Genomic DNA, 95,975 nt, shown 5'->3' with positions numbered 1-95,975 from the left:
GCAGCGGACGGGACTCGAACCCGCGACCCCCGGCGTGACAGGCCGGTATTCTAACCGACTGAACTACCGCTGCGCGTCGGTGGAGGCATTTCAGCCTACCTCTTGCTTTCGCAAGTATCTCGGAAGTGGTGGGTGATGACGGGATCGAACCGCCGACATTCTGCTTGTAAGGCAGACGCTCTCCCAGCTGAGCTAATCACCCGTTTGCATCTCCGAGGCCGCGAAATTTACGCAGGTAGCGAACCTAAGTCAATAGCAGGATTGAAGTTTTTCTGAAAAAGACAAAATTATGTCTATGCAGCTAGAGCGCTTTCGCGAGCAAGCCCGCTCCCACAGGGGATTGCATTCCAAATGTGGGAGCGGCGGTGCGACGATTCGACTTGCTCGCGAAAGCAGCACATTCAACATCAATCCCGGAGCTTACTCGCTGTAAATCATCTTCTTGGTCATGCCGCCATCGACCACGAATTCCTGGCCGGTGACAAACCCGGCATTCCTCGACAGCAGCCAGGCCACCATCGCCGCGACATCCTCGACCTTCCCCACCCTGCCCGCCGGATGCTGGGCATGATCGGCCTCGGTCAAGGGTTCGGCACGTTGCACCGAGGGGTCGCGCGCATCGATCCAGCCAGGACTGACGGCATTGACCCGGATCTCCGGGCCAAGGCTGATGGCCAACGCATGCGTCAGGGCCAACAATCCGCCCTTGCTCGCCGCATAGGCCTCTGTGTCGGGCTCCGACTGCCCGGCGCGGGTCGAGGCCAGATTGACGATGGCGCCGCTGTGAGCGCGCAGGTACGGTGCACAGTGCTTGGCCAGCAACATCGGCCCACTGAGGTTCACCGCCAACACCCGATTCCAGTGAGCCAGGTCGAGGCTTTCCAGGGTGATGTTGTGCGGATCGGCAACCGCTGCATTGCATACCAGCGCATCCAGGCGCCCGAACTGACCGAGCACCTCGGCTACGCCCAGCGCGACTTGTCCCTCGTTGGAGACATCCATGGCGATGAACCAGGCGTTGTCGCCCAGCACTTTCGCCACTTTCGAACCGCGCTCCCGATCCAGATCCGTCAGCACGACTTGCCAGCCTTCGCTGATCAGCCAGGCCGAAATCCCCAGGCCAATACCCCGCGCAGCACCGGTCACCAGCGCTACGCGGCCATTTGAGCCGGTGGTCGGCGCAGACAACTCGATCACAACGCAGCCAGGCCGCGTGCCAGATCGGCTTGCAGGTCCGCCACGTCTTCCAGGCCGACCGCAACGCGGATCAGGCTGTCACGAATACCCGCCGCTTCACGCTCTTGCGGCGCCAGGCGACCATGGGAGGTGGTGCTCGGATGGGTGATGGTGGTTTTGCTGTCACCCAGGTTGGCGGTGATCGAAATCAGGCGCGTGGCGTCGATAAAGCGCCAGGCGCCCTCTTTGCCGCCCTTGACCTCAAAACTGACGACCGCACCGAAGCCCTTCTGCTGGCGCAGCGCCAGTTCGTGCTGCGGATGGCTCTTGAGGCCGGCGTAATGGACTTTCTCGATACCGTCCTGCTGCTCCAGCCACTCGGCCAGTTGTTGGGCGTTGGCGCAATGGGCCTTCATCCGCAGGTTCAAAGTTTCCAGGCCCTTGAGGAAGATCCAGGCGTTGAACGGGCTCAGGGTCGGCCCGGCGGTGCGCAAGAAACCAACCACCTCTTTCATCTGCTCGCCGCGACCGGCCACGACACCGCCCATGCAACGACCCTGGCCGTCGATGAATTTGGTGGCCGAGTGCACGACGATGTCCGCGCCCATTTTCAGCGGCTGTTGCAGCGCCGGGGTGCAGAAGCAGTTATCGACCACCAGCATCGCGCCTTTGGCGTGAGCGATTTTCGCCAGTTCGGCAATGTCCACCAGCTCGGCCAGCGGGTTGGACGGCGATTCGACGAACAGCAATTTGGTGTTGGCCTTGATTGCCGCGTCCCAGCCGGACAAGTCCGCCAAGGGCACGTAATCGACTTCGATACCGAAACGCTTGAAATACTTCTCGAACAGGCTGATGGTCGAGCCAAACACGCTGCGCGACACCAGCACGTGATCGCCGGCGCTGCACAGGCTCATCACCACCGCCATGATCGCGGCCATGCCAGTCGCGGTGGCCACGGCCTGCTCGGCGCTTTCCAGCGCGGCAATGCGCTCTTCAAAGGCACGCACAGTCGGGTTGGTGTAGCGCGAGTAGACGTTGCCCGGCACTTCGCCGGCAAAACGCGCGGCGGCATCGGCGGCGGTACGGAATACATAGCTGGAAGTGAAGAACATCGGATCACCGTGCTCACCTTCCGGCGTACGGTGCTGACCGGCACGTACGGCCAGGGTATCGAACGCTACGCCTTCGAGGTCGCTGTCCAGCCGACCGGCATCCCAATCCTGACTCATGCTGTCACTCCTTGCCTTGCTCTTGATAGATAAAAGTCTTTTTGCCAGATACAAAACCGGCCCCTCAGGGCCGGTAGTTACTCAGTTGTTGTACAGATCGATGATCGCACTGACTGCCTGCGTCTTGACCTTGGAGGCATCGTTGCGTGCCTGCTCGATCTTGTTCAGATAAGCCTCGTCGACGTCGCCGGTGACGTACTGGCCGTCGAACACCGCGCAATCGAACTTGTCGATCTTGATCTTGCCGCCCCCGACCGCTTCGATCAAGTCAGGCAAGTCCTGATAGATCAGCCAGTCGGCGCCGATCAGGTCTGCCACGTCCTGGGTCGAACGGTTGTGGGCGATCAGCTCGTGAGCGCTCGGCATGTCGATGCCGTAGACGTTCGGGTAGCGAACCGCTGGCGCCGCGGAGCAGAAGTAAACGTTCTTGGCGCCGGCTTCGCGGGCCATCTGGATGATCTGCTTGCAAGTGGTACCGCGAACGATGGAATCGTCCACCAGCATCACGTTCTTGCCGCGGAATTCCAGCTCGATGGCGTTGAGCTTCTGGCGTACGGATTTTTTCCGCGCGGCCTGGCCCGGCATGATGAAGGTCCGGCCGATGTAGCGGTTCTTCACGAAGCCTTCGCGGAACTTCACGCCCAGGTGGTTCGCCAGCTCCAGGGCCGCGGTGCGGCTGGTGTCCGGAATCGGGATGACCACGTCGATGTCGTGATCCGGACGCTCGCGCAGGATCTTCTCGGCGAGTTTCTCGCCCATGCGCAGACGGGCCTTGTAGACCGAAACGCCGTCGATGATCGAGTCCGGACGCGCCAGGTAGACGTGTTCGAAGATGCACGGGGTCAGGGACGGGTTGGTCGCGCACTGACGGGTGTACAGCTTGCCCTCTTCAGTGATGTAGACCGCTTCGCCCGGTGCCAGGTCGCGAATCAGGGTGAAGCCGAGCACGTCCAGGGAAACGCTTTCCGAGGCGATCATGTACTCGACGCCTTCGTCGGTGTGACGCTGGCCGAAAACGATCGGGCGGATGCCGTGCGGGTCGCGGAAACCGACGATGCCGTAGCCGGTGATCATCGCTACGACGGCATAACCACCGACGCAACGGTTGTGCACGTCGGTGACGGCGGCGAAAACGTCTTCTTCGGTCGGCTGCAACTTGCCGCGCTGGGCCAGTTCGTGCGCGAACACGTTGAGCAGTACTTCCGAATCGGAACTGGTGTTGACGTGGCGCAGGTCAGATTCGTAAATCTCCTTGGCCAGTTGTTCAACATTGGTCAGGTTACCGTTGTGCGCCAGGGTGATGCCGTAAGGCGAGTTGACGTAAAACGGTTGAGCTTCAGCCGACGTCGAGCTGCCCGCGGTTGGATAACGCACATGGCCAATACCCATGTGACCGACCAGGCGCTGCATGTGACGTTGCTGGAACACGTCACGCACCAGGCCGTTGTCCTTGCGCAGGAATAACCGGCCATCATGGCTGGTCACGATACCGGCAGCGTCCTGGCCGCGGTGCTGGAGGACGGTTAGCGCGTCATACAGCGCCTGATTGACGTTCGACTTACCGACGATACCGACGATGCCACACATGCGACGCAACCCCTACTTAATGGATCTGAACTGAGCACTACTCACTGAGGCGTTTTGGCCATCGGCAAGAGTTGCTCCTTGAACGGAATATCAGCGGGTACGCTGATTCCGCTGGCAAGCCACTGACTGCTCCACCCGAGGATCAGGTTTTTGGACCAGTCTGCAACCAATAGAAATTTTGGCACGAGCTGTGACTCTTTCCACCACCCGTCCTGCTGTACCGGCCCCAGGCTCAACAGCCCGACGGCGATAACCACCAGCAACCCGCCACGGGCGGCGCCGAAGGCCATGCCGAGGAATCGGTCGGTCCCGGAGAGCCCGGTGACGCGAACCAGTTCGCCGATAAGATAATTGATCATTGCGCCTACGATTAAAGTGGCGACAAACATGATGGCACAGCCCGTTATTATACGTGCCGATGGCGTTTGAATGTACCCGCCGAGGTACTCGGACAGTGAGCCACCGAACATCCAGGCTACGACTCCTGCGATGATCCAGGTCAGCAGCGACAGCGCTTCCTTGACGAAGCCGCGGCTCAGACTGATCAATGCGGAGATGGCGACGATTGCAACGATCGCCCAGTCAACCCAGGTAAATGGCACAGTGCAGCCTACAGACGGATAAGGCGGCGCATTTTAGCAGAGCCCATGCTTATCGGTAAGCTGCGATTGTCAGTGCATTTCATATCGGGGTGATAGTTTTAGCCACGTTCCGGTTGAAAGCGCACCACAAACCCCTTGAGGTTCTGCTGGCGGTTGAGCAAGTCACGCAGCCGGTCGGCTTCGGCACGCTCGATCAGCGGCCCGACAAACACCCGGTTTTTGCCGTCGGCGGTACGGATGTAGGCGTTGTAACCCTGGCTGCGCAGGGTTTTCTGAAGTTTTTCCGCGCTTTCGCGGTTCGACAGGCTGGCCAGTTGCACCGACCAGCTGACAGACAAACCATTGGCATCGACACGGCTTTGCGTGGTGTCCGGCTTGCCCGGTGCCGCGGTGATCGGCTGGGCAGGCGCCGTTGCAGGCTTAGCCGCCAAAGCCGGGACCGGCGCGGGTGCAGCCGGCTTGGCTGCTGGCGCTGGAACCGCAGGCGCTGGAGCCACCGGAACAGCTGGCACCGCCGATTCCTGCTGGGCGATTTCGTCATCGCTCGGCACGGGTTCCTGAGGCAGGGCTTGCGGCTCAGGCACCGCCACGGGCTCGACCTGTACCTGGGGCATCGCCGGCGCTTGCGGAGCCGCGGGCGCTTCGACCGTCACCTGGCGCTGTTCGTCCTGGCGGGAAAACAGCATCGGCAGAAAAATCACCGCCAGCGCGACCAACACCAGGGCGCCAACCATGCGCTGCTTGTATGCCTTATCCAGCAATGCCATTTGCCGCTTCCTCCGTGGAGCGCCGGGCCAGCCATTCAAGGGCCTCGGCGACACAATAAAATGATCCGAACAACAGGATTTCGTCGTCGCTCGTGGCCTGCGCGCACTGCCCTTCCAGGGCGGCCGCGACACTGTCGTATGACGTGACCGACGCACCAAGACCTTGCAACGCGGCGTGCAAATCCGCAACCGAACGCGCCCGAGGCGAATCCAGAGGTGCGACAGCCCAGTGCTGGACACTAGCATTCAATTCGCCGACCACACCACCCAGATCTTTGTCCGCCAGCAACCCGAACACCGCCAGACGCTTGCCGACCGGCGGGCGGCTGGCCAGGCGACGAGCCAGATACTCCGCCGCATGGGGGTTATGCCCCACATCCAGCAATAGATTCAAGCGTTTGCCTTGCCACTCGAACTCACGGCGATCCAGGCGACCGACCACCCGGGTGGCCCGTAGCGCCTCGATAATCTGCGCATCCGCCCAAGGCAAGCCGAGCAGCAGGTAAGCCTGCAACGCCAGCGCGGCGTTTTCCATCGGTAGATCGAGCAGTGGCAGGTCGCGCAGCTCCACCACGCGCCCTTGCCCATCGACACCGCGCCATTGCCAGTTGTGATCGGTCACACCGAGGTCAAAATCGCGCCCACGCAGGAAAAACGGGCAATTAAGCTCGCGCGCCTTGTCCAGCAGAGGTTGTGGAGGATTCAGATCGCCGCAGAGCGCAGGCGCGCCCTGACGGAAAATACCGGCCTTCTCGAAGGCCACGGACTCCCGGGTATCACCGAGGTAATCCGCATGATCGACGCCGATACTGGTGACCAGCGCCATGTCGGCGTCCACCACGTTGACCGTGTCCAGACGACCGCCCAGACCGACTTCTAGCACCACTGCATCGAGCCCGGAGCGCTGGAACAGCCAGAATGCCGCCAGGGTGCCCATTTCGAAGTAAGTCAGGGACGTGTCGCCGCGCCCGGCCTCTACCGCGGCAAAGGCCTCGCACAGCTCGGCATCCGTGGCTTCGACGCCATTGACGGTTACCCGCTCGTTGTAACGCAGCAGGTGTGGGGAGTTGTACACCCCCACTTTCAAGCCCTGGGCCCGCAGCAAGGACGCCACGAACGCACAGGTGGAACCCTTGCCGTTGGTCCCGGTGACCGTGATCACCCGAGGCGCCGGCTTGCCCAGTCCCATACGGGACGCTACCTGCTGCGACCGCTCCAGGCCCATGTCGATGGCTGAAGGGTGCAACTGTTCAAGGTAGGCGAGCCATTCGCCAAGGGTACGTTGGGTCATAGGCTGGCTGGCACCGGCGGAACCACGATCGGCTCGATAGGGGCAGCCACGAACTTCGGCGTCGGCAGGCCCATCATTTGCGCCAGCAGGTTGCCCAGACGCGGACGCAGCTCCTGACGGTCGATGATCATGTCAATGGCACCGTGCTCCAGCAGGAACTCGCTGCGCTGGAAGCCTTCCGGCAGTTTCTCGCGCACGGTTTGCTCGATCACACGCGGACCGGCAAAACCGATCAACGCCTTCGGCTCGCCGACAATCACGTCGCCCAGCATCGCCAGACTGGCGGAAACGCCGCCGTAGACCGGGTCGGTCAACACGGAGATGAACGGGATGCCCTCTTCACGCAGACGGGCCAGCACCGCGGAGGTCTTGGCCATTTGCATCAGGGAAATCAGCGCTTCCTGCATCCGCGCACCGCCGGAAGCGGCGAAGCAGATCATCGGGCAACGTTTTTCCAGGGCGTAGTTGGCGGCGCGAACGAAACGCTCACCGACGATGGCGCCCATCGAACCGCCCATGAAGGAAAATTCGAACGCCGAAACCACGACCGGCATGCCCAGCAAAGTGCCACTCATGGAAACCAGTGCGTCTTTTTCGCCAGTCTGCTTTTGTGCAGCGGTCAGGCGGTCCTTGTACTTCTTGCCGTCGCGGAATTTCAGACGGTCAACCGGTTCCAGGTCTGCACCCAGCTCGGCACGGCCTTCAACATCGAGGAAGATGTCGATACGGGCGCGGGCGCCGATACGCATGTGATGGTTGCACTTGGGGCAAACGTCCAGGGTCTTTTCCAGCTCTGGACGATACAGCACAGCCTCGCAAGACGGGCATTTGTGCCAAAGACCTTCAGGCACCGAGCTCTTCTTGACCTCGGAACGCATGATCGAAGGGATCAGTTTGTCTACTAACCAGTTGCTCATGCTTTCTTTCTCCAGTACCGGCGGCCCGAACGCTCTGGTTCGCGGCCCCGTGTATGCCCTAGCGCTAAATTCATGTGTGCGGCGATGATCAGTGAATGGCCGGGTCAGCGAAACGTGACCTGCGTACCACCCCATAACCCTCAGCCGTTTTGTACAGTGCAGTGGACGGCGGCAGACTGCCAGCCGTCACATCAACGGGTGCTACCACGTACCGCTTTGATAAATGCCTGAATCTTTGCGTGATCCTTGATGCCCTTGCTCGCCTCCACCCCGCCACTGACATCCACGGCGTAAGGCCGAACGCGCGCAACCGCCTCGGCGACGTTATCCGGCGTCAGACCGCCCGCCAGAATGACCGGCTTGCTCAGGCCTTGCGGTATCAGTGACCAGTCAAACGCCTCCCCGGTTCCTCCGGGAACGCCTTCGACATAGGTATCGAGCAAGATTCCGCTGGCGCTGGCATAAGCATCGCAGGCCGCTGCGATGTCATCACCGGCCTTGACCCGCAATGCCTTGATGTACGGCCGGTGCCAGCCTTCGCACTCAGCGGCGGTTTCGTCGCCATGGAACTGCAACAGGTCCAGCGGCACGGCGTCGAGGATTTCCCCCAGCTCGCAACGGCTGGCATTGACGAACAAGCCCACGGTGGTCACGAACGGCGGCAGCGCCTTGATGATCGAGCGCGCCTGCTGGACCGTCACCGCACGGGGGCTTTTGGCGTAGAACACGAATCCGATGGCATCCGCCCCGGCCTCGACGGCTGCCAACGCATCCTCTATGCGGGTAATCCCACAGATCTTGCTGCGAACGGCTGACATGTCGATACAACTCCAAGACAAATCCGGGAAAGTCCCGGATGGTAACAAAAGCGTTCGAGGGCGTCAGCCGCCAAGTTCCGAGAACCCGGTCAGGAAGTGCGGACCGATGTAGCGCTCGGGCAACTCGAACTCGTCACGGTACTCGACCTGAACCAGATACAAGCCGAATGGATGCGCGGTCACGCCACCGGTCCGTCGAATCCGGCTCTCCAGCACCTCTTTCATCCACTCCACCGGCCGCTCTCCGGCGCCAATGGTCATCAGCACACCGGCAATGTTGCGCACCATATGATGCAGGAAGGCGCTGGCGCGAATATCCAGCACGATCATCTTGCCGTGACGGGTAACGCGCAGGTGATGCAATTCCTTGATCGGCGACTTGGCCTGGCACTGACCGGCGCGAAAAGCACTGAAATCATGGGTGCCGAGCAGGTACTGGGCGGCCTCGGCCATGCGCTCGACGTCCAGCGGACGGTGGTTCCAGGTCACCTCTTCGTTCAAGTGCGCCGGGCGGATCTGATCGTTGTAGATCACGTAGCGATAACGCCGGGCAATGGCCTTGAACCGCGCATGGAAATGCGCCGGCATGACCTTGGCCCAACTGACACTGACGTCATGGGGCAAGTTGATGTTGGCGCCCATGGTCCAGGCCTTCATCGAGCGCTCGACCTGAGTGTCGAAATGCACCACCTGTCCGCAGGCATGCACCCCGGCGTCGGTACGCCCGGCGCACATCAGCGAAACGGGCGAGTCGGCGACTTTGGACAAGGCGTTTTCGAGGGTTTCCTGCACGGTGAGCACCCCGGACGCCTGGCGCTGCCAGCCGCGGTAGCGCGAGCCTTTGTATTCGACGCCCAGCGCGATCCGGAAAAAGCCGTCGGCTGCCATTTCGGCGGCCGGGTTATCTATATTTGCCAAGGAGGGACAGCCTGATGATGTACCAAAGGCGGGCATTATAAGGCCGCCGGGCGGGGATGCCAGAGAGTTCTCCATTGACTGTTCCGGCCTCATCGCGGGCAAGCCCGCTCCCACAGGTTTTGTGAACGACATAAATCTCTGTGGGAGCGGGCTTGCCCGCGATGAGGCCCAAGCAAACAACATCCATTAATGAGCCAAACAAAAACGGCAGCCTCAATGGGCTGCCGCTTTTTTTACAACCCGCCGATCAATCAAGCCAGGCGCGAAAGCATCTCCTCGGCTTCACTCTTCTGCTCGGCACTGCCTTCGCTTACCACCTCATTGAGGATGTCGCGAGCACCGTCGCTGTCGCCCATGTCGATATAGGCCTGAGCCAGATCGAGCTTGGTAGCGGCTTCGTCAGTGCCCGAGAGGAAGTCGAAGTCATCATCGCCATCCAGCGCGGCATCAGCTTCGGTAAAGGTCGGCTCGCCGATGCTGTTGGACAAGCTCTCCAGTTCGGCGTTGACATCATCCAGCTCTGCCGCGAACGCATCCGGCGCGTCCAGTTCCTCGGCCAGCGACAGATCGAAATCGGCCGGCAACTCCAGATCATCCAGCGCGACCTCAGGAACAGCCGGGGTTTCGGCAACCGGGAAATCCTTCACACCCTCATCCAGATCCAGCAGGAAATCGTCTTCAGCCAGCATCGCCGGCGACGGTTGCGCACCGAGATCCAGGTCGAGGTCGAAGTCCGACAGATCGTCGAGGTTTTCCTTGATTTCAGTCTGCTGCTGCAACACCGACTCAAAGCTCAGATCGTCGTCCAGCGGGAACTCACCAAGGTCTGGCAACGCCGCCACTTCAGGCTCCGGTGCAGGTGCAGGCGCCAAAGGCGTAATCGCGTCCAGATCATCCAGGCTCAGGTCGAAGGCGCTGTCGAGGTCATCCTCGAACGGTGCCGGTTCTGGCTCTGGCGCCGGTGCTTGCGGCTCATCGAGCAACAGCTCCTTGACGTATTGCGCGTCCAGTTCGGCAGCAACGGCGGCTGCGGCGATGCCACCGGCAGCCACCAGCGCCATGGCCGGGAAGCGACTTTTGAGCTTTTCAACCTGGGCGAAGTTGTCGCCATTGGCCACCAACTGACGCTCCTGGCCGACGAACGCATCGCGGTCGCCTTGCTGGCCGTAGACCTCCATCAGTTTCAAGCGCAGATCGCTGCGCTTGGGCTCTTGCTTGACGCCGTCCTCCAGCAACGCGGCGGCCTGATTCAGGCGACCGGCATTGATGTGCGACTGAGCCTGACCCAGCACGTCGTCGGAACGCTCGGCAGCCGGCGCCACCAATGGTGCGGCGATCGGCGTGGTCATCACCACCGGAGCAACCACCGGCGCTGGCGCGGGAGCAGGCGTCGGGGCGGTCGCCAGTTTCACGCTCGGCGGCGGAACTTCCAGGCCTTCGAAGCTGCTTTCCGGCAAGTCGAAATCGGCCGAGAACGGCTGATCTTCGGCCAAGGCACGGGCCATGCGCAGATGTTTCTCGGCTGCTTGCTGGGCTTTGCGTCGACGCGCCAGCAACAGCAGCAGGAGCAGGAGAATCACCGCACCGCCACCGACCAGGCCCAGCAGCAGCGGATTGGTCAGCAATTCATTGAACTTCTGATCGTCAGATGCCGCCGGTGTCGCCTCGACGGGCTTCTCGGCTGGCGCGGGCGTTGCCTCAGGGGCAGGCGCAGCGGCAACCGGTGCAGGCGCTGCCTCCGGGTTGGCAGCCAGCTCGGCCGACATTGCCGGCGCGGTCGCAGCCGCTGGAGCAGCCGCAGCGCCCTCGGTTTGCAACTTGGCCAGTTGGTTGTTCTTCAACTCGATCAGGCGCTGCAGCTTGTCCACCTGGCTTTGCAGATCGGCCATGCGGCTTTTCAGTTCGGCGTTATCACGACGACTGGTGTCGAGGCTTTCCTGGGTCACCGCCAGCTTGTTGCTGAGGGCCTTGGCATCTCCGGCAGCCCCTTTGCCAGGGTTCTTGCCGGACTCGGCAGACACCAGGCTCAACTTGTCGGTGGCTGCTTGCGCCGGAGCACCCTCGGTACGAGCGCGATTGGTGGCGTCGAGCTGTTGCTGCCCTGCCCCGGGTTTTGCCACATAGCGGCGACCCTGGCGCCAGGCCTTGTTCTGTGCGGCCACTTCGGCAATGGCCTTGGCTTGCGGCAGGCCGGTGCTCTGCGCCTGGTCCGGCATGCGCAGCACCTGGCCGGTCTTCAGGCGATTGATGTTGCCGTCGATAAAGGCATCCGGGTTCAACGCCTGGATGGCCAGCATGGTTTGCTGGATCGAACCGCCATTACGCGCCTTTGCGGCGATTTCCCACAGGGTATCGCGCGGCGTGGTGGTGTATTGGGACGGTTTGGTCGCACCGGTGACGGGCGCGGCAACCGTCGACGTCGGCTGCGCAGCCGCTTCAGCGGTTTGCGGCGAGAATTTGGACGGATCGAGCAGCACACTGTAGTCGCGCAGCAAGCGGCCGTTCGGCCACATGACCTGAACCAGGAACTTCACCATGGGTTCGGAAAGTGGCTTGCTGGAGGTCACGCGCAGGATGCTTTTACCGCTGGCGTTGAGCACCGGGGTGAAGGTCAAGTCGTTGAGAAACGCCTGGCGGTCGACACCGGCCTTGGCGAAATCGTCTGGTGAGGCCAGGCTTGGTACCACTTCGGCGGCGGTGAGATCCTTGACATCGAGCAGCTCGATTTCCGCTACCAGCGGCTGGTTGAGCGTCGATTTCAGGGTCAACTCCCCGAGCCCGAGGGCATGCGCCATACCGGAGGACAGCGCCGAGGCGGCCGCTATTGCTAACACCAGTTTGCGAACTTGAACCATTAGCTCATCCTTAGTTTGAACATTCCTCGGCCAGCGAGAAGGTATTGATAGTCGCTGCCGTAAGGCATTGCACGCAACGGCGAGGGTCGTCGCGCGCGGTCATTTCATTGATGCCCGGCAAAGCCCCGCAGAGTGGCTCTGCCTTCAGCACTCCGGCAAGCATAGGCTCGCGCGGAATCATTCGACAAATTGTTGCAAAGTATCTTTTACAGCAGGTCTTTTATCAACAACTCGGCCAGCTGCACAGCGTTGAGCGCCGCGCCTTTGCGTACGTTATCTGACGTCAGCCACAGATTAAGTTCCGACGTGTCGTCAATACCATGGCGAACCCGACCAACGTAGACCACATCCTGGCCTACCGCATCGCCCACCGGGGTCGGGTAGTCGCCGGCTTCCACCAGTTCGATGCCGGGAGCGTCTTCCAGGGCCGCATTGACTTTCCCCAGGTCGATTTCACTCGCGGACTGCAGGGTCACGCTATAGCTATCGCCAAAAAACACCGGGGCTTGAATGCAAGTGACGGAAATCTTCAATGAAGGCCGCGCCATGACCTGGCGCAGCTCACGCACCAGGCGTTTTTCCAGCAGCGTATGACCTTGCTCATCCGGTTTACCGACCTGGGCCAACAGGTTGAAGGCCATCTGCCGATCAAAGAATTTCGGCTCCAGCGGCCGCACATTCAGCAGTTCGGCGGTTTGCCGGGCGAGCTCGCTCACGGCTTCGCGGCCCTGGGCCGATACCGCCAGGCTGGCGGTCAGGCTGATGCGCTGCAAATCGAGCAACTCCATCAGTGGTGCGAGCACCACCGCCAGCGTGGTGGCCGACGGGCTTGGACTGCTGACCTGAAAGGGTTTGTTCAAGCCGGCCAACACCTGGGCATTGGCTTCAGGCACAACCTGTGGCGCCTTTTCGGCCGGCAGGGCACCGGAGAGATCGATAACCGAGCAACCGGCATCGGTCGCGCGGGAAGCGAAGCTCAACGAAACCGCCGGGCCGGCGGCAAAGAATGCCAACTGCACCTTGCTGAAGTCGAACTGATCGACTTCCCGCACCCGCACGTTCTTGCCGCGAAACGGCACCGAACTGCCGGCCGACTCGCTGCTGGCCAACAGGTGCAGGTTACCGATCGGGAAATCGCGCTCTTCGAGAATCTGCACAAGTGTTTCGCCGACAGTACCGGTGGCGCCGATCACGGCAATATCAATGGACTGGCTCATGGTTTGACCTCTGGCGAAACGGGGGGAGCGGCACTTTACCGGGTGGTGGGGATGCAGGCAATTCGGCGGGAGATTTGTGGTGTTCGTGCCGGCCTCATCGCGAGCAAGCTCGCTCCCACAGGAGTACGCATTCCAATGTGGGAGCGAGCTTGCTCGCGATGACGGAATATCAGGCAACCCATAAACATCAGATAGCCGGGAATAAAAAAACCCGCACCTCTTTCAAGGCACGGGTTCTTTCATTGCTTCAGTCGATCAACGCTCAAGCAGGATCCGCAGCATGCGACGCAGCGGTTCGGCCGCGCCCCACAGCAGCTGGTCGCCGACGGTAAACGCGCCGACGAATTGCGAACCCATGTTCAGCTTGCGCAGACGGCCAACCGGGATGTTCAGGGTGCCGGTGACCTTGTTCGGGCTCAGCTCCTGAATGCTGGTTTCGCGGTTGTTCGGCACCAGCTTGACCCAAGGATTGTGCTGGCTGATCAACCCTTCGATATCAGCGATCGGTACGTCTTTGTTCAGCTTGATGGTCAGTGCCTGGCTGTGGCAGCGCATGGCGCCGATGCGCACGCAGATGCCATCGACCGGGATCGGGCTCTTGAAGCGACCGAGGATCTTGTTGGTCTCGGCCTGGGCCTTCCACTCTTCGCGGCTCTGACCGTTCGGCAGTTCCTTGTCGATCCACGGGATCAGGCTGCCGGCCAACGGTACGCCGAAGTTTTCAGTCGGGTAAGCGTCGCTGCGCATGGCTTCAGCCACACGGCGGTCGATGTCGAGGATCGCGCTGGCCGGATCGGCCAGTTGATCGGCAACAGCGGCGTGGGTCGCGCCCATTTGCTTGATCAGTTCACGCATGTTCTGCGCGCCGGCACCGGAGGCCGCCTGATAAGTCATGGCGCTCATCCACTCCACCAGGCCAGCTTCGAACAGGCCACCGAGGCCCATCAGCATCAGGCTGACGGTGCAGTTGCCGCCGATGTAGTTCTTGGTGCCCGCATCCAACTGCTGGTCGATGACCTTGCGGTTGACCGGATCCAGAACGATCACCGCATCATCCTGCATACGCAGGCTGGAAGCGGCGTCGATCCAGTAACCCTGCCAGCCGGCTTCACGCAGCTTGGGGAAGACTTCGCTGGTGTAGTCGCCACCCTGGCAGGTCAGAATCACGTCGAGGGTTTTCAGCTCTTCAATGCTGTAAGCGTCCTTGAGCGGAGCAATCTCCTTGCCCACGGACGGGCCTTGGCCACCGACATTGGAAGTGGTGAAAAACACCGGCTCGATAAGATCGAAATCCTGCTCTTCCAGCATCCGCTGCATGAGCACGGAACCGACCATGCCGCGCCAACCGATCAGACCTACACGTTTCATCGCAACTACACCTTCTTGAAATGTGGACCGCTACCTTGTCTTGAATTTGGCAGCGGGCCCGAGAGATTACAGATTCCGCAGCGCGGCGACTACTGCGTCACCCATTTCCTGCGTACCGACTTTGGTGCAACCGGCCGACCAGATGTCACCGGTGCGCAAGCCCTGATCCAGCACCAGGCTGACGGCTTTCTCGATGGCATCGGCCGCGGCCTGCTGGTTGAAGCTGTAACGCAACATCATCGACACCGACAAAATGGTCGCCAGCGGGTTGGCGATGCCCTTGCCCGCGATGTCCGGGGCCGAACCGTGGCACGGCTCGTACATGCCCTTGTTGTTGGTGTCCAGGGACGCCGACGGCAGCATGCCGATGGAACCGGTGAGCATCGAGGCCTGGTCGGACAGGATGTCGCCGAACATGTTGTCGGTAACGATCACGTCGAACTGCTTCGGTGCGCGCACCAGCTGCATCGCGGCGTTGTCGACGTACATGTGGCTCAGTTCGACTTCAGGATAATCCTTGGCCACTTGTTCGACCACTTCACGCCACAGTTGGCTGGAGGCCAGTACGTTGGCCTTGTCCACCGAGCACAGCTTCTTGCCACGGACCATGGCCATGTCGAAACCGACACGGGCGATGCGGCGGATTTCGCTTTCGCTGTACGGCAGGGTGTCATAGGACTGACGCTCGCCGTTTTCCAGGGTACGGGTACCACGAGGCGCGCCGAAGTAGATGCCGCCGGTCAGCTCGCGAACGATCAGAATGTCCAGGCCGGCCACGATTTCCGGCTTCAGGCTGGAAGCCTCGGCCAGTTGCGGGTACAGGATCGCCGGACGCAGGTTGCCGAACAGGCCCAGTTGCGCACGGATTTTCAGCAGACCGCGTTCAGGGCGGATGTCACGTTCGATGGCATCCCATTTCGGGCCGCCAACGGCGCCCAGCAACACGGCGTCGGCCGCGCGGGCACGCTCCAGGGTCTCGTCGGCCAACGGCACGCCGTGCTTGTCGATGGCAGCGCCACCGATCACATCAAAGCTCAGCTCGAAACCCAATGCGAACTTGTCGCTGGCCAATTCCAGCACCTTGACCGCTTCGGCCATGATTTCCGGGCCAATACCGTCACCTGGGAGAATCAGAATCTGCTTGCTCATGCTTTCCTCATGTCATCAGTCGGTGCGCCTTGGGCGCACCCGGAAAAATTCTATCGCTCGGCCATCAGTACCAGCACATCCGTACTGAACGAACCATCGGCCTCAATCTCAAAATATTCGCGTACTTCATTGCCCATCGACTGCTGCAACTCGCGGATCGCCGCGCGCATCACTTGCGGTGTGCGCATGCGCTCGACCCAGCTGTTGTATTCCAGGCGCAAGCGCTGACGGGTGGTACTGCGGGTGTGCAGCCCCGCCTCGCTGACCTGGCGCAACCACTCGCCAGCGGAATAATCGCGCACATGGCTGGTATCGCGCAGCACTTCGACGCTTTGCAGGTAAGTGTCGAACAGCGGGCTACCCGGTGACAACACGTCGACGAACGCCGCCACACCGCCCGGCTTCAGGACTCGACGCACCTCCCGCAGGGCCACGCCCAGGTCGCTCCAATGGTGCGCCGAATAGCGGCTGAAGACGAAATCGAATTCGCCATCGGCGAACGGCAGGCGCTCGGCGGCACCGTTGACCGTGGTTACGTTGCTCAAGCCACGGTCGACAGCAGCGGCAGCGACCACGTCGAGCATTTGCTGCGACAGGTCGTAGGCCACCACCTCTTTCACCAATGAGGCTACGTGAAAACTCACGTGACCGGCGCCGCACCCCAGATCCAGGACCCTGGCCTCGCCCTGCCCCGCCAGTTCGGCCTGTAGCAGCGCGAATTCGGTGCCCTGAGCGTGTACGGCGCTGCTCAGGTAGGCCGAGGCCTGTTCACCGAATTGCTTTTGAACTACCTGGCTGTGCTGGGCGGTGCTGGTCATGGGGACTTCCTTTTTGGGGTGAGTCTTGGGGTGTCTGTTCTGGCCTCATCGCGAGCAAGCTCGCTCCCACAGGTTTTGTTTACGCTGCAAATCCAATGTGGGAGCGAGCTTGCTCGCGATGGCGTCATTACGCCTTACGCAAATTCAAGCGTCGCGAAACAACCAAGGCTGGCTCGCACGATGCTTGGCCTCAAATGCCGCAATCGCATCGCCGTCCTGCAAGGTCAGGCCGATATCGTCCAGGCCGTTCAACAGGCAATGCTTGCGAAACGCATCAATCTCAAAGCTCAACACCTTGCCATCCGGACGGGTCACGGTCTGGGCCTGCAGGTCAACCTGCAACTGATAGCCCGGATTGGCCTCGACCTGCTGGAACAGTTCGTCGACTTCGGCGTCGCTCAAGATGATCGGCAGCAAGCCGTTCTTAAAGCTGTTGTTGAAGAAGATGTCGGCATAGCTCGGCGCGATGATGCTGCGGAAACCGTACTCTTCCAGCGCCCACGGCGCGTGTTCACGGCTGGAGCCGCAACCGAAGTTCTCGCGGGCCAGCAACACGCTGGCGCCCTGGTAACGTTCGGCGTTGAGGACGAAGTCCTTGTTCAGCGGACGCTTGGAGTTGTCCTGGTAAGGCTGGCCCACATCCAGGTAGCGCCATTCATCGAACAGGTTCGGGCCAAAGCCCGTGCGTTTGATCGACTTCAGGAACTGCTTCGGGATGATCTGGTCGGTGTCGACGTTGGCACGATCCAAAGGCGCGACAAGACCAGTGTGCTGGGTAAAAGCTTTCATGCTGCGCTCCTTCAGATCAATTCACGGACGTCGACGAAACGACCGTTTATAGCAGCGGCCGCGGCCATGGCCGGGCTGACGAGGTGAGTACGACCACCGGCACCCTGACGGCCTTCGAAGTTACGGTTGGAGGTCGAGGCGCAATGCTCACCGGACTCCAGTCGGTCCGGGTTCATCGCCAGGCACATCGAGCAACCCGGCTCACGCCATTCGAAACCGGCTTCGAGGAAAATCTTGTCCAGGCCTTCCGATTCAGCCTGGGCTTTAACCAGGCCCGAGCCCGGCACCACGATGGCCTGCTTGATGGTCGAGGCCACTTTACGGCCCTTGGCGATCACGGCAGCCGCACGCAGATCTTCAATCCGCGAGTTGGTGCAGGAACCGATGAACACGCGGTCGAGCTGAATGTCGGTGATCGCCTGATTGGCGGTCAAACCCATGTACTTCAAGGCACGGACGATGGAGTCGCGCTTGACCAGGTCCATTTCCTTCGCAGGATCCGGCACGTTCTGGTCTACCGCCAGCACCATCTCAGGCGAAGTACCCCAGCTGACTTGCGGCTTGATCTGGGTCGCATCGAGCTCGACAACCGTATCAAACGTGGCATCGGCGTCAGACACCAGGTCTTTCCAGGCTTCAACGGCCAGGTCCCATTCCGCGCCTTTCGGGGCAAATGGACGGCCCTTGACGTAAGCCACGGTTTTTTCGTCCGCAGCCACCAGGCCTACGCGAGCGCCGGCCTCGATGGACATGTTGCAGATGGTCATGCGGCCTTCGACGGACAGGTCGCGAATCGCGCTGCCGGCGAACTCGATGGCGTGGCCGTTACCGCCGGCGGTGCCGATCTTACCGATCACCGCGAGCACGATGTCCTTGGCGGTCACGCCGAACGGCAATTGGCCTTCGACGCGCACCAGCATGTTTTTCATTTTCTTGGCGACCAGGCACTGGGTGGCGAGCACATGCTCGACCTCGGAAGTGCCGATACCGTGAGCCAATGCGCCGAATGCGCCATGGGTCGAGGTATGGGAGTCGCCGCAGACCACGGTCATGCCGGGCAAGGTTGCGCCTTGCTCCGGGCCGATGACATGGACGATGCCCTGGCGAACGTCGTTCATCTTGAACTCGACGATGCCGTATTCATCGCAGTTGTCATCGAGGGTCTGGACTTGCAGGCGCGAAACCTGGTCAACGATGGCGTCGATGCCACCCTTGCGCTCCGGCGTGGTCGGTACGTTGTGGTCCGGGGTCGCGATGTTGGCATCGATGCGCCATGGCTTGCGGCCGGCCAGACGCAGGCCTTCGAAGGCTTGCGGCGAGGTCACTTCGTGGATGATGTGACGATCGATGTAGATCAGCGCAGAGCCATCGTCGCGCTGCTTGACCAAATGCGAATCCCAGAGCTTGTCGTAGAGCGTTTTGCCGGCCATCAGACGGTTTCCTCATCAGCTTGTTTCTATGCCCTGGGTCTTGAGCGACTCAATAACCCCTTGGCTTGTGAGGCTGATCCTATGGGGTTACATTAAATAACTCAAATTCATATTTTTTATGCTTTGGATAACCAACTGGAATGCAACTATGGACCTGGCCAACCTCAATGCCTTTATTGCCATCGCCGAGACCGGAAGCTTCTCCGGCGCCGGGGAACGGCTGCACCTGACCCAGCCGGCCATCAGCAAGCGCATCGCCGGGCTGGAGCAGCAATTGAAGGTGCGGTTGTTCGACCGTCTGGGTCGTGAAGTGGGCCTGACCGAGGCCGGGCGCGCCCTGCTGCCGCGGGCTTATCAGATTCTCAATGTCCTCGATGATACGCGCAGAGCCCTGACCAACCTCACCGGCGAGGTGACCGGCCGTCTGACCCTGGCCACCAGTCACCACATCGGCTTGCACCGTTTGCCGCCCTTGCTGAGGGAGTTCACCCGACTCTACCCACAAGTGGCGCTGGATATTCAGTTCCTCGATTCGGAAGTGGCCTACGAGGAAATTCTCCATGGCCGCGCCGAACTGGCGGTCATTACCCTGGCGCCAGAACCCCATGCGCTGGTCAAGGCCACCCCGGTATGGGACGACCCGCTGGATTTCGTGGTTGCCCCGGAGCATTCGTTGCTCAATAACGGCAAGGTCAGCCTGGCGGACATCGCCCGACACCCGGCGGTCTTCCCCGGTGGCAATACCTTTACCCACCACATTGTGCAGCGGCTGTTTGAAGCCCAGGGCCTGACGCCAAACATCGCCATGAGCACCAACTACCTGGAAACCATCAAGATGATGGTCTCGATCGGCCTGGCCTGGAGCGTTTTGCCGCGCACCATGCTCGATGACCAGGTGGCGCGCATACCTTTGCCGGGCATACAGCTCACTCGCCAGCTAGGCTATATCTTGCACACAGAAAGGACGCTGTCGAATGCTGCGCGGGCCTTCATGGCCTTGCTGGACGCTCAACTCGATCAGCCAGGGACTCAAGGCTAAGCTGTGCTAATCCTGTAGAGCCGCGAATTCCTGCCCCAAACGCCCATTCAGCCCAAGGCTTGCCAATGCCCAAATCTGTTGACCGTATTCCGCCAATGCCGCGTATACAGGCACTTGACCCGAAAAGCTCCGAACAGAGCTGGGAAAGTGCCCCGCAATTGTTGGCCGCGCTCAACGGCGCGCGCTTGGGTGCGTGGTATTGGGACATCGAGCGCGGAAAGATCAGTTGGTCCCGGGGCACGCAGGCGCTGTTCGGCTTCGATCCCCGCAAACCGTTGCCATCGGATCTGGAATACCTCGACTTGCTGCCTCCGGAGGATCGCGCGAAAACCGTTCGCGCGTTCCACGCAGTCATCGCTGGCGCACCGCTGGAGCAAGCGATGCATCACCGCATCCGCTGGCCCGATGGCAGCCTGCACTGGCTGGAAATCAGCGGCAGCCTGTTACCGGACAAGCACGGCCGGCCACGGATGATCGGTGTAATCCGCGAGATTACCCACCAGCGCCAGCGCGAACAGGCGTTGAGCAGCTCGGAAAAACGCTTCGCCACCCTGTTCCACCTGTGCCCCAACATGGTCCTGCTGACCCGCCAGGAAGACGGCCTGATCACCGAAGCCAACCAGTATTTCGAAAGCCTGTTCGGCTGGCCGGTGCAAAACGCGATCGGCCGCACCACCCTAGAACTGGGCCTGTGGGTGCATCCCGAACAACGGGCCGAACTGGTCAAGGCCACCAAAGCCAAAGGCGACCTGGTCAGCATGGAAGTGCAGTTTCGCGCCAGCAATGGCCAGGTCCACGACGGCATCCTCAGTGCGCAAAAGGTCGAGCTCGAAGGCCAGCCCTATCTACTGAGCACGTTCCTTGACACCACCGAGCGCAAAGTCGCCGAACAGGCCCTCAAGGACAGCCAGGAACGCCTCGACCTGGCACTGGACTCGGCGCAACTCGGCACCTGGGACTGGCACATTCCCAGCGGCATGCTCTACGGATCGGCACGGGCCGCCCAACTGCACGGTCTGGACGCCAAGCCCTTCCACGAGTCCTTCGACGAGTTCTTCGAAGGCGTACCCGGCGAAGAACGCGACACCATGCGCGACGCTTACCGCAGTCTGCGTGAAGGCCCGGCCGGCAACTATCAATTGACCTACCGCGTGCAATTGCCCGACGGCACCTCGCGCTATCTGGAAAGCCGTGCCCGCCTCTACCGCGATGACAACGGTGTGCCGGTGCGTATGGCCGGCACCTTGCTCGACATCACTGATCAGGTGGAGCGCGAACAACGGCTGGTGGCCTCCGAAGAGAAATTCGCCACGCTGTTCCAGGTCAGCCCCGATCCGATCTGCGTCACCCGCCAGGACTCCGGCCAGTTCATTGAAATCAACTCCAGCTTCACCCAGACCTTCGGCTGGAGCACCGCCGATGTGATCGGCCGCAGCGCCGACGAAATCGGCCTGTGGGACGCTTCGGCGAAAAGCCTGCGACGAATCGAACAAGTGATCCGCGAACAAGGCCTGAACAACGTGGCCATTCTGGTCCAGCACAAGGAAGGACAGACCCTGACTTGTGTGATTTCCAGCCGCCAGATCAGCGTCGGCGACCAGCCCTGCATCGTCACCACCCTGCGCGATATCACCCAGCAACAGCGCTCGGAAGCGGCGCTCAAGGCCAGTGAAGAGAAATTCGCCAAGGCCTTCCACTCCAGCCCCGACGCCATCACCATCACGGAGCGCGACACCGGACGCTATCTGGAGGTCAACGACGGCTTCTGCCGCCTGACCGGCTACCGCGCCGAGGAGGTGGTGGGCCGCACGGTGTACCAGGTCGGGATTTGGGCCGAAGAAAAACAACGCTCGGCGCTGCTGGCCGAATTGCAGATCAAGGGACGGGTTCATCACCAGGAAATGCTCGGGCGCAACAAGCGCGGCGAACTGCTCACCGTCGAAGTCTCGGTGGAACCGATCACCCTCAATGAAACCGCCTGCCTGCTGCTGACCGCGCGCGACGTCAGCCTGCTGAAAAACGCCGAAGCGCAGATCCGCCACCTGGCCTATCACGACCCACTGACCAACCTGCCCAACCGTGCCTTGCTGATGGACCGCCTGAGCCAGCAGATCGCCCTGCTCAAACGGCATAACCTGCGGGGCGCGCTGATGTTCCTCGACCTCGACCATTTCAAGCACATCAACGACTCCCTCGGGCACCCGGTGGGCGATACCGTGCTGAAAATCATCACCGCGCGCCTGGAGGCCAGCGTGCGCATGGAGGACACCGTTGCGCGCCTGGGCGGTGACGAATTCGTGGTACTGCTCAGCGGCCTCGAAGGCTCGCGCAGCGAGGTCAGTGAACAGGTTCGCGAAGTGGCCGACACCATCCGCGAGCTGCTGTCCGAACCGATGTTCCTCGACGGCCAGCGCCTGCAAGTGACACCCAGCATCGGCATTGCGCTGATCCCCGATCACGGCTCGACCCCGACCGACCTGCTCAAGCGCGCCGACATCGCGCTCTATCGCGCCAAGGACTCGGGTCGCAATACCACGCAGATGTACCACAACACCATGCAGAAGGCCGCGAGCGAACGCCTGCGCATGGAAACCGACCTGCGCCTGGCCCTTTCCCGGGGCGAGTTTCGCGTGCATTACCAACCCCAGGTCGACGCCCGGGGCGACCGCATCGTCGGTGCCGAGGCCCTGGTGCGCTGGAATCATCCGGAACTCGGCCCGCAGTCACCCGCCGAGTTCATCAAGGTGCTGGAAGACAGCGGACTGATTCTGGAGGTCGGCACCTGGATCCTCGACGAAGCCTGCCAGGCCTTCAAACGGTTGATCGACGACGGTCTGGTGAATCCGTATAAATTCAGCCTGTGCGTGAACATCAGCCCGCGCCAGTTCCGCCAGAACGATTTCGTCGAACGTGTCGAAAACAGCCTGAACACCTATGGCCTGCCCTGCTCTCTGTTGAAACTGGAAATCACCGAAGGCATCGTGATCCAGAACCTGGAAGACACCATCAGCAAAATGCGCCGTCTGAAAAAACTCGGTGTCAGCTTCGCCATGGACGACTTCGGCACTGGCTACTCCTCGCTGACCTACCTCAAGCGCTTGCCGGTCGACACCCTGAAAATCGACAAGTCATTCATCCGCGACGCCACCAGCGACCCGAACGACGCCGAGATCATCCGCGCCATCGTCGCCATGGCCCACAGCCTGGATTTGAAAGTGATAGCCGAAGGGGTCGAAACAGCGGAGCAGCTTGAGTTCCTGCAGGGGCTGGAGTGTCACTTCTACCAAGGGTATTTGCACAGCCTGCCGCTGCCGGTGGAGGAGTTTCAAAAACTGCTGAAGTGACAGGCACAAAAAAGGGCGCCAATGGCGCCCTTCTTCTTGCTCCGACTCAGTGTTGCAGAGCCGGCTTTTGCGTCCCGTTGATCGGGATGCGCTTGGCTTTCGCCTCTTCCGGAATCACCCGTAGCAGGTCGATGCTCAACAGACCGTTGCTCAGGCCGGCAGCCTTGATCTCGATGTGGTCCGCCAGACGGAAGGACAGCTTGAACGCACGCTGGGCAATGCCCTGATACAGATAAGTGACGTCTTCGTTCGCGTCGCGTTTACCGCCACTGATGGTCAGCACACCTTTCTCGACTTCGAGCTCCAGATCTTCTTCCTGGAAACCGGCCGCGGCAATTACGATGCGGTATTGATCGTCGCCGTGTTTCTCCACGTTATAGGGTGGATAGCTGCTGCCTGGCTCGTTGCGCAGGGCGGTCTCGAACAGGTCGTTGAAACGGTCGAAACCTACCGAGGAACGGAACAGTGGGGCCAAGGATAATGTAGTAGCCATGATGCAAATCTCCTGAAAACAATCAGCAAGGTTTTTTGTCTCCGCGACCCGAATTCGGCATCGCGTAATCCTTAAATAGGGACCGCTGATTGCATTTCAAGAGATTGTTTTCTGCTTTTTTTACAAAAAATTTCAGGCCGCTTCCGCCACCGGCAGCCCCAGCAAACGCGAGACGTTATCCGGCTCGGTCTCACGACGCAGCACGGTAAAGAGCTCTACCGCCTCGGGATAATTGCGGGTCAGCATCGCCAGCCATTGCTTCAGGCGGCCCGGCGACTGGCGTGGCGTCATTTGTGCCTTGGCTTGCAGCCAGAAGTCCTGGATCAGCGGCAACAACTCGGCCCAGGTCATCTCGACCACCTCTTCACCGGCCCGCGCCGCGGCGATCTGCCGGGCGAGATCCGGACGCGAAACCAGGCCGCGACCGAGCATGATGTCTTCCACGCCGCTGATCTCGCGGCAACGACGCCAGTCTTCGACGCTCCAGATGTCGCCATTGGCGAACACCGGCACCTTGACCACGTCCTGCACCCGCGGAATCCACTCCCAGTGTGCCGGCGGCTTGTAGCCGTCGACCTTGGTCCGCGCATGCACCACGATATGTTCGGCACCGCCTTCGGCCAGGGCCGTGGCACACACCAGCGAGCCGTCCGGGCTGTCGAAGCCCAGGCGCATCTTGGCGGTGACTGGAATGTGCGCGGGGACGGCACGACGGACGTGCTCGACGATCTGGTTGAGCAGCTCGGGTTCCTTGAGCAATACCGCACCACCACGGGATTTGTTGACGGTCTTGGCCGGACAGCCGAAGTTCAGGTCGATTACTTCGGAGCCCAGCTCACAAGCCAGCGCGGCATTTTCCGCCAGGCACACAGGATCGGAACCGAGCAGTTGCACACGCAGCGGCACACCGGAGGCCGTCCGGGCACCGTTGAGCAACTCCGGACCGAACTTGTGGAAATAGGCAGGCGTGAGCAACTGGTCGTTGACCCGAATGAACTCGGTCACGCACCAGTCAATACCACCCACACGGGTCAGCACATCGCGCAGGATGTCGTCGACCAACCCCTCCATGGGCGCCAAAGCAATTTGCATGAAAAACACACTCGAGGAAAAACGTGCGGCAGTTTACTGGATAATCGAGCGAAAGACTTGCGCATACCCTTGTGGCGAGGGGGCTTGCCCCCGTTGGGTCGCGAAGCGGCCCCGGCATTTCGTCAGATAAAATGCATCGACAGGTTTTGCGACTGCTTCGCAGCCGAACGGGGGCAAGCCCCCTCGCCACAAGAACCAGTGTCAGGCCGGGGTTTGCAACGCCGGGCCATAACCCTCGATGAACTCCGCCGGCATGCGCTTGGGCTTGCCCGTGGACAGTTCGATGCAGACGAAGGTGGTCTGCGCGCGCAATAGCGTGGTGTTGTCGCTGGGGCGGACCAACTGGAAGTGCCGGGTCATTTTAAGGCGCTGATCCCAATCGACGATCCAGGTCGCCAATTGCAACTCATCGTCCTCATAGGCTGCCGCCAGGTAATCGATCTCGTGCCGCACCACCGCCATCGCCCGGTCCAGCCGCCGATACTCGACCAGGTCCAGGCCAAGACGCTGGGAGTGGCGCCAGGCACAGCGTTCGAGCCAGGTCACGTAGACCGCGTTGTTCGCGTGCCCCAACCCGTCAATGTCCTCGGCGCTCACTTGCAGATCAATGATGAACGGCGTTTCCCGATCCCAGCCCATGCCCGACTCCCTGGTCAGATAATTTCGACCGGGGCAGTGTAACGGAAGCTCAGGCGGATTGGCGTGATTGCAGACTGCGCCCGGCCAGCAGTGATAACACGCCATCAATCACCCGAGGGTCGGCCAACACTCGCTGATGACCACCGTCTTTCAAACGCAACAAGCGGCTGTCGAACCAGGCTTCATGGATCAGCTGGGATTCCTTCACAGAGACAAAGTTGTCGTCTTCGGCGTGGACAATCAGGCCGGGCATGTCGAGTTGATAGTGCGCGACATCCAGCGTCGCGGCTCGCATGCCGACGTCTTGCTCGACCTGGCGAATGAACGCCGAACGGGCCTTCGGTGGCAGCCCGACATAACGGGCAAAACCACGCAACACACCAAGAATCCTCGCCGGGGCCGCAATGCTGACCAGGGTTTCGGTGCGCAGGCCCAACTGGACCGCGAGCATCGCACTGGCGCCGCCCATGGAGTGGCCGATGACCGCTTGCAGGGGTGGCAGTTCGGCGGCTGCTTCCAGCATGGCGCGGGCGAACAGCACCACATTCGCTTCACTGCCCGGTGAGCGACCGTGGGCCGGACCATCCAGGGCCACGACCGAGTAACCGGCATCGACCAGCGCGGTGATGAGGCTGGCAAACTGCGTCGGCCGCCCTTCCCAGCCATGCATCAGCAATACTGCCGGGCCCTGACCCCATCGCAAGGCCGAGAGACCGAAACGCAGGGTGACCCGCTCGGACTTGGCCAACAGTGGCAGCTCCCAGTCACGCAGCGGCAGATCCCGTGGCGTCATGAACGCCTGTCGCATTTTGCTTGCGACCAGTTTCGGGGCAAACCAGCCCAAGGTGCCATTAACGCCACGAACCCACTTTAACGTGCTCATCGCATTCTCCTCAGGCCGCAGCCTTCAGGTCAACGCACCGCCGATTTGGCGGCGCGCAGTAATCGATCGGACAACTCTCCTGGCCCCAGCGCCCGCGCCAGAGCCAGCCCACCCACCATCAAGGCCATGTCGGCTAGGGCTTTTTCGGTTTCTTCAGGGCTGGCCGCCAACTGCGCGACCATCAATTCCACATGCTCATTGAGCGCAACACGAAACGCTTCCGGCAGCCGCCCCAGTTCGCCGACCGATGCCGGGATCGGACAGGCCGATTCGGAGGAATCACGGTGCTTGCGCGACAGATAGAACGCCGCCACCAGCGCGCGGCGCTCTTCGCCGGTCAACTCCGCGTCCATGTCGGCAATCAAGTCACGGCGGTGACCGAGCAATTGCCTGAACGCCTCCAGCATCATCGCGTCCTTGCTTTCGAAGTGGGCGTAGAAGCCGCCGACCGTCAGGCCCGCCGCGCCCATCACTTCGCCCACGCTTGGCTCGGCCGGGCCGCGCTGAATCAGCGCTGCGCTGGCAGCCTTGAGGATGCGTTCGCGGGTTTGGGCTTTTTTATCGTTCATCGTTGCCTCCGAATATTACGATTGAAATATTATTCTCATAATAAATTTTAGCAAGTCATGGCCGTGACCGCTGGTCTGAAGAACAGTTTTTTTGGAAATTCTGGAAATGGAGGAATTTGGCCAAACGCCAGACAAACAAAAGGGCCATTCAATAATTGAATGACCCTTATAAATCCCGCAGAGCGGGTAATCGTGGCGTCCCCTAGGGGACTCGAACCCCTGTTACCGCCGTGAAAGGGCGGTGTCCTAGGCCACTAGACGAAGGGGACACAAACCCTTCTATACAACTGATCAGTGCTGAGTGCTGATCGATTCAAGGCCGGTGTGGCCAGACCTTGAACTGTAAAATTGGTGGAGCTAAGCGGGATCGAACCGCTGACCTCCTGCATGCCATGCAGGCGCTCTCCCAGCTGAGCTATAGCCCCGGATTTTTCGCCTCTCGGCGGAGCGACATCTTGCAACATCGCTTCTGTAAAACTGGCGTCCCCTAGGGGACTCGAACCCCTGTTACCGCCGTGAAAGGGCGGTGTCCTAGGCCACTAGACGAAGGGGACGCAAACCCTTCTATACAACTGATCAGTGCTGAGATCTGATCGCTTCAAGGCCGGTGTGGCCAGACCTTGAAGTGTAAATTGGTGGAGCTAGACGGGATCGAACCGTCGACCTCTTGCATGCCATGCAAGCGCTCTCCCAGCTGAGCTATAGCCCCTCATCGTTGATGTCATCGCTGAGGACGGGGCGAATCTTAAGGGCGTATCGAAAGCCTGTCAAACTTATTTTTCAAAAAAATTAAAATTTTTTGCCGACATAACAATCACTTACCGCCCTCCCCCCCGAAAAATCGGGGTCTGAGGACCACTGCGCGCCCAACGACGGGCACACACAATGGCCATCAGCCCTTCATCAAGCGTGTCAGGCAATCGCGCCCAACAGCTTTTCCCACTCCTTGTTTTCTTTCTTCGACACGCCGCCCAGCAGGTCAATAGCCTGGCGCAGACGGAAACGGGTCAGGTCCGGCCCGAGGATTTCCATCGCATCGAGCACCGACACCGAGCTGGCCTGGCCAGTGATCGCAGCGAACATCAGCGGCATGGCATCACGCAGCTTCAGCTCCAGGGATTCGACCACCGCCTGAATGGTCGCGGTGATGCTGTCCTTTTCCCACTGACGCAGGCTTTCGAGCTTCCACAGGATCAACTGCATCAACTGACGAACCTGATCACCCGACAGCTTCTTCGATTCGAACAACTTCGCATCCGGGTTCACGCCACCGGCAAAGAAGAACCCGGCCAGCGGTGCCACCTGGCTGAAGGTTTCGACCCGGCCCTGTACGTGCGGTGCGATCTTCATCATGTATTCGGAATTGAACGCCCACTTCTGCACGCGCGCGGCGAACTCTTCCACCGGCAGGTCGCGCAGCCACTGGCCGTTGAGCCACGACAGCTTCTCGATGTCGAAGATCGGCCCACCGAGGGACACGCGCTTGAGGTCGAAGTTGTCGACCATTTCCTGCAGCGAGAACTTCTCGCGCTCGTCCGGCATCGACCAGCCCATGCGACCCAGGTAGTTGAGCATCGCTTCCGGCATGAAGCCCATGCGCTCGTAGAACGTCACCGAGGTCGGGTTCTTGCGCTTGGACAGCTTGCTCTTGTCCGGGTTACGCAGCAGCGGCATGTAGCACAGCTCCGGCTGTTCCCAGCCGAAGTATTCGTAAAGCAGGATCAGCTTCGGTGCCGATGGCAGCCATTCTTCGCCACGCAATACGTGGGTGATGCCCATCAGGTGGTCGTCGACCACGTTGGCCAGGAAGTAGGTCGGCAGGCCGTCGGTCTTCATCAGGACTTGCATGTCCATACGGTCCCACGGGATTTCAACGTCGCCACGGAGCATGTCCGGCACCACGCAGACGCCTTCGCTCGGTACTTTCATGCGGATAACGTGGGGCTCGCCAGCGGCAAGGCGACGGGCGACCTCTTCCTTGGACAGCAGCAGCGCGCGGCCGTCATAACGCGGGGTTTCGCCGCGAGCCATCTGCTCGGCGCGCATCTGGTCCAGCTCTTCGGCGGTGCAGAAGCACGGGAAGGCATGGCCCATTTCGACCAGTTGCTGGCAATACTTCTGGTAAATGTCGCCGCGCTCGCTTTGACGGTACGGACCGTGCGGGCCGCCGACATCCGGGCCTTCGCTCCAGTCGATCCCGAGCCAGCGCAAGGCGTCGAAAATCTGCTGTTCGGACTCGCGGGTCGAACGCAGCTGGTCAGTGTCTTCGATCCGCAGGATGAACTCACCGCCGTGCTGCTTGGCAAAGCAGTAGTTGAACAAGGCGATATAGGCGGTACCTACGTGGGGATCCCCGGTAGGCGATGGCGCGATGCGAGTGCGGACGGTGGTCATGGCATGTCTCGAAAAGAATAAAAGCGAAGTTCAAACAAGGCGCGAATGGTAACAGGCGACACCCGCCCGGCTCCAGTGAACAGGGCATTTAAGCCAAGGTTGCGTCTGTAACGCCCGTATAGGGAGGTGAATGGCCGAAAATCAGCCGACAGCATTTACCGCTTATCGGCTGTATGCCAGATTTGCCCGCTGATAACTTCTCTTACAATTTCTCGACTACAGTTTGCCCCATGCCTGCCCAACTCAAGCGTCGCCTCTTCTCGTTCCTGCTGATTGTCCTGTTGGTTGCCGGGGGCCTGTTTGCCCATTGGCTCTTGAAGGGGCGCTTTTATGAAAGCACCGACAACGCTTATGTCCAGGGCGAGATCACCCGCGTGTCGAGCCAATTGGGCGCGCGTATCGATCAGGTGCTGGTGCAGGACAACCAGCATGTCGAGAAAGGCCAGTTGCTGGTCAAACTCGAAGGCGACGACTTCCGCCTCGCTGTCGACCGCGCCAATGCCGCCCTGGCCACCCGCCAGGCCGAACGCCTGCAAGCCCAGAGTAAACTGACCCAGCAGGCCAGCCTGATTGCCGCCAGTGAAGCGCAGGTCGCGTCCAGCCAGGCCAGCCTGGGTCGCTCGCAGATCGACCTGACCCGCGCCGAGACCTTGCGCAAACCCGGCTATATCTCGGAAGAACGGGTGACCACCCTCTCCGCCGACAACCACATCGCACGCTCGCAAGTGGCCAAGGCCCAGGCCGACGCGCAAAGCCAGCGCCAGCAGGTCAATGCGCTGAATGCAGAGATCAAACGCCTCGACGCGCAGATCGCCAACGCCAAAACCGACCTGGCCCAGGCCGAACTGAACCTGACCCGCAGCGAAATCCATGCCCCCATCAGCGGCCTGATCGGCCAGCGTGCAGCCCGCGAAGGCCAATATGTGCAGGCCGGCGCTTACCTGTTGTCGATCGTGCCGGACGAAGACATCTGGATTCAGGCCAATTTCAAGGAAACCCAGATTGGCCACATGCAACCCGGCCAGGAAGCCGAACTGACCTTCGACGCCTACAGCGACACCCCGATCAAAGCCCGGGTCGACAGCCTGTTCGCCGCCTCGGGCGCGCAGTTCAGCCTGTTGCCGCCGGACAATGCCACGGGCAACTTCACCAAAGTCGTACAACGGATTCCGGTCAAACTGACCTTCGCCGCGGACAATCCGCTACGCGGCAAGATCCGCCCGGGCATGTCGGTCACCGCCAAGGTGAACATCAAGGACACCCCTGAAGAAATCACCCCCAAAGTGAGCCACAAAGACGCCCCTGACGATGGCCGGTGATCAACTGATCCGCCCGGTCGGCGAACCGACCCGGCGGGACTGGATTGCGGTGATGAGCGTGATGCTCGGTGCGTTCATGGCGGTGCTGGACATCCAGATCACCAACTCCTCGCTCAAGGACATCCAGGGTGCACTGTCGGCGACCCTGGAAGAAGGTTCGTGGATTTCCACCTCGTACCTGGTGGCGGAAATCATCATGATCCCGCTCACCGCCTGGCTCGTGCAGCTGCTGTCGGCGCGGCGCCTGGCGGTGTGGGTGTCCCTCGGATTCCTGGTCGCGTCCCTGCTCTGCTCCATGGCGTGGAGCCTGGAAAGCATGATTGTGTTCCGCGCCCTGCAAGGCTTTACCGGTGGCGCGCTGATTCCGCTGGCGTTCACCCTGACCCTGATCAAGCTCCCGGAACACCACCGCGCCAAAGGCATGGCCATGTTCGCCATGACCGCCACCTTCGCGCCCTCCATCGGCCCGACCCTCGGCGGCTGGCTGACGGAAAACTGGGGCTGGGAATACATTTTCTACATCAACATCCCGCCTGGCCTGATCATGATCGCCGGCCTGATGTACGGCCTGGAGAAAAAAGCAGCCCACTGGGAATTGCTGAAAAGCACCGACTATGCCGGCATTCTCACCCTCGGCGTCGGGCTCGGTTGCTTGCAGGTGTTTCTGGAGGAAGGCCATCGCAAGGACTGGCTGGAATCGAGCCTGATCGTAACCCTGGGCAGCATCGCACTGGTCAGCCTGATCAGCTTTGTGATCGTGCAGACCTCCAAACCCAATCCGCTGATCAACCTCGGCATCCTGCGCAATCGCAACTTTGGCTTATCAAGCATTTCCAGTGTCGGGATGGGGGTCGGGCTGTACGGCTCGATCTACCTGTTGCCGCTGTACCTGGCGCAGATCCAGAACTACAACGCCCTGCAGATCGGCGAAGTGATCATGTGGATGGGCGTGCCACAGCTGTTTCTGATTCCGCTGGTGCCCAAGTTGATGAAATACGTCTCGCCCAAATGGCTGTGCACACTGGGCTTCGGGCTATTCGGGTTGGCGAGTTTCTCTTCGGGCGTGTTGAACCCGGACTTTGCCGGGCCGCAGTTCAATCAGATCCAGATCATCCGCGCCCTGGGCCAACCACTGATCATGGTCACCATCTCGCTGATCGCCACCGCTTACATCCTGCCCCAGGATGCGGGATCGGCCTCGAGCCTGTTCAACATCCTGCGCAACCTCGGCGGCGCCATCGGCATCGCCCTGCTCGCCACGCTGCTGGATGCGCGGACCAAGGTTTACTTTGATTACCTGCGTGAATCCATCGTGCCGAGCAATCCGCAGGTCGCTGAACGGATCGCCTCACTGGCTGACAGGCTGGGCAATGAAACGGCAGCCCTGGGCAAACTCAGCGAGATCGCCCACCAGCAGGCCTCGATCATGGCCTACAACGATGCGTTTCATTTTGTCGGGATTGCGTTGGGGATCAGCATGGTGGCGGTGTTGCTGACCAAGAAGTTGCCGGAGGGGTTGAAGGCTGGGGAAGCACACTAATTGATACTTGCAGCGCCCTGATCGGCCTCATCGCGAGCAAGCTCGCTCCCACAGGGATCACACCGAACCTTGTGGGAGCAAGCTTGCTCGCGATGAGGCCAGTTCAGACACTACAAATCAAACAGTAATCAACCGCTCGCGCAACTTGCCAATCTCATCGCGCATCTGCGCCGCCGCTTCAAACTCCAGATCGCGCGCCAACGCATACATCTTCTCTTCCAAGGCCTTGATACGCTTGGCGATCTCGCCCGGCGAGCGCAACTCCGCTTCGTATTTGGCGTTCTCTTCCGCAGCCTTGGCCATGCCCTTGCGCTTCTTGCTGCGCGAACCCGGCACGGTGGCGCCTTCCATGATGTCGGCGACGTCCTTGAACACACCTTTGGGGGTGATGCCGTTGGCCAGGTTGAAGGCGATCTGCTTGTCGCGACGGCGCTCGGTTTCGCCGATCGCGCGCTCCATGGAACCGGTAATCCGGTCGGCATACAGAATCGCCCGGCCATTGAGGTTACGTGCCGCACGCCCGATGGTCTGGATCAGTGAGCGCTCGGAACGCAGGAAACCTTCCTTGTCGGCATCGAGGATCGCCACCAGCGACACTTCCGGCATATCCAGGCCTTCGCGCAGCAGGTTGATCCCCACCAGCACATCGAAAGTACCCAGGCGCAGATCACGGATGATCTCGACCCGCTCCACGGTGTCGATGTCCGAGTGCAAATAGCGCACGCGCACACCGTGATCGGCCAAATAATCAGTCAAGTCTTCGGCCATGCGCTTGGTCAGTGTCGTGACCAGCACTCGCTCTTCCAGAGCGACGCGCTTGGTGATTTCCGACAGCAAGTCGTCGACCTGGGTCAGTGCCGGGCGAATCTCGATTTGTGGGTCCACCAGCCCGGTCGGGCGCACCACCATGTCAATGACGCGGCCAGCGTGTTCGGCTTCGTAGTTGCCCGGGGTCGCCGAGACGAAAATCGTCTGCGGGCTGATGCTTTCCCATTCATCGAAACGCATCGGCCGGTTATCCAGCGCTGAAGGCAAGCGGAAACCGTATTCCACCAGTGTCTCTTTACGCGAACGGTCGCCTTTGTACATCGCACCGACCTGCGGAACGCTGACGTGGGACTCGTCGATCACCAGCAAAGCATCGGCAGGCAGGTAATCGTAAAGGGTTGGTGGTGCCGCGCCGGCTTCGCGACCGGACAGATAGCGCGAGTAGTTTTCGATGCCGTTGCAATAACCCAGTTCGAGAATCATCTCCAGATCGAAACGGGTACGCTGCTCCAGGCGCTGGGCTTCAACCAGTTTGTTGTTGGAGCGCAGGTATTCCAGACGCTCCTGCAACTCGACCTTGATGCCCTCGACCGCGCCCATCAGGGTTTCCCGTGGCGTCACGTAGTGGCTCTTCGGGTAGAAGGTGAAGCGCGGCAGTTTGCGAATGACTTCACCGGTGAGCGGATCGAACGCCGACAGGCTTTCCACTTCATCGTCAAAGAGCTCGATGCGGATCGCCTCGAAGTCGGATTCCGCCGGGTGGATATCGATCACATCGCCACGCACGCGGAAGGTCGCACGGGCAAAATCCATGTCATTGCGGGTGTATTGCAGGTCAGCCAGGCGTCGCAGCAATTCGCGCTGGTCGAGCCGGTCGCCGCGATCCACGTGCAACACCATCTTCAGATAGGTTTCCGGGCTGCCCAGACCGTAGATGCACGACACCGTGGTGACGATGATCGCGTCCTTGCGCTCGAGCAATGCCTTGGTCGCCGACAAACGCATCTGCTCGATGTGGTCGTTGATCGATGCATCCTTCTCGATGAAGGTGTCCGAGGACGGCACGTAGGCTTCAGGCTGGTAGTAGTCGTAGTAGGAAACGAAATACTCCACCGCGTTGTTCGGGAAGAACGCCTTGAACTCTCCGTACAACTGCGCCGCCAGGGTCTTGTTCGGCGCCAGCACCAGGGTCGGGCGCTGCACCTGGGCGATCACATTGGCGATGCTGAACGTCTTGCCCGAGCCGGTCACACCGAGCAGCGTCTGGTGCGCCAGCCCGGCTTCGATGCCCTCGACCATCAGGCGGATGGCTTCCGGCTGATCGCCGGCGGGCTCGAAACGGGTGACTAGCTGGAATTCAGACATGAAATACCTCTGGATCACTCTTGCCGGCAAAACCGGCACGAACGAGAAAGACCGCAAACGACCGATGTCGCCCGAAGAAAAAACTGGATTGTGCTCAATGTGGAGCCGATTGCCAGCGCTTTCAAGGCAAACGTCCTACATCGCGCAAAACCATTGCCGACGCCTTTCGACTAACGGTCGCAAAATAATCGGAAAAACTTACCTTAAAAGCCGAATAGCCTGTCGCCATTGATCGCGGATGGCCTCTATACTAGCTCCCCGTTTGTGCACCGCTCTAGTGCATTCGGCTGGAGCGCGACACGTCCCTCCACACTCCATTCAGAGCCGCCGCAATAATGAGCCTGTTCTCCGCTGTCGAAATGGCACCACGCGATCCAATCCTGGGCCTCAACGAAGCATTCAACGCCGATACCCGGACCAACAAAGTCAACCTGGGGGTCGGTGTTTACTGCAACGAGGAGGGGCGAATTCCACTCCTGCGCGCCGTTGTCGAAGCCGAAACCATTCGCGCCGCTCAACACGTTTCCCGTGGCTACCTGCCAATCGACGGTATCGCCGCCTACGACCAGGCTGTGCAAAAGCTGCTGTTCGGCAATGATTCGCCACTGATCGCTGCCGGCCGTGTAATCACCACCCAGGCCGTTGGCGGTACTGGCGCACTGAAAATCGGTGCCGACTTCCTCAAGCAACTGCTGCCGAACGCCGTTGTGGCGATCAGCGACCCGAGCTGGGAAAACCACCGCGCGCTGTTCGAAACCGCCGGTTTCCCGGTGCAGAACTACCGTTACTACGACGCCGCGACCCACGACGTGAACCGTACCGGCATGCTGGAAGACCTGAACGCGCTGCCAAACGGCTCGATCATTGTGCTGCATGCCTGCTGCCATAACCCGACCGGCGTGGACCTGAGCCCGGCGGACTGGAAAAACGTCCTGGACGTGGTCAAAGCCAAAGGCCACGTGCCGTTCCTCGACATGGCCTACCAGGGCTTCGGCGATGGCATCGACGAAGACGCCGCTGCCGTACGCCTGTTTGCCGAGTCGGGCCTGACTTTCTTCGCCTCCAGCTCCTTCTCCAAGTCGTTCTCGCTGTACGGCGAGCGCGTGGGTGCCCTGTCGATCGTCAGCGAATCGAAAGAAGAAAGCGCGCGCGTGTTGTCGCAAGTCAAACGCGTGATCCGCACCAACTACTCCAACCCGCCGACCCACGGTGCCAGCGTTGTCGCTGCAGTGCTGAACAGCCCGGAACTGCGCGCCCAGTGGGAAGCCGAACTGGCCGAAATGCGCCTGCGCATTCGTGGCATGCGTACCCAGATGGTCGACCTGCTGGCACAAAAAGCGCCTCAGCGCGATTTCAGCTTCGTCGGTCGTCAGTGCGGCATGTTCTCCTACTCCGGCCTGACGGTTGAGCAAGTTCACCGCCTGCGCAACGAGTTCGGCATCTACGCCCTGGACACCGGCCGCATCTGCGTGGCCGCGTTGAACCAGAGCAACATCAAGGTTGTGACGGACGCTATCGTCCAAGTCATCTGATGACACCTTGAAATGAAAAACGGGAAGCCATGGTGCTTCCCGTTTTTTATTTGTCACAGATAATTTTCGGCAACTAGAGCGAGCCCTCTAAACTGCACACAACTATCCACTGTGGGAGCGAGCTTGCTCGCGATAGCGATTGTCCTGCCAACATCAATGTTGAATGTGATGCCCTCATCGCGAGCAAGCTCGCTCCCACAGGTTTGAATACACCCTGGAATTTCTGCGAGAACCCATATGAAAAACGACGACCTGCGCGCCGACCGCGATGACCTGGATGACCTGGATCACTTCACCCCACGCGCCCCGGCAAAACGCGGCAACAACCTGGTGATGCAAGTGGCCGCCGGTGTGTTTCTCGGCGGCCTGGCCCTATGGCTGGTGCAATTGGGTGCCACGGCGCTCTACGCCAAACTGATGCTTGGCACGATTACCTTCGGCGGTTAAGCCAGTTCGGTCGCGCGCTGGCTGGCAGCGTCGTCGTAGGCGACATACAGCGATTCAGCGACCTGACTCTTGATCGCTTTAGTGCTTTCCAGGCCCAGGACAAAACCTTCGGCCTTGCCGCCAGCACGGTTCAATGCTTCAGCGGTGCCGGCCTGAGTGATGGCGTCGAACAACTTTTCGGCGTGGGGGCCGACACCTTTGGGCAGGCTGATCTGAGAGATGCTCATGGGTGCATCCCGTGGCGTCGAGGTGTGAGGGTCAAATGATTCATGGCGCGTACCTTTTCGGCGAATGGCCGGCAGCGCGTGTCACCACTTCCGGGCAGCCATGGTAGACCTCTGGGGCGATCCTGGTAACCGCCAATCGCCGCTAAACCACCGCCCGTCCCGATGATTCGCTCAAATTGTTATTCGGTGCTTGACTTCTCTTTTTGAATCAGTAAGATACGCGCCATTCCGCGATAGCTCAGTTGGTAGAGCAAGTGACTGTTAATCACTGGGTCCCTGGTTCGAGTCCAGGTCGTGGAGCCAGACAGCAACATCGAAAAGCCCCTGAATCGAAAGATCCAGGGGCTTTTTTGTGGTCGATTGAAAAGCCAACGCCTGAAAAGCAAAAAGCCGATCTGTCTATTCGACAGATCGGCTTTTTTCAGTTGCCGTGAACGTCAGACATGCTCACTGCTTTTCGTGTGCACCGCCCGTGGTTCTGCCACGCCATGTTCCGATTCCAGCACCGGAATCTCCTTGCCGTCGCAATCATGCAGTTTACCGTCGCTGAAGTAGTCCCCTTCACGCAACGCCGCCAGATCCTGATAACGCAACACCCGCTCGGTACCGGCCGCAAACACCGATTGCTGGTCGGAGTTACCGGCAGTCAGATGGTTGAAGGTCAGGTTCAGCACGATGGCCATGATTGCCGAAGAACTGATGCCCGAATGGAAAATGGTCGCAAACCAGCTCGGGAAGTGATCGTAGAAGCTAGGTGCCGCGATCGGGATCATGCCGAAGCCAATCGAGGTCGCGACGATGATCAGGTTGACGTTGTTGCGGTAGTCGACCTTGGACAAGGTCCGAATGCCGCTGGCCGCGACGGTACCGAACAGCACGATGCCAGCGCCACCCAATACGGAGGTCGGTACGGCGGCGATGACCCGGCCCATGAAGGGCAGCAGACCGAGGATCACCAGGAACAGACCGCCGGTTGCCACCACGTAGCGGCTCTTGATGCCGGTGACCGCCACCAGACCGACGTTCTGGGCGAAGGCGCTCTGGGTGAAGGAACCGAAGATCGGCGCGAACATGCTCGACAGCATGTCGGCGCGCAGACCGTTGCCCAGGCGCTTGGAGTCAACTTTGGTGCCGATGATCTCGCCGACGGCCAGAATGTCCGCCGAGGTCTCCACCAGCGTCACCATCACCACGATGCACATCGACAGGATCGCAGCAAAGTGAAAGGTCGGCATGCCGAAGTGGAACGGCGTCGGGAAGCCGAACATCGGGCCCTGGGTTACGGACGAGAAATCCGCCATGCCAAGGAACACCGCGATCACCGTACCAATGACCATGGCCAACAGAATCGACAGGCGAGAGATGGTCGCACTGCCGATTTTGCTCAGCAGCAGTACCAGCACCAGCGTTACCGCCGCCAGACCGATGTTCGCCATGCTGCCGAAGTCCGGCGCATGGCTGTTGCCGCCCATTGCCCAGCGCGCGGCTACCGGCATCAGCGTCAGGCCGATGGTGGTAATCACGATGCCGGTCACCAGCGGCGGGAAAAACTTGGTGATACGCGAGAACACCGGGGTTATCAGTAACCCGATCAGGGACGCCGCTATCACCGCCCCCAGCACCGATTGAAACCCGCCCTCCCCGCCACTGCTGACAATCGCCACCATGGTCGCGACGCCGGAGAAGGATACGCCCTGCACCAGCGGCAATTGACAACCAAAAAACGGTAAACCCAGGGTTTGCAGCAGCGTTGCCAGCCCCCCCGCAAACAATGAAGCAGCAATCAACAAACCGATGTCCGCCGGCGAGAGCCCGGCCGCCTGGCCGATGATCAATGGCACCGCGACGATACCGCCATACATGGTCAGAACATGTTGCAGGCCATAAGCCATATTCGCGCCGATCCCAAGATTTTCGTCCTCGGGCCGTTGGTGTGAAACATGGGGCGTTTTCATGGAGGGGGTTCCCTGGTTTTTGTTATGCGCACACTGTATGCAAGACATAGGACAAATGTCTATAGAGTTGTATACAACTTATCAGTCACAAAATGGATACTTGTCCATTTCCGCCTGACACCCACCCTCCTGGCCACGCCAAAAACCTTGAAATACATCCCTCGCCGCCCGCACCCGCGTGCTGACTAGCCTTTTGAATTCCTGGCGACCATCGGTAAGGCCCGCCTCTTCTATATACATATAAAGTATGCATAATGAAGTCATTCGAAATTCAGTTCCACAAGGCCAAGAACGCAGCCAACAAACTCAAGCACCAAGGCATCAGCCTCGCAGAGACTGAACCGGTATTCCATGACGAGCGAGCGCTGACCATCGAGGACAACCACCATGATGAACAACGCTGGATCACCCTGGGGCTGGACGCCAAAGGCCGGTTGCTGGTTGTCGTGTACACCCACCGTGATCCGAATTTCGTTCGAATCATTTCCGCGCGCATCGCCACCAAAAGCGAGCGTCGTCAGTACCTGGAGGCATGACCGGTGAAAGACGAATACGATTTCAGTAACGCCAGGCGGGGGGCCGTGGCGCCTGCCAAAGGCAAGACCCGCATTACCATCATGCTCGATGACGCAGTCATCGAAGCGGCCCGCGCACTGGCAGAACACGAGGGGTACGGCTACCAGACGGTGATCAACAATACCTTGCGCCGAGCCCTGCTCAACGAAGGCAAGAGCGCACACCTGAAACAAACCCTCACCCCTGCCGAACTCAAGGGGCTGGAGCAGAAACTGGCAGAGGCCTTGCGCGAAATCCAACGGGTGATGGAGCCGGGTGTTCGGCCCTGAAACACAAAGGGCCGATCAATCGGCTCAGCTCTGTGCGATGTCCAGGATCAGCCTGTTACTGCGGTGCTGCGATCAATCGTTTCAGAGTCCGTGCCAATTGCGCCTGTTCCGGTACGCGAATGCCGAACTCGCTGCCCAGCAGGCCAATCAGTTCCTGAACATCCGTCACCTCCCGCCGCTCGCTGTCATGGCCAATCCGGTGAATCGCGAAGCTGCCATTGTTGAGCGTGCGTCGCCACCCCTCCCCGGTGCGTGCCACCATCAACTGCTTGACGAAAGACGACTCGGGGTGGGTCGAGACGTACCAGTTGCCCACAGCAAAATCGATATCTTCCTGGCGTTGCAGGTCGAAGATGTACATCGCTCGCCATTCACCCGCAACGTTGGCGCGCAGGGTAAAGCCGTCGACGTGCAGATCGATGCGATACGACTCGTGCGGGGTTGGTTGTTCGGCGCGGGTATCAAGCAACAGGGGCGCGGTCGGTACCATGCCGCCGAAGCCGACGTCGGTGATGTAGCGCACGTCATTGATGATGACCAGGCTCAGGCGGTGGGTCCGGGCAGTCCAGGAGCCCTCCGGCTGCCCCATCACCACCCGGCCGCTGATGGCACGGGCGTCGAAACCCAATTCCTGTAGCAAGGCCAGGAACAGGTTGTTGAGTTCGTAGCAGTAACCGCCACGACCTTCGTGCAAGACCTTCTGCTCTATGGACGGCAAGTCGATCAGCACCGGCTCGCCGGATAATGTGGTGAGGTTTTCAAACGGGAAAACGCCGGTATGGCGCAATTGCAGCTGGCGCAAGGTTTCCAGGGTCGGTGCTGGAGGTGCATCGAAGCCCAGGCGTTCCAGATACAAAGCACGGTCGGTCAGGCGTGGCTCGCTCATCGTTCAGTCCTTTTGCACGCAGCGGCGGATTGCTCCGCCAGTGGTCGCTATGTATACGGGATCAAGCATTGCCGCCGACAATTGATTTAGCCAATCACCCGGCATGAAAACACTCAACGCCGCTTGTGCGAGCCCAATTGAATCCAGGTCGGCGCGTGGTCGCTGGCATGGGGCTCGTTACGCACCCACGCATCCACCCCGGCGTCTTGCAGATACGGACTCAGGGCCGGGTTGAGCAGCAGATGGTCAATGCGCAGCCCCGAGTTTTTCTGCCAGTGCTGACGGAAATAATCCCAGAACGTGTAGAGCCGATCCTGTGGATGCAAGTGCCGCAATGAATCGGTCCAGCCCTGGTCCAGCAACCGCTGGTAGCACTCGCGACTTTCCGGTTGCAGCAAGGCGTCCTTGAGCCAGGAGCGCGGGTTGTAGATGTCCAGGTCGGTGGGCACCACGTTGTAGTCCCCCGCCAGCACCACCGGATGTTCGCAGCCTTCAAGCGTCTGCGCGTAATGGATAAGCCGTTCGAACCACGCCAGCTTGTAATCGAATTTCGGCCCCGGTTGCGGGTTGCCGTTGGGCAAATACAGGCAACCCACCAGAACCCCGTGGACAGCGGCTTCCAGATAGCGACTATGGTTGTCACTGTCATCGCCGGGTAACCCGCGTCGGCTTTCCAGCGGCTGCGCATCCCGCGCCAGGATCGCCACGCCGTTCCAGGACGCCTGACCCTGCCAGATGGCGCCGTAGCCGGCCGCTTCAAGCTCAGCCGCCGGGAATGCGCTGTCCACTGCCTTCAATTCCTGCAGGCAGGCGATATCCGGTTTTTCCCGCTCAAGCCAGGCCAACAGATTCGGCAGGCGTGCGCGCAGGCCATTGACGTTGAACGTGGCGATCCGCAACTTTTTCATGAACGGACACTCCTGAGGACGAGGTGCCTGACGTGTGACACCGGCAGGTTTCGCAGGTTGCGTCAGCGGTCCCGGGGCGGCAGCACCTTGAGCGCAAGCTGGTCGATCATAGGCCTTGCTCACGCTGAGAGCTGTGTGGGAGCGAGCTTGCTCGCGATGGCGCCGTATCAGTGGCCAACCATTTGCCTGACCTGTCGCATTCGCGGGCAAGCCCGCTCCCACAGGGTTCTCGTTTGGCCATGGATCGGTGGCGCCCTAAGGCCCCGTGCCACTCGTCAACCGGGGCGGCACCAACCGCGTGACCCTTCACACTAACATCAGGTAACGACTCATCCCGGGAGACGACCATGATGAACATAAAAATGACTTCGCTGCTCATGGCCGGATGGTTGTCGGCGACGTCCCTGGCCACGTTTGCCGCGTCCGGCGATGGTCCTGGCGCGACCGGTACGGCACCCGGCGCAACCCGCAATTCAACTCTGCTGCCAGACAACAACAGGCCCAGCGATCCCTCGAGTAATAACGGGCGCGGACAAAGCCCCGGCTCGTCAAGCGGCAGCACCGGCGTCAATGGCCCGGGCAGTGGCGCGGGCGGCGGCACCGGTGCGCCCGGTGGCGGAACCGGCGGTGCTGGCGGCGGAACGGGTAGCTGGACAGGCAAAAGCCGCTAATGACATGCCGTCATTGGCGGCTTTTTGTCACCTGAGGCCTACATCGGCTTGACCGCTGGCGGGTTCCACTTGCCATTCAGCACCTCGGCTTTCGGGCCGTACAGACGCATGGTCAGGTTGAACGGCCCTTTGGGTGCCGGCAGCCAGTTGGCCTCCAGGTCCTTGCCAGGGCTTTCGTTCTGGAAGTAGAGATCCAGCGAGCCATCGGCGTTGTTCTTGAACGGCATCCAGCTACTAACCGCAAAACGATTAAGTGAGTTGGCGACCTGGAACCCTTCCGGGTCATACAGGGTGATCGACCAGAAGGCATTCACTGGCGGCGCCTCGCCCTTGTTGAAATGCAGCATGTACTTGTTTGCGCCCTCGAGCGGCTTGCCATTGCTGTCGCCGATGTTCAACGGATAAATTGCGTCCTCGGGCAGGTTGGCACCGAGCCCCACCTGCGTAACGATGGCGCGCTTTAGGTAGTAGTTGCCGTAGACACCCATGGTGTCAGTGTTCATCGACCAGCCATTGACCTCCCGCGCCAGGGTCGGCACTTTCCAGGTCATCAAGGCCTGCGCATCCTGGGGCACGCTTTGCAGCGCGGCCTGGATTTGCGGATCCAGCGTGTCCATGTCGAACGACTTGCCGGGTTCGATGCCGATCCGTTTGATCTGCGCCAGCATGGGCTGGTCGGTGCTGTGCGGCGGATTCACTTTCAGCAGTTCGGCAGCGTAAGTGAAGTAGTTGGCAGCCGACATGGAATCGACCTGAATCTTCGGTGGCGTTTTCATGTCCACCGCCGGGTCGACCTTCACGGTGACGGCTTCAGGCTCCTTGCCCAACCGGGACAACGGCGTAACCGTGTAACCGGCCTGGATCTTGTGCACCGCCGCGTAATCCGCCGCGCCATCAGTCTTGGTACGGCCGATGACCCAGACAAACGGAGTTGGCGCCGGCAGGTGGCTCATCCCGGCGGGCACCGTCCCGGTCCATCCCGGCGGCGTCACCAGAAATTGCCCGGCCTCAGTGCCCGTGGTGCGCCAGCCCGGCGAAGCGAATACGTCGGTCCACATATCCAGCATCGGTAACAGGTAGAAACGCCCATCGGTATCGGGCGCGGCGATCACCAGCGGTTCCTTGGTCAAGTCCAGCCAGGCAATCGAATACAACGTGTCGAAATTAGAGCGCACCACCCCTCTGAAATCGGCAGGCGGGTACTGCGGCACACTCACAAACATGTTCATCGGGCCTTTACCGAACTCCTTGCCCGGCTCGATGTTGGTGAACTGCTTGCGAGTGACGTCCATGCTCAGCAGCGGGTAAAAATAGATGTAGGCATCCACGCCGATCGAGTGAGCTTCTTCGGCGGTGATTTTCGATTGCGCGTGGCTGGCCAGCGGAAAGATGGCAGTGGCTGCGACGGTCAAAGCAACGGCTGTCAACGTTTGAGGTATCAACATGTTGGCGATCGTCCATGCGAGTGGATGTCTGCCGGGATCGACAGAACAATCGGAACTCTAGACGATCAATTCCGCCAGACCAGGGAGACAGACCACCGGCAGCAACAGCACCTCAACGGTCGGAGCGCATCAACGCCTCGACGCCACCGGCCATCGACAACGTTGCCACGCGGTTTCTCCCCGAATGCTTGGCCTGATACAACGCCGCATCCGCCCGCTCGACAAACACATCCATGCTGTCACGCCCCGACGGCACGAACGAATAGCAACCAAGACTCACCGTCACGTAGCCATTGGGCGAGCCGGTGTGGCAGATGTTCTTGTCGATGACCCTGCGGCGGATCTGCTCGGCAATCGTCATGGCGCCGTGGATGTCGGTGTCCGGCAGCAGCACCGCAAACTCTTCGCCGCCGTAACGCACCGCCAGATCGGCCTTGCGGTGGCAGCAACTCTTCAGCGCGCGTGCCACTTCGGCCAGGCAGTGATCACCCACCACGTGGCCGTAGGTGTCGTTGTAGCGCTTGAAGTAATCGATATCGAGCATGATCAGGCTCAAAGGGCTCGCCTGCCGGGCGCCGCGCCCGAACTCGACGTCCAGCGCCCGCTCGAACAATCGGCGGTTGGCCAATCCGGTCAGGCTGTCGTGGGTGGCGATCAGCTCCAGCGCTTGCTGTGCCCTGCGCAAATCCGACTCGACCCGCTCGCCAACACGCACCTGATGCAGGAACACCCACCCGAACAGCCCCACGCCCAGCAATACCAGGGCAACAATGAGACTGGAGCGAAACGCCGTGTCGTACCAGCCCGCGAGAATGGATTCCGTGGACGACGCCGCCGTGACCACCAGCGGATACGCCTCCAGCTGTCGGTAACCGTAAAGGCGTGTCACACCATCGATGATGGATGTGAACATCGCATTGCCGGAGCTGGCCAGTGGCAGGGACTTCTGGAAAATCTCGCTCTGGGCCAACGACGTGCCAATCTGCGCCTCCACAAAAGGTCGACGCGCCAACAGCGTGCCATCGGTCAAGCCGAGAAACATCGAGCCGTTGTCGTCGAGGCTGAAGCTTTTGAAGAACTGGTCGAAGTACGACATCTTGATGCCGGCCAGCAATACGCCCTGGAAACGGCCGTTCTTGTCGTTGACCCGTTTGGAAACCGGAATGATCCACTCACCGTTTTCCCGACTGCGAATGGCCGGGCCGATATGCGCCACCGACGATACGTTCTGCTGGTGATACTTGAAGTACTCGCGATCGGCGACGCCGGGCCCCCGAGGCAGATTTTCAAACGAGGTCACCACCCACTGGCCCTTCTGGTCGAACAGCAGGATGCCGTGCAACTGATCCAGCGCCAGCACGCGCCGAGCGAAGGTCTGCTGCAAGCGTGGCTGTTGGTCCGGGCCGAACCCGTCGACCTGAATCCAGTCCACCAGGCTGGTCAACACCAGGTCGGCCTTCATGAAAGTGTCTTCGGCTTGCTGCGCCATGGCCCGCGTCAGGTTCGAAGACGCCACTTGCGCCAGGCTCAGGTCGTGGCGACGGGACTGTTCCAGTTGCAGGTAGAGCAAACCGCACAGGCACAGGCACACCGTGGCAATGAACAATACCGCGGCCTTGCGCAGCGGTATGCGTTTCAATGCGATGCCAGGGGTGTGGTCCGGGTCGTTAAAGCGCGTGGGCAAAAGTTCATCCTGTCGGGGGCAAGGCATGGGCAACGACCCAAAGCCCTCAGTCTTCGGGTGGCGTAGTTTACGGGGTTATCCAGGACAAATGGGTGGCCACTTGCCCAGCGGTATCACACCGCCCGTCGGTGCTGCCCGGACACAACGTCCGCACCCTGCCTGCGCTGCAAACATGACCCAGGGCAAGCGCTAGCTGTGCGTCAACGAGCTACGATTAGACAAACCTCAATACAGGGAATCGACATGAGCAAGGCAGACGAACTCGCCGCAAAATTGAAACAGACACGGCTGGCCAGCGCGGATCAGGCGATCGATGGCTGGCCGGGCCAGGTCTACGAACTGTATCAACGGATAGAGACCTGGCTACAGCCCTTGACCGAAGCGGGCCTGATCCTGCGGCGCAACCCCACCCACGTCTTCGAGAGCCACCCCGATGGCGACGCTTGCGACTACGCCATCGACCAGTTGGTGATCACCGGCAACGAGCACAGAATTACCTTTGACCCGGTTGCACGCTTCACCGCCGACGGTGAGGGGCGGGTCGAGATCCACACAACAGACAACGAACTCGCCCTGTTGCGCACCGTGGACGAACACGGTGAAACACACTGGTGGCTACAAACGATCGAGCAGGCCACCACACAGCTGGACGCAGTGGCGCTGACGGAAACCGATCTGCTTGTCGTGGTGCAACAAGGGTTGGCGCTTTAGGGGCTAATGCCAGTCAGTTAAGTGTTTGAACACCGCAAATCTTGTGGGAGCGAGCTTGCTCGCGATGACGGTTGGACAGTCACGTAAGGGGTGCCTGACAGTCCGCTATCGCGAGCAAGCTCCTCCCACAGGTTTCGTGTGTTAAGTGATCAGTAATACGCTCCGCCGCCCGTTTCCAGTCTTTCGTTACTGCTTGTTCTGCCCCGTCACCACCAGCGGTATCTCTGCGCGACGCAAGTCCAGAGCTGGCAATTTCGTAGGCTGACTCAAGCCCTGCAGCACCCTGGCATCGTAATCATAAATGTCGGGCTTGAACGTCACCCGCCCGTCATTGCTCAGGTCCACGGTCCAGTAAGCCAACAACACCGGCACTTTCACCGGTAGCGGGATGTTCTCGGTCCTGCCATTGGCCAACTGTTTTTGAATCCCGGCGCTGTTCCAGCGTACCGGGTCGTTAAACAACAGCTCGACCAGTTGCAAGGGGTTTTCCACGCGGATGCAGCCTGAACTGGTGGCCCGGACTGTCTTGGCAAACAGCTCGCGGTGCGGCGTGTCATGCAGGTAAATCGCATAGTCGTTGGGGAAGCGGATCACCACCTGCCCCAGCGAACTGTCGGGGCCGGCATCCTGACGCAGGTGGATGCCTCGCGGGTTGCTCCAGTCGACACTCGACGGATCGAGCACATTGCCTTCGCGATCCAGCACGCGAATCCGGTTGGCCGCCAGATAACCCGGATCGTTCTGGACTTTCGGAATCACGTCCTGCTTGAGGATGGTCGGCGGCACGGTCCAGGTCGGGTTGAACGTGATGTAGGTGATTTCGGCCTGGAATACCGGCGTACTGCGCACCGGCTTGCCAACCTGCACTCGCGAACGCCAGATCGGCAGACCGTCACGGTACATCGCCACCTTGTATCCGGCGATATCGACGATCACAAACGTGCCCTGCAGTTTGTACAACAGCCACCGGGCGCGCTCCATGTTGACCCGCACCTGATCGATCCGCGCCTCGACCGGCACGTTCAGCGCCGCCAGCGTCGCCGCCCCTGCCACGCCATCGGCCCCCAGGTATTGCTCGGTCTGATACTTCTTCACCGCGGCGATGACCTTGTCGTCGTAACCGGCTTTTTTCGACAGGTGCGCGTCCAGGTAACCGCCCGCCACCAGACGCGCACGCAATTGAGCCACCGCCACCCCGTCCATGCCGGGCTTGAGCGATTGCCCTTCAGTGACTTTCGGCCAGCCGCCCGCATCATGGACCTGGCGCAACCGGGCCAGGCCTTCACGCAAATTGCGGTAAATCTCTTCCTGAGGAGGCGCATCGGCGAATGCACGCGCAACGTCATGGGCATCGAGGGCGGCGAACAGGTTGTTCATGTCCTCGTGGGCATTGCCGCCGGCAGGATCGAAATTCCAGTGAATGTCCAGCCGCGACGGATCGACTTTACCCCGGCGCAGTTGCAGCAGCGCGGTGATGAACGTGCGGGTCGCCGCCATATCGAACATCGCCCGTTGCGCCGTGGAAGGCATGGCAGCCACCAGCGACTCATGGGCCTGAGCCAGTTCGGTGATGCGGAAATCCGCCGGATTCAGGCCGTCGATCCGGGTGGCTTCGAGGCTCTTGAGTAATTGCGCCACGTCACGATCATCCGTCCACGCGGCGCGATAGTTGCGATGCATATAGAAATCCAGCACCACCCGACTGACATCCACACGCTGATGGCGCCTGGACGTGAGCAACGGCGGAAAGGCCGATCGCAGCGGTTCCAGGGTCGCTTGAATCGCTTGGCCGACCGCGTCGTCGGGCGCCGCGGCATCGATTGTGCTGCTCGCCGCAGATACCGGCTCAATCGGCGAAACTTGCCCAAACGCTGCACCGCTGATCAGAAAGCCCATAAAAAATATGCGGCTTATGACGAATGACCTTGTTAACTGCACCATGGATAATCCTTAATCCCCCGTTTCAAACGGCTAGTTTTCCGCTCGCTGCTAGACTCGAAATTATCATGATGAGACCCGACTATGGCGCTAATCCGCTTTGGCCTTTTATTTGCCATTTTACTGACGTGCCTTTCAGTAACGTCAGCCTACGCCGATTCGCTTGAAAACGCGCTGGTCAAAGCAGCACCCGGCGCCGACGCCAAAGTGATTGCCCTGGCCGTTCGTGCCACTCAATGCAGCCGTGCCCAAGGTGTCGCCCCCGCCCAACGACTGGCGGTGATCGATTACTCCCTGCCCTCGACCGAACAACGCCTGTGGGTCTTCGACCTTAAACGGCGCAAGTTGCTGTTTCACGAACTGGTCGCCCATGGCCGCAACAGCGGTGAAAACATGGCCACGCTGTTCTCCAACCGCAACGAAAGCCACGCCACCAGCATCGGTCTGTTCCGCACCCAGCAAAGCTACCTCGGCCAGAACGGTTACTCGTTGCGCATGGAAGGCCTGGAGCCCGGCTTCAACGATAACGCCTTTGACCGGGCCATCGTCATTCACGGCGCGCCCTATGTCAGCCCGGTGCTGGCCCGCGCCAATGGCCGCATCGGCCGCAGCCTGGGTTGCCCGGCCGTCAGACCGGCGATTGCCCATCGGCTGATTGATTCGATGAAGGACGGGCAGTTGTTGTTTTCCTACTACCCGGACCAACGCTGGCTGAAGTCGTCTTCCTACATCAACTGCGGCGGTGACACGGTGGCCTCAAGGGAAAAGTCCACTTCACGCCGGTAAGCGACGCCCAACCTGTCAAAACTGTAATCTTCGCCTCAGCCAGCTGAAAGGCACCGCCTGCTAGCCTCATCGACAAGTTCAACAGGCTGACGGGCGGAACAGACGGCATGCACTCCCACACTTCAAGACGCACCTTCGTCAAAGGCCTGGCCATCGGCGGGCTCTTCGGCGGCCTCGGGTTATGGCGCACGCCGGCCTGGGCAATCAGCAGTCCCGGCGAACCGCAGGTGTTGGCCGGTAATGAATTCGACCTGTTCATCGGCGAATCCCCGGTCAACTTCAGCGGCAGCCCACGCACCGCGATGACCATCAACGGCGGCATCCCCGGCCCGCTGCTGCGCTGGCGTGAAGGCGATACGGTGACGCTGCGGGTGCGCAACAGACTCAAGGACAGCACGTCCATTCACTGGCACGGCATCTTGCTGCCGGCCAACATGGACGGCGTGCCGGGGCTGAGCTTCAAGGGCATCGAGCCCGGCGGCATGTACGTCTACCAGTTCACGGTGCGCCAGAACGGCACCTACTGGTATCACAGCCATTCGGGGTTTCAGGAACAATCCGGCGTCTACGGCCCGCTGGTGATCGACGCCAAAGATCCGGAGCCGTTCCAGTACGACCGCGACTACGTGGTGATGCTCAGCGACTGGACCGACGAAGACCCGGTCGGCCTGATGAAGACGCTGAAAAAACAGTCCGATTACTACAACTTCAACAAACGCACCATGGGCGATTTCATCCACGACGTCAGCGAAAAAGGCTGGGGGCCAACCATCGCCGACCGCAAAATGTGGGCCGAGATGAAGATGAACCCCACCGACCTGGCGGACGTCGGCGGCGCCACTTACACCTACCTGTTGAACGGCCAGGCGCCGGATTCGAACTGGACCGGGGTGTTCCGCCCCGGAGAAAAGCTGCGGCTGCGCTTCATCAACGGCTCGGCCATGACCTACTTCGACGTGCGCATCCCCGGCCTGAAAATGACTGTGGTCGCCGCCGATGGCCTGTACGTCAAACCCGTGAGCGTCGACGAGTTTCGCATCGCCGTGGCGGAAACCTTCGACGTTATCGTCGAACCGACCGAAGCGGCCTACACCCTGTTCGCCCAGGCGATGGATCGCACCGGATACGCACGGGGCACCCTGGCAGTGAAGACAGGACTGGTTGCGCCGCTGCCGCCACTGGACCCGCGCCCCCTGGTGACCATGGATGACATGGGCATGGGCGGCATGGACCACGGCAGCATGGCGGGCATGGATCACAGCAACATGGCTATGGGCGATATGCCCGGCATGCAGTCCCACCCGGCCTCGGAAACCGACAACCCGCTGGTGGACATGCAAGCCATGTCCACCTCACCGAAACTCGACGACCCCGGCATGGGCCTGCGCAACAACGGGCGCCGCGTACTCACCTACTCCGACCTGCGCAGCACCTTCGAAGACCCGGACGGCCGCGAGCCTGGCCGCACCCTGGAGCTGCACCTGACGGGCCACATGGAAAAATTCGCCTGGTCGTTCAACGGCGTGAAGTTCTCTGATGCACAGCCGTTGCGCCTCAAGTACGGCGAGCGACTGCGGATCGTACTGGTCAACGACACGATGATGATGCACCCCATCCACCTGCATGGCATGTGGAGCGATCTCGAAGACGAGAACGGCCAGTTCATGGTGCGCAAACACACCATCGACATGCCACCGGGTTCCCGGCGCAGCTATCGGGTTACGGCCGATGCGCTCGGCCGCTGGGCCTATCACTGCCATCTCCTGTACCACATGGAAATGGGCATGTTCCGTGAAGTTCGCGTGGAAGAATGAGGTGCGCCCCATGATTCGATTCACCCCGGTTTTTTTCGCACTCGTGACCTCGACGGCAATGGCCGCCAGCGATGACATGCAAGGCATGGATCACAGCCAGATGGACCACGGCCAGATGCAAGGCATGGACGAGGGCCAGATGCAGCCCGCCGCCCCCAGCGAAAGCCGCACGCCGATCCCGGTGCTGACCGATGCCGATCGCGCTGCGGTGTATGCCGATCCCGCCGGCCACCACGTACATGACAGCACGCTCAACTCCTTTTTCCTCGCCGACAAACTGGAATGGCAGGACGCAGATGACGGCAGCACCCTGGCCTGGGATTTGTCCGGTTGGGTCGGCGGTGACATTGATCGCCTGTGGCTGCGCTCCGAAGGCGAGCGCACCAACGGCGTGACCAAGGACGCGGAAATCCAGGCCCTGTGGGGCCACGCCATTTCCCCATGGTGGGACGTCGTCAGCGGCGTGCGCCAGGACTTCAAACCCGGTGCCCCGCAAACCTGGGCCGCATTCGGCGTACAAGGCATGGCGCTGTACAACTTCGAGGCCGAAGCCACGGCCTTCATCGGCGAAGGCGGTCAGAGCGCCGTGCGGCTGGAAGGCGACTACGACATCCTGCTGACCAATCGGCTGATCCTGCAGCCGACCGTCGAGCTCAACGCCTACGGCAAAAACGATCCGCAACGGGGCATCGGCGCGGGGCTGTCCAACACCGAGGCTGGCTTGCGCCTGCGCTACGAAATCCGCCGGGAATTCGCGCCCTACCTCGGCGTGACCTGGAACCGCACCTACGGCAACACCGCCGACTACGCCAACGACGAAGGCGAGGACCGCAGCGAAACCCGCCTCGTGCTCGGTATTCGGCTGTGGTTCTGAACAGACTCACCCAAAACCAACAACAACCGCTTCGAGCGGTAAAGGACCTTGCATGCGCATCTTCAAACCCACCGCTATCGCAGTCGCGTTGCTCAGCGGCCTGCTTGTTAGCACCCTCGCTCAAGCGCACCCCAAACTACTCTCTTCCACCCCGGCGGAAGGCGTAGAAGGTGCATCACCCGACAAGATCGAACTGCACTTCTCCGAAAACCTCGTCACCCAGTTTTCCGGTGCAAAACTGTTGATGACCGAAATGGCCGGCATGGCCCACGCCCCAATGCCGGTCAAGGCCAAAGTCAGCGGCGGCAGCGATCCGAAGACCATGTTCATCATCCCGGCAGCGCCCCTGGCTGCCGGTACCTACAAGGTCGAATGGCGCGCGGTGTCGTCGGACACCCACCCGATCACCGGCAACGTCACCTTCAAAGTGAAATGATCGATGAGCGACTCGGCCAACGTCGTGCTGCGGTTTGTGTTGTATGTGGATTTGATGTTGTTGTTTGGTGTGGCGCTATTCGGGCTCTACAGCTTCAAGGGACAGGAACGGCAATCCGGGACAGTCTTGCCCTTTCGCCGGTTATTGACGGGAACAGCCGGGCTCGGCGCGCTGCTGTCCATCGCCGGCATGGTGCTGATGGTCCGCGTCATGAGCGGTGAATCAGACGTTACCGAGTTGCGCCCTCACCTCGAAATGATGCTGTTCGAGACGGACGTCGGGTTGGCCTGGGCCGTGCGGATGATTGCATTAGCGGTCGCGGGTTTGGCGTTGATGCTCAACCCACGCGCCCCCGGCATCAGCCTGGTGATCGCCGCCACGGCCGGCGGCATCGCCCTCGCCAGTCTGGCCTGGAGCGGGCATGGCGCCATGGACGAAGGCAGTCGCCGTTACTGGCATTTCGCTACGGACATCCTGCACCTGTTGGTGGCGGGTGTCTGGCTCGGCGCGTTGTTGGCGTTTGCGGTGATGGCGCAACCCCGGGCCCTGCAAACCGAAGCGCACATACGGTTGCTGGCTCACGCAGTCAGGCGATTTGAGCTTGTCGGTGCGCTGGTCGTTGTGATCATCACCGTGACGGGCGTGGTGAACTACCTCTTCATTGTCGGACCGAAACTCGATGAGGTTTTACTCAGCCACTACGGAATTTTGCTGGCGATCAAAGTACTGCTGTTTGCCGGGATGCTGGTGTTGGCGGCGCTGAACCGCTTTTATCTTGGCCCCTTGCTGGAGCGGTCGTTGCGAGAGGGCCAGTATCGCGTGGCAGCCCATGCACTTCGGCGCAGTGTGTTGGTGGAAATGGCCGCGGCGATATTGATTGTGGGGTTGGTGGCGTGGCTGGGTACGTTGAGCCCGGAAGTGGAATGAGTCATCTTCAGGGGCGTTGATTTTTCACACCGGTGAAAGTTTCACTACACTCCCCTTTCAAAACCACTCCAGCACAAAAGCCCGATAACAATGACGAAAATCAAAAGAGCAATGATGCTCGGCGGCTTGCTCGCACTCTCCCTTGGCGCCCAGGCAGAACCTTCGCATCTGGACAGCGTCATGCAACAGGGACAGCTGCGCGTCTGTACCACCGGCGACTACAAGCCCTACACCCTCAAAGCCGAGGACGGCGAATACTCCGGCATCGACATTGCCATGGCCCGCGCCCTGGCCGACAGCCTTGGCGTCAAGGTCGAGTGGGTGCCCACCACCTGGAAAACCCTGATGCCCGACATGCTCGCCGGCAAGTGCGACATCGCCATGGGCGGCATCTCGGTCACCCTGGAACGGCAGAAAAAAGCCTTCTTCAGCAGCATCCTGGACGTCGACGGCAAAATCCCGCTGGTGCGCTGCGAAGACCAGGCGCTGTACCAGACCGTCGAACAGATCAACCAGCCAACGGTTCGCCTGGTCGAACCCGCCGGCGGTACCAACGAAGCCTTCGTCCACGCCTTCCTGCCCAAGGCGCAATTGAAGTTGCACGACAACGTGACCATCTTTCAGGAACTGCTGGATAAAAAAGCCGACGTGATGATCACCGACGCATCCGAGGCGCTGTATCAGCAGAAGCTGAAGCCGGGCCTGTGCGCGGTCAACCCCACGCACTACATGCAATACGGCGAAAAAGCCTACCTGCTGCCCCGTGACGACATCACCTGGAAGCTGTACGTCGATCAGTGGCTGCACCTGGCCAAGGCGACAGGCAACTACCAGAAGATTCTGCGCCAATGGCTGGCGGTGCCTGACGCTAAGTAACGGATCGTTTTTTTCGCACAACAAAGGGCGCCCCCAAAGGAGCGCCCTTCTTCATTGCGGAGCGCGTATCAATCGTCGTGCAGCAAACCTGAGCCGTATTCGCCGAAGCTATTGCCTAGCGCACTGCCATGGAAATTCATCTTGTCGGGATTGCTGCTGGTCGGCCCTGGGCCAAACCCGGCCGGCTGCACCGGGTCGGCCGAATAATCACGATGGGCGCTCACACCCGAACAGGCGCTCAACAACAAAGCACCGGCAAGCAGCGAGACTTTGACGAGGGTTGCGATCATTTTTTTATTCCTGAGGGTTGAGGCGCGGGGACGTGACCTTTGGCGGTCAGCCTATGCTTCGTCTGTGCCGGACAACGTGAAACTTTGTGGGATGACAGCGTTGGTTCAGGAGCCCGGCGCACCCGAAAGTGCCCCGCGCACAGCCGCCTTCGTTCGGTGCCCTGTACACAGTTGTCCGACGCCTGGCGGCTGGTAGAGCCTGATGGCCCACTTTACATGAGCAGTAATGTAGTTCATGTGTTCGGTGGCCGGTTCCCTGAGGATTACCAATCGGTTGGCATATAGCATACCCTCCCCCCTCTGCACGTGATGCCAAGTAGCAAACAACAACTCTACAAGCCTGTAAAATCCAGGCAGGACGCGTTATCAGTATGCGTCATCGCACAATCGAATGATCAGGATGAGGCTCAAGGTGATTGATAAAACCGTCTCAGTAAGCTTGGTGGTACCCGTTTATAAAAGCGCAAGTACGCTCCCGCAATTTTACGAACGCGCGCGCGCGACTCTTGATCAGATTTGCGACGACTGGGAGATTATTCTTGTCGATGACGCGAGCCCGGACCAGACGTGGCTTGCCGCTCTGGCACTGCACGAACAAGACCGCAGAGTCAAAGTCGTTCGCTTCGCGAAGAACAAGGGGCAACAACATGCTACGTTGTGCGGCATCGGCTATGCCTGCAAACGCTGTGTCGTGACAATCGACGATGACCTGCAGTGCTTCCCCGAAGACCTCCCACTGTTTATTGATCAACTTCAAGCCGGCAAGCATGTCGTCATCGGAAAGATCCCGATGGCTGAAAAACAGCACAGCGCCTGGCGCAACATGGCTTCGCGCATCAACCAGAAACTGGTTAGCAAGGTCATGGGCAAACCGACCGGTTTCAGCCTCTCGAGCTACAGGGCCATGAGTCAACAGGTGGCAAGACAGCTCGCCAGATATCAGGGCTCACACCCACATATCGCCGCGATGCTTTTTAATTCGGTGCCCGTCAGCATGATGGCGAACGTGAGCATTCGCCACGCGCCGCGCGCCGATGGCGGCCCAAGCACTTATACCCTTGGCAAGATGTTCAAAACGCTTTCGTTCCTTATCGTCAATTACTCCCTGTTACCACTTCGCTACGTGTCGATCTGGGGCTTTTTGGTCAGCGCGTCGAGCATTTTATTCGCTATGTATGTTCTGCTGCGCACCCTCCTGACCGATCAAATAGTGCCAGGCTGGGCATCGCTCGCGATCTTGCTGTCATTCCTCGCCGGTAACATCCTTCTGGCACTAGGTGTGCAAGGCGAGTACCTCGGAAGACTGGTCGAAAATGCAACCCACCTTAGTCAATTCCCCATTATTGAAGAGCATGTGGAGTAAAGATGACATCCGCTTACCGCGTCGTGGATTATTTCCCTGCTGAACACATTTTAAACAATGGGGTCTTTGCACACCTCGACGAAATCGATGCGCAAACACCAGGCGCACTGGTGTACTGTCAGAACTTGCACTATTTGCAAAAGGCTTTGGCTACGCCCAACGTCGCGTGTGCCTTGTGCCCCGAAAGTTTAAAAAATGAAGAGTTAGCGACTGAAAAATCAATTGTATTCTGTGCCGACCCACGCACCTCTTTTTTCCGCCTCTACAACCGTTTGAGTGAAGAGACAAAGTGCGCAGCTGCGCAAGCACCGCGCATCGGCGACAATTGCACGCTGCACCCCAGCGCCGTTATCTCGCCACTGGCCACACTGGGTAACAATGTCGAAATTTCAGCAAATGTGGTGATCGAAGGCCCTGTCGAGATCGGAGACAATGTTTACATCGGTTCAAATGCCGTTGTAGGCGCCGAAGGCTTGATCACGCTACGCAACGACAACGGCACGCTGATGGTGGTTAAACATCAGGGCGGTGTACGCATTGAATCGGGTTGCCAGATACTTGCTGGCGCAGTAATCGCGAGGTCCTTGTTCCAGCAGCCGACAACCATCAGCGAAAATTGCCAGATCGGCATCATGACCAACATTGGTCATGGCGCCGTGATTGGCAAGAACTCTGTGATTTCTGGCAATACCGTTATTGCAGGACGCACACGCCTGGGGACCGGCGCATGGGTTGGCGCCTCTTGCTCCATCGCACAGGGCCTTGTGATTGGCGACGCGGTACAAATAAAAATGGGCTCGGTTGTCATCGGCGACATCGCCCCAAACGGCGTCGTTTCTGGAAACTTCGCAATCAATCACAGGGCTAACATGACAGCCCACCTCAGGAAACAAAAGTGATGCACTTCATCGAGCTATCACTGGGATTCAAAGGCGAACGAACCTACATACAAGGGTCCGACATGCTCAATGCCACGATGCAGGCCATCACTCACCACGCACCGCACGCACGGATCGAAAAGCTGGACTTCAGAATCAGTAGAATGACCAAACATCTACTCACCTGTCACTGGTGGCCTAGATCAACCCCTCGATCATTGCCGGGTGAGGCTGTCGCTACCTTCACCTTTCAACTCGATGGTATTGATCATGAAGGCAAATTGATTCAAGGCGAAGGTTGCGCCGACACACGACGTGCTTACGACGAGTCGCTGGTTGAAAAACAATGTGTTTTCACACCCGCCCATCGGTCAGTGACCCTGACGACCATGCCAGATGACTTCTCTCCGATCGAAGTGCTGGTATCCATGAACAAGGCACTGCATCTCAAGGAATTGAGCATACCCAGTGGCAGCCAATGGGTCTTCTGTCGCTGGGAAAGCCCAAAGTGGCCGCCGTGTTCTGACTTGAGCGGGGTAGGGCTGACACTTGAGCAGACGCTGGGCACTCGATTGACCCGTAGTCGCATTGAGCTCAATGCAGAACATATCGGCATGCTCTACTTCAGCGCCCTCAAAGTCGAGTAGCCTACCGCTAGCATTCGAACCTTGCAGTAAGGCGAGGTACCAGTTCAGCGAAGCTTATGGCTCGACGATCAACACTACACGCCTCTCACGACAGCTGCTAATGTGCGGCATCTTTTTGAAGCGGGCAACAGAGCAGCCCCCTCTGTTGCATGGAGTGTGGCAACATGACCACCGTTCAGCTCAGTAGCCTGCAGACAACCTCGTCAACTGCCAGCGATGCCACCAAGCTTCCCTCCCGCAGTACAAACGTACCGGCCGGGGTAACTTCAACACCTATACGATGAATTACTAACCATGCCCCAGACAAAAGAACAACTTATCAACATTATTTCCCAGGCTGATGTTGTAGCAGATGCCTCAACGCTGCGCGACAACATCAACCTGAGCGACCAGGGCATTGACTCTCTCGGCATGTTCAACATCATTCTGTCTATCCAGGATCACTACGTCATCGAGATACCTGACGAGGATATTGAAGGCCTTAAAAGCATCAATGACCTGGCCGACTACATAAAATCAAAACTTCAATAACCGACATCCCTTGTCATGTAAGGGAGGGAGACAGGCAGCATGTTTACTCTCCCTCATGCCGCTCTCGACCCTGACAGGGTTTGCCAATCTATTATCTACACAGCGTTAGCCTCGCCCTCCTACGTTGAGCACCCTGCATGCCATTAACGTTTTTGAAGTTGTTGGTCGCGATTTTTATCTGCGCATTTCTCATACACACATTTGACCTTAAACTGACGGCATTAATCAGTGACATTACAGCATGGCACTACCTTGCGCTGGCTGCTGTTATCCCAATCACTTTGAGTTCTTTTTTTTCTGTCAACCGCTGGCAAGTATTCCTGCGGCTCAACTCGATTGACGAAGCGTTGGCAAACCTCTGGAAAATAAATCTGATCTCTCAATTTCAAGGTTTGATTTTACCCTCAACACAGGGAGCGGATGCCTTTCGTATGCTTCACATCGAACGACGCCACCCGAAAAAGCGGGGTACCGCAGGCAGTACGGTAATTATTGAGCGCATGATTGGACTATTGGTGTTATGTACCTTTACCCTTTTTGCCTTGCCCTTCTTACCTGCATCAGACAACTACACGCTGCTCATCATGACCGTCGGTGCCGTCAGCAGCATAGCAGTAGTGACCCAAATTATATTGACCAGCAAAAAAATCCATGCACTTTATAGCCACCGCACCGTCAAAAACTCGTTACTTGCTCTATTGCTGATGTATATTCAAAAGCTTCATGCCAGCACGATAAACTTCCCCTACCGGCAGGCGCTCACGTCATCCCTGCTTTTTATCTGCTGCTATCAAATATCCCTGATATCGGTAGTGTATTTGGTATTTCGTGCCTATGGCTATGACATCCCCTTCATTCAGCACTTTGCTCTCTATCCAGTCATCGCCATCCTGACCATGGTTCCAATAACAGTGGGCGGGCTTGGGGTACGCGAAGGTTTTTTTGTTTATTTTTATGGTCTACTAGACGTACCAGCCAATATAGCTGTAGGCGCCTCCCTGGCAAACTACACTCTAATGGCCCTGATCCCTGCCACTTGCGGTGGCTTTATTTACTTGTGGGATACTATTCGGGAAAATCGCCAGCAGGACAGAAACTAAAACAGAGAGCCAGATTGATGCCCCCAGATCGCACCCCGCTCCCCAAGTCCGCCTTTGAAGTGCTTGCCCTGGCAGAGGCACGCCACTGGTGGTTTCGCACCCGTAACCGCGTGATCATTTGGGTGCTGAAATCTCACATCGGCAAAATCCGGAATTTCCTGGAGATTGGTTGCGGTACCGGCTTTGTGCTGGAAGGGATTCAGCAGGAGTATCCCGAAACGACACTCACCTACACCGAGTTTTTCGATGAAGGCCTGATGCACGCACGTCGACGCGTGCCCGGCGCAAGCTTTGAAAAGCTGGACGCGCGCGCCATGAACGATGCAGCGCGATTTGATGTAATTGGCGCTTTTGATGTCATCGAACATATCAATGAAGATGAACAGGTACTGGCGAACCTTTCCCGTGCACTGCATAAGGATGGTCATCTATTGCTGACCGTTCCCCAGCACCGGTGGCTGTGGTCCGCGGCGGATGAACGCGCCTGTCATGTGCGCCGCTACACTCGACGCGAGCTTGTCGACAAGGTAGGCCGCGCCGGCCTTGAGGTTCAATACGTCACGTCCTTTGTCACCCTGCTCGTCTCCTTGATGTGGCTGGCACGACAGCGCCCCGGTCAAAAAAATGCGGAAGTAAACAGCGAGTTCGATATTTCTGACCGGACCAATCGGCTCCTTGAGTTCGTTATGAAGATAGAGTTTGGCCTTTTGAAGGCAGGTATCACCTTTCCCCTCGGCGGTTCACTCTTGCTGTTAGCCAAAAAACAATAATCTGGAGACCTTCAGTGAGCGACTTTAAAATTCCCTTCAATCGCCCTTTCATGACGGGAAAGGAACTTTACTATATTGCAGAAGCAAAGTTCCTTAATAAGCTTGCTGGAGACGGCCCCTTCACTCGACGTTGCCATCAGTGGCTTGAACAGTACACCGCCAGCGAAAAGGCACTGTTGACGCACTCTTGTACTGCTGCCCTGGAAATGTCAGCCCTATTGCTGAATATTGAACCTGGGGATGAGATCATCATGCCCTCTTACACCTTCGTCTCCACTGCCAACGCTTTTGTATTGCGCGGTGGAATACCGGTGTTTGTCGATATCAGAGAAGACACACTGAATCTGGACGAACGCTTGATTGAGGCTGCGATTACACCTCGCACCAAGGCAATCGTTCCGGTTCACTACGCTGGCGTCGCATGCGAAATGGACACGATTATGGAGATCGCCCGCCGGCACGGTCTCCGCGTGGTTGAGGATGCTGCGCAGGGGGTCATGGCCTCCTATAAAGGAAGAGCCTTGGGCAGTATTGGTGATCTGGGCGCATATAGCTTCCATGAAACCAAGAACGTGATATCCGGCGAAGGCGGCGCGCTACTGGTTAACGACCCGACACTGTCATTACGCGCCGAGGTTATTCGGGAGAAAGGTACGGACCGCAGCCGTTTCTTCAGAGGTGAAGTGGACAAGTACACTTGGCAGGAAGTCGGTTCTTCCTACCTGCCAGGTGAATTGACCGCCGCTTTTCTTTGGGCGCAGCTGGAAGAGGCACAGTCGATTACACAAAATCGCCTGGGCAGCTGGAACCACTATCACCAAGCGCTCGAAGGGCTTGAATCGACAGGCGCAGTACGCCGCCCGATCATTCCGGCAGATTGCACACACAATGCACACATGTACTATGTCTTGCTTGCTCCCGGCATCGATCGCCAACGCACGCTAGAGAAACTTAAACACGACAATATCCACCCGGTGTTCCATTACGTACCGCTGCATTCCTCACCGGCAGGACTGCGCTATGGCCGAAAACATGGCGCGATGACAAATACAGACACCCTGTCGGACCGCTTGATCCGCTTGCCACTGTGGGTGGGGCTGACAGAGGAAGAACAGGCAGGTGTCGTCGACTCACTACAGCGCGCCGTTTCCTGAAGGGGAACACGCAGCGTGCAATTGCTGATCTGCACACTGCGTAGCTGCACCCATGACATTGGACGCACGGTATATCGTTGCCAATAGATAAATGAACTAACCGCTCAGCACACTAGTGGCCTGACCTTTACTTCTGGTGAGTACTAAAAATGGGGGATTACCGGGCGCACTGGCGTAACGAAGTGATTTTACAGGCTCGCTTCAGGTAGTCAGAGTGCATGTCAGCACATCTGAGGACTTACCTGGAGTTTCCAGAGAGCTTTCAGGTTCAATGGGGACAATGCAGGTTCAATGCTGGGATTGGGCTATCACTGGCGCCGATTAATAAGCCTTTACTGACGAATTTTGAATAATCGATTTTTAAATCGACTGGGTGTTGAAGAATGAGAGATGTTTTAACAAATAAAATTCCAATAATTGTTCTGGCATTGTTCTTTGCTGTATTACTGAGCGGGGTATTTCTTCCGGTTTACTCCGATGAAGTCATGACAAAATTCAGGGTTGCGCGGCTATTTCTGGAGGACGGAAATGCGGTTACCCTTTATCCACAATGCACAACAACTGCAGGGCGGACAGTTTCATGGGTATTTTATCCGGCCGGTATATTACTGTCGGCGATCTATGCCCACCTGGGTCCTTTTGGCTTGAGAGTGAGCGGTATTTCTTTATCGCTGATCTGGTTTGCCTTGCTCGCGTATTGGTGCTTGGCGCAGGCGCGTGATGTTGGAGGGGCTCTTCAGCGTTTCGCTGGATTGGTGGCGGTGGCTTCACTGGGCGTCCTACCCTATCTGTGGGTCTTGTCGCGCCCTGAACAACTTCTGATGCTGCCGATCCTGGTGCTTTGTTTGTTGGCGCTCTTCTTCAAGGAGCAGAAGTCTGCGCGCGCGCAGGTGGCAATGACTGTTGGGCTTGCATTGTTGCTGACATTATTTTTCTATGCTCACCCGAAGAGCATGTTCTATGCACCATTCGCGCTAGCGGCCGTGTGGTTCGCGACGGCAACGTACCACAAAGCGATTCGCTATGGCTTGTGGCTGTTCGTCGTGGTTCTGTGCATTCAGAACTTTCACTATTTCAGCGCGCTGGCGGGCTGTCAGGATGCGCCGAACATTCAAAAAATGCTGGCGGCCAACACATTGTTACCGGGTATGCTGTTCTCTGCACCAGCTGAGTTTGTCAGCGCCGCATACAATAATTTAATAAGCTTCCCTGACCGGGTGTTGATACATCTGACCTTTAATGCCACTTTTCAATCAGGCTGGCTGCCTCCTATGGTCGGTAGCTTTGAAGAGTTGCCGTACCTCAATCTTGCCATTTATTATTTTCTGTACGCGTTTATTATCGGAATCCACGTTGTAAGCATCCCGGTATTTCTGTTCCAAGTGGTTCGCCGCCAAGTGTCTGCGTCTGTGGTGCTGGCGCTGTTGTTGGTCGGCGCAGATTTGATCAATGCGTTTTTTTACAACATCCAGAATTTTTATGCAGGCATTCAATTCATGCCTGTGTCGATCATCATCACAGCCCTGTTGATGCATTCCCGACGCGCAGTGAAGCCGAGTAACATACCCACGCTAGTCGCCTATTCACTGTTGTTGCTGCTGTCTATGGCGTCGATGGTGACACTGTTAGCCCTCGTGACCCCTGACATCACACGCAACTCCTCCTTCGCTCAATCGAGCTTGCCCGGGCAGCCACTTTCGATTCCGGTGCTGGGGACTCAGCTTCACTTGGATTCAATCAACAAACTGGGGGCGTCATGTGGTATTCCTGCGGAGTCGGCAGAAAATGTCGTAGTGGACCACATGACATATTTTGCCTTTTTGCGCGACAAGAAACCGATCCACGTGCTCTATGTGTCTGAGATCGGCTACGGTGGCGACTTGAGTCACGGCAGGCTGCTGCCATTTCTCAAAGGACTGAATAGCCCAGGCCTGGTCACGCGTTGCGAATGGGTGCCGTCTGAATTCCGGCAGGCCCAGGAGAAGGACGATATGGGCTACTGCTGTGTCAATTTCGGCAAGATCTGACTAGCGTTACCGGCATTAGTGCCCTCGGCACCCCGGAAACGGGAGGCCGAGGGGGCTCGATCATTTCCTTGACCGTCACGCCCTTGCGATGGGCCTTGGCAATTGCACCAGGTTCGGCCAGCTCAGCTTCGCGCCGCTTGAGCCGGGCTTGGGTCGTGGTCTTGCGATCGAAGGTCTGGCTTTCCTGATAAACTGTCATACCCTTTTGCATGATGCGGATCTGTGCGGTGTACGCTGCAGAGCCATCCTTGCGCTTGCGAACGGTGATCGATCCCATGGATTTTGCTACACGAGTGGTTTGCGTTGATACATAGCAGCAAGGCTCACTCAATATTAAGCAAAAACCGTAGTAAACCGTAGCAAATGAGAAGTAGCTAAATGCCGATGAAACCCACAGAAAACCTGGCCTATCCAGCAGATTCGGTATCCAGGAGGTTTTCTGTTGCACCCATGATGGATTGGACTGATAGACACTGCCGCTTCTTCCTGCGCCTATTGTCAAAAAACGCCCTGCTCTACACCGAAATGGTCACCACTGGCGCGCTTCTCAACGGCGACCACGAACGCTTCCTGCGTCACAACGAAGCCGAACACCCGCTCGCCCTGCAACTCGGCGGCAGTGTTCCACTGGACCTGGCTGCCTGCGCGCACATGGCTCAGGAGCATGGTTACGACGAGGTGAACCTGAATGTCGGCTGCCCGAGTGATCGGGTGCAGAACAATATGATCGGCGCGTGCCTGATGGGGCATCCGCAGTTGGTGGCCGATTGTGTGAAGGCGATGCGTGATGCAGTGTCGATTCCGGTGACGGTCAAGCACCGTATCGGCATTAATGGGCGCGACAGTTACGAAGAACTGTGTGATTTCGTCGGCACGGTGCGGGATGCCGGCTGCACCAGTTTTACCGTGCACGCGCGGATTGCGATTCTGGAGGGGTTGTCGCCGAAGGAGAACCGGGACATCCCGCCCCTGCGTTATGACGTGGCGGCGCGGTTGAAGGCGGACTTTCCTGAACTGGAGATTATTCTCAACGGCGGGATCAAGACGCTGGAGGCCTGCCACGAACATTTGCAGACGTTCGACGGCGTGATGTTGGGCCGCGAGGCGTATCACAACCCCTATGTGATGGCCGAGGTGGATCAGCAGCTGTTCGGCAGCACGGCGCCGGTGATCAGCCGGGCTGAGGCGCTGGCGCAGTTGCGTCCTTATATAGCGGCGCACATCGCTGCAGGTGGTTCGATGCACCACATCACCCGGCATGTGCTCGGGCTGGGCACCGGGTTTCCGGGAGCACGCAAGTTTCGGCAGTTATTGTCGGTGGATATTCACAAGGCCAAAGAACCTTTGGCCTTGCTGGATCAAGCGGCGGAGTTGCTTGAGGGGCGTTAACGGTTAGCCGCTGCCCTGCGACCAGGCTGCATGTCCTGCAGCCTGGTGCAAGTGTCAGAGCGCTGCAGCTTCGGTCCAGTCAACCCAACCGAATACCCACGTTGCCAGAATCAGCAAACCGAATCCGATCCGGTACCAGGCGAACACGGCGTAACTGTGGCTGGCGATGAACTTGAGCAAACCACGCACGGCGATCATGGCGAAAAAGAACGCCGTCACGAAACCCAGCGCAAATACTGGCAGGTCGCCAGCCTGAAACAGATCCCGATACTTATAGCCTGAATACACTGCTGCACCGACCATGGTCGGCATCGCCAGAAAAAACGAAAACTCCGTGGCAGCCTTACGCGACAGACCAAACAGCAACCCACCGATAATCGTCGATCCGGAGCGCGAGGTGCCCGGGATCATGGCCAGGCATTGCGCGAAACCGACCTTGAGGGCGTCGGCCCAGCGCATATCGTCAACATGCTCGACAGACACCACATGTTCCCGCTGCTCGGCCCACAACATGATGATGCCACCCACCACTAATGCCACTGCTACAGTGATTGGATTAAACAGATACTCATGGATCTTATCGGCGAACAACACCCCCAGGACCACTGCCGGAAGAAAACCGATCAATAGATTCAAGGTGAAACGTTGTGCATTGCGTTGAGCCGGTAAGCCGGTAACGATCTCGAGAATCTTGCGACGGAACTCCCAGACAACTGCCAGGATCGCGCCCAATTGAATGATGATGTTAAAAGCCATGGCTCGCTCGCCGCCGAAGCTGAGCAAGTCCGCGACAACAATCTGGTGCCCTGTACTTGATATCGGCAAAAACTCCGTCAGACCTTCGACCATCCCTAAAACCAACACTGATATGGTTGTCCAAAGATCCATTAATTCCTCCCTCAACGACAAATACCCATGCGTCGACTTCGCTCTGATTCAACGCCAACACGAAAGTAAAGCGCATTAGACAAACTAATAAAACTCAATGTTATGAAATGTCCATGGTCAACACCACCAACATGAACGTTATATAACGGTTAATATTGGATAGCTCCGAGCCAAACAAGAGCAATCACTCGCACTTGAATCAACAAAGCCCTACTGCCTCATGGCACCCAATGAAAAAAATCAAGCCGCGGGAACTTTAGCGGCATCCACGGTCGTATTGATGCGAAAAACCGGGACATCGGGACAAAAGATGGCACAATGATATGACCTGTCAGCCCGCGAGATTCCAATAGGCCATCAGGCCTCTTGAGCCATTGGTAAGCAAACGATCACGTGAGAATCACCAGCAACGTTAAAAAAAGGTAGCGACCGCTTGAAAAACGAGTGAAATGTTACCAATTGTCAGTCACAACCGAGAATGGGTGCTTTAACATTCAAATGCCAGCACCCAGCCGAGTCAAAGCATGATGCTTACAGGGAAAATAACGACTACAGACCACAGCTACGCGAAGGAGGAGAAAGGTATTCTCACCGTTGGGCGAACCCACACGCTAGCTGAGGGCTTTAGGGAATTAGTCGCAAGCCACGTAGGCAAGGATATTGCCGTTGATGCAATGTGCTATAGCAACTCATTCAAAAGAAACAAGAATACTGATTCATACCGTGCAATTTTTATCGTAATCGACAGCCCTCAAGCATTTGTTGAAAGCCTCACCACGGTAGAAAATATTCGCGCCGAAAATCTGGCGTCAATAATTTTCGTAGCCATCACCGGTAGAGGCACCTACAACAAGATGAAGTATTACTTTGCCGGGGCCGACTACTGTATTAATTGCGATACTTTTGCAGACAAAAAATGTGACGTACTGTCCGAATTTTTTAACAGTCCAGAATGGCAAAAAAAGCATAATCTGCTTTTGGACCCTACTCGCATGTGCCTGATTGGCGAGTATAAAAAACTGGATGTATCGTTTGCAGAAATGAAAATTCTTGAGGCTTTTTCTCAGACCAAAAACCAAATATTGAGCCATGATGAAATCGCCAGGATCATGGGGCTGAATATAAATTTTTATGACCCAAGAGCCTTGGAAAAGTCGATCAGTCGCCTTCGCGGCAAAATAAAAGGCATGTATGGAACCAACGCCATTCAAAGTATCCGTGGGCATGGATATCGTTTAATCAGGGGTCTGATCTCGACAACCTGATTCTTAATGTAAAAGGGAGTTTCTGTTTTATGAACGCAACAGGGAGCGTGCGATTCTACGATCACGCAGAGCATTACCTGTCTCGACAATTGATCCTCACTCGGGATGACTGCCCGTTTGCCAGCGAGATCAGAATACATTTTGACGATTCTGCTTCCGCGCCCTGCGCGCCAGAGGCGTATCAGATGAGTGGGATCTACAGTGAAGTACTGATGCAAACCAGGCTGATTGCGTTCTCACTAAAAGATCGCGACACCACTAACGGGAGCAAGTACTTAAGCCGTAGTTTTGTTTGCGTAAAACAGTCGGACCTCGCCAACTCTGCGCTCACGGAAGAGTTGATACAGTCCGGCGCTGCTCTGCGCGAATTTGGCCAGACACTGGTTATCGCGCTCAATGAACTACCCCTCTCGGCAGTCAGCTTCGCAGAAAAAAAGAAAATCCTTCATAACGTGTATCTATTGAAAGATCACGGCATAGAAATCGCGCTCGACGATTACAACATCGACGATGAAAGTATCGAAATCTTTACAACCCTGAATCTATTCGACTATATAAAGATTTCCACTTCCTCTCTAGACTTGAGTCTCAAGCTCAGCGGCAATCCAGAATTATTCAATCGCTTCCACGAACGCATGACCATGCTCACTCACAACACAAAAGTCTCCTTTATAGCAGACAGAGTCGAGCATGCTGCCAGCCATATACTGGCACGTGCGCTGCCCTTTGATTACTTCCAAGGGAACCATTACTCCCCCGCCGACAACCTTTAAATCAACACCCAGATGTGCAAATCAGGAGAGAGCCATGGATAGCAGCACAAACCTCCCTAGAAAATACTTTGTCGTGGTTACTCACAACCCCGCACTACAACTAGAGCTTGAGGCATTACTGACCAGCAAGCGATATAACAGTTACGGCACGTCACAGGCAAAGATGTTTTATGAAGGCGTTGCCCCACCCACTTCTGCCCCCAAGCTTATGGAATTTATTTCCCCGCAGGTAGCCAAGATGGTTCCTCCGGTTATCAAGCATGATACCCAGCGCATCCTTTCGACGTTCAAGTCCGAATGGCAAGCAGTCCAATCCGTAACGAAATTTACTCACTTCACATCAACTGCGGACAACGCCAGAGATGACACCAGGGAATGCGTCTCCCAGGCGGCCAAACCGCACGCTCCACTGACTGAAACCTGGCGACTGAGCGATGCCAACGGCGCGCTGACCAAAGATGGCGTGGAGATTGCCTTGACTGGCCTGGAGGCCACGCTGCTGAAAAAAATGCTGCACCATGAAGATCGCGTGGTCAGCAAGGACGATCTTATCCGCAGCATCGGCAGAGAACCTGAACACTATCGGGGTCTCGAAATGTGCCTGAGCCGACTACAGGAGAAGTTTAAAAACGCCAGTAACGGCGAACGTCTTTTCCGTGCAGTAAGGAATCGTGGGTACTGCCTGATACAAAAAATCGTACGCGTAAAAAGACCAGCCTGAACCATTCAGGCGCTCGCCCCGGCAGTGCAATACAACAATAAAAAAGCACGCCAATTTACCTCCCCCTCTCCACCCGCCCCCTCTAAAAAGCCGTGTTAACAAATTTGAACCCAGACTATTTCTAACGCTGCTCTCGCCCAGATATATCAACCATATACACCGCCCACTCGTTAGAAGTCGTCAGACAGCACTCGCATTAATAAATTAATCTACTCACTGACGAGAGCGCCATTCCTTGGCGTTTCGCTCATCAATGCAGCGCCATCTTATAAAAACAATAACTCTGCTTCATCAACTTTGGCAGTTGTCTGTCGAAACGCGAATGGACGTATTTTGGGGATATCGCATGGTTAACAATCTTCGTATCAATCGAAATACCAACCTCAAAGGATTGACCTTCTGGGGACAGTGGGCACTGGGTCAGGGATTTGTTGTCGCCCTGTTACTTCTAATGGTTTATTACCAGACTGGAACGGTAGAGTTCTATTATCGAGTATGCGCAACGCTTACGGTGCTTGCATCGGTTCCGGCCTATACATGGTGCGGCGTCTATGCAAAGAAAGACAATTACCTGGAAGGGTTGATAAGACTACTGATGGGTTGGTCAATGACACTGGCAGCGTTAGCTATTGTCGCCTTTCTCTGTAAGGCCAACGAACTGTTTTCTCGTCAAATCATTCTTGTATGGGCTATCGGCAGCTACATCGGACAGGCACTGTTGTACGTCCCACTGCATGGTTTTTCGAAGTACTACCAACGGGCGCTTCAAATTGAGCGCAGAACGCTGATAGTGGGTACTGGTGAGCTGGCACTGGGGTTGGCTAACAAGCTTCGTGCCCTCGAGCACTTCCCATTGGTCGGCCTGGTAAGCTCCGACACCACTCCTTTGCTGGAGACAGGCGTGCCACCGGTCGTAGGCCCGCAAGAGGAACTGCTCGAACTGATCAAGACTCATGACATCCGACGCCTGTACATCACGCTCCCCTTGAGCGAAGCGGTACAAATCGAAGAAATGTATCTCGACTTGCTGGATGCCAACGTCGATGTTGTCTGGGTTCCGGACTTGAACAGCCTGACGCTGCTCAATCACTCGGTCAGTGATGTGGATGGCATGCCGGCAATCCATTTGATTGAATGCCCGCTGAGCAGCCAACCCACAGCCGCGTTGAGCAAAAGCCTGCTCGATAAATGCGTGGCACTGATGGCCATTATCGCTCTAAGCCCGTTACTTTTGCTCATTGGCCTGGCCGTCAAATTCACCTCCCACGGTCCGGTATTTTTCAAACAGGAACGCCACGGGTGGAACGGGAAGGTTATCAAAGTCTGGAAGTTTCGATCCATGCGCGTGCACGACGATCACGAGGTGAAGCAAGCCAGTCGTAACGACTCGCGGATTACCCCGATCGGGCGCTTTATCCGTCGCACTTCCATTGACGAGTTGCCGCAGCTCTTCAATGTATTGCAAGGTCATATGGCGCTGGTTGGACCTCGCCCTCATGCCGTTGCGCACAACAACTACTACTCCGGCAAGATTCTCGCCTACATGGCTCGCCATCGAATCAAACCGGGTATCACCGGGCTGGCTCAAATCAACGGTTGCCGCGGCGAGACCGACACCATCGACAAGATGCAGAAGCGCGTCGAGATCGACCTCAAGTACATCAATAACTGGTCGTTGTGGCTGGATGTGAAAATCCTGGTGAAGACGCCGTTCACCTTGCTGTCAAAAGACATTTATTGAGGGCGCACCCGCAGAATCAGGCGGCGTGAAACTAGCACCGGCAACTTAAGAAACTTGAGCGACAACCACCCCGTGGGGAGCTGGGTTCGCCCGCGAAGAGAACACGGCGACTTTTCATTTACGCGCCATTGTTATTCGCGGACAAGCCACACTCCCCCACGGCGGCAAGGCCTCGAAGTCTTGAGTAGGCGTTTCAGTAAGGACGCGACAACACTGGAGTTTGCCGCAACAGCGCAAGGAAGATTCCGATGATTACAAGTGAGCAATGCGCCGCCTCAATGCTTACTGATACCAACAAGGGCATGCTAATCGTTTGCTCACACTGCAGCAGCGTCATCAGGAGCAACACTCGCAGCTCCCCCCTCCTGCAAATCACGCTCGCGCCGGTCCGTAGAGCGAAAGCAGCTATATCCCTGGTTAACCAGATTGATCTCTGCACGCTCGTCCTGGCTCGCCTTGCATTGAACCAAATATCATGCGCTAGCGGTGAGACTCCCAGGCAGGGTCGTTCGAGCAGCCGAAGCAACACAATCAACCCCTTCTGCGCTTATGTGATCAAGTAGCTCCGTGGCTTTCTCCACGACCTTGCGACGGATTTTTCCCGAGGATGGAAACGCACCTGAAAAACGGAATTGGCCGATCATGGAAACTTCGCCCTTTAAAAAACGCGAAATCTTTTGGCAATAACCGAATGCTAGAGAACGCTTTATCCAAAGTAACTCCCTTACACTTCTCATCAAACCACACCTCACAACGCCTAACACACCCCAATGCAGGACAACACAAAAAAACCGAAAACGTTATAATTCGTCCGATAAAAACCGGGAATGTTATTTAATATCTGCCTTTATACGTGGATATTTTTTTGCAACTTGGTAATCACTGGTCGCATAGCATTTAATGGTTGATGTTGTCATGGGTTGGCAGTTATGATTTTTAGCATAGCAACTGTCAAGCACGCTCGAAGTCCAAATTTCAGCAGACCAGAGTCTTCGCAGTGAGAAAGCTGATCCAGCACGGTAACTCCTCACGGAAAGAGGCATATACCCAATAGCTGCAAGTCGTCAAAAAAGTGCCGTTGAAGAAAAACAGAATTTCAGTCTTTCCAATTGCACCATCACCGCAAGTGTGGAATTTCCAGGGAGGTTGCCTTGTTTAATAAGATTCTAATCGTTTGCATTGGCAACATTTGCCGAAGCCCCACTGCAGAGCAATTGTTGCGAGAAGCACTGGTCCGGTCCGACATCGAAGTCAGCTCCGCGGGTCTTGGCGCGCTACAAGACCACCCGATCGAACCCACCGCCCGGATCGTACTGGAAGAACACGGCCATCTGCCACAAGAGCACAAGGCCAATCAACTGACCCCTGCCGCCATTAGCGAATCGGACCTGATCCTGGTGATGGAGCAGTCGCATATAGACCGCGTTCTCAAGATCGCGCCTGAAGCGCGTGGAAAAGTCTTCTTGCTGGGCAAGTGGCAGAACAACCGCGAAATCAGCGACCCCTACCGTCAAGGCAAACCTGCTTTTGTGCATGCATACGCGTTGATTGAAGAAGCAGTAACCGCCTGGGCAACGCGTCTCGCACGCTAAACCATTCCTCGATACCTGTTAAAAAGAACTCACTTATGCAGCAAACTCCAGCATTAACCTCACATGACGATGATGATATCGACTTGATGGGCCTACTCGGGACACTGGTCGATCATAAATGGTTGATTGCCGGGATAACTGCTGCCTCTATGGCCGCTGGTACGGCGTATGCGGTGTTGGCCACTCCTGTTTACGAGGCAACTGCCTTGATACAGGTGGAGGCCAAAAAAAATGACATGCTCGGCTTCTCCGACATCAACAGCATGTTGGGTAAAGAGTCACCTTCAGCCACAGAAATTGAATTAATCAAATCGCGCGCCATCGTCGGCAAGGTTGTCGACAATCTATCGCTCGATATTACTGTCGAGCCGAACCGGTTTCCGGTGATCGGCGACTTTATTGCTCGTCGGTTCAAACCAGACACGGTCAATACAGTCGCAAAGCCATTACTTGGCATGAACAGTTTTGCCTGGGGTGGCGAAACCCTGAAAATATTTCAGCTCGAACTCCCACAAGAGTTTTTGGGTCAGGAATTAACTCTCATCAGCGGTGAAAGTGGCCACTTCACTTTGCTGGATGAAGACAACAATGTCCTGATCGAAGGCCAAGTGGGTCAAGCCTATGATCAGGACGGCATTAAACTGCAAGTCGAAGTGTTGCAGGCGAATCCTGGTACAACGTTCAGCATTGTGCGTGACCCACGCCTGACCAGTATTTTGAAGTACCAAAAGGTACTGGAAGTATCAGAGCGCGGTAAAGAATCCGGTATGATCGGAATGGCTCTTGAAAGCGAGGAACCGGCTGAAGCCATTCAAATCCTCAATGAAATCGCAAAGCTCTATGTACGGCAAAATGTCGAGCGGACATCGGCCGAAGCCGCTCAAAGCTTGGAGTTTCTAAAAGATCAACTGCCTCAGGTCCGGAAAGATCTGGAGAAAGCCGAAAACGCCCTGAACAAGTATCAAATTCGTAGTAAATCCATCGATATCAGTCTGGAAGCCAAAGCCATTCTCGATCAGATCGTGGCGCTTGATACCAGCATCTCCGAACTGAAATTGCAGCAAGCGGAAATGGATCGCAAGTTTACCCGCCAGCATCCCGCCTATCGGGCCTTGCTCAGCCAATTAGGTGAACTGACAGCGAAGCAGGACGGCTTGGCCAAAAAAGTCGAGGGTCTGCCTTCAACACAGCAAGAACTGCTTAGCCTCACCCGCGATGTAAAAGTCAGCACCGAAATTTATACCCAGCTCCTGAATAAATCCCAGGAACTGGATGTAATGCGTGCCGGCACCGTGGGTAACGCGCGCTTGATCGATACAGCCGATGTGGATCTGCGCAAGCCCGTTAAACCCAAAAAAGTCCTGATCGTACTCATTGCCACCCTGCTCGGGGCTTTCTTGGCTACTGCATTGGTGCTTTTTCGAAAAGCCCTTAACCGCGGCGTGGAAAATCCGGACCAAATTGAACAGCTGGGGTTGCCGGTGTACGCATCGATTCCTTTCAGCACACTGCAAAAAGGTGAAGAAAGCAAAATCCTCCGGAACGGCCGAGGCCGCGCCAACAAGGTCGCCCCCATACTGGCAAGCAGTCACCCCACCGACCTGGCCATAGAAGGTTTGCGCAGTCTGCGCACCAGTCTGCACTTCGCCATGCTCGAAGCCGGCAATAATCGCCTGATGATCTCCGGCCCGAGCCCTAAGGTTGGTAAAACGTTCGTTTCCGCCAACCTCGCAGCAGTGATCGCTCAGACCGGCCAGCGTGTATTGCTGATCGACGTGGATATGCGCAAAGGGTATTTGCATAAGGTATTTGGAACTCCCGCTGAAAACGGGCTTTCTGATTTACTCGTCAAGCGCTGCGACCTGGCAACCGCGATCAATAAAACTGAATTCGAGCACCTTGACGTTATCGGTCGCGGACAAATACCGCCCAACCCTTCAGAACTGCTAATGCATGCGAACTTCAGTGCCTTTCTGGAGCAAGTCAGCGCCCAGTACGACTTGGTTATTCTGGATACCCCACCTCTGCTCGCAGTAACGGACGCGGCGATTGTCGGCCGCCAGTCGGGCACAAGTTTGATTGTGACGCGTTTTGCGCTTAACCCGGTTCGTGAAATTGAATTGACCATGCGTCGCTTTGCTCAAAATGGCATTGAATTGAAAGGCGCCATTTTTAATGGCGTTGAAAAGCGCGCCTCGGCAAAATATGGCTATGCCGATTACGGTTATTATAATTACGAATATAAGTCAGAAAGTGTTTAATTAGTGCGCTGCCCTTAATTAAAGCCGAGCGCGCCTGAGTTTTAAGGCCGCTCGTTACTGCACGTGCAATATAAGATTCACACCTCCAGGACACATATGAAAAAGATACTTGGGACATTAGCGGAACAGGGCGCCTATACGGGTGGTTTCTTCCTCACCCAAGTCATTGCCGCACGCGCACTGAACCTCAATGACTTCGCTTTGTTCTCTGCACTGTATTCGTCGGTGATTCTGCTCAGCATCATTCATGCCAGCACCGCCGCCGATATCCTACTGATGTTTGGCCGGCGCGGGCAGTCGCTCGAACCGCGCAGCCTGTTGAATATACTGTATCCGGTAGTTGCGCTCGCGGTAGTTGCCACGGGCTACTTCGCGATCACCACGGGCCGCCCATTGACGGTCGTCCTGATGCCGTTCTTCTTCATGGCGTTTATCATGTACTGGTCCTTGCGCAGCTTGGCCATTCTCAATCGCAAGACGTCCGGCCTGCTGGTTCCGCCCCTGTTGCAAGTGGCCGTGCTGTCCACGCTGCTGCTCCTCGAGAGCGCCTCGCTCGACTTGATCGTTGCCCTGATTGCCCTGTGCCTCGGCGCTCCTGCGTTGTTTTTCTGGCGACGCCTAGGCACTGGGAAACGATACGTCATCGAGCCCCGCGACTGGGTTGGCTTCAGCATCAGCAACAGCGCCGCCCAAATTGTGTTGTGGACGATGACCCATGGCATGGTGATCTTCCTGCTGGCTTCCGGTGACACTGCTGGCTCGGCCTTTTTTCGCATTGTCATGACCTTGATCCTGCCAGCTCAATACTTTGGTATTGCTCTGTCCAATCACTACCTGCCAAGGCTGATGAAACTGCGGGCTGAGGACAACGGTGCCTACTACCGGCAATGCGCGCAGTTGGCATTGTTGGGTGTAGGGGCAAGCGCAGTGTATGGCGGGCTGTTGATTTTGGGGGGCGATCGCATTCCGGCTTTGATCTTCGGCGAAGCGTTCAGCGGCATCGGGTTGTCGCAGCTGGCGATCCTGCCAGTCAGCCTTGCCGTCATCCAGTCTGGCCGTACCATTCTCAAGTCATCCGGATTCAACCATTACGTGCTGCTGGCCATGCTGGTCGGCCTTGCCGGCTTCACCCTTCACTTAATCGACCACCACTACACCTTGACCACTGGCGCGATGTTGCTAGGGGTCAACCTGACGGCGGCAATCATCGTGCTAGCCGTGCTGCTGACGGCTTTGTTGACCCGCTTTCATTCTACTCAGGAGCGCGCATGAATATCGTGATTGGAGGGGTTCCGTTCAGTCAGAACCTAGGCGACGGAATCATTTTTGAAAACATCAAGAACTTGTACAACAGCACTGAGAAGGCCGCGAAGGTGTCACCTTTGGACATTGCCGGGCGGGATGATTTCGAAACGGGCGCGACTTCCTCGGATCTTAAATTCAGGATGCTCCACGCTATTCCGGCCGTCGGCCGCAAACCTTTGCTGGCGTTATTTTTCTATCTGAAATACCAATGGGTGTGGCGTAAATCCTGGCGATCCAAACTGGCCGAGGCTGATTTGCTGACCGTAGGCGGTGGACAACTGTTTCTCGATGAAGAGCTCAACTTCCCGCTTAAATTGTATTTTCTGTCGTTGACCGCCAAGCAATTGCCAGCTTTGAAAACCGTGATCGCGTTTGTCGGCGTATCACCCACGCTGAGTCCTCTGGGAAAACTACTGTTTCGACGGGCGCTAAAAAACTTCAATCCACAGTCGATCTCGGTGCGCGACGAAGAGTCCAGGCAGAATTTCATCCGATTGATCAACCCGAACCTCGACGTCAAGGTCGTTCCGGACCCTGGGGTCAATTCCAAGCAGTGCTATAAAGTTGAAAGCGTGCCTTGCGATCAGCACAAAAGGATCGGCATTTGTATTTCCAATCCCAAGGGGCTCGATGTGCAAGGGCGACTCGGCAAACCTTTCCAAGAGCATACCCGCAGTTACTTCAAAAGCCTGGTCGAGTTGCTCGATCGGAAGGGGTATCACGTCTCACTGTTTACAAACGGCGCGAGCGAAGACGAGTTCCTGAAAGACGAAATTTACAACGCGTGTAGACCATTGGTCGACGTGTGTGAAGACAAACCGAAAACGCCCAGTGATCTGGTGAACACTATCAACCGTTACGACCTGATCGTGGCGCACCGGTTGCACGCTAATATTATTGCCTACTCGCTGGGTATCACGTCTATTGGCCTGCGCTGGGATACCAAGCTTCATTCGTTTTTCAAGTCGATCAACCGCGAGCACCTGTTTATTGACACGGTACTCCCAACGGCCGAACAGACCGTCGAGTTGATCGATAAACACCTGAATTTCAGCATGACGAGCCCTGGCTCAGCGTTGATTCATGAGTTGATGGACGAAGTCGAAAGTCACTTGGCGTAATGATCAATAATGGATAACCGTCAGGATGTAACTCTGGGGGCACGGCTGTTGCTGTGCCTATTGTTGATGTCGTTTGTGCTTGCGATCTATATGTTTCAGGACGTGTTGTTGCCCAAGCACTTCTTTACCGATGCCGGCACCATCAGCAACTTGATAAATTACGTCGACCTGGGTAGTGCCCAGACCGACTCGTTCGTCAGCACCGCCTGGGTGTTCAGCAACTTAGGGGACGACGGATCGCAAGTATTCCTGCTGGTCGGCGTTATCAGCGTAGTGCTGCTGATGTCGTTCCGCTCCCAGCGCTACGAACTGGTCGGCTTCACGTTGTTGTACATGGTGCCGTTCACCTTGTTCAATTTGAAGCTCTCGAAAGAGGCGATCGTGATCGTCATGAACTTCAGCTGTTGCCTGGCTTGCCTCTCAGGCCGAAGCAAAGTGTTCAAGGTGGTTTTCGTGGCTTCGTTGTACCTGCTGTATGCCTACTTTTTCAGGTTCTATTACGCGTTCATTGCTGTGGGTATGGTGTTTTTGACCTGTTTCTTTTCCGCACATGGACGCTTGCGTACGACCTTGTTGTGTCTGGCGCTGGTGGCCTGCCTAGTGCTGCCTGGGGACGTCTGGACGCAGTTGCAACTGGCCCGGGATACCGTCAATACCAGTCGAGAAGGCCTTAGTGATTCGAAAACTATTTTCTCGAACCTGTTGACGCCCAATGGCATTGTCACCGCGTTGCCCAATTCGCTGTACGGCGCCGTGCGGTTTTTGTTTGCACCGGCGTTCTCTTTTCGGCCCCAGGAACTCCTGCTCTCCATGGTGCTGTGGAGCGTGATCGTACTCATGGTCAGAAACAAAAATTACAGCCATCCGCTGATGGCCTTGCTAATGGCTAACTTCCTGATCCAGACCTTTTTCGAACCGGACCTAGGGTCGTTCCTCAGGCACATGACGGCCTACGCCTTCTGTCTTTACGCAGTGCCCAGGGCACCGGCCAACCACGCTATGGACGGGGCACGAGCATGAATAGAACGCGCCGCTTGTTAAACGTCGCCGAGACGGCAAAAGGGGGCATCGCCAGTTACCTGAATATACCGGGGCTTAAGCGCGAGGCCTTGAGTTGTGGGTTTTCCTATTCAATCCCCGAAGCTCACAAAGCCCAGGTCATCTCCGTCAATGTGATTACTCATGAGTGCGGGCGAAGTGTGTTCGGGACCTTCTTGCTAGCGGTCAAACTGGCGTCGGCTGTCCGACAGATACGGCCCATCGTGATCTTTGCACACAGTGCCTTTGCTAAAGTCAGCCTTTGCCTGGCGTACACGTTTTTCCTGGCCAAACATATCAAGGCGTTGTACCGCCCTCATGGCGGGACGAACTTTCGCGATAGTTCGGCGCGAATGAAGAAGGTTGTCCAATTCATCGGGCGCGCCATGTCGTTCATCCAGGCGGTGTACGGTAAACATTTCTCACTACGAGCACCGCAAGACTCGAGAGTCGGGTTTCTCCAGTAAATGCACGTTGATCGAAAACTCAAGCCTGAGGGTATTAGCGTTAATTATTTCATCACTCTCTCGGATATTTATTACAAATCCGATCCGACGCAGGAGAGCAATAAATATTGCAACCGAAAGAGCTTGCTAGTCAAAAATACACTTCCGACTAAAATTCAATACTTGCCTCTTGATGCGAGACCATATGAAAGTTCTACATGTTGCGGAAACGATAAAGGGTGGCGTTGCGACCATAGCAAGACAGCTTATGCTTTCCCAGATAAGTTCGGGGCTCGAATCCACCTGCCTTGTGCCGAAAACACAAGCTGTCGAGTTGATTAGTGTTCCGCTAAAGAATATCGAGACCTACAACTCGACCGGCCGAAACATTCCGTCACTGCTTAAATTCATAGTCGCTCTTTCTATAACCCTGCATACACGCAGACCTGATATTGTTCATCTCCATAGCACGTTCGCTGGGCTTTGCGGACGAGTCATATTGTTTTTCATGCTACCTTTTTATAGACCAAAAATTATTTATTGCCCTCACGGATGGGCGTTCATAATGGATGGTGGAAACGCTAAAAAAAGAGCATTCGCATTAATTGAGCGACTACTCCTCAAGATCACTGACACGGTCATATGCGTTAGTAAATTTGAACAAGAGGCAGCGCTTTCCCAAGGGTTTTCGAAAGAAAAGATAATCATCGTAAATAACTGTGTCGAACCGCCTCAACCAGTTCAGGCTATTAATCATTTCGACCGCGACGTTGTGAACCTACTTTACGTAGGTAGATTCGACCATGCCAAAGGATTTGATACTTTGGTGGACGCAATGGCCCAGCTTGAGGGACACCCCTTTCGCCTCACTGCAGTAGGAGACACTGTACAGGGTGGCCCTCCGCCAAAAAAACTGAATAACATTAACTACGTTGGATGGCTACACCCCTCTGATTTAGCTGGTTATTTTAGTAACGCTGATGTGTTGATCATGCCCAGCAGGTGGGAGTCATTCGGTTTGGTGGCGGCAGAAGCCCACAGTTATGGCCTGCCCGTCGTTGCTAGCCGATGCTGCTCGCTTCCGGAAGTTGTAGCGGAAGGGGTAACCGGATTTTTGTTTGAACCAGGTTCTTCCCGTGAACTCGTGGCTCTTTTGAAAAGAATACCTCGCTCAACGTGGAGCAAACTGGGGCGCAATTCTTATGAGCGTTACGAGGCAAAATTCAAATCTGAAATTATGTGCACTGCTGTCTTAAACATTTATAACAATAGTCCGACATCCAAAAAGCTTGAAACAAACGAAGCATAAACATGCGGCTAATAAAATTTAAGCTTAAAATATATTAACTCCCAAGCCGACTTGCAATATCGGTGATATGGTTATCCCCTATATCACCGCTGGGTTGGCCCCGAGGTCATTGATTCCTAACACCTGTCGGCCGATGTACTGGTTGTGCCGCCGCGGTGTCAGGGATTTGGCCTACGGACATATGAGTGCGCTACCGACAGCCATCCAAACAACAAGGGTGAACATCTGGAATCTGGGTATCAGTTCAGCGTGCTGGAAATGATTCGGACCTTTGAGCAAGCTGGGGGGCGAGCAGTGTCTCATCAAGTGGTTGAACGTCGCCCAGGGGGGATATTCCCCAGTGCCAGGCTGCTCCGAAAAAAGCCGCCCATGAATTCGACTGGAGGGCCAAGCGTGGTTTGCAGGAAATGATGGTCGATACTTGGCACCGGCAAGCCTCTAACCCGCAAGACTATGGCCAGTAGCATCTCTCGTATGGCGTAGTGATCAGGCGCGAACCATGACACCTGCACCTTATACCCGATAACAATTGTTATAAACAGCGAGCACGTTAGAAAACGTCAGACCTGTCGAGCCTCCTACGCAGGTATTCTTAAGGCAATAATTGCAAGATAAACCTCACTGAGGAATGACCCAGAGGTCTACGCTCATCGAGTTCGAATCAATACTATCCTTAACGTTAATGGACGCTCAGCGTTTTTGGCCTTGCACGCTCGCTTCTTAGTTTCACCGCCAATACCGACGATGCATCAAAAAGGAATCTACCATGACCAAATTACTTGCTTCCGCTCTATTGCTGTCTTTAAGTGCCTCCGTTTTAGCCGCTGAGCCCCCTGCAGCGTCTTCCGCACCAGGCACACCTGCAAAAAACGCTTCTTTGAATCAGTCCACCCCTCTCGTAGGCAGCCTGTCCACAGAGGCTGCTCTCGGCCTCGGCGCCGTGGTTGTCGCCGGAGCCGCTGCACTGTCATCCAGTGGTGGTGGCAGCAACAATGGCAGCGGCACTACCGGCACTACTGGTACTACCGGCACCACCGGTACACGCTAAGCGCACCGCGAGGTCGATAGTCTTCTACTACCCGGAGCAATCCGGGTGGTTCAGTTCTGATGTGTTCCCCCCACAAGTGTCCTCAATCATGATTCGTAGTTTGTCGCTCGCTGTGCTTGCAGGCGTAGCCCTGCAAGGCTGTATGTTCTCACCCGGTCAACACCTGGATACCAGTCAGGTCGGCCGTGATGGCTCACCGGAAAGCAGTCGGATCGAGTTGATTCCGATAACGCCCAAACTGATTGCCCAGAACGCGGCGACAAAAGTGCAAGCCTCGGTGCCCGCCGAGTTGTTGGCGTTCAAGCCGGGGGCTTACCGGATTGGCGCCAATGATGTGTTATACATCACGGTGTGGGACCATCCTGAGTTGACCGCACCATCAGGTGCGCAACAGCAAATTGATGCGAACGGTCGCCTGGTACGCCCAGACGGCACCTTGTTTTACCCCTATATCGGCAATATTCATGCCGCAGGTAAAACCATCGAGGAGCTACGCGGTTTTATTGCCGAGCGCCTGACACAATTCGTCGACAGCCCCCAGGTTGACTTGAGTGTTTTGCGGTTTGCCAGTCAAAAAGTCGTTATTTCCGGCGCCATTTTAAAAGCCGGTCAACAACCCATAACCACGTCGCCACTCACTGTCGTCGAAGCCATGGGTATTGCGACTGTCGATCCATTGAATGCCGACCTTGCAGGCCTGACACTGACCCGGGACGGACGTGAGTACCCTCTCGACCTGGACTCGCTAAACAGCAAAGGCTCGCTGTTGCATAGCGTCTATTTAAAAGACGGCGATCAGTTGTACCTGCCCTACAACGACCGGAAAAAAATCTACGTCATGGGTGAGGTCAACCAGCCGCGGGCACTCACGTACAAAATCAACCGGATGAATCTGGCGAATGCGATCGGAACGGTCGGTGGACTGAACCAGACCACCTCCAACGGCAATGCGCTGTATGTCATTCGAGGTGCGGAAAACCTTGAGACCGAGCCGGCAAAAGTCTTTCAGCTGGACGCCGAATCGCCTACCGCGTTTGCTCTCGCCACCCGCTTCGATCTGCAACCCCAGGACATCGTCTACGTCGGCCCTGCAGGCGTGACCCGCTGGAACCGCTTGATCAGTCAGTTGCTACCCTCGGCTACTATCCTGGGTACCGGAGCGGCAGCTCAAAACAATCTCAGTGAAGCCAGCAGTCGATAAGGTTTGAGCCGCTTTGAAAACTTTGCGTAACAGCTCATGCCTGGCGGTGGGTTTACTGCTGTGTGGCTGCAATCCGTTGATGCAGGCGTCCCTGGATACCTTTAAAGCCGCCACACTGGGCGTCCAGCCGCTGCAAGTGACTGCAGCGCAAGTGGAGGCCGTGCCCTATGCGCAGATCAAGGTCACCACGGACGTCAGCGAAGGTGTGCTGGCGAAGCTTCGCCAGCAGGACGACCTGGAGTTCTGGGTCGCCTCCGGCAAGCAAGTGCTGTTGATGCGCGATGGTCTGGTCGTGCGCACTGTCGGCCTGAGCATCAATCTCGATGGCACGCGCTTCGACGGTGAGTCGCCGTTCAAGCGTGGCTTGCAGCAATTGCCCGACGGTTACAGCAGTACCCGCTGGATTGATGTCTATCAGGGTCCGCGGGTCGGACTGGCTGTTAACAGTCGTTTCAGTCGACAGGGCATCGAAACCGTCACCATCCTGGACAAGGACTATGCGTTGCAGCGCATAGATGAACGCGTCGACATCCCCGAGCTGGGATTCAAGGCCACCAACCGTTTTTGGGTCAGGCCTGACGATGGCTTGATCCTGCAGAGCGAACAACATCTCACGCCGGAACTTTTCTTGAAGATTGTGCAATTGCGCCCTGACCGGGAGACGGCTCGGTGAGATATTCGAAAACGCTGTCGGCTTGCCTGTTGCTGGCAAGTTCTACGATGACTCAGGCCGCTGTCACGGTCACGGGTGATGTACAAAACGCCGGATCCTTCACGTTCGTGCCAGGCACGCGCTTGCTCGATGCCGTCAGCGAGGCACGCCCGAACGCCGAAAGTTACTGGTTGGCCGCTGCCTGGCTGCACCAGCCACTGTTGGAGCAGCAAACCCGCCTTAAGGCCGGCGTGCTGTTCGATCTGAAGTTGCTTCAACGTGGGGCCTTGCTTGAAGAAAAAAGCAGCCTTGCGGCCCTGGCTGCGCGCCTGTTTGAAGAGGTCAGCCGACTGCCCGTTACCGGCCGCAAAGTCGCGGTGCTCGACCCCGTGGCGCTGGAGGTTGGGTTCGCCCGCAATTACTCGCTCAGTGACGGCGACCAGCTGATTTACCCTCTACGCCCGACGACGGTCACCGTCCTGGGTGCAGTTGTACAGCCCTGCACGCTGCCCTATCGCGCCCTGCGGCCAGCCCAGGAATATCTCAAAAGCTGTCTGCCGGTGACCGACGCAGATGCCGATTACCTGTGGTTGATTCAGCCCGATGGCCTGGTCAAGCGAGTCGGCAACGCCGCCTGGAACCGCGAAGACGGGGTGTTTGCCACCGCAGGCAGCACAATTCTAGTGCCTGTGAGAAACGATGATCCGGATCTGCCCACACCCGACTTGAACGAGCAGCTTGCTCAGTTTCTCGCCACCCAACCGCTGCCCGAGGTGGCCCCTTGAAGTTACGTTTTGCCGCCGTAGTGTTGTTGCCCTACAGCTTGGCTCATGGAGAGCCGCGTTTTACCCAGAATGATTTCGGTGGTGTGGGTTTGTTGCAAACCCCCACCGCACGGATGGCACCCGCCGGCGAATTCAGCTTGAACGCCAACCGGACAGACCCTTATTCGCGCTATAGCATTTCAATACAGCCCCTTGATTGGCTGGAAGGTAGTTTCCGTTATACCGCCATCAGCAACCGTAAATACGGGCCCGAGTCATTAAGTGGCGACCAGAGCTATAAAGACAAGGCGGTCGATGCCAAAGCCCGCCTCTGGCAAGAAAGCCACTGGTTGCCCGAGGTCGCGCTCGGTTTTCGGGATATTGGGGGCACCGGCCTGTTTTCCAGCGAATACTTTGTGGCGAACAAACGTTACTACAATCTGGATTTCAGCCTGGGCATTGCCTGGGGCTACATCGGTAACCGCGGAGATATCGAGAACCCGCTGGGGTACCTCGATGAGCGCTTTGATACACGCCCGGTAAACTCGGGCACGGGCGACGTCAATACCAACTCGTATTTTCGCGGCTCGCCCGCGTTGTTTGGCGGCGTGTCCTATCAGACGCCCTGGTCGCCCTTGAGCTTGAAACTCGAGTTCGACGGTAACGACTACAAGCACGAACCGCAAAACAATAACCAGGAGCAGGACTCGCCCATCAACATCGGGGCGGTGTTCAAGCTAAGTGACTCTGTCGATCTGACCGCCGGTTGGGAGCGCGGCAACACCGCGCTGTTCGGCATCACTTTTCATACCAACTTCGCCAGCCGCAAGGCGCCGGCCAAGCGCTACGACCCTGCCATCGAAGCGCTTCCGGCAAACGAGCCAACTGCGCCGCTCGACCAGGTCGACTGGGCGGGGGTTTCCAAACGACTGGAAAACAACGCCGGTTACAAGGTCGAACGTATTGCTCAACGCGATTCCGAGCTGATTGTGTATGGCGAGCAGTCGCGCTATTTCTACTCAGCCAAAGGTGTGGGCCGGGCCAGCCGGATTCTGGACAACAGCGCGAATGACGACATCGACTGGTTCACGATGGTGAACAAGCGTTACGACATGCCCGTGGAAGAAACCAGTGTGCCGCGCGAAACCTTCCGGGCTGTTGTGAACAACCAACAGGACCTTGCAGACCTGCACCGCACCACCGAATTGAACCGGGCCACGCCACACATTGAAAACACGCTGTACACCCAGGCACTCGAGCCTTTTACCTATGGTATCGGCTTGGGTTACAAGCAAAACATTGGTGGTCCTGACGGTTTGCTGTACCAGTTGACCGCTGATGTGGACGCAGAGTACCGCTTTACCCGCAACACGTGGACGAGTGGGGTCATAAGCACCAATCTCCTGAACAACTTTGATAAGTTCACGTACGACGCGCCGAGCAATCTGCCCCGAGTGCGGACCGATTTGCGCAAGTACGTCATCACCTCTGATGTAACAATGCCGACATTTCAGCTCAACCATGCCAAGCAATTGGATCAAGACTTGTATGGCATGGTGTATGGCGGTTATCTGGAATCAATGTTCGCCGGGGTCGGTGGTGAATTGCTGTACCGCCCCATGGGCGAGCGTTGGGCCGTGGGTGCTGATTTGAACTTTGTACGCCAGCGTGACTTTGACCAGGGTTTTGGTCTGCGCGATTACAACACCACGACCGGTCACATCACCACCTATACCGAACTGCCGTTCGACTTGCAGGCGGCGGTCAGTGTTGGACGTTACCTGGCGCGCGATTGGGGTGCCACGATCGATCTGTCGCATGAGTTCACTAACGGCGTGAAGTTCGGTGGCTGGGTCACCCGCACCACGGCCTCGTCAGAAGAGTTCGGCGAGGGTAGCTTCGACAAAGGTATCTATATCTCGGTCCCCTTCGACGAGTTGATGAGCGTCTCCACGATGCGTCGCGCCAACCTGGTCTGGGCTCCGCTGACCCGCGATGGTGGAGCGCGTCTTAACCGCCAATATTCGCTGTACACAATGACCAATGGCCGCGACAAAGATGCGTTCTATAAGAACTTTGAGAAAATCACCGAATGAGTTCGTTGTTCCTGGGTGTCACACAACTTCCCCTCTGGATACGCACTCTGTTTTTCATCAGCGTTAGTGGGGTCTTGCTGACAGCCGCTTTGCGAGCGCAACCGATTCCCGAAGGCTTTACCCAGGAAGACAAACTGCATCACTTTGTAGGTTTTTTCGCGTTGTCTTTTAGTTGCCAGTTGGTCTTCCTGTGGGTCAAGGCGCGCTGGATCGCCTTGGGCTGTCTGCTGACGGGGATCCTGATCGGCTTGATTGAGTGGCGATGTAAGCATCCAGTCAAACAGTCCGCTGAGCTCCCGGACACTTAAGACCACGGCTTCGTCCGTGAGCATAGTGAGAATTTGGAAGCTCTACCTATTGGCGGGGGCATCTTAGTGCTCTCCGCAGTAAATGACGGCTTCTCTTATACATTGGAAAAAAGGACGCTTCTATGATCCGTAAATGTCTATTCCCTGCTGCCGGCTATGGCACGCGCTTTCTGCCCGCCACCAAGTCGATGCCGAAGGAAATGCTGCCGATCGTCAACAAGCCGCTGATCCAGTACGGTGTTGAGGAAGCACGGGATGCCGGCCTGCAGCACATGGCGATCGTCACCGGGCGCGGCAAGCGGGCGCTGGAAGACCATTTCGATATCAGTTACGAGCTGGAGCATCAGATTCGTGGTACCGACAAGGAGAACTATCTCAACGGTACCCGCGAGTTGATGGATACCTGCACCTTCTCTTACACCCGTCAGGTGGAGATGAAGGGGCTTGGGCACGCCATTCTCTCTGGCCGTCCGTTGATTGGTGATGAGCCGTTTGCAGTGGTACTGGCGGACGACCTGTGCTTGAACCTGGAAGGCGATGGTGTGCTGTCGCAGATGATCGCGCTCTATAAGCAGTTCCGTTGCTCGATCGTGGCCATTCAGGAGGTACCCAACGACCAGACGCACAAGTACGGCATCATCGCCGGCGAGCAGATTCGCGAAGGTATTTACCGGGTTAACAGCATGGTTGAAAAACCTAAACCGGAAGATGCTCCGTCCAATCTGGCCATTATTGGTCGTTACATTCTGACGGCCGATATCTTTGACTTGATTGCTGATACCGAGCCCGGCAAGGGCGGTGAGATCCAGATCACTGACGCGTTGATGAAGCAGGCACAAAGCGGTTGTGTCCTGGCATACAAGTTCGAAGGTCACCGCTTTGACTGCGGCGGAGCGGAAGGTTATATCGACGCGACCAATTTCTGTTATGAGAATTTGTATAAGAAAGGCCTGTAACCGGTAACTTTCAGCTCTTGGGTGCCGCGTTTCTGAGCGGCCATAAACCTTTTGCAAGGCAGACCACTATGAACGCTTCCAGATCACCGATCGACTCTGTCTATAAATCGCTGGACCCTTTTGCACCGGGCAATATGGTTTTGGGGCAGAAGTTCACCGAGGGCAACAGTGGATTGATGGCCTGGTTGCGGACGTACGAAAGAGCACCCTCCTCTACCTCCCCTCAACCCAGATTACTGGTGGAACGCATCGGGCTTTTCCCCTCCTCCGGGGACATTCGATGTGCAGTCAGTAATCCGACTGCCGTACTGACGCATCTTCGTTCGTTGTACGCCAGTAAAGCGCCGGACGTAGACGAGAGCAACGGCCTAAGCCTGACCTTCACTGAATGGCGCTTCAAGATCCACCTCTCGCAGACCGAGCCAGAAATCGTGCTGAACGTTGAGAGTCGCGGTGATGTTGCGCTGATGCAGTTGAAAACTGCAGAGCTGCTGGCCCGGATTGATGAGAAAAGCAGTAGTGAGTCCTAGCCCCATCCTCTTGCCGGGACTCAACATCACGCCAATCGCTATAACCGTGACGGCCCGCCAGAAGTGCGCCAATGAGGCTGCATAAAAGCCTTTTCTGCCCCCGACAGCGTCACTGCCAGCGAGTTCAAGACCCCCTCGGCGGTGTACTTGGGAATGCTCGTACTCAGTAGAATCCCCACTAGCCCCAGCGCCAGGGCCGGCAAAGGAATTTTGCGGATTTCCCTTCTCTCCAGCCTGAAAAGAAAGACGCACGCCGCGGCTGATCCCACAACCGCCCCGGCAATCGCTTCCGGCAGAGGATGAATCGTCTGACCGACATACTGGATGCTGAACCACCAGGTCGACAGCAGCCCCGCTCCCAGCGCCAGCCATCGAAGGCGATGATCCAGTTGGCGCAACAGCAAACTCAGTACAACGGTCGACACCAGGCAGGCGTTCATTGCGTGGCCACTGATGACCGCGATATCCAGGCTTTCCAGGCCGATTCCCCAGCCCTTGAAAAGCACTTTGCTGAGACCTACGACGAAATAGGCTACGAACAGTACGCCTAGCCATAAGAGGGCGAGCTTTCTGGATGCCGTGCACCATAACCAACCCGCAACGACCATGGCCGCTGGAAGCATGACAGTGATTCCGGCGTATTGTGCGATGTACAGTTTTGACTCCAACCTACTTCCTCACATCTGATGCAATTTTCCAGTGTAATGGACACTGGGCGCGTGTTCAGTAGATACAGCGCTCATCGATCCGAAAAGCACTTCAGACGGTTCTCTACGACAAGCACCGAATAACTCGCGATGTGCATTGCCAGTCCGTCCTCTACCAGCGCGTCCAGCAAGGCAGCCTGTGCCGCGAAGCGCAGGTCGCGGTTGAGTTTTCGAGAGGCGTGCATCTGATCGATCAGAACATGCGTCACTTGATAAGGAGTGTTAACCCTCAGACGTCCCAGCCAGACAGGTAGTTTTTTTGCAGTTTTAGTCTGCTTGATATCCTGTACGCCTGTTGCCTTGTCCGAAGAGGGGCTTTTCGAAACTTCCACGATCTCTTCAAACATGTTGGTCAACTTTTTTAATGCGTAGCCGAGCATCAGATCATCAAACGCATCCAAAAACATATACCTCTTCACTTTGTGAAGTCATTTCCACCATGCAAACACTTGCTATTATCACACTACACTTTATTCGCTTTATATATTCGACGTATTCTAACGATCACACCTTATTAGATAACACCCCACCAAAAGTAAGATAACCCTTTGCGAAAACTTAGTAGACTTTTTATAACAATCACTGAGGGCGCAACCAAACTATATAGAATTCAAAAAATTAGCGGTATTACACCCAGGGCACAGTGGGCGTTATCAGAAGATTCAGGTGTCAGGTGATCTGATTGCAAGGCTATAACCGTCAGCTGAGTTGAACCTGTGAGCCCGCCTGGCATCCTATTTATCGATACCGCCCCCCACCTTTCAAACACCTGTTTTCAGGTTGTTGCCACAGGGGGCATTGATACACGTACACGCCCTTGAGTGGCTGTCAGCGCTCGGGTAATGTCATCAGACCCATAGGACAGAGCACGCCCATGACTTCCAAGCTGGAACAACTCAAACAAATGACAACCGTGGTTGCCGACACCGGCGACTTCGAAGCTATCGCTCGCGTTAAACCCGTGGACGCCACCACCAACCCTTCCCTGCTGCTCAAGGCCGCGGCCATTCCTGCGTATGCCGAGCTGCTGAACGCCTGCGTCAATGACTGCAAGGGCGATGTGGGCCTGGCCAGCGACCGTTTTGGCGTGGCCGTGGGGCAAGAAATCCTGAAAGTGATTCCGGGCCGCATTTCCACCGAAGTGGATGCGCGCCTGTCGTTCGACACTGATGCCATGCTCAAGCGTGCGCATCGCCTGATCGAGCTGTACGACAAGGCCGGTATTGGCCGCGACCGCGTGCTGATCAAGATCGCGTCCACCTGGGAAGGCATCCGCGCTGCCGAGATCCTTGAAAAGGAAGGCATCCAGACCAACCTGACCCTGCTGTTCTCCTTTGCCCAGGCGGCCGCCTGTGCCGACGCCGGGGTGTTCCTGATTTCGCCGTTCGTGGGCCGTATCTACGACTGGTACAAGAAAGCCAACGGCAACGACTACACCGGCGCGGATGATCCGGGTGTGCAGTCGGTGACGCGCATCTACAACTACTACAAGGCCAATGACTACAAGACCGTGGTCATGGGGGCGAGCTTCCGCAACCTGGGCCAGATCGAGCAACTGGCCGGCTGTGACCGCCTGACCATCAGCCCGGACCTCATCGACAAGCTGGCCGCGGACACCGGCAAGCTGGAGCGCAAACTGGCGCCTGGCCATGCCGGTGAAGCGCGCCTGAGCCTAAACGAATCGCAGTTCCGCTGGCTGTCCAACGAAGATGCGATGGCGACCGAGAAACTCGCTGAAGGCATTCGTCAGTTCGCGCGGGATCAGGAGAAGCTCGAGGCGTTGTTGCAGGCCAAGCTGTGAGCTGAGCGGGTGTAATGCAAAAAGGGCGAACCTGTGAGGGTTCGCCCTTTTTTGTATGTGTTTGGTGACTGGCAGGACGCCATCGCGAGCAAGCTCGCTCCCACAGGAGTTCGCGGGATGACTGAGGTCGTGTGCTAAACGAGGACCTGTGGGAGCGAGCTTGCTCGCGATGGGGGGCTGGCTGACCCACATCAATTCAGGGGATCAATGGCGTTCGAGCGCATTCACCAGGTCATGGAAGGCTTCACGATTGGTGTCGTTCAGGCCCATGAGGATCTTGTGCGCTTCGAGCACCTTGATCCGCACCACTTCTTCGGACTGATCCTGGTCTGGCAGGTCGTCCAGGCATTCCGGGCACGGCACCGGCTTGTCAACGATGTTGAACACCTGCTCGAAGCCCATGGACTGCAGCAGCCGCGTGATGTCTTCGTGGGTGGTGACGACGGTCGGCAGCAGGCCAACCTTCTGCCGCGACAGGATCGACAGCTTGGCCAGCAGGCCAAGTGTGGTGCTGTCGATGCTGCGGGTTTCGGTCAGATCGATCACGATCGAATTGAAATTCAACGCGCTGAAGATCCGCTCAATAGTCGCATCCAACGCCGAACACAGGGTCAGGCGAACTTCACCGACGAACTTCAGGACGAAGGTGCCATCCTGCTCGGCGAACTGGATTCTACCGGTACTCATCAAAGATTCCTGCTCAACACCAACAGGGCGATATCATCCGGCATCTCCCCTAGCGTGGCCAATCCAAAAACCTGCCGCAGCCCATCCAGGGTGCCGCCCGCAGCCTTGACCCGTTGGGGCAACGCCGCTTCTTTCTCTTTGAGTGTGGGTTCTGGCAAAAGATCCAGAATGCCATCAGACATCAGCGTCAGGCTGAACGTCGGTGGCAGTTCCAGCACGTGGTCTTCGTAGGTGGCTTCGTTGAAGAGGCCCACCGGCAGACCACGCCCTTGCAGATAACGAACACTGTCTGGCGTGTACAACACTGGCAACGGCAAATGACCACCGATGCTATAGGTCAACAAACCGGTCTCCTCGTCGATGACTCCACCGACCATTGTGACGTGTTTACCCAGCTTACAACTGATCAGGCCCCGGTTGATATGACCAAGAACCTCTGAAGGCTTGAATTCCGGCAGGGTGCCGCTGCGCTTGGATTCGAACAGCAAGCGCGTGGTCATGAACTTCAACAGCACGGTGACGAAGGCTGAGGAGGCGCCGTGACCGGAAACGTCCGCCAGGTAAAAGGCGACCCGGCGCTCGTCGACCCGGAAGTAGTCGACGAAATCACCCGACAGGTACAGCGACGGGATGATCTGGTGAGCAAACTTGAACTCGTCGATGGTCCAGGGACTGACCGGCAGCATGTTCATCTGCACCTGGCGACCGGCGTTCTGGTCCTCCTGGAGCAGGTTCAGGCTGGCTTCGAGCTCGCGATTGGCCTTCTCCAGCTTCTCGCGGTAGCGCTGGTTCTCCAGCAGCAGGCGCGCACGATCCAGGGCCCGGCGCACAGAGTGCTCGAGCACAGCCAGATCTTCGAGAGGCTTGATCAGGTAGTCCGCCGCGCCCAGGCGCAGGGCTTCGACCGCGTCATTCATCACGCCGGCACCCGACACCACGATCACCGGGGTTTGCGGCGACAGTTCGGTGACCTGGCGAATGAGTTCGAGACCGCCCATCTGCGGCATGCGCAGATCGCAGATGACCAAGTCGGGCTTGTCTTGCTCGAATACCTGAAGACCCTGCTGACCATTGCTGGCCTGCAAGACGCTGAAACCACTGTCTTCCAAATAGGCGGCGAGGCTCGCGCGCACTACTTCGTCATCATCGATTATCAGCAGCGTGGCACTGGTTTTTGGCATGTGGGCAAACGGCGCCAGAATTAGGTTGGCGTAGCAGGCGGGGATTTTGGCCCGGCGCTGACTACTGGATTCGCTTTCTAGCCTCTCTGTAGCACCGCTTTCGGGCATTTGCCCTACACACGTGTTCACCAGAGGTGCCCTTCTAAGGCGCAGACGGTACTCCCATCCGCGGGGCGTTTCAAGCTCACGCCGATGGTCGCCTGACGTCTTTATTTGTCAAATCACCGAGAGTTATAAGAACAGGCAAATCCGTAACCCAATGGAAGGTTCGAACCTGCGAGTCAAACCGGCCGGGACTACAGTGAAAACCGCGATTTCATCCGCATGCGGCTTTTCGCAGACAAAAAAGGCGGCCTTGATGGCCGCCTTTTTCAGTTTACCGGTCGAGATCAAAAATCGTCTTCGACCTGACCGTCTTTCACCTTGAATTCACGGTTCTGCAAGTATGCATTACGGATGAAGGTGTACTTGTCGCCGGTGATCAGCTTCTCGCTCGACAGCAGGTTGGCACGGGTATCGATGATGTCCAGGGCGTAGAACGAGTTACGCACCGGAACGTCGTTTATGTAACGATAAGCGCCGGTGTAGCTGTCGACGTACTTGGACGGCGCATCACGCAAGGTGCTTGGCCCCAGCAGCGGCAGCATCACGTAAGGGCCGCTGCCGACACCCCAGTAGCCCAGCGTCTGACCGAAGTCTTCGTCATTGCGCTGCAGGCCCATTTTCGTGCCGACATCAATGACGCCCAGCAAGCCGAAGGTGGTGTTGAAAATGATTCGCGCGGTATCAACGCCTGCGGCATGAGGTTTGGCCTGCAGGATATCGTTGGCCAGGTTGCGCACATCGCCGATATTACGGAAGAAGTTGTGAACGCCGTCTTCGACAAACTGTGGCGTCACGTACTCGTAGCCCTGGGCCAGGGGTTTGAGCGCGTAGGTGTCGATCACGTCGTTGAACTTGAAAATCGGGCGGTTGACGCTTTCCCAAGGATCCTCTTCCGTGGCTGCCTGGGCAGCGAACGGAACCAGCATCACGCTGGCGCATACACAAATCCTGGCTAGATGATTGCTCCAGCGCATAGAAAAAAAACTCCTTGGTTTGTACTGGCTCGGGCACTTGGCCCAGGCAATAAGTTGGCAAGTATAAGACGTAAACGCCGTTTAACGCACTTTGTACGAGATTCACACGGAAGGAATCGTGCCAAATGTGAGCGTTTCACATCCATGTCATTCAACTGTCACCGTCGTTCACTAGCCTTCAGGCTATTTCAGGGACGTCCACATGCCGCTCGCCGAAGCCTTGCCCCAAACCGCACCCAGCCTGACCGCCGTACTGTTCGGCCTCAGTGGCTGCCTGGTGGATTTCGGCGCGCACACGCACCGGCACGGCAGCCACTCGGCCGAACACGCCGAGGCCACGCCCGGCGCACTGGATAGCCTGCGCAGCTTGCAGCGCCAGCAAATCCCCTGCGCCTGGCTCGATGAACTGCCCCCAGCCCTCAGCCAATCCCTGGCCGCTGCGCTGCCGGAATGGATCAAACCCTCGCAACATTCAGCTACAAACAACCCATGGCCCGCCCCGAATGCCTGCTGGCACGCCTTGATGACCCTGAACGTCGAGCGACTCGACGGCTGCGTACTGGTGAGCGGCGAACCCCGTTTGCTGCAAGCGGGGCTCAATGCCGGGTTGTGGACCATCGGTCTGGCGTCCTGCGGCTCGCTGTGCGGGCTGGCGCCCGAGCAATGGCAAGCGCTGCCCCCGCAGGAGCGCGACATCAAACGCGCCAAGGCGACGATGCAACTGTTTGGTCTGGGCGTGCATTCGGTGATCGATCACCTCGGTGAACTCGACACCTGCCTGGCCGATATCAGCTTGCGTCGGCTCAAGGGCGAAAAGCCCTGATCGAGATCATGCACGTTGGCCGCGAGTGGATTAATCTAAAGGTCAGCCATCGACCTTTGGCCTGCCGCCATGGTCTATGCCAGTGCCTATCGATAAAAGAAGGAAGAACGCCATGCCTGCCCGCGAACTGCAAGAACAGCTCAATGCCCTGCGCGAGCAATTGGAACAGAATCCTCCATTGTCCGAAGCCGAACGCGCAGAGTTGAACGAACTGATGCAACAGATCGAGCTGAAGCTTGAACTCGAAACCAAAACCCAGGATTCCAGCCTCGCCGATGGCGTCAACCTGGCCGTGGAACGCTTCGAGCTCGAACACCCTACCCTTGCCGGCACCCTGCGCAACATCGGGCAGGCCTTGGCCAACATGGGGATCTGAAACCAGCAATGCCCTTGTAGGAGCGAGCTTGCTCGCGCCTACAGGGTTTCGTTACTGACGGACCAGGCGATGGTTCGGCAGCTGCACCTCTTCAGTGCTGCGATACGGGTTGATATCCAGCCCGCCACGACGCACATAACGCGCATACACCGTCAGTTTCTCTGGCTTGAGCAACCGCTGCAGGTCGAGGAAGATCCGCTCTACACACTGCTCATGGAAGTCCGAGTGCTGGCGGAAGCTGACGATGTACTCGAGCAGGCTCGCATGATCCAGCGCCGCGCCACGGTACTCCACCGCGACGCTGCCCCAGTCCGGCTGGCTGGTGACCGGGCAGTTGGACTTGAGCAAATGGCTGTGCACGCTCTCCTCGACAATGCGCGAATCATCGCAACGCAGCAGTTCCGGCCGTGGATGCTCGTAGTTGCTGACGCTGATATCCAGTTCATCGATGCACACGCCCGGCAAGACCACGACGCCTTCGCTCTCGACATCCTTGAGACTGCGAATGCGCACACCCACCGGCTTGCCGGCAGCCGCCGACAAGTCCTTGGCCAGCGTCGCCTCAAGGCTCGCGGTATCGGCAAACGGCGTCTGGTTCAGGGAGTTGAGGTAGAGCTTGAACGACTTCGACTCGATGATGTTCGGCGAATCCGCCGGAATGCTGAATTCGCCGATCGCCACCACCGGCTTGCCCGACGGCAGCAGCCAGGACAACTCGAAGCAGTTCCAGAAGTCCACGCCTTTGTACGGCAGGGTTTGCGCCGTCAGGCCCAGCTCCGCCCACTTCGCGGTGCGCGGGATCGGGAACAGCAAGGACGGCGTGTAGGTGGCGATGTATTCGCTGGACTTGCCCAGCGGCGAGTGTTCGGCTGCGGGATGCATGGCGGAAACCTGACTGAAGAATCAGCGGATTCTATCAGCCTTTGCTCCCGCCTTTGAGTGCTTACTGACTGACAGTCAGTTTGCCGACCATGCCGGCCTGGTAATGACCGGGAATATTGCAGGCAAACTCAAGGCTGGTGGCCTTGCTGAAGGTCCAGGTCAGCTCGGCGGTCTTGCCCGGTTCCACCAGCACGCTGTTGGGGTCATCATGCTTCATGCCGTGGTCCATTTTGCTGTGATCCATGCCGGCCATTGCCTTCATACCGGTTGGCGCCAGCATGCCGCTCTGTTGCATCTGCAACATTTCCTGCTGGTGCCTGGCGTGCAATGCCGCATCCCCCAAGTTGAACTCATGCAGCAACTGGCCTTTATTGACCAGCACGAAGCGCACGGTTTCCCCGGCCTTGATATCGAGGGACTTAGGCGTGAAGGACATGTCCCCCATCTCCATCTCGATGCTGCGGGTCGCCTTGGCCGCCGAGGCCGGTTGACCGAAATCGTAGGTATGCCCGGCGTCTGCCCACACCGGTGAACTCAGCGCCAGCAAACACAGGATTTGCGCCACGGATTTGCGTAAAAACATCGTCATACTCCAACAAGTTAAGGCTCAGCATGCGCAAAACTCTAAACTGCTGCCACTGCCCGTAACCTGACAGCCAGATTACAACTTTGTCAGGTTGCCCTGTGCGAATGCTGCCCACGGTATAAAGCCTTCGTTCCACTTGCCATGAGTCGCCCATGAAACTGCTGATCGTCGAAGACCAACCGAAAACCGGCCATTATCTGCGCCAGGGCCTGACCGAGGCCGGGTTCAACACCGAACTGGTGGCCGACGGCAACACCGGTCAGCAATTGGCCCTCAGCGGCGAATATGCCCTGCTGATTCTTGATGTGATGCTGCCGGGTCGTGATGGCTGGCAAATTCTCCAAGCGGTGCGCAGCGCCGGCCTGGACACGCCGGTACTTTTTCTGACCGCCCGTGACGCCGTGGAGGACAGGGTTCACGGCCTCGAACTGGGCGCCGATGACTATCTGGTCAAGCCGTTTGCCTTCTCCGAGCTGCTGGCCCGGGTCCGCAGCCTGTTGCGTCGCGGCAGCACCACGCCGCAGGAGACCAGCCTGCAACTGGCCGATCTGCGCCTGGACCTGATCCGGCGCCGGGTCGAACGCAGCGGCCAGCGTATCGACCTTACCGCCAAGGAATTCGCCCTGCTGGAAATGCTCCTGCGCCGCCAGGGCGAAGTCCTGCCCAAGTCGCTGATTGCGTCCCAGGTCTGGGACATGAATTTCGACAGCGACACCAATGTCATCGAGGTGGCGATCCGTCGCCTGCGCCTGAAGATCGACGATGAATTCCCCAACAAGCTGATCCATACCGTACGCGGCATGGGCTACGTCCTTGAAGAGCGCCCCGCCTGATGCGCCGTCTCTCCTTGAGCAGCCGCCTGGCGCTCCTGTTTGCCGCATGCACCGCCGTGGTGTCGTTGTTCGCCGGGGTGCTGTTCAGCCGCGCCAGCGAGGCACACTTCGTTGAACTCGACCAGCAACTGCTGGACGGCAAGCTGATTGGCTTGCGTCGGGCCCTGCACGACTTACAGTCGAGTGACAGCGAAGTGAAACTGGCGGAGGAATTGAGCCGGCAGGCTGACCTGTCACTGCGAATCACCGGCAGTGACGGCCAGCGCTGGTATGACAGTTCGACCAACATTCCCCAGGCACTGCCGCGCCGGTCCGGATTGTCGACGGTGAGCCATGAAGGCACAGATTACCGCGTCCTCAATGCGCCGCTTTTCGCGGACAAACCCGAGTCACCGCAACTGACCCTGCTGTTGGACATCACCCATCACCAGCACTTTCTGCAACGCATGCAGCATTTGATCTGGCTGACCGTCGGCCTGTCAGCCCTGGCCACCGCACTGCTGGGCGCCTGGGCGGCACGCAGCGGTTTGCGCCCGTTAAGGCGGATCAGCGCGGTGGCCAGTGGTGTTTCCGCGCAATCGCTGAACTCGCGACTACCTGAAGAAAACATGCCGCCGGAACTGGCGGAAATGGCCCACAACTTCAACGCCATGCTCGGACGCCTCGACGACTCGTTTCAGCGCCTGTCGGCCTTCTCCGCCGACATTGCCCATGAACTGCGCACGCCATTGTCGAACCTGCTGACCCACACCCAGGTCACCCTCACCCGCCCTCGCCCCATCGAGGACTACCGCGAAGCCCTGCACAGCAACCTCGAAGAGCTGCAATGGATGGCGCAACTGGTCAACGACATGCTCTATCTGGCCAAGGCTGACCATGGACTGTTAATCCCCAAGCGCGAACCGCTGGAACTGGGACAGGAAACGGATCTGCTGCTGGAGTTTTTTGCGCCGCTGGCGGAAGACGCGCAGGTAAAACTGAGTCGTGACGGCAATGCCCACCTCGAAGGTGACCGCAGCATGTTGCGCAGGGCACTGTCGAACCTGCTGGACAACGCACTGCGGTTCACGCCGGTCGATGGCGAGGTTCGGGTGCGAATCGTCGATCAGCCCAAAGAGTTGCGCCTGACCGTTGAAAACACGGGCCAACAGATTTCCAAAGATCTATTGCCGCGCCTGTTTGACCGGTTTTACCGGGCCGATCCTGCGCGTCGTGAAGGCAGTAGCGAACATGCGGGACTGGGACTGGCGATCACCCAGTCGATCATCCGTGCTCATGGCGGGCAGATTCGTTGCGAATCGGAGAATGGGTGGACGCGGTTTGTGATCGAGTTGCCAAGGGGGGATTGAGGCCGGCAGGTACAGCCCCATCGCGAGCAAGCTCGCTCCCACAGTTGACCGAGTTGACTCAGATCTACCTGTCTCTTCTCCACATCTCCGAGCCCACGAGACCTCGAATATAATCTGGGGGGGGGGGGGGGGGGTGGTGGGGGGGGGGGGGGGGGGGGGGGGGGGGGGG

The 95,975-nt window shown here is 57.7% G+C and carries 88 protein-coding genes, 7 tRNA genes and 2 pseudogenes; 50 read left to right on the top strand and 47 right to left on the bottom strand.

The window, feature by feature from the left end; genetic code table 11:
• The 18 genes from AC1RS8_RS12435 to leuC form a co-directional block, all read right to left on the bottom strand.
• Positions 1-73: transfer RNA gene (locus tag AC1RS8_RS12435), tRNA-Asp, on the bottom strand.
• A gap of 53 nt (positions 74-126) precedes the next feature.
• Positions 127-202, bottom strand: a tRNA-Val gene (locus AC1RS8_RS12430).
• A gap of 218 nt (positions 203-420) precedes the next feature.
• A complete protein-coding gene (locus AC1RS8_RS12425; protein ID WP_090454230.1) occupies positions 421-1,197 on the bottom strand; it encodes an SDR family oxidoreductase in 777 nt (258 codons plus the stop codon).
• Positions 1,194-2,405: an O-succinylhomoserine sulfhydrylase gene (locus AC1RS8_RS12420; protein ID WP_057715568.1), complete on the bottom strand. Its 1,212-nt coding sequence runs from the start codon at positions 2,403-2,405 to the stop codon at positions 1,194-1,196. Before AC1RS8_RS12420 ends, AC1RS8_RS12425 begins: the two co-directional genes overlap by 4 nt.
• A gap of 81 nt (positions 2,406-2,486) precedes the next feature.
• Positions 2,487-3,992: an amidophosphoribosyltransferase gene (purF, locus tag AC1RS8_RS12415; protein WP_007975670.1), complete on the bottom strand. Its 1,506-nt coding sequence runs from the start codon at positions 3,990-3,992 to the stop codon at positions 2,487-2,489.
• A 41-nt stretch (positions 3,993-4,033) separates the two neighbouring features.
• On the bottom strand, positions 4,034-4,594 hold the full coding sequence (locus AC1RS8_RS12410; protein WP_007975669.1) for a CvpA family protein: 561 nt from the start codon (positions 4,592-4,594) through the stop codon (positions 4,034-4,036).
• 98 nt (positions 4,595-4,692) lie between these two features.
• The gene (locus tag AC1RS8_RS12405) at positions 4,693-5,361 is read right to left on the bottom strand and encodes an SPOR domain-containing protein (protein ID WP_057715569.1); all 669 of its coding nucleotides are present in this window, start codon (positions 5,359-5,361) and stop codon (positions 4,693-4,695) included.
• Positions 5,345-6,652, bottom strand: a complete 1,308-nt coding sequence (gene folC / locus AC1RS8_RS12400) for a bifunctional tetrahydrofolate synthase/dihydrofolate synthase (RefSeq protein ID WP_090454226.1) — start codon at positions 6,650-6,652, stop codon at positions 5,345-5,347. Before folC ends, AC1RS8_RS12405 begins: the two co-directional genes overlap by 17 nt.
• Entirely contained in the window at positions 6,649-7,569 is a 921-nt protein-coding gene (gene accD, locus AC1RS8_RS12395) for an acetyl-CoA carboxylase, carboxyltransferase subunit beta (protein ID WP_008047319.1), read from the bottom strand. The genes folC and accD overlap by 4 nt, the downstream gene beginning before the upstream one ends.
• A gap of 191 nt (positions 7,570-7,760) precedes the next feature.
• Positions 7,761-8,387 carry a phosphoribosylanthranilate isomerase gene (locus AC1RS8_RS12390; protein ID WP_150812503.1) on the bottom strand — a complete coding sequence of 209 codons (627 nt, stop codon included), beginning with the start codon at positions 8,385-8,387 and terminating at the stop codon, positions 7,761-7,763.
• Between the two features lie 63 nt (positions 8,388-8,450).
• Positions 8,451-9,275 (bottom strand): tRNA pseudouridine(38-40) synthase TruA, encoded by an 825-nt coding sequence (gene truA / locus AC1RS8_RS12385; protein WP_032829430.1) that lies wholly within the window; start codon positions 9,273-9,275, stop codon positions 8,451-8,453.
• A 281-nt stretch (positions 9,276-9,556) separates the two neighbouring features.
• The gene (locus AC1RS8_RS12380; RefSeq protein WP_489340141.1) at positions 9,557-12,160 is read right to left on the bottom strand and encodes a motility hub landmark protein FimV; all 2,604 of its coding nucleotides are present in this window, start codon (positions 12,158-12,160) and stop codon (positions 9,557-9,559) included.
• Positions 12,161-12,366: 206 nt separating this feature from the next.
• Positions 12,367-13,377, bottom strand: coding sequence for an aspartate-semialdehyde dehydrogenase (locus AC1RS8_RS12375; RefSeq protein ID WP_489340140.1), 1,011 nt, complete (start codon positions 13,375-13,377; stop codon positions 12,367-12,369).
• Between the two features lie 255 nt (positions 13,378-13,632).
• Positions 13,633-14,745, bottom strand: coding sequence for an aspartate-semialdehyde dehydrogenase (gene asd, locus AC1RS8_RS12370; protein WP_489340139.1), 1,113 nt, complete (start codon positions 14,743-14,745; stop codon positions 13,633-13,635).
• Positions 14,746-14,811: 66 nt separating this feature from the next.
• Complete coding sequence (gene leuB / locus AC1RS8_RS12365) at positions 14,812-15,894, bottom strand: 3-isopropylmalate dehydrogenase (protein ID WP_102668756.1); 1,083 nt, start codon at positions 15,892-15,894, stop codon at positions 14,812-14,814.
• A gap of 50 nt (positions 15,895-15,944) precedes the next feature.
• The gene (locus AC1RS8_RS12360) at positions 15,945-16,712 is read right to left on the bottom strand and encodes a class I SAM-dependent methyltransferase (RefSeq protein ID WP_102668757.1); all 768 of its coding nucleotides are present in this window, start codon (positions 16,710-16,712) and stop codon (positions 15,945-15,947) included.
• Positions 16,713-16,856: 144 nt separating this feature from the next.
• Positions 16,857-17,501 carry a 3-isopropylmalate dehydratase small subunit gene (leuD, locus tag AC1RS8_RS12355; protein WP_015095895.1) on the bottom strand — a complete coding sequence of 215 codons (645 nt, stop codon included), beginning with the start codon at positions 17,499-17,501 and terminating at the stop codon, positions 16,857-16,859.
• 11 nt (positions 17,502-17,512) lie between these two features.
• Positions 17,513-18,931, bottom strand: coding sequence for a 3-isopropylmalate dehydratase large subunit (gene leuC / locus AC1RS8_RS12350; RefSeq protein ID WP_057715577.1), 1,419 nt, complete (start codon positions 18,929-18,931; stop codon positions 17,513-17,515).
• Positions 18,932-19,079: 148 nt separating this feature from the next.
• Between leuC and AC1RS8_RS12345 the strand changes: the two genes are divergently transcribed.
• Entirely contained in the window at positions 19,080-19,970 is an 891-nt protein-coding gene (locus AC1RS8_RS12345) for a LysR family transcriptional regulator (RefSeq protein WP_057715578.1), read from the top strand.
• A 65-nt stretch (positions 19,971-20,035) separates the two neighbouring features.
• On the top strand, positions 20,036-23,314 hold the full coding sequence (locus AC1RS8_RS12340) for a PAS domain S-box protein (protein ID WP_057715579.1): 3,279 nt from the start codon (positions 20,036-20,038) through the stop codon (positions 23,312-23,314).
• Positions 23,315-23,360: 46 nt separating this feature from the next.
• On the opposite strand, the gene AC1RS8_RS12335 is transcribed toward AC1RS8_RS12340, so the two are convergent.
• From AC1RS8_RS12335 to gltX, 10 genes are all read right to left on the bottom strand, one after another.
• Complete coding sequence (locus tag AC1RS8_RS12335; protein WP_057715580.1) at positions 23,361-23,807, bottom strand: Hsp20 family protein; 447 nt, start codon at positions 23,805-23,807, stop codon at positions 23,361-23,363.
• Between the two features lie 132 nt (positions 23,808-23,939).
• On the bottom strand, positions 23,940-24,899 hold the full coding sequence (locus AC1RS8_RS12330; protein ID WP_489340138.1) for a tRNA dihydrouridine synthase: 960 nt from the start codon (positions 24,897-24,899) through the stop codon (positions 23,940-23,942).
• 201 nt (positions 24,900-25,100) lie between these two features.
• The gene (locus AC1RS8_RS12325; RefSeq protein WP_057715582.1) at positions 25,101-25,538 is read right to left on the bottom strand and encodes an acyl-CoA thioesterase; all 438 of its coding nucleotides are present in this window, start codon (positions 25,536-25,538) and stop codon (positions 25,101-25,103) included.
• A gap of 49 nt (positions 25,539-25,587) precedes the next feature.
• Positions 25,588-26,421 carry an alpha/beta fold hydrolase gene (locus tag AC1RS8_RS12320; RefSeq protein WP_057715583.1) on the bottom strand — a complete coding sequence of 278 codons (834 nt, stop codon included), beginning with the start codon at positions 26,419-26,421 and terminating at the stop codon, positions 25,588-25,590.
• A gap of 29 nt (positions 26,422-26,450) precedes the next feature.
• Positions 26,451-26,990 carry a TetR/AcrR family transcriptional regulator gene (locus AC1RS8_RS12315; RefSeq protein WP_057715584.1) on the bottom strand — a complete coding sequence of 180 codons (540 nt, stop codon included), beginning with the start codon at positions 26,988-26,990 and terminating at the stop codon, positions 26,451-26,453.
• Positions 26,991-27,183: 193 nt separating this feature from the next.
• Positions 27,184-27,259: transfer RNA gene (locus AC1RS8_RS12310), tRNA-Glu, on the bottom strand.
• 80 nt (positions 27,260-27,339) lie between these two features.
• Positions 27,340-27,415: transfer RNA gene (locus AC1RS8_RS12305), tRNA-Ala, on the bottom strand.
• Between the two features lie 53 nt (positions 27,416-27,468).
• Positions 27,469-27,544 (bottom strand) — tRNA-Glu (locus AC1RS8_RS12300).
• A 79-nt stretch (positions 27,545-27,623) separates the two neighbouring features.
• Positions 27,624-27,699: transfer RNA gene (locus tag AC1RS8_RS12295), tRNA-Ala, on the bottom strand.
• Positions 27,700-27,902: 203 nt separating this feature from the next.
• Positions 27,903-29,384 (bottom strand): glutamate--tRNA ligase, encoded by a 1,482-nt coding sequence (gltX, locus tag AC1RS8_RS12290; RefSeq protein WP_090454210.1) that lies wholly within the window; start codon positions 29,382-29,384, stop codon positions 27,903-27,905.
• A gap of 230 nt (positions 29,385-29,614) precedes the next feature.
• Here gltX and AC1RS8_RS12285 point away from each other — a divergent pair, with 230 nt between their 5' ends.
• Both AC1RS8_RS12285 and AC1RS8_RS12280 read left to right on the top strand, forming a co-directional pair.
• A complete protein-coding gene (locus AC1RS8_RS12285) occupies positions 29,615-30,703 on the top strand; it encodes an HlyD family secretion protein (RefSeq protein WP_057715586.1) in 1,089 nt (362 codons plus the stop codon).
• Entirely contained in the window at positions 30,693-32,243 is a 1,551-nt protein-coding gene (locus tag AC1RS8_RS12280) for an MDR family MFS transporter (protein WP_489340137.1), read from the top strand. The genes AC1RS8_RS12285 and AC1RS8_RS12280 overlap by 11 nt, the downstream gene beginning before the upstream one ends.
• Positions 32,244-32,360: 117 nt before the next feature.
• On the opposite strand, the gene uvrB is transcribed toward AC1RS8_RS12280, so the two are convergent.
• Positions 32,361-34,376 carry an excinuclease ABC subunit UvrB gene (gene uvrB, locus AC1RS8_RS12275; RefSeq protein WP_057715588.1) on the bottom strand — a complete coding sequence of 672 codons (2,016 nt, stop codon included), beginning with the start codon at positions 34,374-34,376 and terminating at the stop codon, positions 32,361-32,363.
• Between the two features lie 335 nt (positions 34,377-34,711).
• Here uvrB and AC1RS8_RS12270 point away from each other — a divergent pair, with 335 nt between their 5' ends.
• Both AC1RS8_RS12270 and AC1RS8_RS12265 read left to right on the top strand, forming a co-directional pair.
• Positions 34,712-35,908: an amino acid aminotransferase gene (locus AC1RS8_RS12270; RefSeq protein ID WP_057715589.1), complete on the top strand. Its 1,197-nt coding sequence runs from the start codon at positions 34,712-34,714 to the stop codon at positions 35,906-35,908.
• A gap of 237 nt (positions 35,909-36,145) precedes the next feature.
• Complete coding sequence (locus AC1RS8_RS12265) at positions 36,146-36,355, top strand: hypothetical protein (RefSeq protein ID WP_057715590.1); 210 nt, start codon at positions 36,146-36,148, stop codon at positions 36,353-36,355.
• On the opposite strand, the gene AC1RS8_RS12260 is transcribed toward AC1RS8_RS12265, so the two are convergent.
• Positions 36,352-36,582 (bottom strand): hypothetical protein, encoded by a 231-nt coding sequence (locus AC1RS8_RS12260; RefSeq protein WP_007978659.1) that lies wholly within the window; start codon positions 36,580-36,582, stop codon positions 36,352-36,354. The two genes, AC1RS8_RS12265 and AC1RS8_RS12260, sit on opposite strands and share 4 nt — an antisense overlap.
• 227 nt (positions 36,583-36,809) lie before the next feature.
• On the opposite strand from AC1RS8_RS12260, the gene AC1RS8_RS12255 reads away from it, so the two are divergent.
• A tRNA-Asn gene (locus tag AC1RS8_RS12255) sits at positions 36,810-36,885 on the top strand.
• 134 nt (positions 36,886-37,019) lie between these two features.
• Here the strand turns inward: AC1RS8_RS12255 and AC1RS8_RS12250 are convergent.
• Positions 37,020-38,537, bottom strand: a complete 1,518-nt coding sequence (locus tag AC1RS8_RS12250) for a nucleobase:cation symporter-2 family protein (RefSeq protein WP_489340136.1) — start codon at positions 38,535-38,537, stop codon at positions 37,020-37,022.
• Between the two features lie 254 nt (positions 38,538-38,791).
• On the opposite strand from AC1RS8_RS12250, the gene AC1RS8_RS12245 reads away from it, so the two are divergent.
• Both AC1RS8_RS12245 and AC1RS8_RS12240 read left to right on the top strand, forming a co-directional pair.
• On the top strand, positions 38,792-39,073 hold the full coding sequence (locus tag AC1RS8_RS12245) for a BrnT family toxin (RefSeq protein WP_057715593.1): 282 nt from the start codon (positions 38,792-38,794) through the stop codon (positions 39,071-39,073).
• A gap of 3 nt (positions 39,074-39,076) precedes the next feature.
• On the top strand, positions 39,077-39,382 hold the full coding sequence (locus tag AC1RS8_RS12240; RefSeq protein WP_090454198.1) for a BrnA antitoxin family protein: 306 nt from the start codon (positions 39,077-39,079) through the stop codon (positions 39,380-39,382).
• 55 nt (positions 39,383-39,437) lie between these two features.
• Here the strand turns inward: AC1RS8_RS12240 and AC1RS8_RS12235 are convergent, their stop codons facing one another.
• On the bottom strand, positions 39,438-40,268 hold the full coding sequence (locus AC1RS8_RS12235; protein WP_489340135.1) for an arylamine N-acetyltransferase family protein: 831 nt from the start codon (positions 40,266-40,268) through the stop codon (positions 39,438-39,440).
• Positions 40,269-40,381: 113 nt separating this feature from the next.
• Positions 40,382-41,176, bottom strand: coding sequence for an exodeoxyribonuclease III (locus AC1RS8_RS12230; protein ID WP_489340134.1), 795 nt, complete (start codon positions 41,174-41,176; stop codon positions 40,382-40,384).
• Between the two features lie 347 nt (positions 41,177-41,523).
• Here AC1RS8_RS12230 and AC1RS8_RS12225 point away from each other — a divergent pair, with 347 nt between their 5' ends.
• Positions 41,524-41,847, top strand: coding sequence for a hypothetical protein (locus AC1RS8_RS12225; RefSeq protein WP_489340133.1), 324 nt, complete (start codon positions 41,524-41,526; stop codon positions 41,845-41,847).
• 38 nt (positions 41,848-41,885) lie between these two features.
• Here AC1RS8_RS12225 and AC1RS8_RS12220 read toward each other — a convergent pair whose 3' ends face one another.
• Positions 41,886-43,292: a DUF1254 domain-containing protein gene (locus tag AC1RS8_RS12220; protein ID WP_489340132.1), complete on the bottom strand. Its 1,407-nt coding sequence runs from the start codon at positions 43,290-43,292 to the stop codon at positions 41,886-41,888.
• Between the two features lie 112 nt (positions 43,293-43,404).
• Positions 43,405-45,003, bottom strand: coding sequence for a sensor domain-containing diguanylate cyclase (locus AC1RS8_RS12215; protein ID WP_489340131.1), 1,599 nt, complete (start codon positions 45,001-45,003; stop codon positions 43,405-43,407).
• 216 nt (positions 45,004-45,219) lie between these two features.
• On the opposite strand from AC1RS8_RS12215, the gene AC1RS8_RS12210 reads away from it, so the two are divergent.
• Positions 45,220-45,687 (top strand): hypothetical protein, encoded by a 468-nt coding sequence (locus AC1RS8_RS12210; protein WP_489340130.1) that lies wholly within the window; start codon positions 45,220-45,222, stop codon positions 45,685-45,687.
• 186 nt (positions 45,688-45,873) lie between these two features.
• On the opposite strand, the gene AC1RS8_RS12205 is transcribed toward AC1RS8_RS12210, so the two are convergent.
• Positions 45,874-47,628: a L,D-transpeptidase family protein gene (locus AC1RS8_RS12205; protein WP_489340129.1), complete on the bottom strand. Its 1,755-nt coding sequence runs from the start codon at positions 47,626-47,628 to the stop codon at positions 45,874-45,876.
• Between the two features lie 81 nt (positions 47,629-47,709).
• On the opposite strand from AC1RS8_RS12205, the gene AC1RS8_RS12200 reads away from it, so the two are divergent.
• From AC1RS8_RS12200 to AC1RS8_RS12175, 6 genes are all read left to right on the top strand, one after another.
• Positions 47,710-48,411, top strand: a complete 702-nt coding sequence (locus AC1RS8_RS12200) for a murein L,D-transpeptidase catalytic domain family protein (protein ID WP_489340128.1) — start codon at positions 47,710-47,712, stop codon at positions 48,409-48,411.
• A gap of 107 nt (positions 48,412-48,518) precedes the next feature.
• Positions 48,519-50,225, top strand: coding sequence for a copper resistance system multicopper oxidase (locus tag AC1RS8_RS12195; protein ID WP_489340127.1), 1,707 nt, complete (start codon positions 48,519-48,521; stop codon positions 50,223-50,225).
• A 10-nt stretch (positions 50,226-50,235) separates the two neighbouring features.
• The gene (locus tag AC1RS8_RS12190) at positions 50,236-51,099 is read left to right on the top strand and encodes a copper resistance protein B (RefSeq protein WP_489340126.1); all 864 of its coding nucleotides are present in this window, start codon (positions 50,236-50,238) and stop codon (positions 51,097-51,099) included.
• A 52-nt stretch (positions 51,100-51,151) separates the two neighbouring features.
• Complete coding sequence (gene copC / locus AC1RS8_RS12185; RefSeq protein WP_057715604.1) at positions 51,152-51,535, top strand: copper homeostasis periplasmic binding protein CopC; 384 nt, start codon at positions 51,152-51,154, stop codon at positions 51,533-51,535.
• Between the two features lie 3 nt (positions 51,536-51,538).
• Positions 51,539-52,462, top strand: coding sequence for a copper homeostasis membrane protein CopD (gene copD / locus AC1RS8_RS12180; RefSeq protein WP_489340125.1), 924 nt, complete (start codon positions 51,539-51,541; stop codon positions 52,460-52,462).
• Positions 52,463-52,552: 90 nt separating this feature from the next.
• Positions 52,553-53,338, top strand: a complete 786-nt coding sequence (locus AC1RS8_RS12175) for a transporter substrate-binding domain-containing protein (RefSeq protein WP_090454174.1) — start codon at positions 52,553-52,555, stop codon at positions 53,336-53,338.
• A 68-nt stretch (positions 53,339-53,406) separates the two neighbouring features.
• On the opposite strand, the gene AC1RS8_RS12170 is transcribed toward AC1RS8_RS12175, so the two are convergent.
• On the bottom strand, positions 53,407-53,628 hold the full coding sequence (locus AC1RS8_RS12170; RefSeq protein WP_489340124.1) for a hypothetical protein: 222 nt from the start codon (positions 53,626-53,628) through the stop codon (positions 53,407-53,409).
• 412 nt (positions 53,629-54,040) lie between these two features.
• On the opposite strand from AC1RS8_RS12170, the gene AC1RS8_RS12165 reads away from it, so the two are divergent.
• From AC1RS8_RS12165 to AC1RS8_RS12130, 8 genes are all read left to right on the top strand, one after another.
• A complete protein-coding gene (locus AC1RS8_RS12165; protein WP_157858931.1) occupies positions 54,041-54,991 on the top strand; it encodes a glycosyltransferase family 2 protein in 951 nt (316 codons plus the stop codon).
• Between the two features lie 2 nt (positions 54,992-54,993).
• Positions 54,994-55,890, top strand: a complete 897-nt coding sequence (locus AC1RS8_RS12160) for a DapH/DapD/GlmU-related protein (RefSeq protein ID WP_057715609.1) — start codon at positions 54,994-54,996, stop codon at positions 55,888-55,890.
• Entirely contained in the window at positions 55,890-56,516 is a 627-nt protein-coding gene (locus AC1RS8_RS12155) for a hypothetical protein (protein ID WP_057715610.1), read from the top strand. The genes AC1RS8_RS12160 and AC1RS8_RS12155 overlap by 1 nt, the downstream gene beginning before the upstream one ends.
• Positions 56,517-56,810: 294 nt before the next feature.
• A complete protein-coding gene (locus tag AC1RS8_RS12150) occupies positions 56,811-57,047 on the top strand; it encodes an acyl carrier protein (RefSeq protein WP_489340123.1) in 237 nt (78 codons plus the stop codon).
• A gap of 137 nt (positions 57,048-57,184) precedes the next feature.
• Positions 57,185-58,147, top strand: a complete 963-nt coding sequence (locus AC1RS8_RS12145) for a lysylphosphatidylglycerol synthase transmembrane domain-containing protein (RefSeq protein ID WP_407515315.1) — start codon at positions 57,185-57,187, stop codon at positions 58,145-58,147.
• A gap of 17 nt (positions 58,148-58,164) precedes the next feature.
• A complete protein-coding gene (locus tag AC1RS8_RS12140) occupies positions 58,165-58,917 on the top strand; it encodes a class I SAM-dependent methyltransferase (protein ID WP_489340122.1) in 753 nt (250 codons plus the stop codon).
• 14 nt (positions 58,918-58,931) lie between these two features.
• Positions 58,932-60,071, top strand: a complete 1,140-nt coding sequence (gene rffA / locus AC1RS8_RS12135) for a dTDP-4-amino-4,6-dideoxygalactose transaminase (protein ID WP_489340121.1) — start codon at positions 58,932-58,934, stop codon at positions 60,069-60,071.
• A gap of 383 nt (positions 60,072-60,454) precedes the next feature.
• On the top strand, positions 60,455-62,098 hold the full coding sequence (locus tag AC1RS8_RS12130; protein ID WP_489340120.1) for a hypothetical protein: 1,644 nt from the start codon (positions 60,455-60,457) through the stop codon (positions 62,096-62,098).
• A 55-nt stretch (positions 62,099-62,153) separates the two neighbouring features.
• Here the strand turns inward: AC1RS8_RS12130 and AC1RS8_RS12125 are convergent.
• Positions 62,154-62,375, bottom strand: a pseudogene (locus tag AC1RS8_RS12125) (site-specific integrase); the annotation flags it as partial.
• A 107-nt stretch (positions 62,376-62,482) separates the two neighbouring features.
• On the opposite strand from AC1RS8_RS12125, the gene dusA reads away from it, so the two are divergent.
• A complete protein-coding gene (gene dusA, locus AC1RS8_RS12120) occupies positions 62,483-63,487 on the top strand; it encodes a tRNA dihydrouridine(20/20a) synthase DusA (protein ID WP_489340611.1) in 1,005 nt (334 codons plus the stop codon).
• 54 nt (positions 63,488-63,541) lie between these two features.
• On the opposite strand, the gene AC1RS8_RS12115 is transcribed toward dusA, so the two are convergent.
• Positions 63,542-64,375: an undecaprenyl-diphosphate phosphatase gene (locus AC1RS8_RS12115; protein WP_489340119.1), complete on the bottom strand. Its 834-nt coding sequence runs from the start codon at positions 64,373-64,375 to the stop codon at positions 63,542-63,544.
• Positions 64,376-64,899: 524 nt separating this feature from the next.
• Here AC1RS8_RS12115 and AC1RS8_RS12110 point away from each other — a divergent pair.
• From AC1RS8_RS12110 to AC1RS8_RS12095, 4 genes are all read left to right on the top strand, one after another.
• Positions 64,900-65,640, top strand: a complete 741-nt coding sequence (locus AC1RS8_RS12110) for a winged helix-turn-helix domain-containing protein (RefSeq protein ID WP_167362854.1) — start codon at positions 64,900-64,902, stop codon at positions 65,638-65,640.
• Positions 65,641-65,669: 29 nt separating this feature from the next.
• On the top strand, positions 65,670-66,413 hold the full coding sequence (locus AC1RS8_RS12105) for an EAL domain-containing protein (protein ID WP_489340118.1): 744 nt from the start codon (positions 65,670-65,672) through the stop codon (positions 66,411-66,413).
• A 34-nt stretch (positions 66,414-66,447) separates the two neighbouring features.
• A complete protein-coding gene (locus tag AC1RS8_RS12100; protein WP_489340117.1) occupies positions 66,448-67,134 on the top strand; it encodes a winged helix-turn-helix domain-containing protein in 687 nt (228 codons plus the stop codon).
• A 346-nt stretch (positions 67,135-67,480) separates the two neighbouring features.
• Positions 67,481-68,875, top strand: coding sequence for an undecaprenyl-phosphate glucose phosphotransferase (locus AC1RS8_RS12095; protein WP_489340116.1), 1,395 nt, complete (start codon positions 67,481-67,483; stop codon positions 68,873-68,875).
• Between the two features lie 365 nt (positions 68,876-69,240).
• Here the strand turns inward: AC1RS8_RS12095 and AC1RS8_RS12090 are convergent.
• Positions 69,241-69,345 (bottom strand): annotated as a pseudogene (locus tag AC1RS8_RS12090) (transcription/translation regulatory transformer protein RfaH); the annotation flags it as partial.
• 681 nt (positions 69,346-70,026) lie between these two features.
• On the opposite strand from AC1RS8_RS12090, the gene AC1RS8_RS12085 reads away from it, so the two are divergent.
• From AC1RS8_RS12085 to AC1RS8_RS12015, 15 genes are all read left to right on the top strand, one after another.
• On the top strand, positions 70,027-70,467 hold the full coding sequence (locus AC1RS8_RS12085) for a low molecular weight protein-tyrosine-phosphatase (RefSeq protein WP_489340115.1): 441 nt from the start codon (positions 70,027-70,029) through the stop codon (positions 70,465-70,467).
• Positions 70,468-70,502: 35 nt separating this feature from the next.
• Positions 70,503-72,728, top strand: a complete 2,226-nt coding sequence (locus AC1RS8_RS12080; RefSeq protein WP_489340114.1) for a polysaccharide biosynthesis tyrosine autokinase — start codon at positions 70,503-70,505, stop codon at positions 72,726-72,728.
• A gap of 96 nt (positions 72,729-72,824) precedes the next feature.
• Entirely contained in the window at positions 72,825-74,000 is a 1,176-nt protein-coding gene (locus AC1RS8_RS12075) for a polysaccharide biosynthesis protein (RefSeq protein WP_489340113.1), read from the top strand.
• Complete coding sequence (locus AC1RS8_RS12070; RefSeq protein WP_489340112.1) at positions 73,997-75,154, top strand: polysaccharide pyruvyl transferase family protein; 1,158 nt, start codon at positions 73,997-73,999, stop codon at positions 75,152-75,154. Before AC1RS8_RS12075 ends, AC1RS8_RS12070 begins: the two co-directional genes overlap by 4 nt.
• 9 nt (positions 75,155-75,163) lie before the next feature.
• Positions 75,164-76,174 (top strand): hypothetical protein, encoded by a 1,011-nt coding sequence (locus AC1RS8_RS12065; RefSeq protein WP_489340111.1) that lies wholly within the window; start codon positions 75,164-75,166, stop codon positions 76,172-76,174.
• Entirely contained in the window at positions 76,171-76,659 is a 489-nt protein-coding gene (locus tag AC1RS8_RS12060) for a hypothetical protein (protein WP_489340110.1), read from the top strand. Before AC1RS8_RS12065 ends, AC1RS8_RS12060 begins: the two co-directional genes overlap by 4 nt.
• 184 nt (positions 76,660-76,843) lie before the next feature.
• Entirely contained in the window at positions 76,844-77,947 is a 1,104-nt protein-coding gene (locus tag AC1RS8_RS12055; RefSeq protein ID WP_489340109.1) for a glycosyltransferase, read from the top strand.
• A gap of 877 nt (positions 77,948-78,824) precedes the next feature.
• Positions 78,825-78,995: a hypothetical protein gene (locus AC1RS8_RS12050; RefSeq protein WP_489340108.1), complete on the top strand. Its 171-nt coding sequence runs from the start codon at positions 78,825-78,827 to the stop codon at positions 78,993-78,995.
• A gap of 88 nt (positions 78,996-79,083) precedes the next feature.
• On the top strand, positions 79,084-80,196 hold the full coding sequence (locus tag AC1RS8_RS12045) for a polysaccharide biosynthesis/export family protein (protein WP_489340107.1): 1,113 nt from the start codon (positions 79,084-79,086) through the stop codon (positions 80,194-80,196).
• A gap of 13 nt (positions 80,197-80,209) precedes the next feature.
• Entirely contained in the window at positions 80,210-80,869 is a 660-nt protein-coding gene (locus AC1RS8_RS12040; RefSeq protein WP_057715627.1) for a YjbF family lipoprotein, read from the top strand.
• Positions 80,866-81,633 carry a capsule biosynthesis GfcC family protein gene (locus AC1RS8_RS12035; RefSeq protein ID WP_489340106.1) on the top strand — a complete coding sequence of 256 codons (768 nt, stop codon included), beginning with the start codon at positions 80,866-80,868 and terminating at the stop codon, positions 81,631-81,633. The genes AC1RS8_RS12040 and AC1RS8_RS12035 overlap by 4 nt, the downstream gene beginning before the upstream one ends.
• Positions 81,630-83,708 carry a YjbH domain-containing protein gene (locus tag AC1RS8_RS12030; protein ID WP_489340105.1) on the top strand — a complete coding sequence of 693 codons (2,079 nt, stop codon included), beginning with the start codon at positions 81,630-81,632 and terminating at the stop codon, positions 83,706-83,708. The genes AC1RS8_RS12035 and AC1RS8_RS12030 overlap by 4 nt, the downstream gene beginning before the upstream one ends.
• Positions 83,705-84,016: a VanZ family protein gene (locus AC1RS8_RS12025; protein WP_489340104.1), complete on the top strand. Its 312-nt coding sequence runs from the start codon at positions 83,705-83,707 to the stop codon at positions 84,014-84,016. Before AC1RS8_RS12030 ends, AC1RS8_RS12025 begins: the two co-directional genes overlap by 4 nt.
• Positions 84,017-84,138: 122 nt before the next feature.
• The gene (galU, locus tag AC1RS8_RS12020) at positions 84,139-84,972 is read left to right on the top strand and encodes a UTP--glucose-1-phosphate uridylyltransferase GalU (RefSeq protein WP_057715631.1); all 834 of its coding nucleotides are present in this window, start codon (positions 84,139-84,141) and stop codon (positions 84,970-84,972) included.
• 68 nt (positions 84,973-85,040) lie between these two features.
• Entirely contained in the window at positions 85,041-85,502 is a 462-nt protein-coding gene (locus AC1RS8_RS12015; RefSeq protein WP_493162694.1) for a mannose-1-phosphate guanylyltransferase, read from the top strand.
• Between the two features lie 38 nt (positions 85,503-85,540).
• Here AC1RS8_RS12015 and AC1RS8_RS12010 read toward each other — a convergent pair whose 3' ends face one another.
• Together AC1RS8_RS12010 and AC1RS8_RS12005 are read right to left on the bottom strand one after the other, a co-directional pair.
• Positions 85,541-86,125, bottom strand: coding sequence for a hypothetical protein (locus AC1RS8_RS12010; protein WP_489340102.1), 585 nt, complete (start codon positions 86,123-86,125; stop codon positions 85,541-85,543).
• A 116-nt stretch (positions 86,126-86,241) separates the two neighbouring features.
• A complete protein-coding gene (locus tag AC1RS8_RS12005) occupies positions 86,242-86,616 on the bottom strand; it encodes a hypothetical protein (protein WP_489340101.1) in 375 nt (124 codons plus the stop codon).
• A gap of 467 nt (positions 86,617-87,083) precedes the next feature.
• Between AC1RS8_RS12005 and tal the strand changes: the two genes are divergently transcribed.
• Entirely contained in the window at positions 87,084-88,010 is a 927-nt protein-coding gene (gene tal, locus AC1RS8_RS12000) for a transaldolase (protein WP_057715632.1), read from the top strand.
• A gap of 204 nt (positions 88,011-88,214) precedes the next feature.
• On the opposite strand, the gene rssC is transcribed toward tal, so the two are convergent.
• The 3 genes from rssC to AC1RS8_RS11985 all read right to left on the bottom strand — a co-directional run bounded on the left by rssC (position 88,215) and on the right by AC1RS8_RS11985 (position 90,957).
• Positions 88,215-88,697, bottom strand: coding sequence for an anti-sigma factor antagonist RssC (gene rssC / locus AC1RS8_RS11995; RefSeq protein ID WP_057715633.1), 483 nt, complete (start codon positions 88,695-88,697; stop codon positions 88,215-88,217).
• On the bottom strand, positions 88,697-89,878 hold the full coding sequence (gene rssB, locus AC1RS8_RS11990) for a two-component system response regulator RssB (RefSeq protein WP_057715634.1): 1,182 nt from the start codon (positions 89,876-89,878) through the stop codon (positions 88,697-88,699). Before rssB ends, rssC begins: the two co-directional genes overlap by 1 nt.
• Before the next feature lie 389 nt (positions 89,879-90,267).
• The gene (locus tag AC1RS8_RS11985; RefSeq protein WP_057715635.1) at positions 90,268-90,957 is read right to left on the bottom strand and encodes an MlaA family lipoprotein; all 690 of its coding nucleotides are present in this window, start codon (positions 90,955-90,957) and stop codon (positions 90,268-90,270) included.
• A gap of 202 nt (positions 90,958-91,159) precedes the next feature.
• Between AC1RS8_RS11985 and pcrP the strand changes: the two genes are divergently transcribed.
• Both pcrP and AC1RS8_RS11975 read left to right on the top strand, forming a co-directional pair.
• Positions 91,160-91,780, top strand: coding sequence for an HAD superfamily inactivated hydrolase PcrP (gene pcrP / locus AC1RS8_RS11980; protein ID WP_057715636.1), 621 nt, complete (start codon positions 91,160-91,162; stop codon positions 91,778-91,780).
• Between the two features lie 112 nt (positions 91,781-91,892).
• Positions 91,893-92,156, top strand: a complete 264-nt coding sequence (locus AC1RS8_RS11975) for a DUF4404 family protein (RefSeq protein WP_057715637.1) — start codon at positions 91,893-91,895, stop codon at positions 92,154-92,156.
• Between the two features lie 51 nt (positions 92,157-92,207).
• Here AC1RS8_RS11975 and queF read toward each other — a convergent pair whose 3' ends face one another.
• Entirely contained in the window at positions 92,208-93,038 is an 831-nt protein-coding gene (queF, locus tag AC1RS8_RS11970) for an NADPH-dependent 7-cyano-7-deazaguanine reductase QueF (protein ID WP_489340100.1), read from the bottom strand.
• 61 nt (positions 93,039-93,099) lie between these two features.
• Positions 93,100-93,621 (bottom strand): copper-resistant cuproprotein CopI, encoded by a 522-nt coding sequence (gene copI, locus AC1RS8_RS11965; RefSeq protein WP_429521333.1) that lies wholly within the window; start codon positions 93,619-93,621, stop codon positions 93,100-93,102.
• Positions 93,622-93,776: 155 nt separating this feature from the next.
• On the opposite strand from copI, the gene AC1RS8_RS11960 reads away from it, so the two are divergent.
• Together AC1RS8_RS11960 and AC1RS8_RS11955 are read left to right on the top strand one after the other, a co-directional pair.
• Positions 93,777-94,457, top strand: coding sequence for a heavy metal response regulator transcription factor (locus AC1RS8_RS11960; RefSeq protein ID WP_057715640.1), 681 nt, complete (start codon positions 93,777-93,779; stop codon positions 94,455-94,457).
• Positions 94,457-95,806 carry a heavy metal sensor histidine kinase gene (locus tag AC1RS8_RS11955; protein ID WP_340314292.1) on the top strand — a complete coding sequence of 450 codons (1,350 nt, stop codon included), beginning with the start codon at positions 94,457-94,459 and terminating at the stop codon, positions 95,804-95,806. The genes AC1RS8_RS11960 and AC1RS8_RS11955 overlap by 1 nt, the downstream gene beginning before the upstream one ends.
• Positions 95,807-95,975 lie beyond the last annotated feature (169 nt).

Source organism: Pseudomonas sp. GW821-FHT12A04 (genome assembly GCF_058807755.1).
Note: the sequence above shows the minus strand (reverse complement) of the source record. Positions and strands in the feature narration are given on the sequence as shown.

Excerpts from the sequence above, each read along its gene's own strand:
- AC1RS8_RS12420 (WP_057715568.1), bottom strand. The coding sequence starts at position 2,405 with ATGAGTCAGGATTGGGATGCCGGTCGGCTGGACAGCGACCTCGAAGGC.
- purF (WP_007975670.1), bottom strand. The coding sequence starts at position 3,992 with ATGTGTGGCATCGTCGGTATCGTCGGTAAGTCGAACGTCAATCAGGCG.
- AC1RS8_RS12405 (WP_057715569.1), bottom strand. The coding sequence starts at position 5,361 with ATGGCATTGCTGGATAAGGCATACAAGCAGCGCATGGTTGGCGCCCTG.
- folC (WP_090454226.1), bottom strand. The coding sequence starts at position 6,652 with ATGACCCAACGTACCCTTGGCGAATGGCTCGCCTACCTTGAACAGTTG.
- accD (WP_008047319.1), bottom strand. The coding sequence starts at position 7,569 with ATGAGCAACTGGTTAGTAGACAAACTGATCCCTTCGATCATGCGTTCC.
- AC1RS8_RS12390 (WP_150812503.1), bottom strand. The coding sequence starts at position 8,387 with ATGTCAGCCGTTCGCAGCAAGATCTGTGGGATTACCCGCATAGAGGAT.
- truA (WP_032829430.1), bottom strand. The coding sequence starts at position 9,275 with ATGGCAGCCGACGGCTTTTTCCGGATCGCGCTGGGCGTCGAATACAAA.
- AC1RS8_RS12380 (WP_489340141.1), bottom strand. The coding sequence starts at position 12,160 with ATGGTTCAAGTTCGCAAACTGGTGTTAGCAATAGCGGCCGCCTCGGCG.
- AC1RS8_RS12375 (WP_489340140.1), bottom strand. The coding sequence starts at position 13,377 with ATGAGCCAGTCCATTGATATTGCCGTGATCGGCGCCACCGGTACTGTC.
- asd (WP_489340139.1), bottom strand. The coding sequence starts at position 14,745 with ATGAAACGTGTAGGTCTGATCGGTTGGCGCGGCATGGTCGGTTCCGTG.
- leuB (WP_102668756.1), bottom strand. The coding sequence starts at position 15,894 with ATGAGCAAGCAGATTCTGATTCTCCCAGGTGACGGTATTGGCCCGGAA.
- AC1RS8_RS12360 (WP_102668757.1), bottom strand. The coding sequence starts at position 16,712 with ATGACCAGCACCGCCCAGCACAGCCAGGTAGTTCAAAAGCAATTCGGT.
- leuD (WP_015095895.1), bottom strand. The coding sequence starts at position 17,501 with ATGAAAGCTTTTACCCAGCACACTGGTCTTGTCGCGCCTTTGGATCGT.
- leuC (WP_057715577.1), bottom strand. The coding sequence starts at position 18,931 with ATGGCCGGCAAAACGCTCTACGACAAGCTCTGGGATTCGCATTTGGTC.
- AC1RS8_RS12345 (WP_057715578.1), top strand. The coding sequence starts at position 19,080 with ATGGACCTGGCCAACCTCAATGCCTTTATTGCCATCGCCGAGACCGGA.
- AC1RS8_RS12340 (WP_057715579.1), top strand. The coding sequence starts at position 20,036 with ATGCCCAAATCTGTTGACCGTATTCCGCCAATGCCGCGTATACAGGCA.
- AC1RS8_RS12335 (WP_057715580.1), bottom strand. The coding sequence starts at position 23,807 with ATGGCTACTACATTATCCTTGGCCCCACTGTTCCGTTCCTCGGTAGGT.
- AC1RS8_RS12330 (WP_489340138.1), bottom strand. The coding sequence starts at position 24,899 with ATGCAAATTGCTTTGGCGCCCATGGAGGGGTTGGTCGACGACATCCTG.
- AC1RS8_RS12325 (WP_057715582.1), bottom strand. The coding sequence starts at position 25,538 with ATGGGCTGGGATCGGGAAACGCCGTTCATCATTGATCTGCAAGTGAGC.
- AC1RS8_RS12320 (WP_057715583.1), bottom strand. The coding sequence starts at position 26,421 with ATGAGCACGTTAAAGTGGGTTCGTGGCGTTAATGGCACCTTGGGCTGG.
- AC1RS8_RS12315 (WP_057715584.1), bottom strand. The coding sequence starts at position 26,990 with ATGAACGATAAAAAAGCCCAAACCCGCGAACGCATCCTCAAGGCTGCC.
- gltX (WP_090454210.1), bottom strand. The coding sequence starts at position 29,384 with ATGACCACCGTCCGCACTCGCATCGCGCCATCGCCTACCGGGGATCCC.
- AC1RS8_RS12285 (WP_057715586.1), top strand. The coding sequence starts at position 29,615 with ATGCCTGCCCAACTCAAGCGTCGCCTCTTCTCGTTCCTGCTGATTGTC.
- AC1RS8_RS12280 (WP_489340137.1), top strand. The coding sequence starts at position 30,693 with ATGGCCGGTGATCAACTGATCCGCCCGGTCGGCGAACCGACCCGGCGG.
- uvrB (WP_057715588.1), bottom strand. The coding sequence starts at position 34,376 with ATGTCTGAATTCCAGCTAGTCACCCGTTTCGAGCCCGCCGGCGATCAG.
- AC1RS8_RS12270 (WP_057715589.1), top strand. The coding sequence starts at position 34,712 with ATGAGCCTGTTCTCCGCTGTCGAAATGGCACCACGCGATCCAATCCTG.
- AC1RS8_RS12265 (WP_057715590.1), top strand. The coding sequence starts at position 36,146 with ATGAAAAACGACGACCTGCGCGCCGACCGCGATGACCTGGATGACCTG.
- AC1RS8_RS12260 (WP_007978659.1), bottom strand. The coding sequence starts at position 36,582 with ATGAGCATCTCTCAGATCAGCCTGCCCAAAGGTGTCGGCCCCCACGCC.
- AC1RS8_RS12250 (WP_489340136.1), bottom strand. The coding sequence starts at position 38,537 with ATGAAAACGCCCCATGTTTCACACCAACGGCCCGAGGACGAAAATCTT.
- AC1RS8_RS12245 (WP_057715593.1), top strand. The coding sequence starts at position 38,792 with ATGAAGTCATTCGAAATTCAGTTCCACAAGGCCAAGAACGCAGCCAAC.
- AC1RS8_RS12235 (WP_489340135.1), bottom strand. The coding sequence starts at position 40,268 with ATGAGCGAGCCACGCCTGACCGACCGTGCTTTGTATCTGGAACGCCTG.
- AC1RS8_RS12230 (WP_489340134.1), bottom strand. The coding sequence starts at position 41,176 with ATGAAAAAGTTGCGGATCGCCACGTTCAACGTCAATGGCCTGCGCGCA.
- AC1RS8_RS12225 (WP_489340133.1), top strand. The coding sequence starts at position 41,524 with ATGATGAACATAAAAATGACTTCGCTGCTCATGGCCGGATGGTTGTCG.
- AC1RS8_RS12220 (WP_489340132.1), bottom strand. The coding sequence starts at position 43,292 with ATGTTGATACCTCAAACGTTGACAGCCGTTGCTTTGACCGTCGCAGCC.
- AC1RS8_RS12215 (WP_489340131.1), bottom strand. The coding sequence starts at position 45,003 with ATGCCTTGCCCCCGACAGGATGAACTTTTGCCCACGCGCTTTAACGAC.
- AC1RS8_RS12210 (WP_489340130.1), top strand. The coding sequence starts at position 45,220 with ATGAGCAAGGCAGACGAACTCGCCGCAAAATTGAAACAGACACGGCTG.
- AC1RS8_RS12205 (WP_489340129.1), bottom strand. The coding sequence starts at position 47,628 with ATGGTGCAGTTAACAAGGTCATTCGTCATAAGCCGCATATTTTTTATG.
- AC1RS8_RS12200 (WP_489340128.1), top strand. The coding sequence starts at position 47,710 with ATGGCGCTAATCCGCTTTGGCCTTTTATTTGCCATTTTACTGACGTGC.
- AC1RS8_RS12195 (WP_489340127.1), top strand. The coding sequence starts at position 48,519 with ATGCACTCCCACACTTCAAGACGCACCTTCGTCAAAGGCCTGGCCATC.
- AC1RS8_RS12190 (WP_489340126.1), top strand. The coding sequence starts at position 50,236 with ATGATTCGATTCACCCCGGTTTTTTTCGCACTCGTGACCTCGACGGCA.
- copC (WP_057715604.1), top strand. The coding sequence starts at position 51,152 with ATGCGCATCTTCAAACCCACCGCTATCGCAGTCGCGTTGCTCAGCGGC.
- copD (WP_489340125.1), top strand. The coding sequence starts at position 51,539 with ATGAGCGACTCGGCCAACGTCGTGCTGCGGTTTGTGTTGTATGTGGAT.
- AC1RS8_RS12175 (WP_090454174.1), top strand. The coding sequence starts at position 52,553 with ATGACGAAAATCAAAAGAGCAATGATGCTCGGCGGCTTGCTCGCACTC.
- AC1RS8_RS12170 (WP_489340124.1), bottom strand. The coding sequence starts at position 53,628 with ATGATCGCAACCCTCGTCAAAGTCTCGCTGCTTGCCGGTGCTTTGTTG.
- AC1RS8_RS12160 (WP_057715609.1), top strand. The coding sequence starts at position 54,994 with ATGACATCCGCTTACCGCGTCGTGGATTATTTCCCTGCTGAACACATT.
- AC1RS8_RS12155 (WP_057715610.1), top strand. The coding sequence starts at position 55,890 with ATGCACTTCATCGAGCTATCACTGGGATTCAAAGGCGAACGAACCTAC.
- AC1RS8_RS12150 (WP_489340123.1), top strand. The coding sequence starts at position 56,811 with ATGCCCCAGACAAAAGAACAACTTATCAACATTATTTCCCAGGCTGAT.
- AC1RS8_RS12145 (WP_407515315.1), top strand. The coding sequence starts at position 57,185 with ATGCCATTAACGTTTTTGAAGTTGTTGGTCGCGATTTTTATCTGCGCA.
- AC1RS8_RS12140 (WP_489340122.1), top strand. The coding sequence starts at position 58,165 with ATGCCCCCAGATCGCACCCCGCTCCCCAAGTCCGCCTTTGAAGTGCTT.
- AC1RS8_RS12130 (WP_489340120.1), top strand. The coding sequence starts at position 60,455 with ATGAGAGATGTTTTAACAAATAAAATTCCAATAATTGTTCTGGCATTG.
- dusA (WP_489340611.1), top strand. The coding sequence starts at position 62,483 with ATGAAACCCACAGAAAACCTGGCCTATCCAGCAGATTCGGTATCCAGG.
- AC1RS8_RS12115 (WP_489340119.1), bottom strand. The coding sequence starts at position 64,375 with ATGGATCTTTGGACAACCATATCAGTGTTGGTTTTAGGGATGGTCGAA.
- AC1RS8_RS12110 (WP_167362854.1), top strand. The coding sequence starts at position 64,900 with ATGATGCTTACAGGGAAAATAACGACTACAGACCACAGCTACGCGAAG.
- AC1RS8_RS12105 (WP_489340118.1), top strand. The coding sequence starts at position 65,670 with ATGAACGCAACAGGGAGCGTGCGATTCTACGATCACGCAGAGCATTAC.
- AC1RS8_RS12100 (WP_489340117.1), top strand. The coding sequence starts at position 66,448 with ATGGATAGCAGCACAAACCTCCCTAGAAAATACTTTGTCGTGGTTACT.
- AC1RS8_RS12095 (WP_489340116.1), top strand. The coding sequence starts at position 67,481 with ATGGTTAACAATCTTCGTATCAATCGAAATACCAACCTCAAAGGATTG.
- AC1RS8_RS12080 (WP_489340114.1), top strand. The coding sequence starts at position 70,503 with ATGCAGCAAACTCCAGCATTAACCTCACATGACGATGATGATATCGAC.
- AC1RS8_RS12075 (WP_489340113.1), top strand. The coding sequence starts at position 72,825 with ATGAAAAAGATACTTGGGACATTAGCGGAACAGGGCGCCTATACGGGT.
- AC1RS8_RS12070 (WP_489340112.1), top strand. The coding sequence starts at position 73,997 with ATGAATATCGTGATTGGAGGGGTTCCGTTCAGTCAGAACCTAGGCGAC.
- AC1RS8_RS12065 (WP_489340111.1), top strand. The coding sequence starts at position 75,164 with ATGGATAACCGTCAGGATGTAACTCTGGGGGCACGGCTGTTGCTGTGC.
- AC1RS8_RS12060 (WP_489340110.1), top strand. The coding sequence starts at position 76,171 with ATGAATAGAACGCGCCGCTTGTTAAACGTCGCCGAGACGGCAAAAGGG.
- AC1RS8_RS12055 (WP_489340109.1), top strand. The coding sequence starts at position 76,844 with ATGAAAGTTCTACATGTTGCGGAAACGATAAAGGGTGGCGTTGCGACC.
- AC1RS8_RS12045 (WP_489340107.1), top strand. The coding sequence starts at position 79,084 with ATGATTCGTAGTTTGTCGCTCGCTGTGCTTGCAGGCGTAGCCCTGCAA.
- AC1RS8_RS12025 (WP_489340104.1), top strand. The coding sequence starts at position 83,705 with ATGAGTTCGTTGTTCCTGGGTGTCACACAACTTCCCCTCTGGATACGC.
- galU (WP_057715631.1), top strand. The coding sequence starts at position 84,139 with ATGATCCGTAAATGTCTATTCCCTGCTGCCGGCTATGGCACGCGCTTT.
- AC1RS8_RS12015 (WP_493162694.1), top strand. The coding sequence starts at position 85,041 with ATGAACGCTTCCAGATCACCGATCGACTCTGTCTATAAATCGCTGGAC.
- AC1RS8_RS12010 (WP_489340102.1), bottom strand. The coding sequence starts at position 86,125 with ATGCTTCCAGCGGCCATGGTCGTTGCGGGTTGGTTATGGTGCACGGCA.
- AC1RS8_RS12005 (WP_489340101.1), bottom strand. The coding sequence starts at position 86,616 with ATGTTTTTGGATGCGTTTGATGATCTGATGCTCGGCTACGCATTAAAA.
- tal (WP_057715632.1), top strand. The coding sequence starts at position 87,084 with ATGACTTCCAAGCTGGAACAACTCAAACAAATGACAACCGTGGTTGCC.
- rssC (WP_057715633.1), bottom strand. The coding sequence starts at position 88,697 with ATGAGTACCGGTAGAATCCAGTTCGCCGAGCAGGATGGCACCTTCGTC.
- rssB (WP_057715634.1), bottom strand. The coding sequence starts at position 89,878 with ATGCCAAAAACCAGTGCCACGCTGCTGATAATCGATGATGACGAAGTA.
- AC1RS8_RS11985 (WP_057715635.1), bottom strand. The coding sequence starts at position 90,957 with ATGCGCTGGAGCAATCATCTAGCCAGGATTTGTGTATGCGCCAGCGTG.
- pcrP (WP_057715636.1), top strand. The coding sequence starts at position 91,160 with ATGCCGCTCGCCGAAGCCTTGCCCCAAACCGCACCCAGCCTGACCGCC.
- AC1RS8_RS11975 (WP_057715637.1), top strand. The coding sequence starts at position 91,893 with ATGCCTGCCCGCGAACTGCAAGAACAGCTCAATGCCCTGCGCGAGCAA.
- queF (WP_489340100.1), bottom strand. The coding sequence starts at position 93,038 with ATGCATCCCGCAGCCGAACACTCGCCGCTGGGCAAGTCCAGCGAATAC.
- copI (WP_429521333.1), bottom strand. The coding sequence starts at position 93,621 with ATGTTTTTACGCAAATCCGTGGCGCAAATCCTGTGTTTGCTGGCGCTG.
- AC1RS8_RS11960 (WP_057715640.1), top strand. The coding sequence starts at position 93,777 with ATGAAACTGCTGATCGTCGAAGACCAACCGAAAACCGGCCATTATCTG.
- AC1RS8_RS11955 (WP_340314292.1), top strand. The coding sequence starts at position 94,457 with ATGCGCCGTCTCTCCTTGAGCAGCCGCCTGGCGCTCCTGTTTGCCGCA.